Annotated in this window: 108 protein-coding genes, 2 pseudogenes and 1 riboswitch (1 of these 111 only partly in view); of the genes and pseudogenes, 34 read left to right on the top strand and 76 right to left on the bottom strand. The window is 41.4% G+C overall.

The window, feature by feature from the left end:
* The 6 genes from NKR21_RS05760 to NKR21_RS05735 form a co-directional block, all read right to left on the bottom strand.
* Window positions 1-1,632, bottom strand: coding sequence for a peptide-binding protein (locus tag NKR21_RS05760; protein ID WP_144456063.1), 1,632 nt, complete (start codon window positions 1,630-1,632; stop codon window positions 1-3).
* A gap of 83 nt (window positions 1,633-1,715) precedes the next feature.
* Window positions 1,716-2,738 carry an ABC transporter ATP-binding protein gene (locus NKR21_RS05755; protein WP_144456065.1) on the bottom strand — a complete coding sequence of 341 codons (1,023 nt, stop codon included), beginning with the start codon at window positions 2,736-2,738 and terminating at the stop codon, window positions 1,716-1,718.
* Complete coding sequence (locus tag NKR21_RS05750) at window positions 2,735-3,715, bottom strand: ABC transporter ATP-binding protein (protein ID WP_144456067.1); 981 nt, start codon at window positions 3,713-3,715, stop codon at window positions 2,735-2,737. The genes NKR21_RS05755 and NKR21_RS05750 overlap by 4 nt, the downstream gene beginning before the upstream one ends.
* A 161-nt stretch (window positions 3,716-3,876) precedes the next feature.
* Window positions 3,877-4,680: a DUF2268 domain-containing putative Zn-dependent protease gene (locus NKR21_RS05745; protein ID WP_119124687.1), complete on the bottom strand. Its 804-nt coding sequence runs from the start codon at window positions 4,678-4,680 to the stop codon at window positions 3,877-3,879.
* Window positions 4,681-4,757: 77 nt separating this feature from the next.
* Window positions 4,758-5,999 (bottom strand): beta-ketoacyl-ACP synthase II, encoded by a 1,242-nt coding sequence (gene fabF, locus NKR21_RS05740; protein ID WP_012009553.1) that lies wholly within the window; start codon window positions 5,997-5,999, stop codon window positions 4,758-4,760.
* A 21-nt stretch (window positions 6,000-6,020) separates the two neighbouring features.
* A complete protein-coding gene (locus NKR21_RS05735; RefSeq protein WP_012009552.1) occupies window positions 6,021-6,959 on the bottom strand; it encodes a beta-ketoacyl-ACP synthase III in 939 nt (312 codons plus the stop codon).
* Between the two features lie 169 nt (window positions 6,960-7,128).
* Between NKR21_RS05735 and NKR21_RS05730 the strand changes: the two genes are divergently transcribed.
* Complete coding sequence (locus NKR21_RS05730; RefSeq protein WP_012009551.1) at window positions 7,129-7,362, top strand: hypothetical protein; 234 nt, start codon at window positions 7,129-7,131, stop codon at window positions 7,360-7,362.
* A gap of 10 nt (window positions 7,363-7,372) precedes the next feature.
* On the opposite strand, the gene NKR21_RS05725 is transcribed toward NKR21_RS05730, so the two are convergent.
* The 4 genes from NKR21_RS05725 to NKR21_RS05710 all read right to left on the bottom strand — a co-directional run bounded on the left by NKR21_RS05725 (window position 7,373) and on the right by NKR21_RS05710 (window position 10,025).
* Window positions 7,373-7,570 (bottom strand): ComZ family protein, encoded by a 198-nt coding sequence (locus tag NKR21_RS05725; protein WP_003211983.1) that lies wholly within the window; start codon window positions 7,568-7,570, stop codon window positions 7,373-7,375.
* Window positions 7,571-7,580: 10 nt separating this feature from the next.
* A complete protein-coding gene (locus NKR21_RS05720; protein WP_012009550.1) occupies window positions 7,581-8,543 on the bottom strand; it encodes a BMP family ABC transporter substrate-binding protein in 963 nt (320 codons plus the stop codon).
* Between the two features lie 90 nt (window positions 8,544-8,633).
* Window positions 8,634-9,209: a nad binding enzyme gene (locus NKR21_RS05715; RefSeq protein ID WP_144456069.1), complete on the bottom strand. Its 576-nt coding sequence runs from the start codon at window positions 9,207-9,209 to the stop codon at window positions 8,634-8,636.
* A 75-nt stretch (window positions 9,210-9,284) separates the two neighbouring features.
* Window positions 9,285-10,025: an alpha/beta fold hydrolase gene (locus NKR21_RS05710; RefSeq protein WP_119124684.1), complete on the bottom strand. Its 741-nt coding sequence runs from the start codon at window positions 10,023-10,025 to the stop codon at window positions 9,285-9,287.
* 211 nt (window positions 10,026-10,236) lie between these two features.
* Between NKR21_RS05710 and NKR21_RS05705 the strand changes: the two genes are divergently transcribed.
* Complete coding sequence (locus NKR21_RS05705; RefSeq protein WP_003211779.1) at window positions 10,237-10,431, top strand: YjzD family protein; 195 nt, start codon at window positions 10,237-10,239, stop codon at window positions 10,429-10,431.
* Between the two features lie 114 nt (window positions 10,432-10,545).
* On the opposite strand, the gene NKR21_RS05700 is transcribed toward NKR21_RS05705, so the two are convergent.
* From NKR21_RS05700 to NKR21_RS05640, 13 genes and pseudogenes are all read right to left on the bottom strand, one after another.
* Complete coding sequence (locus NKR21_RS05700) at window positions 10,546-11,811, bottom strand: MFS transporter (RefSeq protein WP_012009547.1); 1,266 nt, start codon at window positions 11,809-11,811, stop codon at window positions 10,546-10,548.
* A gap of 170 nt (window positions 11,812-11,981) precedes the next feature.
* Window positions 11,982-12,161, bottom strand: a complete 180-nt coding sequence (locus tag NKR21_RS05695; protein ID WP_003211282.1) for a YjzC family protein — start codon at window positions 12,159-12,161, stop codon at window positions 11,982-11,984.
* Window positions 12,162-12,263: 102 nt separating this feature from the next.
* Window positions 12,264-13,214 (bottom strand): ornithine carbamoyltransferase, encoded by a 951-nt coding sequence (argF, locus tag NKR21_RS05690; RefSeq protein WP_012009546.1) that lies wholly within the window; start codon window positions 13,212-13,214, stop codon window positions 12,264-12,266.
* Window positions 13,211-16,291 carry a carbamoyl-phosphate synthase (glutamine-hydrolyzing) large subunit gene (locus NKR21_RS05685; RefSeq protein ID WP_144456071.1) on the bottom strand — a complete coding sequence of 1,027 codons (3,081 nt, stop codon included), beginning with the start codon at window positions 16,289-16,291 and terminating at the stop codon, window positions 13,211-13,213. Before NKR21_RS05685 ends, argF begins: the two co-directional genes overlap by 4 nt.
* Window positions 16,284-17,345 carry a carbamoyl phosphate synthase small subunit gene (locus NKR21_RS05680; RefSeq protein ID WP_144456073.1) on the bottom strand — a complete coding sequence of 354 codons (1,062 nt, stop codon included), beginning with the start codon at window positions 17,343-17,345 and terminating at the stop codon, window positions 16,284-16,286. The genes NKR21_RS05685 and NKR21_RS05680 overlap by 8 nt, the downstream gene beginning before the upstream one ends.
* 70 nt (window positions 17,346-17,415) lie before the next feature.
* Window positions 17,416-18,567, bottom strand: coding sequence for an acetylornithine transaminase (locus NKR21_RS05675; RefSeq protein ID WP_119124679.1), 1,152 nt, complete (start codon window positions 18,565-18,567; stop codon window positions 17,416-17,418).
* Window positions 18,564-19,340: an acetylglutamate kinase gene (gene argB / locus NKR21_RS05670; protein WP_012009542.1), complete on the bottom strand. Its 777-nt coding sequence runs from the start codon at window positions 19,338-19,340 to the stop codon at window positions 18,564-18,566. The genes NKR21_RS05675 and argB overlap by 4 nt, the downstream gene beginning before the upstream one ends.
* Window positions 19,341-19,354: 14 nt before the next feature.
* Window positions 19,355-20,575 (bottom strand): bifunctional ornithine acetyltransferase/N-acetylglutamate synthase, encoded by a 1,221-nt coding sequence (gene argJ, locus NKR21_RS05665; RefSeq protein WP_144456075.1) that lies wholly within the window; start codon window positions 20,573-20,575, stop codon window positions 19,355-19,357.
* A gap of 20 nt (window positions 20,576-20,595) precedes the next feature.
* The gene (gene argC, locus NKR21_RS05660; protein WP_176372660.1) at window positions 20,596-21,633 is read right to left on the bottom strand and encodes an N-acetyl-gamma-glutamyl-phosphate reductase; all 1,038 of its coding nucleotides are present in this window, start codon (window positions 21,631-21,633) and stop codon (window positions 20,596-20,598) included.
* A gap of 137 nt (window positions 21,634-21,770) precedes the next feature.
* Window positions 21,771-22,319 (bottom strand): MFS transporter, encoded by a 549-nt coding sequence (locus NKR21_RS05655; protein ID WP_012009539.1) that lies wholly within the window; start codon window positions 22,317-22,319, stop codon window positions 21,771-21,773.
* Window positions 22,316-23,762, bottom strand: a pseudogene (locus NKR21_RS05650) (FAD-binding protein). Before NKR21_RS05650 ends, NKR21_RS05655 begins: the two are co-directional and overlap by 4 nt.
* Before the next feature lie 122 nt (window positions 23,763-23,884).
* Window positions 23,885-24,193 (bottom strand): metal-sulfur cluster assembly factor, encoded by a 309-nt coding sequence (locus NKR21_RS05645; RefSeq protein WP_003211530.1) that lies wholly within the window; start codon window positions 24,191-24,193, stop codon window positions 23,885-23,887.
* 45 nt (window positions 24,194-24,238) lie between these two features.
* Window positions 24,239-25,024, bottom strand: a complete 786-nt coding sequence (locus NKR21_RS05640) for an alpha/beta fold hydrolase (protein WP_012009536.1) — start codon at window positions 25,022-25,024, stop codon at window positions 24,239-24,241.
* A gap of 136 nt (window positions 25,025-25,160) precedes the next feature.
* Between NKR21_RS05640 and NKR21_RS05635 the strand changes: the two genes are divergently transcribed.
* The 3 genes from NKR21_RS05635 to NKR21_RS05625 all read left to right on the top strand — a co-directional run bounded on the left by NKR21_RS05635 (window position 25,161) and on the right by NKR21_RS05625 (window position 26,402).
* Entirely contained in the window at window positions 25,161-25,973 is an 813-nt protein-coding gene (locus NKR21_RS05635) for a Cof-type HAD-IIB family hydrolase (RefSeq protein WP_012009535.1), read from the top strand.
* Window positions 25,974-26,061: 88 nt separating this feature from the next.
* Window positions 26,062-26,214: a hypothetical protein gene (locus tag NKR21_RS05630; protein ID WP_008348539.1), complete on the top strand. Its 153-nt coding sequence runs from the start codon at window positions 26,062-26,064 to the stop codon at window positions 26,212-26,214.
* On the top strand, window positions 26,211-26,402 hold the full coding sequence (locus NKR21_RS05625; protein WP_012009534.1) for a DUF3813 domain-containing protein: 192 nt from the start codon (window positions 26,211-26,213) through the stop codon (window positions 26,400-26,402). Before NKR21_RS05630 ends, NKR21_RS05625 begins: the two co-directional genes overlap by 4 nt.
* 60 nt (window positions 26,403-26,462) lie before the next feature.
* Here the strand turns inward: NKR21_RS05625 and NKR21_RS05620 are convergent, their stop codons facing one another.
* Both NKR21_RS05620 and NKR21_RS05615 read right to left on the bottom strand, forming a co-directional pair.
* A complete protein-coding gene (locus NKR21_RS05620) occupies window positions 26,463-26,918 on the bottom strand; it encodes a BsuPI-related putative proteinase inhibitor (protein WP_041815389.1) in 456 nt (151 codons plus the stop codon).
* A 14-nt stretch (window positions 26,919-26,932) separates the two neighbouring features.
* Window positions 26,933-27,775 carry a YitT family protein gene (locus tag NKR21_RS05615; protein WP_012009532.1) on the bottom strand — a complete coding sequence of 281 codons (843 nt, stop codon included), beginning with the start codon at window positions 27,773-27,775 and terminating at the stop codon, window positions 26,933-26,935.
* A gap of 140 nt (window positions 27,776-27,915) precedes the next feature.
* Here NKR21_RS05615 and NKR21_RS05610 point away from each other — a divergent pair, with 140 nt between their 5' ends.
* Window positions 27,916-28,770 carry a DegV family protein gene (locus tag NKR21_RS05610; RefSeq protein WP_012009531.1) on the top strand — a complete coding sequence of 285 codons (855 nt, stop codon included), beginning with the start codon at window positions 27,916-27,918 and terminating at the stop codon, window positions 28,768-28,770.
* Window positions 28,771-28,817: 47 nt separating this feature from the next.
* On the opposite strand, the gene NKR21_RS05605 is transcribed toward NKR21_RS05610, so the two are convergent.
* The 3 genes from NKR21_RS05605 to NKR21_RS05595 form a co-directional block, all read right to left on the bottom strand.
* Window positions 28,818-30,467: a methyl-accepting chemotaxis protein gene (locus tag NKR21_RS05605; protein WP_144456077.1), complete on the bottom strand. Its 1,650-nt coding sequence runs from the start codon at window positions 30,465-30,467 to the stop codon at window positions 28,818-28,820.
* Entirely contained in the window at window positions 30,464-31,441 is a 978-nt protein-coding gene (locus NKR21_RS05600) for a BMP family lipoprotein (RefSeq protein WP_041816205.1), read from the bottom strand. Before NKR21_RS05600 ends, NKR21_RS05605 begins: the two co-directional genes overlap by 4 nt.
* A 221-nt stretch (window positions 31,442-31,662) precedes the next feature.
* On the bottom strand, window positions 31,663-32,511 hold the full coding sequence (locus NKR21_RS05595; RefSeq protein ID WP_012009528.1) for a CvfB family protein: 849 nt from the start codon (window positions 32,509-32,511) through the stop codon (window positions 31,663-31,665).
* A 237-nt stretch (window positions 32,512-32,748) separates the two neighbouring features.
* On the opposite strand from NKR21_RS05595, the gene NKR21_RS05590 reads away from it, so the two are divergent.
* The 4 genes from NKR21_RS05590 to NKR21_RS05575 all read left to right on the top strand — a co-directional run bounded on the left by NKR21_RS05590 (window position 32,749) and on the right by NKR21_RS05575 (window position 39,796).
* Window positions 32,749-33,240 carry a YajQ family cyclic di-GMP-binding protein gene (locus NKR21_RS05590; protein ID WP_012009527.1) on the top strand — a complete coding sequence of 164 codons (492 nt, stop codon included), beginning with the start codon at window positions 32,749-32,751 and terminating at the stop codon, window positions 33,238-33,240.
* Between the two features lie 81 nt (window positions 33,241-33,321).
* Window positions 33,322-33,440: riboswitch (SAM riboswitch) on the top strand.
* Window positions 33,441-33,518: 78 nt separating this feature from the next.
* Window positions 33,519-35,360 carry a bifunctional homocysteine S-methyltransferase/methylenetetrahydrofolate reductase gene (locus tag NKR21_RS05585; protein WP_012009526.1) on the top strand — a complete coding sequence of 614 codons (1,842 nt, stop codon included), beginning with the start codon at window positions 33,519-33,521 and terminating at the stop codon, window positions 35,358-35,360.
* A complete protein-coding gene (gene metH, locus NKR21_RS05580) occupies window positions 35,344-38,772 on the top strand; it encodes a methionine synthase (protein ID WP_144456079.1) in 3,429 nt (1,142 codons plus the stop codon). Before NKR21_RS05585 ends, metH begins: the two co-directional genes overlap by 17 nt.
* Before the next feature lie 166 nt (window positions 38,773-38,938).
* Window positions 38,939-39,796, top strand: a complete 858-nt coding sequence (locus NKR21_RS05575; RefSeq protein WP_012009524.1) for a GNAT family N-acetyltransferase — start codon at window positions 38,939-38,941, stop codon at window positions 39,794-39,796.
* 42 nt (window positions 39,797-39,838) lie between these two features.
* On the opposite strand, the gene NKR21_RS05570 is transcribed toward NKR21_RS05575, so the two are convergent.
* From NKR21_RS05570 to NKR21_RS05545, 6 genes are read right to left on the bottom strand one after another with little or no spacing between them, the layout of a single operon-like run.
* Entirely contained in the window at window positions 39,839-41,653 is a 1,815-nt protein-coding gene (locus NKR21_RS05570; protein WP_012009523.1) for an IucA/IucC family protein, read from the bottom strand.
* 13 nt (window positions 41,654-41,666) lie between these two features.
* Entirely contained in the window at window positions 41,667-43,016 is a 1,350-nt protein-coding gene (locus tag NKR21_RS05565; RefSeq protein WP_012009522.1) for a lysine N(6)-hydroxylase/L-ornithine N(5)-oxygenase family protein, read from the bottom strand.
* Window positions 42,991-43,545, bottom strand: coding sequence for a GNAT family N-acetyltransferase (locus NKR21_RS05560; RefSeq protein WP_088002104.1), 555 nt, complete (start codon window positions 43,543-43,545; stop codon window positions 42,991-42,993). Before NKR21_RS05560 ends, NKR21_RS05565 begins: the two co-directional genes overlap by 26 nt.
* Window positions 43,542-45,323: an IucA/IucC family protein gene (locus NKR21_RS05555; protein ID WP_144456081.1), complete on the bottom strand. Its 1,782-nt coding sequence runs from the start codon at window positions 45,321-45,323 to the stop codon at window positions 43,542-43,544. The genes NKR21_RS05560 and NKR21_RS05555 overlap by 4 nt, the downstream gene beginning before the upstream one ends.
* Window positions 45,320-46,813 carry a pyridoxal phosphate-dependent decarboxylase family protein gene (locus NKR21_RS05550; protein WP_144456083.1) on the bottom strand — a complete coding sequence of 498 codons (1,494 nt, stop codon included), beginning with the start codon at window positions 46,811-46,813 and terminating at the stop codon, window positions 45,320-45,322. The genes NKR21_RS05555 and NKR21_RS05550 overlap by 4 nt, the downstream gene beginning before the upstream one ends.
* Window positions 46,800-48,146 carry an aspartate aminotransferase family protein gene (locus tag NKR21_RS05545; protein ID WP_144456085.1) on the bottom strand — a complete coding sequence of 449 codons (1,347 nt, stop codon included), beginning with the start codon at window positions 48,144-48,146 and terminating at the stop codon, window positions 46,800-46,802. The genes NKR21_RS05550 and NKR21_RS05545 overlap by 14 nt, the downstream gene beginning before the upstream one ends.
* A 386-nt stretch (window positions 48,147-48,532) precedes the next feature.
* On the opposite strand from NKR21_RS05545, the gene NKR21_RS05540 reads away from it, so the two are divergent.
* Window positions 48,533-49,081, top strand: coding sequence for a serine O-acetyltransferase (locus NKR21_RS05540; protein ID WP_088002112.1), 549 nt, complete (start codon window positions 48,533-48,535; stop codon window positions 49,079-49,081).
* On the opposite strand, the gene NKR21_RS05535 is transcribed toward NKR21_RS05540, so the two are convergent.
* The 4 genes from NKR21_RS05535 to NKR21_RS05520 form a co-directional block, all read right to left on the bottom strand.
* Entirely contained in the window at window positions 49,063-49,323 is a 261-nt protein-coding gene (locus NKR21_RS05535; protein WP_088002114.1) for a hypothetical protein, read from the bottom strand. The two genes, NKR21_RS05540 and NKR21_RS05535, sit on opposite strands and share 19 nt — an antisense overlap.
* Before the next feature lie 31 nt (window positions 49,324-49,354).
* Window positions 49,355-49,630, bottom strand: coding sequence for a hypothetical protein (locus tag NKR21_RS05530; protein ID WP_012009515.1), 276 nt, complete (start codon window positions 49,628-49,630; stop codon window positions 49,355-49,357).
* Between the two features lie 63 nt (window positions 49,631-49,693).
* Window positions 49,694-50,251, bottom strand: a complete 558-nt coding sequence (locus tag NKR21_RS05525; protein ID WP_012009514.1) for a GNAT family N-acetyltransferase — start codon at window positions 50,249-50,251, stop codon at window positions 49,694-49,696.
* Between the two features lie 14 nt (window positions 50,252-50,265).
* Entirely contained in the window at window positions 50,266-51,132 is an 867-nt protein-coding gene (locus NKR21_RS05520; RefSeq protein WP_144456087.1) for an AraC family transcriptional regulator, read from the bottom strand.
* Window positions 51,133-51,245: 113 nt separating this feature from the next.
* Here NKR21_RS05520 and NKR21_RS05515 point away from each other — a divergent pair, with 113 nt between their 5' ends.
* Window positions 51,246-52,622 carry an MATE family efflux transporter gene (locus tag NKR21_RS05515; protein ID WP_088002120.1) on the top strand — a complete coding sequence of 459 codons (1,377 nt, stop codon included), beginning with the start codon at window positions 51,246-51,248 and terminating at the stop codon, window positions 52,620-52,622.
* A 25-nt stretch (window positions 52,623-52,647) separates the two neighbouring features.
* Here NKR21_RS05515 and NKR21_RS05510 read toward each other — a convergent pair whose 3' ends face one another.
* The 4 genes from NKR21_RS05510 to asnB form a co-directional block, all read right to left on the bottom strand.
* Window positions 52,648-53,487, bottom strand: coding sequence for a phytoene/squalene synthase family protein (locus tag NKR21_RS05510; RefSeq protein ID WP_012009511.1), 840 nt, complete (start codon window positions 53,485-53,487; stop codon window positions 52,648-52,650).
* Window positions 53,480-54,955, bottom strand: a complete 1,476-nt coding sequence (locus NKR21_RS05505; RefSeq protein ID WP_144456089.1) for a phytoene desaturase family protein — start codon at window positions 54,953-54,955, stop codon at window positions 53,480-53,482. The genes NKR21_RS05510 and NKR21_RS05505 overlap by 8 nt, the downstream gene beginning before the upstream one ends.
* A complete protein-coding gene (locus NKR21_RS05500) occupies window positions 54,952-56,469 on the bottom strand; it encodes a phytoene desaturase family protein (RefSeq protein ID WP_144456091.1) in 1,518 nt (505 codons plus the stop codon). Before NKR21_RS05500 ends, NKR21_RS05505 begins: the two co-directional genes overlap by 4 nt.
* A 147-nt stretch (window positions 56,470-56,616) precedes the next feature.
* Entirely contained in the window at window positions 56,617-58,458 is a 1,842-nt protein-coding gene (gene asnB / locus NKR21_RS05495; RefSeq protein WP_144456093.1) for an asparagine synthase (glutamine-hydrolyzing), read from the bottom strand.
* A gap of 155 nt (window positions 58,459-58,613) precedes the next feature.
* Here asnB and NKR21_RS05490 point away from each other — a divergent pair, with 155 nt between their 5' ends.
* Entirely contained in the window at window positions 58,614-59,141 is a 528-nt protein-coding gene (locus tag NKR21_RS05490) for a DUF2777 domain-containing protein (RefSeq protein ID WP_012009508.1), read from the top strand.
* Window positions 59,142-59,179: 38 nt separating this feature from the next.
* Here NKR21_RS05490 and NKR21_RS05485 read toward each other — a convergent pair whose 3' ends face one another.
* The 3 genes from NKR21_RS05485 to NKR21_RS05475 all read right to left on the bottom strand — a co-directional run bounded on the left by NKR21_RS05485 (window position 59,180) and on the right by NKR21_RS05475 (window position 61,010).
* On the bottom strand, window positions 59,180-59,548 hold the full coding sequence (locus NKR21_RS05485; RefSeq protein WP_012009507.1) for a YisL family protein: 369 nt from the start codon (window positions 59,546-59,548) through the stop codon (window positions 59,180-59,182).
* 92 nt (window positions 59,549-59,640) lie between these two features.
* Complete coding sequence (locus NKR21_RS05480) at window positions 59,641-60,546, bottom strand: fumarylacetoacetate hydrolase family protein (protein WP_144456095.1); 906 nt, start codon at window positions 60,544-60,546, stop codon at window positions 59,641-59,643.
* A 41-nt stretch (window positions 60,547-60,587) separates the two neighbouring features.
* Window positions 60,588-61,010 (bottom strand): hypothetical protein, encoded by a 423-nt coding sequence (locus NKR21_RS05475; RefSeq protein WP_041815381.1) that lies wholly within the window; start codon window positions 61,008-61,010, stop codon window positions 60,588-60,590.
* Between the two features lie 449 nt (window positions 61,011-61,459).
* Here NKR21_RS05475 and NKR21_RS05470 point away from each other — a divergent pair, with 449 nt between their 5' ends.
* From NKR21_RS05470 to NKR21_RS05435, 8 genes are all read left to right on the top strand, one after another.
* Complete coding sequence (locus tag NKR21_RS05470; protein ID WP_012009504.1) at window positions 61,460-62,554, top strand: CotH kinase family protein; 1,095 nt, start codon at window positions 61,460-61,462, stop codon at window positions 62,552-62,554.
* A gap of 122 nt (window positions 62,555-62,676) precedes the next feature.
* Window positions 62,677-62,838 (top strand): aspartyl-phosphate phosphatase Spo0E family protein, encoded by a 162-nt coding sequence (locus NKR21_RS05465; protein ID WP_012009503.1) that lies wholly within the window; start codon window positions 62,677-62,679, stop codon window positions 62,836-62,838.
* Window positions 62,839-62,965: 127 nt separating this feature from the next.
* Complete coding sequence (locus NKR21_RS05460) at window positions 62,966-63,187, top strand: spore germination protein (RefSeq protein WP_003211745.1); 222 nt, start codon at window positions 62,966-62,968, stop codon at window positions 63,185-63,187.
* Between the two features lie 14 nt (window positions 63,188-63,201).
* Window positions 63,202-63,435, top strand: a complete 234-nt coding sequence (locus tag NKR21_RS05455; protein WP_012009502.1) for a spore germination protein GerPB — start codon at window positions 63,202-63,204, stop codon at window positions 63,433-63,435.
* A gap of 31 nt (window positions 63,436-63,466) precedes the next feature.
* Window positions 63,467-64,081 carry a spore germination protein GerPC gene (locus NKR21_RS05450; protein WP_041815378.1) on the top strand — a complete coding sequence of 205 codons (615 nt, stop codon included), beginning with the start codon at window positions 63,467-63,469 and terminating at the stop codon, window positions 64,079-64,081.
* The gene (locus NKR21_RS05445) at window positions 64,078-64,254 is read left to right on the top strand and encodes a germination protein GerPD (RefSeq protein ID WP_003210893.1); all 177 of its coding nucleotides are present in this window, start codon (window positions 64,078-64,080) and stop codon (window positions 64,252-64,254) included. The genes NKR21_RS05450 and NKR21_RS05445 overlap by 4 nt, the downstream gene beginning before the upstream one ends.
* Complete coding sequence (locus NKR21_RS05440) at window positions 64,254-64,685, top strand: spore germination protein GerPE (RefSeq protein ID WP_012009500.1); 432 nt, start codon at window positions 64,254-64,256, stop codon at window positions 64,683-64,685. Before NKR21_RS05445 ends, NKR21_RS05440 begins: the two co-directional genes overlap by 1 nt.
* 22 nt (window positions 64,686-64,707) lie before the next feature.
* A complete protein-coding gene (locus NKR21_RS05435; RefSeq protein WP_003211468.1) occupies window positions 64,708-64,926 on the top strand; it encodes a spore germination protein in 219 nt (72 codons plus the stop codon).
* A 46-nt stretch (window positions 64,927-64,972) separates the two neighbouring features.
* On the opposite strand, the gene NKR21_RS05430 is transcribed toward NKR21_RS05435, so the two are convergent.
* The 5 genes from NKR21_RS05430 to addB are packed head-to-tail and all read right to left on the bottom strand — an operon-like array spanning window position 64,973 to window position 77,077.
* Entirely contained in the window at window positions 64,973-65,272 is a 300-nt protein-coding gene (locus tag NKR21_RS05430) for a hypothetical protein (protein ID WP_012009498.1), read from the bottom strand.
* A gap of 19 nt (window positions 65,273-65,291) precedes the next feature.
* On the bottom strand, window positions 65,292-68,687 hold the full coding sequence (sbcC, locus tag NKR21_RS05425) for an exonuclease subunit SbcC (protein WP_144456097.1): 3,396 nt from the start codon (window positions 68,685-68,687) through the stop codon (window positions 65,292-65,294).
* Window positions 68,684-69,859 (bottom strand): exonuclease subunit SbcD, encoded by a 1,176-nt coding sequence (sbcD, locus tag NKR21_RS05420; protein ID WP_012009496.1) that lies wholly within the window; start codon window positions 69,857-69,859, stop codon window positions 68,684-68,686. Before sbcD ends, sbcC begins: the two co-directional genes overlap by 4 nt.
* Before the next feature lie 26 nt (window positions 69,860-69,885).
* A complete protein-coding gene (gene addA, locus NKR21_RS05415) occupies window positions 69,886-73,590 on the bottom strand; it encodes a helicase-exonuclease AddAB subunit AddA (protein WP_144456099.1) in 3,705 nt (1,234 codons plus the stop codon).
* Entirely contained in the window at window positions 73,568-77,077 is a 3,510-nt protein-coding gene (gene addB, locus NKR21_RS05410) for a helicase-exonuclease AddAB subunit AddB (protein ID WP_144456102.1), read from the bottom strand. Before addB ends, addA begins: the two co-directional genes overlap by 23 nt.
* A gap of 164 nt (window positions 77,078-77,241) precedes the next feature.
* Here addB and NKR21_RS05405 point away from each other — a divergent pair, with 164 nt between their 5' ends.
* A complete protein-coding gene (locus NKR21_RS05405; protein ID WP_041815371.1) occupies window positions 77,242-77,688 on the top strand; it encodes a ferritin-like domain-containing protein in 447 nt (148 codons plus the stop codon).
* A gap of 196 nt (window positions 77,689-77,884) precedes the next feature.
* Here NKR21_RS05405 and NKR21_RS05400 read toward each other — a convergent pair whose 3' ends face one another.
* Genes NKR21_RS05400 through NKR21_RS05390 form a run of 3 tightly spaced genes read right to left on the bottom strand, consistent with a single transcriptional unit; the run spans window position 77,885 to window position 79,607 of the window.
* Complete coding sequence (locus tag NKR21_RS05400) at window positions 77,885-78,295, bottom strand: DoxX family protein (RefSeq protein WP_144456104.1); 411 nt, start codon at window positions 78,293-78,295, stop codon at window positions 77,885-77,887.
* A 57-nt stretch (window positions 78,296-78,352) separates the two neighbouring features.
* A complete protein-coding gene (locus NKR21_RS05395) occupies window positions 78,353-79,192 on the bottom strand; it encodes a M56 family metallopeptidase (RefSeq protein WP_088002147.1) in 840 nt (279 codons plus the stop codon).
* Window positions 79,185-79,607, bottom strand: a complete 423-nt coding sequence (locus NKR21_RS05390; protein ID WP_088002149.1) for a BlaI/MecI/CopY family transcriptional regulator — start codon at window positions 79,605-79,607, stop codon at window positions 79,185-79,187. Before NKR21_RS05390 ends, NKR21_RS05395 begins: the two co-directional genes overlap by 8 nt.
* Window positions 79,608-79,873: 266 nt before the next feature.
* On the opposite strand from NKR21_RS05390, the gene NKR21_RS05385 reads away from it, so the two are divergent.
* Entirely contained in the window at window positions 79,874-81,019 is a 1,146-nt protein-coding gene (locus NKR21_RS05385) for an AbrB family transcriptional regulator (RefSeq protein WP_144456198.1), read from the top strand.
* 35 nt (window positions 81,020-81,054) lie between these two features.
* Here NKR21_RS05385 and lepB read toward each other — a convergent pair whose 3' ends face one another.
* Both lepB and NKR21_RS05375 read right to left on the bottom strand, forming a co-directional pair.
* Window positions 81,055-81,567, bottom strand: coding sequence for a signal peptidase I (gene lepB / locus NKR21_RS05380; RefSeq protein ID WP_041815362.1), 513 nt, complete (start codon window positions 81,565-81,567; stop codon window positions 81,055-81,057).
* Window positions 81,567-82,184, bottom strand: coding sequence for a TVP38/TMEM64 family protein (locus tag NKR21_RS05375; RefSeq protein ID WP_144456106.1), 618 nt, complete (start codon window positions 82,182-82,184; stop codon window positions 81,567-81,569). The genes lepB and NKR21_RS05375 overlap by 1 nt, the downstream gene beginning before the upstream one ends.
* A 151-nt stretch (window positions 82,185-82,335) precedes the next feature.
* Here NKR21_RS05375 and NKR21_RS05370 point away from each other — a divergent pair, with 151 nt between their 5' ends.
* Window positions 82,336-82,698 (top strand): YhjD family protein, encoded by a 363-nt coding sequence (locus NKR21_RS05370; RefSeq protein ID WP_144456108.1) that lies wholly within the window; start codon window positions 82,336-82,338, stop codon window positions 82,696-82,698.
* A 68-nt stretch (window positions 82,699-82,766) separates the two neighbouring features.
* Here NKR21_RS05370 and NKR21_RS05365 read toward each other — a convergent pair whose 3' ends face one another.
* The 7 genes from NKR21_RS05365 to NKR21_RS05335 all read right to left on the bottom strand — a co-directional run bounded on the left by NKR21_RS05365 (window position 82,767) and on the right by NKR21_RS05335 (window position 89,162).
* Window positions 82,767-83,735, bottom strand: coding sequence for an LCP family protein (locus NKR21_RS05365; protein ID WP_144456110.1), 969 nt, complete (start codon window positions 83,733-83,735; stop codon window positions 82,767-82,769).
* Between the two features lie 140 nt (window positions 83,736-83,875).
* Window positions 83,876-84,820, bottom strand: coding sequence for a siderophore ABC transporter substrate-binding protein (locus tag NKR21_RS05360; RefSeq protein ID WP_144456112.1), 945 nt, complete (start codon window positions 84,818-84,820; stop codon window positions 83,876-83,878).
* A 22-nt stretch (window positions 84,821-84,842) separates the two neighbouring features.
* The gene (locus NKR21_RS05355) at window positions 84,843-85,601 is read right to left on the bottom strand and encodes an iron ABC transporter ATP-binding protein (RefSeq protein WP_144456114.1); all 759 of its coding nucleotides are present in this window, start codon (window positions 85,599-85,601) and stop codon (window positions 84,843-84,845) included.
* A complete protein-coding gene (locus tag NKR21_RS05350) occupies window positions 85,592-86,542 on the bottom strand; it encodes an iron chelate uptake ABC transporter family permease subunit (RefSeq protein WP_119124658.1) in 951 nt (316 codons plus the stop codon). Before NKR21_RS05350 ends, NKR21_RS05355 begins: the two co-directional genes overlap by 10 nt.
* A complete protein-coding gene (locus tag NKR21_RS05345) occupies window positions 86,535-87,485 on the bottom strand; it encodes an ABC transporter permease (protein ID WP_144456116.1) in 951 nt (316 codons plus the stop codon). The genes NKR21_RS05350 and NKR21_RS05345 overlap by 8 nt, the downstream gene beginning before the upstream one ends.
* 166 nt (window positions 87,486-87,651) lie before the next feature.
* Window positions 87,652-87,927 (bottom strand): barstar family protein, encoded by a 276-nt coding sequence (locus tag NKR21_RS05340; RefSeq protein ID WP_012009484.1) that lies wholly within the window; start codon window positions 87,925-87,927, stop codon window positions 87,652-87,654.
* A gap of 65 nt (window positions 87,928-87,992) precedes the next feature.
* Entirely contained in the window at window positions 87,993-89,162 is a 1,170-nt protein-coding gene (locus NKR21_RS05335) for an MFS transporter (RefSeq protein ID WP_119124655.1), read from the bottom strand.
* Window positions 89,163-89,306: 144 nt separating this feature from the next.
* Between NKR21_RS05335 and pdxR the strand changes: the two genes are divergently transcribed.
* Window positions 89,307-90,746 carry a MocR-like pyridoxine biosynthesis transcription factor PdxR gene (pdxR, locus tag NKR21_RS05330; RefSeq protein ID WP_012009482.1) on the top strand — a complete coding sequence of 480 codons (1,440 nt, stop codon included), beginning with the start codon at window positions 89,307-89,309 and terminating at the stop codon, window positions 90,744-90,746.
* A 30-nt stretch (window positions 90,747-90,776) separates the two neighbouring features.
* Here pdxR and NKR21_RS05325 read toward each other — a convergent pair whose 3' ends face one another.
* From NKR21_RS05325 to NKR21_RS05315, 3 genes are all read right to left on the bottom strand, one after another.
* Complete coding sequence (locus tag NKR21_RS05325; protein WP_012009481.1) at window positions 90,777-91,259, bottom strand: hypothetical protein; 483 nt, start codon at window positions 91,257-91,259, stop codon at window positions 90,777-90,779.
* A 312-nt stretch (window positions 91,260-91,571) separates the two neighbouring features.
* Complete coding sequence (locus NKR21_RS05320; protein WP_012009480.1) at window positions 91,572-92,678, bottom strand: D-TA family PLP-dependent enzyme; 1,107 nt, start codon at window positions 92,676-92,678, stop codon at window positions 91,572-91,574.
* Window positions 92,679-92,837: 159 nt separating this feature from the next.
* On the bottom strand, window positions 92,838-93,416 hold the full coding sequence (locus NKR21_RS05315; protein ID WP_012009479.1) for a competence protein ComK: 579 nt from the start codon (window positions 93,414-93,416) through the stop codon (window positions 92,838-92,840).
* 289 nt (window positions 93,417-93,705) lie between these two features.
* On the opposite strand from NKR21_RS05315, the gene NKR21_RS05310 reads away from it, so the two are divergent.
* Entirely contained in the window at window positions 93,706-93,936 is a 231-nt protein-coding gene (locus NKR21_RS05310; protein WP_003210924.1) for an IDEAL domain-containing protein, read from the top strand.
* A 62-nt stretch (window positions 93,937-93,998) separates the two neighbouring features.
* Here the strand turns inward: NKR21_RS05310 and NKR21_RS05305 are convergent, their stop codons facing one another.
* Window positions 93,999-94,859 (bottom strand): SDR family oxidoreductase, encoded by an 861-nt coding sequence (locus NKR21_RS05305; protein WP_012009478.1) that lies wholly within the window; start codon window positions 94,857-94,859, stop codon window positions 93,999-94,001.
* A gap of 145 nt (window positions 94,860-95,004) precedes the next feature.
* On the opposite strand from NKR21_RS05305, the gene NKR21_RS05300 reads away from it, so the two are divergent.
* From NKR21_RS05300 to NKR21_RS05285, 5 genes and pseudogenes are all read left to right on the top strand, one after another.
* Entirely contained in the window at window positions 95,005-96,537 is a 1,533-nt protein-coding gene (locus tag NKR21_RS05300) for an FAD-dependent oxidoreductase (protein ID WP_144456118.1), read from the top strand.
* Between the two features lie 91 nt (window positions 96,538-96,628).
* A pseudogene (locus NKR21_RS21335) lies at window positions 96,629-97,168 on the top strand (protoglobin family protein); the annotation flags it as partial.
* Between the two features lie 144 nt (window positions 97,169-97,312).
* Entirely contained in the window at window positions 97,313-97,924 is a 612-nt protein-coding gene (locus tag NKR21_RS21330; RefSeq protein WP_404841273.1) for a methyl-accepting chemotaxis protein, read from the top strand.
* A 61-nt stretch (window positions 97,925-97,985) separates the two neighbouring features.
* Entirely contained in the window at window positions 97,986-98,570 is a 585-nt protein-coding gene (locus tag NKR21_RS05290; protein ID WP_144456120.1) for a histidine phosphatase family protein, read from the top strand.
* Window positions 98,571-98,958: 388 nt separating this feature from the next.
* Window positions 98,959-100,104: a serine alkaline protease SapB gene (locus NKR21_RS05285; RefSeq protein ID WP_012009474.1), complete on the top strand. Its 1,146-nt coding sequence runs from the start codon at window positions 98,959-98,961 to the stop codon at window positions 100,102-100,104.
* Between the two features lie 41 nt (window positions 100,105-100,145).
* Here NKR21_RS05285 and NKR21_RS05280 read toward each other — a convergent pair whose 3' ends face one another.
* Window positions 100,146-101,426, bottom strand: a complete 1,281-nt coding sequence (locus NKR21_RS05280; protein WP_144456122.1) for a M48 family metallopeptidase — start codon at window positions 101,424-101,426, stop codon at window positions 100,146-100,148.
* A gap of 177 nt (window positions 101,427-101,603) precedes the next feature.
* Here NKR21_RS05280 and NKR21_RS05275 point away from each other — a divergent pair, with 177 nt between their 5' ends.
* The gene (locus tag NKR21_RS05275) at window positions 101,604-102,011 is read left to right on the top strand and encodes a YhfM domain-containing protein (protein ID WP_144456124.1); all 408 of its coding nucleotides are present in this window, start codon (window positions 101,604-101,606) and stop codon (window positions 102,009-102,011) included.
* 80 nt (window positions 102,012-102,091) lie between these two features.
* On the opposite strand, the gene NKR21_RS05270 is transcribed toward NKR21_RS05275, so the two are convergent.
* From NKR21_RS05270 to NKR21_RS05260, 3 genes are all read right to left on the bottom strand, one after another.
* Entirely contained in the window at window positions 102,092-103,645 is a 1,554-nt protein-coding gene (locus tag NKR21_RS05270; protein ID WP_144456126.1) for a fatty acid--CoA ligase family protein, read from the bottom strand.
* A 172-nt stretch (window positions 103,646-103,817) separates the two neighbouring features.
* The gene (gene lplA / locus NKR21_RS05265) at window positions 103,818-104,807 is read right to left on the bottom strand and encodes a lipoate--protein ligase (RefSeq protein WP_012009470.1); all 990 of its coding nucleotides are present in this window, start codon (window positions 104,805-104,807) and stop codon (window positions 103,818-103,820) included.
* 2 nt (window positions 104,808-104,809) lie between these two features.
* The gene (locus tag NKR21_RS05260) at window positions 104,810-105,553 is read right to left on the bottom strand and encodes an MBL fold metallo-hydrolase (RefSeq protein ID WP_186299634.1); all 744 of its coding nucleotides are present in this window, start codon (window positions 105,551-105,553) and stop codon (window positions 104,810-104,812) included.
* A gap of 156 nt (window positions 105,554-105,709) precedes the next feature.
* On the opposite strand from NKR21_RS05260, the gene yhfH reads away from it, so the two are divergent.
* Together yhfH and NKR21_RS05250 are read left to right on the top strand one after the other, a co-directional pair.
* A complete protein-coding gene (gene yhfH / locus NKR21_RS05255; protein WP_008359029.1) occupies window positions 105,710-105,847 on the top strand; it encodes a protein YhfH in 138 nt (45 codons plus the stop codon).
* 339 nt (window positions 105,848-106,186) lie between these two features.
* The gene (locus tag NKR21_RS05250; protein WP_012009468.1) at window positions 106,187-107,476 is read left to right on the top strand and encodes a glutamate/proton symporter GltT; all 1,290 of its coding nucleotides are present in this window, start codon (window positions 106,187-106,189) and stop codon (window positions 107,474-107,476) included.
* A gap of 235 nt (window positions 107,477-107,711) precedes the next feature.
* Here the strand turns inward: NKR21_RS05250 and NKR21_RS05245 are convergent, their stop codons facing one another.
* From NKR21_RS05245 to hemE, 6 genes are all read right to left on the bottom strand, one after another.
* Window positions 107,712-108,761, bottom strand: a complete 1,050-nt coding sequence (locus NKR21_RS05245) for a M42 family metallopeptidase (RefSeq protein ID WP_144456128.1) — start codon at window positions 108,759-108,761, stop codon at window positions 107,712-107,714.
* A 143-nt stretch (window positions 108,762-108,904) separates the two neighbouring features.
* Window positions 108,905-111,214 (bottom strand): YhgE/Pip domain-containing protein, encoded by a 2,310-nt coding sequence (locus NKR21_RS05240; RefSeq protein WP_144456130.1) that lies wholly within the window; start codon window positions 111,212-111,214, stop codon window positions 108,905-108,907.
* Between the two features lie 65 nt (window positions 111,215-111,279).
* Window positions 111,280-111,858, bottom strand: coding sequence for a TetR/AcrR family transcriptional regulator (locus NKR21_RS05235; RefSeq protein WP_012009464.1), 579 nt, complete (start codon window positions 111,856-111,858; stop codon window positions 111,280-111,282).
* 174 nt (window positions 111,859-112,032) lie between these two features.
* Window positions 112,033-113,445 carry a protoporphyrinogen oxidase gene (gene hemY / locus NKR21_RS05230; protein WP_144456132.1) on the bottom strand — a complete coding sequence of 471 codons (1,413 nt, stop codon included), beginning with the start codon at window positions 113,443-113,445 and terminating at the stop codon, window positions 112,033-112,035.
* A 22-nt stretch (window positions 113,446-113,467) separates the two neighbouring features.
* Window positions 113,468-114,406: a ferrochelatase gene (hemH, locus tag NKR21_RS05225; protein WP_144456134.1), complete on the bottom strand. Its 939-nt coding sequence runs from the start codon at window positions 114,404-114,406 to the stop codon at window positions 113,468-113,470.
* Between the two features lie 32 nt (window positions 114,407-114,438).
* Window positions 114,439-115,343, bottom strand: the 3' portion of a protein-coding gene (gene hemE, locus NKR21_RS05220) for a uroporphyrinogen decarboxylase (protein ID WP_012009461.1). 154 nt of this gene lie beyond the right edge of the window; only the last 905 of its 1,059 coding nucleotides appear in the window; its start codon lies beyond the right edge, outside the window — the gene reads right to left on this strand; its stop codon occupies window positions 114,439-114,441.

Here is a 115,343-nt window from a genome sequence, read left to right as displayed (position 1 = left end):
CTACTGTTCAATCCACCATTTCTCGATTTTGTAATACTCATCTTTCGGGTGGTATGAGTAGCCTTGGAGATTAGATGGCATCGCGCGATGTGAGTTAGCATAGTAAAGGAACGTATATGGTTGATCTTCTGCAATCAGTTCATAAATTTTTTCATATGCCTTTGAATATTCTTTTCGATCACTTAAATTCTTGGCATCCACTAACAGCTTATCGACCTCTTTATTTTTATACCAGATGTTATTCAAGCCTTTTTCTGACTGGCTTGAGTGGAAGATGCTGTATTGGTCAGGGAATGTCGCAAGGCTCCAGCCGAGCAGTAGTGCATCATAATCCCATTTAGGCGGTGTCGTCTGTTCAATAAGTGCGCTGAATTCCACAATTTGTGGCTTCGCTTCCACACCAATTTCCTTGAGCTGCTGCTGGACAACGACAGCAATGTCTTCACGGACTTTGTTTCCTTGGTTGGTCTTTATGACAAAGGAGAATTTTTTACCATCCTTATCAAGATAGCCATCTCCATCTGTATCCTCCCAGCCCTCTTCTTTCAGCATCTTTTTCGCTTTTTCTTGATCAAACTCAAATACTGGAACACGATCATTCTTTGGATAGTTCCATGACAGTGGACTTTCTGGAATGTTGGCTACTTTGCCGTCTCCATCCAACACTTGATCGACAATCGTTTGGCGGTCAATGGCATGTGTGAGCGCCTGGCGCACTTTTTTACTTTTAAAGAGTTCATTTTTCTGATTCCAGCCAATGTATGAATAATTGAGCCCTAGATCAGATTCAATTTTAATGTTGCTGATTTTTTCAGCCGTTTGCAGCTCTGCTCCCGGAACAGCAAAGAAATCAATATCACCTGCTGAAAGCTGGGCAATTGCTGCATTCTGATCAGGAATGGTTTTAATTGTGACGGTATCAAGGTATGGACGTCCATCCCAATAATCGTCAAAGGCTTCTAGTTTCACGTAGTCGCCTTCTTTCCACTCGGCAAATTTAAATGGACCTGAACCGATTGGTTTTTTTCGGTTAAATTCATTTTCACCGAGATCCTTTACAGGCACATCACCTAAAATATGCTTAGGCAAAATGCCGTAGCTTCCTAGTGTGACATTATAGAAATAAGGATCTTTTTTGTTGAGCTTGAATTCGATTGAGTAATCTCCTGTCTTTTTAACAGAATCTAATACTTCAAAGCCTGATCCGCGCTCCCCGTTGTAGTCCTTATTGATCGGAATGCTGTATGTAAACACAACATCATCAGCTGTCAGTTCCTCACCATCATGAAACTTTACGCCTTTTTTAATGGTCACATCAAACTGCTTCCCGTCATCAGATTCTTTAATATCTTCTGCGAGTGATAGCTGAGGGTTCAACTTTCCGTCAGTCTGAAGTAAAAAACTGTAGATTCTTGCTTCAATATCAGAGCTCGCCACATCTGTTGAATAAAGCGAGTTAAATAAAGTTGGTTCTGCAATGGAACCGATGACAAGATCTCCGCCCTGTACAGGTTTACCGGTGGATTTCTTTTCATTGTCTCCAGAGGTTTTATTTCCACTAGAGCAAGCCGCAAGCATGAGCGTGAAGATCAGCAATAAACTGATCAATATGGATTTTCTATTTCTATTCATATACAATTCCCCCTATCCTTTTTTAAAAATGACGACAGATGCCGCTTCATCCCCCCTCTCAAAGATGAAATCATGCAAGTCGATTAAGCGTCGTAAAGGTGACAGGCAACGAAGTGGTTTGGTTTTAATTCTTGAAATGCTGGTATTTTTTCTTTACAGATTTGTTTCGCATGCGGACATCTTGTGTGAAATACGCACCCTTTTGGCGGATTCGCAGGACTTGGCAGATCGCCTTGAAGCATGATCCGCTCTCTTTTGACCTGACCCTTTTTACGGGTAACAGGGACTGAAGAAAGCAGTGCCTGTGTATATGGGTGGAGCGGTTCATCGTACAGGCTATGCTTATCAGCAAGCTCCATCATTTTGCCGAGATACATCACGCCGACTCGATCACTAATGTGCCTGACCACACTTAAGTCGTGAGAGATAAACAGATAGGTCAGGTCAAATTCCTCCTGAAGCTCCTCCATCAGATTAATCACCTGTGCCTGAATGGATACATCAAGTGCTGATACCGGCTCATCTGCGATGATCATTTCGGGATTCATGGCAAGCGCACGAGCAATGCCGATTCGCTGCCTCTGCCCGCCAGAAAATTCATGGGGATAGCGATTTGCAAAGCTTGGATGAAGGCCCACCTTTGATAAAAGCTGTTCTACTTTTTCATTTCTTTCTTTTAAGGAATATAAGTGATGTGTTTTGTAGGGTTCTTTGATGATGCTTCGAAGTGTTTTTCTAGGGTTGAGTGATGCAAAGGGATCTTGAAAAACCATTTGAATGTTTTTTCGTGTTGATTGTCTTAACTTTGATTCCGATATACGGGAGATGTCTTGCCCTTTAAAAAGGATTTGACCGTCAGTTGGTTCATATAAACGAATCATGGTCCGGCCTAATGTTGATTTACCGCATCCTGATTCCCCCACTATGCCTAACGTCTCACCTTTATAAATCTTCAAATCTATGCCGTCAACAGCTTTGACTGCACCGACTTTCTTCTGAAAGACACCGGCTTTAATCGGAAAATGTTTTTTGATCTGTTTCAGTTCGAGAATGGTTTCTTTCTCTATTAGATCTGTTGCAAGTGGTTGATTATGAGCAAGGGTCATGTTTGGTCTGCCTCCTCATATAAGAAGCATCTGACGCTTCTGCCATTTTCAAAAGTCCTCAGCTTAGGCAATTCACCTAGACAGCGCTCCTTCACTTGCGGGCATCTAGGAGCAAACCGGCAGCCGGCTGGAAGCTGATCCGGTGCTGGGACATTCCCTTTTATCGCCGCTAGCGGCTGTATGTCTCCGTCAATGACAGGAATTGATTCAAGCAGTCCTTCTGTGTAAGGATGAAGCGGCTGATCAAATAATTCTTCGACGGTCCCATTTTCAACAACCTGTCCGCAATACATGACAATCACTCGATCTGCCACTTCAGACACGACACCTAGATCATGCGTAATGAGGAGAATCGATGTACCAAATGTCGTGCATAAGTCTTTCATCAATGTGAGCACCTGGGCTTGAATCGTAACATCTAGGGCAGTTGTCGGCTCGTCTGCAATGAGAAGCTTCGGATCACAGCTTAGCGCAATCGCAATCATCACTCTTTGCCGCATGCCGCCTGATAAACGGTGCGGATAATCTTTGATGATTTGTTCCGGCCTGGAAAAACCAACAAGCTTCAGCAGATCAATCGCTTTTTTCGTCGCTTCTTTTTTTGAAAGTTTTTTGTGATAGATGAGGATTTCTGTTATTTGTTCCCCGATGGTTAGGACAGGATTAAGTGAGGTCATGGGTTCCTGAAAGATCATCGATACGTCATTACCACGAATATTGCATAATTCCTTTTCACCATATGTAACGAGATCCTTGCCATCAAGCTTGATGGAACCGTCCATAATTTTTCCACCAGTGCCGTTAATCAAGCCCATAATGGATAAGGACGTAATGCTTTTACCAGATCCAGACTCACCGACTAATGCGACAGTTTCTCCTCTGTTGATGCTGAAATCAACGCCATCTACAGCAGGTATTGATTCTTTTTTTCGAAAAAAATAGGTTTTTAAGTTCTGCACTTCAAGCAGCGTGGTCATGTATTCGCCCCTTTCACCATCAATCAATCAAGATAGATCTAAAAATTCCGCCTTTTTTGAATAAAAAGAATTATCAAAATTTATATTTGTATATTATTACATTGTTATGACGAAATCAAGAAGAATTTAGTAAATTTGTAATATGTCTCTTTTTATGTGAATCATTCACTTTGTGAGTCTATCGCCTTTAAAAAAGTTTCGGACGGCTCTGCAATCATAGACTCCTCGCTGATTCTGTGTTCATTGAAATACTTTTTCACGATATAAAATCCAGTGGCGTAACCAAGCATTTTGGGGTAGTTCCCTTTTCCATAAAGGAGGTTCTGTATCAGTCTTTCGTCGTCCTGCACTTTTTGATCAAGATGACTGGATACCCATTTCTGATACATACGCTGAAGCTGCGATTCGTCATAGAGAGTGGTCCATTTGGCTGTATAGCTTTCTCCGTATCTATGATACACAGCATATTCAGCGAGTCCCTCCATCATGATTGTATCAAGGAATGTAAAATCTTTTTCTTCTTTCGTGAGAAAATGTAACCTGCATACATGGTGATATTCATGAGTCAGCAATGTACCGATGCGTTCTTTCGGGGTATTTGGCGACAAAAACAGAAAGACCTTGTCGTCAAATGCCATGCCGGATTGATAATAAAATTGCTCTCTAATTTCTCTGCTGCTCTCATTGACTGGCAAAATAAAGACTGGAATGTCAGGGCCTTTCCACTGCTTTTGCAGCGCCCTGTATTCTTTCATAACGAGCTGGAAGTACCCTTTTTCTTTGAGCTGGTCGATCATGTCTTTGCATGATTTAAAAGACCGAATCATGCCGTGATGCTGCAGGTGGGAGAGAATAGAGGACCATTCTTTTTCCTCCGCCCCTTTAAAATAAGGAACAAAGCGCGACGCAAGCTCCTGAAATGATGAAGATTGATGAATGAGATATTGTGTATTGACTAGACCCATACTGCTAAACACCTCCATTTTCATCATATGCAAAAAAGCGGCAATCTGATTATAGATCGCCGCCTTCTTAGGAAATATTACGCTTCGTATTTTTTAAAGATAATTGTCGCATTATGTCCGCCAAAGCCAAGTGAGTTACTTAGAGCCACTTGTACTTCTTTTGAACGTGCTTCATTTGCCACATAATCAAGATCACATTCTTCATCCGGTGTTTCAAGGTTAATGGTTGGAGGAATGACGCTGTCTTTAATCGCAAGTACAGAGAAAATAGCTTCTACCCCGCCTGCTGCACCAAGTAAGTGACCTGTCATCGATTTTGTCGAACTGATCGCAAGCTGATTTGCATGCTCTCCGAACACTTCTTTAATCGCCATTGTTTCAAATTTATCGTTGTACGGTGTGCTTGTTCCGTGGGCATTGATATAATCAATTTCTTCCACAGACAAACCAGCATCTCGAATTGCTTCTTTCATTGCGCGGACGCCGCCTTCTCCGTTTGGAGCCGGTGCTGTAATATGATACGCATCACCAGTTGATCCATATCCAACGATTTCTGCATAAATCGTCGCGCCACGTTTTAATGCATGCTCAAGTTCTTCAAGGACGACAATCCCTGCACCCTCACCCATAACAAATCCGTCACGGTTTTTGTCAAATGGACGGCTTGCTGTCTCTGGATCAGGATTTGTCGAAAGAGCTTTGTTCGCACAGAAGCCAGCAAACGACATTTTTGTTAACGGCGCTTCTGTTCCGCCTGTGATCATGGCATCTGCATCTCCGCGCTGAATGACTTTAAATGCATCACCAATTGAGTTTGTACCTGTTGCACATGCTGTTACAGTACAAGAGTTAACCCCTTTTGCGCCAAGTGCAATTGAAATTTGGCCTGTTGCCATATCTGGAATCATCATTGGAACGAAGAACGGGCTTACGCGTCTTGCTCCTTTATTTGAATACACTTCAAACTGCTCTTCAAATGTTTCAAGTCCGCCAATACCAGATCCAACCCATACACCAACACGTGGTGCGATTTCATCTGTGATTTCAAGACGTGAGTCTTCTAGCGCCTTTTGAGCAGCAACAACTGCATATTGCGTGAAGCGTGCCATTTTTCGTGCTTCTTTTTTCTCCATGTAATCTTCAATGTTAAAATCTTTTAATTCTGCTGCCACTTTTGCTGTATATTCACTTGAGTCGACACGTGTGATTGGTCCAACTCCTGATACACCTGCTAAAGCATTTTTCCATGTTGATTCTACATCGTTGCCAAGAGGTGTCAAAGCACCCAATCCTGTAACAACTACTCGTTTTTTATCCATTAATTTGTGCACCTCACTCTTTTATCGGCCCCATCGCATAGCGATTGCGCCCCACGTTAATCCGCCACCAAAGCCTACCATTACAATCACATCGCCGTCATGAATTTTTCCGGCTTCAATTTCTTCACATAGTGAAATTGGAATGGATGCTGCTGATGTGTTTCCATATTTATGGACTGTTTTCGACATTTTTTCAACTGGCAGCTCTAGGCGTTCGCGGGCTGCTTCCATAATGCGAATGTTTGCTTGATGCGGGATCAAGAAGTCAACGTCTTCTTTTGATAGTCCAGCTTTTTCGATAACGTTTACGCTTGACTCGCCCATTTGTCTTACAGCAAATTTAAATACTTCTCGTCCATTCATGATTGTATGATCTTTTTCATCTAAGTACAAGTGCTTACCGCCTCTTCCATCGGCTCCAAGCTCAAATGAGAGAATTCCTTTCCCTTCGCTGACCTCTCCTAACACAGCAGCCCCTGCTCCATCTCCAAACAGAACAGCAGTATTGCGGTCATCCCAGTCGGTAATGCGAGAAAGTTTTTCAACGCCAACGACGAGCACGTGCTTGAACGTACCTGATTCGATAAATTGTTTTCCAGTAACAAGCCCATACATAAAGCCAGCACACGCAGCGCTAATATCCATTGCACATGCTTTATGTGCACCGAGCTGCTCTTGAATCATACAAGCGACTGTCGGAAATGCTTGATCTGGCGTGACTGTCGCCACAAGAATCATATCGATATCTTCTGCAGCTACATCTGCGTCAGCTAATGCTTTTTTTGCAGCAGCAAGCGCCATATGTGATGTATTGACATCATCAGAAGCAATTCTTCTTTCTTCTATACCTGTTCTAGTACGAATCCATTCGTCAGAAGTTTCAACCATTTTTTCTAAATCAAGATTTGTTAACACTTTTTCAGGTATATAGCGGCCAAGGCCAATAATTCCAGCATTCATTGAATAAGACTCCTTTTACTCATACGAGCATGTGATATTGTGATCTTATATTAGTATCTGGTACTAATTTTACCTTATTTTTTTCTCCTTGGCAATACAAACGTCTAACCTTTCCTCTCACTTTTTTCATAGAGTATTGATATACCAGTAGTAGAAAGGAGCATTTGATATGGCGCAAAAAGATATTTTTTCGGCGATGATGTTTGGTCAGCCGCTTGAAAAGGAGAAAAGCAAGACAGAAACAAAGGAGGAACGCGTGGAGACAACTTCAAGTGAAGACTCCATTGACTACATGCATGTCATGAATCAAATTGGGAACATTATGAACTCTATCGATGAGCTGAAGCCTGTGTTTAAAGATGTTGGCCCTATGATTAGTGCCTTCAAGAAAAAATTATCATAAAAAAAAGCCACTATTCTGTGGCTTTTTCTGATTCTGCATCTGCTTTTCCAAGCTCATATGCCTCTTGCATAACAGATGTAAACAATGATAAAAGCGGCTGAAGAGCTTCAGGCTCAAGCTGAATACCTGCTTTATCTAATTCTTCTTTTGCTTGCGGAAAATACTTCATGGCAATTTGTAAAAATTCCATCGATTTTTCGTGCTGCATCATCGTATCCTCACTTTTCATTTGGCAGTTTGCCCGTTTTTTTGTAAGTCGCAATATCACTTTCAATGTCTTTCAAAAAAGCACGGTCAATGGTGGAACTAAATTTCCCCATTTCGATCACTCCTTCTTTAAAGTCAAAGGAGTACTCACCTTGTTCATTTAGCTTGCCTTCATTAAATTTCTTCGCAATAATACTGTACGCTTTATCCACATGCTGAACGGTGCTTGTTAAGACGGTATGGCTACCGAGGTTGGATTGATCGGTGACATATCCGATCGCTGATAAATTATCGGCTTTGATTTGTTCGATGACAGGGATATTATAACCATCACCTGCTGGATATACAACATCTACGCCCTGTTTTTTCAATTTTTGATAGAGCTCCACGGCTTTGTCCGCATCATCCCAGTTTTCGACAAACTCGGCAAGCACTTGTACATGTTCATCTTGATATTTTGCACCTTTGATAAAGCCGTCTACTTCGCTTTGCCAATCATATGTAGCAAGAATCCCAATCTTTTTTGTTTTTGACATATGCGCTGCTGTCATGCCTCCAAAAAAGCCCATCGCTTCACCTTTAAATGTCACATTCGCAACATTATCCGCCTGAGGCTTGTTTCCATTTACCGTGATAAATTGTGTTTTCGGATAATCTTCACTAATTAAGTTGAAAATTTCGCTGTATTCACTGCCATGGCCAATAATCAAATTGACTCCTTTTTTGTGAAATTCTTCAATGGCATCAACGATTTTCTCTTTGTCGACCATTCCTTCCTTATAATAAACATCTACACCAAATGTCGATTGAATATTTAATAAGCCTTTATAACCTTTCGTTCCCCAAACTTGATCATTAATTGTATCGGGGACGAGTAAACCCACCTTCTCAATCTGTCCTTTTAAAGGTGCCTGTGAGCAGGCAGATAATAGGAGAAGGAACGAAAAGATCATGACAAGCCGCTGATACTTCATGCCATGTTCAACTCCCTTTGCCACATGCAGGCATGAACCTGTATGTTAAATATAGGTTTATTTTATACTGAAAAAAGATAAGATGGAAGATCATTCTTGCTTTTTGTCGAAAAATGTTGAGTTTTGTCTTTTCCATTCTGCTATCATTTCTTCTGCTTGTTTGTCATCTGTTTGTCTCTCCACCTTCAATTCATGTGTTATTTCCTGTCTTTGTTCAGCGCCTGATGCCCAATTGAACAAATCCCTTGCGACATCTTCTACAAAAAATGCTTCTTCACGCTTCGTTCTTTCTTCATCAAGTGTCCATGGTCCAAACATGCGAGGTAGAATAACTACCGGCACATTCTGATTGGATGATTTATCTTCAGTTTTTTCATAAAGAACACGGTATATGCCATGCGTCGCTTTCAAGCCTTCTTGTCTTTTTTCTGGTTCTTCTGATTGAATAAAGATCAGATCGTACGTGTCTTTCCCATCCTGCAGGTCAATGACACGGAAAAGATCATTTCTGCCAAGCCACATCATTCGTTCTTCTAATAACATTTTTTGCTCTTTTGTTTGGTGATGAGGACATGTGATATCCACGTGCATGCCCTCTTTCATCATATATTCACACAGCGCTAGGCCAAAAAATCCATCTGCCCCTATGATCAATCCTGTCTCCATGTTCATGTCCCCTTTTTTAGCTTATCGAATAAAAAGAAGAGCCCTTTCCATGAAGGGCTGTTATCATCCTATTCATCACAATTCTCTTTCATGCGATTTATAAAACTTGTGAATGGATTGAAAGATTCTTCTCGGATGATCAAACATATGCAAGGTGAGATCGATCTGACAATGCTCTGGATTCTTCATGTGCTGATCAATAAAAGGCTTTGCATGCAGTTCATATGCATAAGGTGCACCGTTTAGTCTTTGCCATATGTGAATTGGTACATGAGCAGAATGATAGGGGCAAGCTGGGAGCGGATACGTTTCCGCTTCCTTTTCAGAACAACCGTAGCTCTTCGCCAATTCTTTGATCAGCTGTTTATAAAAGAATTTGTGTTCCTTTTCTCTTTCTCGTTGTGCATGGAGATGCAAGCATGGATTCACGAGTGCAATGGATCTTAGCACTTCTGGCATCTCTTCCGCAAGGCTCATAGCAACGAGTGCCCCCATCCCCTCTGCTAGCACATGAATTTCCCGGTTTAATATTTCTTGTTTTAATGTGTGATGAACGAGCTGCTTTGCACTAAAAACAGCATCTTCGCATCCCCAGTGATTCCCATGAAGATGACTATTAAACAATGTATATCCTTCATCCTTTAAGGCAGTTAAAAGCTGGTTTCTTCCATAGTGCTGAAGCCAGAATGATGTATTTTCCTGCACAAAGTGATTTCGGTCACCGAGGATAAGAATGCCAAAGCCATTTGGTTTTTGAGGAAGGTGAATGACGTTCCACTGGGAACCAAGCTGGAAAAACCGTTCGCTTACACCCATATGGCCAGCCTCCTTTCAGTGATTCTGCTTTCTATGATATGAACAACAACTCTTGTAGGAATAAGGAAATCCCCTAATGACAGAAGAATTCTTTTTATTTTTATAGCAGAAGGTCTAAAAATGGTCACATAAAGGCTAAAACAGTCTTTTCCCCTCACTCGTATCTATGGTATGATAATCAATAGATTGTTACATAAAGGACGGTGGGATTATGCATTATATTATCACCCTCATTTGGACTTTTCTGCTGACACATATGGCTGGTTACATCGTTGCTTCGATGAATGGCGCTGCTTATGACTTTACTTTGACTTCTATTCTTGCAGTGGTGTTTACGGTTATTTTATTCATCTTTGCTGAAGTAAGTCCAATGAAAGAAACGGAAAGTTCAACAAAACACTCTTAATACGTAAGAGAATGTGAGAAAGAGCTAAAATGATCTTGATTTTAGCTCTTTTTCTTTTTCCTTGAAATGCGGTACGCTAAAACCCCCTGTAGCCACAGGGGGTTTTTTTATTGCTTACACTTCGACGGTTTCGGACTTCTGTTTGTCTGCTGTCAAATGGCTTTTCGCAAGCCCTGTAAACAGGAAGATTGCGATACCTGATAAGATTTCAAGGACCCCACCGCCAGCAATGACAGGTCCCGCTCCAAATCTTTCTGCCAGGACGCCTGATGCGACAGCTGCAAGTGGGAGGAAAACATTTGATGAAGCATTGATCACCGCGTATACTTGCGGCTGATCATCTTGGTCAACAGACGTTTGAATAATGACCATTTCCGGTACATTGATCGCACTAACGGCGGCACCGAATATAAAGGAAGCAAGTAGAACAACCGGCAGCCATGTACTCATCCCTGTAATAAAGAATGCAGCCCCTTCAATCATACCAGCGACAATAAAGAACAAACCAAATCTCTTAATTTTCACTTTCGCTAGAGCAAAGCCCATCATAAACGCGCCGACTGCAGCAACACCTCTTAAAATGGAATACACCATGGAATCGCTTTGCAATGCTTCTGCTACATATACAGCAGAAAGTGCCTGCCACGGAGCTGCGGCGACATTCATTAAAATACAATACAACGTCAGCGCAAATAAAATGTGATGATTTTTGACGACGAGAAACCCTCTTTTTAAGTTATACAAATATGTATTCTTTGCTTGTTTAATGCCTGCTGCTTTGCCTTCATCGGTTTTCTTTAATTTAACGCCGATAATAAATAGGCCGGATATGATAAATAAGGCAGTGGTGATGAGCAGGGTATCTGCAGGTCCGATTAATTTGACCAAGAGACCAGCCACCATGACTGCTGCAAGTGCGACAATTTCAAAAGAAGATTGCAGAATGGCATTTGCTTTTTGAATGAGATGCTTCGGTACAATCTGCGGTAAAATCGCCACCGAGGCTGGGTTATACGCTGCACCTGTTGCCGATTGAATAACCATTAATGAGATCAATAACCATAATGGCAATAGATGCGAAAAATGCAGTATCGGAATAATGAGTACAATGGTTGCTCGAACGACATCTGAAGCGAACATCCATTTAGACAAATGGTGCTTTTTCATAAGAGGTCCTAGTATAGGGGCTAGCAAAGATGAAGGAAGTACGGTTACTGCTAGGAGAAGTCCTGTACCGAGCGCTCCATCCCCTCTTAAAATCAATAGCCAAAGGACGGATGTAAAAGCAAAACTTTCTCCTGTGTTTTTGATGAGTCTTGATATGAATAATGAGGTGAAGCGTTTATTCCAAACACTATCACTGAGATTCGTCTTTTCCATCACACAAATCCTTTCAACAATTTAATCTTATTTACATATTTTACCTTAAATACTCTTTTATTCATACTATTTATTTGAAAATTTGAACTTAATTGTTTTTTATTATAAAGAAAAAAGAGGCATGACACATGCCTCTAAAGACTTATTCCAACCGACTCTTAGTCAATTGCTTATGGCTTTCTCTGATAGGTCCAAACACGGTTATGGTTCGAGTTATCCGGAAAGACATCGCCTGCTTGAAGCTTAATCTTTAAAGGATCTTTCACCATACTGCCGGTTTCACCGATCTCGACGTACACACCATTATTTGGTGCTTTATTCCCTGATTTAAACTGATGCTGCTGACCCATTTTCATCCTCCTTTCTCATTGATCTTATTATGTCCCGTGACTTACCTCTCCAATCCTTTATGCAAAAAGTCCCTGCTCATATGAGTCAGGGACTTTTTATATTTATTTAGATGGTTGATACATGAGCTCTTTGATTAATGCTTTTTGTACATGCAGACGGTTTTCTGCCTGTTGAAATACTTTTGAGTGCGGTCCGTCAATAATGTCTGCTGTCACTTCTTCTCCGCGGTGTGCTGGGAGACAATGAAGGAAAATATAATCTTTTGCTGCATGACGCATTAGTTCATCATTGATTTGATATTCTTTAAATTCAGCAAGACGTTTCTCTGTTTCTGCTTCCTGCCCCATACTTGTAAATACATCGGAATAAATGACATCTGCATTTTGAACAGCAGCAACAGGGTCTGTTGTAACGATAACTTCTGCGCCTGATTGTTTTGCAAACTCATGTGCTGTGTCTGTTACTTCTTGAAGTGGTTCATAGCCTTTTGGTGATGCAACTGCAATATCACAGCCTAACTGTGCACAGCCAACCATCAAGGAGTGAGCTACATTATTTCCGTCACCGATGTAAGCGACTTTGATTCCTTTTAATGTTCCTTTTGCTTCTTTTATCGTCAATAAATCTGCAAGTGCCTGGCATGGGTGGGAGTAGTCAGTCAGTCCATTGATGACAGGAATGGACGCATATTGTGCCAATTCCTCGACCTTCTCATGTTCAAAGGTTCGAATCATAATGCCGTCTACATAGCCAGATAGCACCTGCGCTGTATCACTGATTGTTTCTCCTCTGCCGATTTGCAAATCATTTGAGCTGAGGAAGAGCGCATGTCCCCCAAGCTGCGTCATTCCCGCTTCAAATGATACACGGGTTCTCGTTGACGATTTTTCAAAAATCATCGCTAACGTTTTCCCTTTGAATAAATCTTGGTATGGGTTTTGTTTCATTTCTTCTGCTTTTTCAATTAAATAAGCAATGTCATTGATTGAGAAATCTTTTAATGATAAAAAGTCTTTTCCGTATAATGTCGGTTGCAGGTCAACTTGACTCATGCCGTCACTTCCTTTTTGTATAATTCTTGGAGCGATACTGGTGATACATCTCCATTTTTCCCTTGCAGGAATGCTTGAACTGTTTCATATTCGGTAAGGACCTGGACGCCATGCGTGAGTGCTTTTACGCGTTGCTCTTTTGCCTCTTCATCTTCGCCTAAATGGATATGAAGGGTTTTATCTTCGTTTTGCAGCCAAGTGTCAAAGCTATCCGTCCAGACGTCAAAGCCTGCATGTTTTGCTTCATCTACCAATTGTTCATTGCCTTTTATAAATAGGCTGCCTTTCTGATGCCAGATCGACGCAAACACTTTTTTCAAGGCGCTTTCGGCGTTCTTGCCTACACACATTCCTTCTCCTGTCGCTTTCATTTCAGGTGTCAGCTTTAAGTCAATATCTTGAATAGCATGTGATGAGAAGACTGGGAATTTGACCGCTGTTCCCCCTTTGTTTTTCGTTACAGGGTTCAGTTCGTCAAGCGTCGCACCCGCTAATAATTGAGTCGCAAGCGGAATCATGTCAATGCCCATTACTTTGCTGACAACTGGAACGGTCCGGCTTGCCCGCGGATTCACTTCTAGTACAAGCGCCTGATCCCCTTTGATCACAAATTGGATATTCATAATGCCCTTAAACGCTAATTTCTTCGCTATTTGTTCGGACGCAATATGCACCTGCTGTTTGATGTCTTCACTGATGGAGACACTTGGCAAGATGGCAAAGCTGTCACCTGAATGGACACCCGCTTTCTCAATATGCTCCACGATCGTTGGGATGAAGGTCGTTTTACCGTCAGAAATTAGATCCACTTCGACTTCTTTTCCAGTGACATACTCATCAATTAAAATGGGGTATGGCAAATGATCTGGCTGATCAAGTAGTGACGTCAAATGCGCTTCTGACTGGACAACCATCATTCCCATTCCACCAATGACATACGATGGGCGAATTAACACAGGATAACCGATGCTTTTAGCATGCGTGAGCGCTTCTTCTTTTGAATGAGCTGTATCTCCTTTGGCATGAGGAAGGTTCAGTTCATCTAGAAGCTGATAGAACAAATCACGATCTTCCAGCGCATCTAGCGTGTCAAAGGATGTACCTAACAACGTAATGCCCGCTTTTTCCAAGCCTTCTGCTACATTGATCGCAGTCTGTCCGCCAAATTGAACGATGACAAAATCAATTTTCTCTGCTTCCACAACGTTTAAGATGTGCTCTAATGTAATGGGCTCAAAATATAAACGATCGGCGATTTCATAATCCGTACTGACCGTCTCTGGATTGTTGTTCATCATGATCGTTTCAAAACCAAGCTTTTGCAGGGTAAGAACGCCATGCACCGCACTATAGTCAAACTCGACTCCTTGCCCAATTCGAATTGGACCAGAGCCAATGATGAGTGCACGCTGTTTTGTTTTTTCTTGATGCTCTCCATCACTTTTGCCAAAGTATGTGGAATAGAAATAGTTCGTTTTTGCATCAAATTCCGCTGCACATGTGTCGACAATTTTAAATGAAGCCGTAATGCCATATTCTTGACGAAGCTGCCTAATCGCTTCTTCACTATTGCCTGTTAGAAGAGCAATCGTTTCATCAAGGAAGCCCTTTTCCTTTACCTTTTTCAAGGTGTCCTTGGAGAGCGTTCCCTCATGGTTCTTTAATTCTTGTACTAGCGTGATCATATTGTTGAACACATGTAAGAAGAATCGATCGATTTTCGTCGCTTGATGGATCGCTTCAACTGTTTCCTGTCTTGAAAGTAGCTCCATGACAGCGAAGAAACGTCGATCGTCTGGTGTTTTGACTAGCTCAAACAGTTGTTCAGTCGATTGATCTTTCAATTCTGGCAGGTGGAAGCCCTTTGTTTTAATTTCAAGGGAGGCAACGGCTTTTTGGATGGCTGACTCTAAATTACGGTCAATCGCCATGACTTCGCCAGTCGCCTTCATTTTTGTACCTAATTGTCGATCTGCCTGTTTAAATTTATCAAACGGCCAGCGCGGGAATTTCACGACGACATAATCGAGTGCCGGCTCAAAACTAGCATAAGTTGTGCCTGTGAGCGGGTTTTTGAGTTCGTCTAGTGTATAGCCTACCGCAAGCTTTGCTGCCATTTTAGCAATCGGATAGCCCGTTGCTTTTGAAGCAAGAGCGGACGAACGACTAACCCGCGGATTTACCTCAATAACAAAGTATTCTTTACTGAGTGGATCAAGGGCGAATTGGATATTACATCCCCCGACTACATCCAGTGCTGAAATGATTTTCAGGCTCGCTGAACGAAGCATTTGATAATCCTGATCTGTTAATGTTTGCGAAGGGGCAACGACAATCGAGTCTCCTGTATGCACGCCAACTGGATCGATATTTTCCATATTACAAACCGTAATACACGTATTTTGACGGTCTCTCATGACCTCATATTCGACTTCTTTAAAGCCTGCGATGCTTTTTTCAACTAAACACTGATGAATTGGGCTCGCTAAAAGGGCTCCTTCAATAAGAGGTTTAAACGCTTCTTCTGTTAAAGCGATTCCGCCGCCCTTACCGCCAAGTGTATAGGCAGGTCTTAGAATGACTGGGAAGCCTACTTCTTTTGCAAATTGAAGGGCATCCTGTGCATTATCCACAATTTCACTATCTGGCACAGGTTCGTTCAACTGCTTCATGAGCGCACGGAATTTCTCTCGATCTTCACCGTTTTCAATTGTTTCAACTGACGTTCCAAGCAGGGTTACCCCGTGTTTTTTCAGCACACCAGCTTTTTCTAGTTCGACAGCAAGGTTTAAAGCGGTCTGTCCGCCAAGGTTGGCTAAAAGCCCATCTGGTTTTTCCTTTTCGATGATTCTTGTCACTGAATCAACTGAAAGCGGTTCAAAATAGATTTCATCAGCAAATGATTCGTCTGTCATAATGGTTGCTGGATTGTTATTCACTAAAATCACTTTGTAGCCCTCTTCTTTTAGGGCCATACATCCTTGTGTTCCTGAGTAATCAAATTCTGCTGCCTGACCAATGATGATTGGACCAGATCCGATGACTAGAATGGTTTGTATGCTTTGATCTTTAGGCATGTGCGACTTCTCTCCTTGCTTGTTTCACTTTCTCAATAAAATCATCGAATACCCATTCACTTTCAGCAGGCCCTGGGTGTGCTTCTGGGTGAAATTGAACTGACATAATGAGCTTCTCTTTATGAATGAATCCTTCGACAGATCCATCATTGACATGAAGGAATTTCACGTCCACTTCTTTGTCATTCATGCTTTTTTCATTCACTACATAGCTGTGATTCTGACTCGTCATGAAAACACGTTTGGATTCTGTATCTTGTACAGGGTGATTCGCCCCGCGGTGGCCAAATGGAAGTTTATACGTATCCCCGCCAAGTGCAAGAGCGATTAATTGATGACCTAAGCAGATCCCAAGTGTCGGGAAAGTCATCATGATCTCATGAATGGTTTTTAAATAAGGCTTCATTGTTTTGGGATCTCCAGGACCATTTGATAGCAGGACTGCATCTGGCTTCATTTCAAACACCTTTTCCAGCTGTTTGTACGGAATGACGGTTACTTTACAGCCGCGCGCTTCAAGCGAATCTGCTATTGATTTTTTAAAGCCAAAATCAATAAGTGCTACATGTTCCTCGCCGCTACCTTGAGTGTAGATTTCGTCCTCTGTCACCTGTGCAACCACATTGTCTTGTTTCATGGCAGGCGGTGTTTCGTTTTCGTCTAAACTGATCACAGCTTTCATCGTCCCATTTGCCCGGATGTTTTGCACGACTGCACGAGTATCTGTATGTGTCAGAAGCGGAATGTTCCACTTCTGTAAATAATCTTTTAAGCTAACCGCTGCAAGATGGTGAGAAAAATGATCAGCTGCTTCATACACAACAACAGCTTTCACTTGTGGTTTTTTACTCTCAAAGTCTTCATGATTAATGCCGTAATTTCCGATAAGTGGATATGTGAAAACAATGATTTGCCCCTTATAGGAAGGGTCTGTGAGTACCTCTTGGTAACCTGTCATCCCTGTAAAGAAAACCACTTCACCTGTCTTGCCAGCTTCTCCTGTCAGATCTCCTTCAAAAGAGGCTCCATCTTCTAAATTTAAATAACCTTTCATGCTTGTGTCACCCCAAATTGAATAATTAGTAATATAAATGCATTTTTATGCGTTTTGGTGTAAAAAAAATTTATACCGTCACTGTTTCATTTGCTAAAACCTGAGTAAGCGCATCTATTGCTTGATCTATTTCTGCTTTTTCTACATTCAGCGGAGGCAATAACCGAATCACATTTGGACCAGCTGGAAGTACTAGCAACCCTTGTTCTCTTAGGGCTGTGATATAATCCCCGACTGGCTGATGACATTCAACCCCTGCCATCAATCCTTTTCCGCGTATTTCTTTTACGATATTCAGTTGTTTTAGATCTTGCAGCTTTTCTAGTAGATAATCGCCTTTTTCTTTCACTTCTGTCAGAAACTCATCTTTGAAAATCACATCGAGTGTTGCATTCACTGCGGCCATGGCAAGCATGTTACCACCGAAGGTTGTTCCGTGTGAACCTGGCGAGAAAACGTCTCCTAAAGCCTTTTTCCCGATGACTGCACCAACTGGGAAGCCATTTCCTAATCCTTTTGCAGAAGAGATAATATCAGGATCAAGTCCCGTTTGTTCGTATGCAAATGCTGTTCCTGTACGTCCTATACCCGTTTGAATCTCATCTACGATCAGCAGTGCTTCATGCTTTTGGCAAAACGCTTGAACAGCTTCTAGAAATTCTGTTGTTGCTGGATTGACGCCACCTTCTCCCTGCACAACTTCGAGCATCACCGCTGCCACATTACCGACTTCACATGCGGCAATCGCTTCTGGATCATTGAACGGTACATAATGAAAGCCTTCCAGCATAGGACCAAAACCCGTTTTAATTTTATTTTGACCAGTAGCAGCCATACCAGCATACGTGCGCCCATGAAAAGAGTGCAAAAATGTCACGATATTTGTTTTTCCTGTTGCTTTACGTGCTAATTTGATCGCACCTTCATTTGCCTCAGCTCCGCTATTACAGAAAAACACGAGATCACCTGAACTATTTGCAGCCAGTTTTTCTGCTGCTTTTTCTTGCAGTCCATTTTCAAATAGATTCGATACATGCCAGACATGATCAAGCTGCTTCTTGATGGCTTGATTGACCTTTGGGTGATTGTGACCGAGATTTGTGACTGCTATGCCTTGGATAAAGTCTAAATATTTTTTCCCATTTGTATCAACTGCCCAAGAACCTGCTGCCTCTTTAATTTCAACATTCCACCGTCCATATGTTTGAAAGAGATGACTCACAGGACCGCCTCCTTTTCCTTCACAATTCTTGTTCCTTTAAAGGTTTCCCCTGTAAAGATACTGCCTTTGCCATTCACGATCATGACTTCATCCACATCTCCTGATAAAGCACTCAAAGCGGATTGTACTTTTGGAATCATTCCCCCGGAAATAATGCCTTCATCAATGAGCGTGAGAGCTTCTTGTTCGGTGACGACATCTAATAATTCACCATTTTTTAAAATGCCTTCCACATCTGTTACAAACATGAGCTTATCAGCTTTCATCGCTCCTGCAACAGCTGATGCTGCTAAATCAGCGTTTACGTTTAACGTTTGGCATTCTTCTGTCATAGACAACGGTGCAATCACAGGAATAAACTGTTTTTCCATTAATGCTTCTGCCATCTCTGGATGCACTTCTTTGATTTCACCAACGTACCCGTACACGTCTTGATCAAGAAAATCAGCGACAAGCATCTGCCCATCTTTCCCAGACACGCCGACAGATGAGATATCATGCTTTGCGAGCTCTGATACAAAGTATTTATTGACCGTGCCCGAAAGGACCATTTCTGCTACCTCTAATACTGGCTTTGTTGTTTTGCGCTGTCCGTCAACAAATTCTGTTTTTACATCTAATTTTTGAAGCATGTTCGTGATTTCAGGACCTCCACCATGGACGATAGCCAGCTTAAATCCAGCAGCTTGAAGTGATCGGACATTTTCATAAAAGGTATCTGAAAGTTCTCGAATGACACTGCCTCCACACTTGAATACGATCGTTTTATCCATGTCTATCTCCCTCATCATGTGCGATAGCTCGCGTTAATTTTCACATAATCATAAGTAAGGTCACAGCCCCATGCCGCTGCTTCACCATTTCCCTCATTCATTTGAATCAAAATTGTGATCTCATCCTGTTCTAGATACGCTTTTGCTTCCTCTTCTGAGAAAGGCTGTGGTTCATTATGTTTAAACAGACATTGCCCGCCTAAATACACTTCTACCTCTTGCGGTGTGACGGACGCTGCGCTATGCCCAATCGCTCCAATGATCCGTCCCCAGTTGGCGTCGGTACCGTATACGGCTGTTTTCACTAGACTTGAACCGACAATTTTCTTCGCTATGATGCCAGCTTCTAATTGATTTTTAGCACCAGCAACTTGCGCTTCAATTAATTTCGTTGCACCTTCTCCGTCTCTTGCAATCTCTTTAGCAAGATCCTCACAAGCTAGCTTTAATCCTTCCTTGAACAATGGCCATTCTGGATGCTCTTCACTTAGAACTTCATTTCCTGCCATACCATTTGCCATCACGAGTACCATATCATTTGTCGATGTTTCTCCGTCGACAGTAATTTGATTAAAGGTCACATCAGTAATATCACGCAGTGCGTTTTGAAGAGCTTCTTGTTCGACATTTGCATCCGTTGTCACGAAACCAAGCATTGTTGCCATGTTCGGATGAATCATGCCAGAGCCCTTCGCTGCACCTGAAATGAGAATCTCTTTGCCGTTTATCGTCAGGGTGTATGTTGTGTTTTTAATGACTGTGTCTGTCGTTAAGATTGCCTCTTCAAAATGACCATTTCCTGCTTTTGCTTCTTTCAGCTGAGTGATGCCTTTTTTGATTTTATCCATATCCAGACACTCTCCAATAACACCAGTAGAAGAAACAGCAATGTAATCAGGTTCTACCCCTAACATATCTGCACAGGCTGCCTGCATTTCGTATGCGTCTTTCAAACCTTGCTCACCGGTACATGCATTGGCGATAGCACTATTGACAATGACACCTTTTAATTGCCCTGTCTTTTTTAAGCTTTTCTGAGTGACTTGGAGAGGCGCAGCTTGAAAGTGGCTTTGTGTGTATACCGCCGCACTCGCTGCCGGCACTTCACTGACGATCAGTCCAAGGTCTTTTTTTGAATACCGTAATCCAATATGAATCCCCTTTGCTTCAAAGCCTTTTGGTGAGGATACGTCACCCTCTATTTTAACAATGCTTTTTTCATTCAATTCGATCATGTTTGTTGTCTCCCCTGTTCTTATGGATAGAGAGGTGTCATTGTGAGGCCCGCCTCTTCATCTAAGCCTTTGATGATGTTGAAGTTTTGAACCGCTTGGCCGGCTGCGCCCTTCATGAGATTGTCGATCACAGACACAATTGTGAGTCTGCCTGTACGTTCATCTAAATGAAAGCCAATGTCACAGAAATTACTGCCGTATACTTCCCTTGTTTGCGGATATACTTCGTGATCTCTCACTCTGACAAAATAGGAATCTTCATAAAAGCCTTTCATATGCTTCATCAATTCCTCTTTTGTGATATCTGATTTCAGCCGAGTATACATCGTCGCCATAATCCCCCTTGTCATCGGGACAAGGTGCGTTGAAAATGTGATGTTCGCCGTTTGTGGATTCCATTCTCTTAATATTTGCTCTATTTCAGGTGTATGTTGATGTTCATTTACCTTATAAATTTTGAAGTTGTCGTTTAGCTCTGAAAAATGCGTTCCAAGTGAGGCGGATCGTCCTGCACCGGACACTCCTGTTTTTGCATCTATGATGATCATAGATTCATCGATTAGATTCTGTTTCATCAGTGGTGCTAAGCCGAGAAGAACTGCGGTAGGGAAGCACCCTGGGTTTGCAATGACTTCCGCCTTCTCAATCGTTTCACGATTCAATTCCGATAACCCATACACAGCTTGTTGAACAGATGATTGATCAGCTGCCCTTCGTTTATACCAAGCTTCATAGGTTGCACCGTCTTGAATGCGCAAATCACCTGATAAATCAATGATAGGCACTCCTTGGTTCATGAGCTTCGGCGTGAGTTCACTTGATACGCCTGCTGGTGTCGCTAAAAACACAGCATCTGTTTCTCGCACAATGGCAGCAGGATCAATGGCTTTTAATGTTTGATCAGTAATCGTTGTTAGATGCGGATAAGATTGACTGTATAATTGCCCATCACCACTCGATGAATACAATATACATTCCTCCACATGTGGATGTTGCTTGAAGATACGAACTAATTCCGCTCCACCGTATCCTGTAGCACCTATAATACCTATTTTCAACGTCAATACACCCTCTTGATCTTTGTGAAATTATTTAACATTATAACATGTATAAAAATTAATTCAATTGTATATTTAATATTTCTTTTCATTTTTTTTCATAAAAAAATCCACATATCTTCGTGAGACATGCGGATTTATCTTTCATATTTCATCATGATGACGATGAGGGCACTGCATAAATATAATATGGAGCTTGCATAAAAAATGAAATAAACGGTGAAGAAATCTGCAAACAGGCCGCCAAGCATAATCGCTATCGATGAAAAAAGAGCTGTCCAAAAATGATAGCGGCCGACCTCTTTCATTCTTTTATTCTCTGTTGTCAGCTCCGTGACAAGCAGTTTTTCCCCGTGCTTTTGAAAGCCGCCTAGCGCACCAAGTGCAAGCTGAATCATATACACTTGCTCGACTTCTGTGATATGAGGAAACAGCAATAAAAGAAATGCCATTCCGAACGAATGAATAATTAAAAAGAGACGCCTGTCAGTGGTCTCTGGTAGTTTCCCTAAGAGTAAATGAATAAACGCTCCGCTTAAACCAAACAGGCCATAGGCAAGACCAAACTGTGAATAGCTTGAACCAACATTTTTAATAAAAAGAATGTAAAAAGGGAAAATCAAACTGCTAGCGAAAAACAGCAGGCTTTGTGAGTAGACGAACCATTTCATTGCTTTTGCATTCATTGTGTATTGTACCTTTCATAAAAATAATTGATAAATCTGCCATCTGGATCTGCTTGCTTTTTCTTTTGGAAGAATACATCGGTTTTAGGATAGGCCCGCTTCATTTGTGCCTTCGTTTGATAAGGCATGTACGGTAAGTAATAGCTTCCATGGTGCCGAAGCGTGATATCTGTCATTTGCCGGATGATCCGCTCTGCTTCTGCCTTCTCTTCTTTCTCAAAACCATAATTCACTAAAAGAACAAGGGCAAACATATCTTCTTTCGCATATGAGAGATCCGCTTTTTCATTTTTTTGTACGTAGCGTATTGTGATATTCATTAAGTTCAATTCTTCCTGTTGTAAATAACTTCTCATGTCATCGATATACGCACGAAAGCGGTCCACTGGGACGAAATATTCCTGAAGTACATCTGTATCTGACTCATTTTCATATTCTAAAAAAGCAGAATCTGAGCGCATCACATTGTTTCTAGTGATCAGCTGATCATTTTGACTTTGGAAATACTTCTTTTGCAAATTCCAGAGCAGATTTTTCCCCATATCAAATCTTCTTGAAAGACCAAGCATAAATTTGAGTGGCATGACGAGTTGATCCTCTTTCAGCTCTTGATATGATTCAATCTCTTGTTGTGAAGTGAGGGAATAATTCGTTACATACATCTCTTTCAAAAAGTTGGTTTTCGCTGTTGAGATTCTGGCAAGATGCATGCGTACTTCTTTATTTTGTTTCACATGCTTTTGAAAATAATCCGTATACTCATCGTAATCTAGAGAGGTTGTCTCCATTTTATATAGTTCATCTTTTGTTAAAGAAAGCTCAACATCTAAAATGACACCGAATAAACCGTATCCTCCAATGACCGCAGTGAACAAATCATCGCCCGGCTTCACTGTGACAATCTCACCATCTTCTTTTAACAGCCTAAAGGAACGAACTGTGTCTATGAGTGACCCGTAACGAATGTCACGTCCATGTGCATTTGCACTTAAAGATCCGCCAATTGTAAAGATATTTTGCGATTGCATCACCTTCACAGCAAGACCATATGGGTTCACATATGTTTGTATATCATCCCATGTCACACCGCTTTGGACCCGAATCGTTTTCTTTTTTTCATCAAATGCTAAAATCTGGCGAAATTCCGTCATATCGAGCACGATGCCATTTTCATAATACGTGTGGCCACCCATGCTATGCTGTTTCCCCTGCAATTGATATCGGCAAGTTTTTTGCTTTTGCTTCTTTTAATACTTCTTTTAACGTGGCTATTTCTTTTCCTTGAACGACTTTTTTTATTTTGACAGGCATGAGATGACTGACATCTGTGAAGGCTTCAAGATCTTTGCTTTTGTGTACTTGCTCCTCACGAATGGTGATTGATGCAAAAAATGCAGCAGTGTATCCCATTAAAAGAACAATCCATAACCATTTTCGTTTCATTATGAGGTACTCCGTTCTGTCATATTACACCCATTATATCAATCCGTTCTCTTCCCCTACCTTATTTTTTCATAAAAAAACCTGGCATGAGTTCAACTCATACCAGGCATTTTTATTAGTGCTTATTGAATACCGAGTGCAATTTTTGCGTATCTTGACATTTTGTCTCGCGTCCAAGGCGGATTCCATACGATGTGAACTTCTGTTTCTTTCACTTCTGGAAGATCACTTAATGCTTTTTTCACTTCATCCACGATCACTGGTGCAAGGGGACACCCCATTGATGTTAAGGTCATCGTGATATCCGCTTTTCCATTCTCATCAAGATCGACATCATAGACAAGTCCAAGGTTGACGATGTCGACATTTAGCTCAGGGTCAATCACCTGTTCTAGGGCGCCTAAAATATTTTCTTTCAATGCTTCATCCATGATATCCACTCCTTTTCCATTAGTATAACGTACTTTTTCTTTTGACTAAACGTTTGTGCTTTTCAGATGTGTCACAAACCAGTCAATCGTTTCAAACATTGCTTGTCTTGAGACCTTATGGCCAGCCTGTCCATCTGTAATAAAACGAATTAGCTGCGGATCTTCTTTATATTGGGTTGCTGCTAACTCATCATAAAGAGCTTTTGCATGACGGTAAGGGACAACTGGATCGTTTTCTGCATGCCAGAATAACAGTGGCCTTTTATTTAATCGATCTGTTTGCAGCGTTAAATCATAAGGACGCAGAGCGTCTAATTGCTGTTGAACCTCTTCGTCTGTAATGTCTTGCATCAATCCTTTGTGCCGCATGTCCATAATTTGTGCTTGTAGGAATGTCGTATATTTCGGACTGCCCATCAGGCTAACTGCCGCTTTAATCCAATCATGCTTGGCGAGTGCACCAAAGGTTGTGATGCCGCCCATGGAAGTACCTGCAACACCGATCAGATCGGCTTCAATCAATTGTTTTTCTTGAAAATATATTTTGAGTATATCGATTTCACGTATTTCGTTCAGGACAATTTCCCAGAACCTTGACGCCAGTTCCTCTAAGTTGAGGTTTTCTGATCTTACACCATGATAAGCACAGTCAGGCAAAATCACTCTCATGCCTTTTTCCGCCAAATGAAAGGCGAAGTGTAAGTTGTGCTCGCGTGCACTTGTAAATCCGTGTATAAAAAATACAAGCGGGAGCGGTTTGTCTTTATTTTCAGCTTTTACGATATGTAAAAATGGAATATCGCGCGTAATTTGCTCATCAATGGTGATCACAGCCTATGAATCCTCCTTTATCATTCCCGTCTTTGTTTATTTTAACATGTAGACAACAAAGATGTGATAAAGATACACTATAGGTAGAGGCGCCGCACGAACTGCCTCCTATCACTTACAGATCAAAGGAGATTTTATGGAGACTAAACCTTACCTAATCGCACTTGACCTGGATGGCACGTTATTAAAAGATGATAAAACCATCTCTACACACACACTTGACGTCATTCAAAAAGTGAAAGACAGCGGGCATCATGTCTGCATTTCAACCGGCCGGCCATTTCGTTCCAGCTCTCCTTATTATCAGCAATTACAGCTTGATTCACCCATTGTGAATTTTAATGGAGCGTTTGTCCATCATCCTCTTGATGAAAAATGGGGCAGATTTCATACGTCACTTGATCTTCAAGTCGTTAAACAGCTTGTAGACATTAGTGAAGAGTATAAAGTGCACAACGTGCTAGCTGAAGTGTTAGACGATTTGTATTTCCATTATCATGATGAGAAGCTCATTGATATATTTAATATGAATGCCAATAAAGTCACTGTTGGAGACCTTCGGGACAACCTTGGAGAGAATGTGACGAGCGTGTTGATTCACGCCAAAGAAGAGGATGTCGGAGCTATTCGAAGTTATTTATCAGATGTTCATGCAGAAGTGATTGATCATAGGCGATGGGCTGCTCCGTGGCACGTGATTGAGATCATTAAAACAGGTATGAACAAGGCCGTTGGGCTGCAAAAGATCAGTGATTATTACGGCGTTCCACAGGAGCGGATTGTGGCATTCGGAGATGAAGACAATGATTTAGAAATGCTTGAATTTGCCGGATGCGGAGTCGCAATGGGCAACGGAATCGATGCCGTTAAACGTGTTTCAAATGAAGTCACTGATACAAACGAACAAGATGGGATTGCAAAGTTTCTAACGAATTACTTCTCGCTTTAATTTTTCCATTCATACATACCAGATGGAAGCGGGCATACTACCTTTAGACAGGTTGTCCTGTCAGCTTGTGTAAAGGGGCGGATTCCGAATGGGTAAAAGAAGCAAATCGAAACGCTTTATACAACAAGGTAAAGATTCAGTCAGTCTGCATGATGCACGTTTTCCTTATCGTTCTACGCTTGAAGAAGCTGCGGAGGACAGGGGAAATATGAAGACTGATGCTTCTGGAGGTTCATTGTGAGAAACGAACTTTTTGATCAAGCCAAATCATTTACGGAAGAAGCTCTTACTTCTTCATTTTCATCTGGGTTAGAGCGTCAAGAGGCGGTCAAACGAGCCAAAAATGCCGTATCTTCTGCATTTGCCAATTCAACAGATGCAGAAAGAAACCAGCTGCATACCTTCCAAGACTTGCTCGATGATCTCTAACATAAAAGAAGCTGTCCATCACTGGACAGCTTTTTCTGTTTCTCATGAAGCTGAAAGCACTTATTTCACTTGGAACGTTTTCTTTTCCGTGATTTGCTTCAGCCCTTCTGCTTTTCCTTTAAATGTGACGACCGCTTCATACGTTCCCGGCTTGACCCCATTTGACCACGTATCTTGAAAATCATAGGCTTCGCCTTTCTTCAGGACAAATGATTGGATGGCCTGTGTGAACATACGGTCTTTTGAATAACGGTATTGTTCATTTCCGTTTTCGTCATACACACTGAGCTCGAATTTCTGGCTTGTGTTAAAGGTAAATTCAATATCTCGATCTGATTCATTTTTCAGTGACATGTTAAATTGAACCGAAGAACCTTTCTGGACGGGGTCTACTGTGAGCACAACCGTTTTTTCTCCCATTTGACCGGATACCTCCTTGTTTGGTTCATCCTTTTTTTGTTGTCCACAAGCGGTTAAAATCAATACAATGAGAAGAAGTACCAATCCTTTTTTCATTCGCTACCCACCTTTTAATCTCGTCTGAAAAATCCAAGAATATTAGTTGTTTGCACAATATTTGTAAAGGCTTTTGGATCGACTTCTTTAATAATTTGTTCAAGTTCATACAGCTCATACCTTGTAATAACGATCACCATCATTTCTTTTGGCTCGTTGGTAAAAGCTCCCTTTGCAGGTACAGTCGTAATGCCTCTGACCATTTTTCCATAAATAGCTTCCTTGATTTCATCTGCCTTCTTCGTCACAATCATCGCAGTCAGCTTCTCATGTCTTGTATGGATGGCATCAATGACCCTTGTGGTCACATATAATGTAACAAGGGTATATAATGCTTTCTCCCAACCTTGTAATAATCCTGCTGTAAAAATAATGATACCATTTAAAATGAAGAAATACGTGCCGACTGGTTTATCCTTCCATTTCGCTAAAACCATAGCAACGATGTCGAGTCCGCCTGTCGATGCCCCGTATTTGAGCGTGATCCCAATCCCTACTGCGGATATCACGCCGCCAAACACAGCATTTAGTAATATATCATGTGACACACTCGTTTCTGGTAAGATTCCGAGGAAAATGGTCGTCAGTGCAACACTGATAATGCTGTAAAGCGTAAAGGAACGGCCCACTTTCATCCAGCCTAAAATGCCGACTGGAATATTTAAAATAAATAATAGAATCCCTGTGGATATATAAAATGGCGCATATTGATCCATTAAGCTGGATAACAACTGGGCTACCCCTGTAAACCCGCTCGCGTATACATCAGCTGGGATTAAGAATAAATTCAGTCCAATCGCATTGAGCAGTGCACCAATGACGACGACAATGAGTTTTTTTGCTTCTCCGATGAACATATTGTCATTCCTCCACTTACCATTCTCTCTATGGTTTTCCCTAAAATTTAGAATTTGAACACGAAAAAATGATTTCTGTGATATAGTTAGGCTAAAAAGTTGCAAAATATGGCTGATTTTTTTAGAAAGAAGGGATTTTGATGACTGTTCATATCATAGCAGACAGTGCTGCTGATCTGCCTCTTTCTTATTATGATGAACATAACATGACGCTCATTCCGCTCCGTGTATTGCTTGGCGAAGAGGAATTTGAAGATTTGATCACCATTGAACCAAAACAAGTATTTGATGCGATGAGACAAGGTGCCAGCCCAAAAACGTCACAGGCTTCACCAAACCGAATTAAAGAAGCCTTTGTTTCTCTTGCACAAAACCATACATCTGCAATCTATGTTGCCTTTTCATCAGAGCTTTCCGGTACATACCAAACGGCTGTGATGATGGCAAACGAAGTGAAGGAAGAATACCCTGATTTTGATTTGCGAATCATTGATTCTAAATGTGCTTCACTCGGCTATGGGCTTGCTGTCAAACACGCTCAATCACTTGCCATTGACGGAAATACAATACAAGAAATTGAAACGTCTGTAAAGCATTTTTGCGAATCTTTACAACATATTTTTACTGTAGACGATTTATCGTATTTAGCAAGAGGCGGAAGAATCAGTAAAGCGTCCGCATTTGTTGGTGGTTTATTAAGTATTAAGCCCATTTTACACGTTGAGGATGGAAAGCTCATCCCCCTTGAGAAAATCCGCGGACGTAAAAAGCTGTTGAAACGCATTATTGAACTGATGAAAGAACGTGGAACGGATTGGTCAAATCAAACAGTTGGCATTAGTCATGGTGATGATCCTGCACTTGCAGAAGACATGAGACAATTGATTGAAGCCGAATTTCATCCAAAAGAAATTGATATTCAGATGGTCGGCGCAGCTGTTGGGTCCCATTCAGGTCCAGGCACACTTGCCATCTTTTTTACAGGCAAACCATAAAAAAGCACCCTTCCCTGACACATCGGGAAGGGTGCTTTTCTTATCATTTATGAAAGTTTAAAACGGTGGACGGTTTCATTTAACCTTGCCGTCATGCTCATGAGTTCTTCTACCTGTTTGTTCATTTGATGGAATGATTGCAGCTGTTCATTGGCAGAGGCAGAAATTTCTTCACTGCCGGCTGCTGTTTCTTCTACAACCGCACTAATATTTTCAATTGAGTTGAGCACTTGTCCGCCAAGCTCTGTCGATTGGACAATTTGGTCGTTTAAGACCGCCATTTCTTGTTTAATGTGCTGTGCTTTTAATTCTATATCTTCAAAGGAGTGTGAGGTTTTGTCCATCGCATCCTGCTGCTGAAGTGAAAGCTCGACTCCTTCTTTGACAGTTTGACTAATGGATTGAATGCCTCTTTCAATATGACTGACCATATCAAAGATTTGTCTTGTAGCGGTAGATGATTCGTCGGCAAGTTTACGAATTTCATCTGCTACAACGGCAAAACCTTTTCCAGCCTCACCTGCTCTTGCCGCTTCAATCGCCGCATTTAGCGAAAGTAAGTTTGTCTGATCCGCAATGTCCGAAACTGTTTTGGCCATAGCCGAGATCTCGCTGGCATATTGCGTGAATTCTCCTGCCGACTGCTCGATTTGTCTTGTGGCATGTGTGTTTTTTTCAATCGCCGTTTTGGTTTCTGTTAACGTGTGCTTTCCACTATCCACTGCTTCTATCGCATCCTCTGTACTTTGGATGACGGTTTGTGAACGTTCGGAATTTTTACGTCCATGCTGATCCATCTTTTCAATCAAACTGACGCCATGCTGGAGATCCTCTGAAATGGCTTGTGATCCATTCGCCATTTCGTCTGTCGAGACAGATACTTGATTTGCAGATTCCATCAGCTTTTTATTTTCATCATCTAACTGGATCGAGAATGTCTCTACTTGACTTGAGACATGACTGATTTCTTTAATCAAACTAATCAGTTGATCTGTCATTTGATTAAAGGATTCATTCAAGCCGCCAATTTCATCCTGACGCTGAATGTCCATTCGCTCGACAGCAAGGTTGCCTTCTGCGATCTGCTTCGCTCGGTAGGAAAGTGATTTAATCGGTGTCACGATGGATCTTGTTAATCCAATATTTAAAAAGACAGCAATGACAATCAGTGTGAGGGCTGCGACGAGTGCACTTGTGATGATCCATTGCACATTATCCGCTGTATTCTCTAGATTTTGTTTATACGCTTCTTCTGCTCTTTTATTCATTGTATGCACGTCATTTAAAACGCCATCAATTCTTGCAGCGACCCGTCTTGCATCTGATGCATTTTTTTCACCAATGGCACCATTCGCTTCCTTGGTCCACGTATCATATTTTGCATTTAACCTTGTTAATGCAGCTTTGTTGATATTCCCTGCGTTTTTGTTTAACGTTTGTAGCTGTTTTTTTGCTGTAGAAATATCGGTTTGAACAACTTCTAGCTGTTCATCAGAAAGTGTCATTGAGTAATTGGTCATGGCTTGTTCAACACTTTCAAAGCTTGCTTTTGTTTTTTGAACATTTAATAAGGTTTGAACTTCTGTTTCATTTGAAGATTGGATCTTTGTCATACTGACAATGATAAAGGCGATGACGCCAACTGCTAAAAGAAGTGAGACGAGTGAGTTGAGTAAAATTTTGATGCGCAAGCTCATGATGCGTCCCCCTCTTCTTTTAGCAATTTCTGCTTCAGTTCATTTACTTTTTTGGTTAATGTTTCAGCATTCTTCAGCACCCGAATTCTTGCCATATCGATTCCGTCATTGCTTAAATCGTAAATAACATGCCCATTTTTAATTTGATTGCTCTTGACAAGCTGTTCGCTGAATTGATACACCACTTCATCGACTTTTTTCACCATGGACGAAATCACCGCTTTTTCAGCAGTGTAGTATTGATCGCTATCGACACCAATGGCATACTTGCCTTCTGATTGTGCTTCTTTTAATACACCAACACCTGTATATCCTGCTGCAGCATATAAAACGTCTGCTTTCTTTTTGATCATGTCTTTAGCTATTTTACTGCCTTTGCCCGCATCACTAAACGTATTGGCATAGGTCGATAAAATCTTGATTTTCGGATTCACTGATTTGGCGCCTTTTTGGAACCCTTTTTCAAAACGATGAATGACATCCGCATCGACACCGCCAACAAATCCAATGACATCACTTTTTGTTGTCATGGCAGCAAGCGCGCCTGCTAAATAGCTACCCTGCTCTTCTTTAAACGTCACGGAGGTCACGTTTTTCAGTTCAGATACGGCATCAATGAGCAAGAACTGCTTCTTCGGATATTTCTTTGCGACTTTTTCTAAGTCTTCTTGCATACTAAAGCCTACCCCGATGACGAGGTCATTGCCAGCTTTTACGAGCTCGGTCAGCCCTTTTTCATATGTATCGGTTTCTGCAATTTCTCTATAATCAAATTCAATTCCTAGGTCATCACGTGCTTTTTCTAATCCTTTAAATGAAGAATCGTTAAATGATTGATCACCAAGACCATCATCTGTGAGCATAACGCCAATATGCTTCGCATTTGATGCTGGTGGTTTCCCTTGTTGATTGCTGCATGCGGCTAGCACCATAAGCATGGCTACCAACAGAAGTAATGAAATTTTCACTTTCATCCAAACACACACTCCTTTTATCATCCTTACTCCTTTCTTATCGGATTTGAGAGGCGTTGTTTCAATGGCTATGTGAAGGTTTTTCATGACTTTTTTCACTGAAAAAAACCAATATTTATACAAATATAAAAAAAGGGATAAAACCATGATGATTTTATCCCTTTTTCTTTATTTCATTGTCATATGAAAACCCATAAGGTTAAGGTTCTCTTTCACGCTGCTCATTTTTTCTCGTATGTCCAGCCCTCTTTTTGGTAGACTAGGCCGTTTTTCATCAAATGACCTAATGCCCGTTTAAAGGCTGCCTTGCTCATTTGGAATCGTTCGCGGATGTCTTCTGGATCGCTTTTATCTCCATAAGGCATCGCACCATTTCTTGTTCTCATATAAGTTAAGATTTCTTCTGCATCGACAGATAACGCTTCCTGTTTTCTAGGAAGCAGAGACACGTTCACAGTTCCATCCTCTTTCACTGCAATGACGCGTCCTGTCACGGTCGATCCTAATCTTGGCTCTTCCTTTCGTTCTGTCCGGTGGATAAACCCTCGCACCCCTGTATCTGTCAGCATAAACGAGCCTGTCGCAATTAAGCGATAAATTGTTCCAGTGATTTCTTTGTTCATTAAGGTTTCGGGTGCCTCAGTAAATAAGTCACTGATCACATCTTCTGTGGCTGGCTTCGCGAACATTCTACCGTAGCTTGTGACTTTCAGCATACAGTAAAGTTTGTCTCCTTTTTTCGGCCATGCTTCCTCAAAAGGAGGGAGATGTTCTGTTGCGACAAGTGCATCCTTTGACAAGCCAACATCCACAAATGCACCCATGTCTTCTACGACGTCTACGACTTCTACCCAGCCATATGTATGCGCATTGATTGTCGGTATTTTCATCGTTGCAGCTAGCCTTTCTTCATGATCTACGTATAAGTAGACCTCTACTTCATCTTGGTCATCAATATCTTCTGTCATTTCACTACGGTGCAAGAGGACCGAATCTTCACCATCTGTCAAAAAGTAGCCGTATTCCATCTCGTTCTCTATTTGCAAGGTCAGTTGCTCACCTGGTCTCATGTTCTCTTCCTTCCTATCTGCTCGTACAAGAGCGTTCGTTCATCTTTTGATTCACTTTATTCTACTATACTTCTCCTCACATGAACATCTCTAGTTCTGTTAGCTAAAGTGGACAAACCGGACACGATTTATACCGCTGCCAGCAGAACTCTTTGACTCGTCTCTTCGATAAAGTTTCTTCTTCTCCACGTTGCATGATAAAATAGACGCAATATCTATACATGGAGGTCATGTGTTATGGCAAAAGAAAGCTCATTTGACATTGTATCGAAGGTTGAACTGCCAGAGGTGCAAAACGCCGTTCAAGCAGCGCTCAAGGAAATTAAAAATCGTTATGATTTTAAAGGAAGCAAAAGTGATATTTCTCTTGAAAAAGAAGAGCTCGTGCTCATCTCTGATGATGATTTCAAGCTGGAGCAACTAAAAGATGTACTTGTGACAAAGCTGATCAAACGAAATGTTCCAACTAAAAACATCGACTACGGAAAAACCGAGCATGCCCTTGGCGGAACCGTACGCCAGCGCGCGAAGCTGATCAGCGGAATTGATCAGGACAACGCCAAAAAGATCAATGCACTCATTAAGCAATCCGGCATCAAAGTGAAATCACAATTTCAAGATGACCAAGTGCGTGTAACAGGAAAAAATAAAGATGATTTACAAGAAGTGATTTCTCTTATGCGTAAGGCAGATTTACCGATTGACGTTCAATTTATAAATTTTCGATAAATTTCAAATTTTCCATTGATTATTTCCGATTTTTTCGATACAGTGGATGGAAGTTCAATTCATTGACATGTTCATATCGCTTTCTTATCAAGAGAGGCAGAGGGACTGGCCCTGTGAAGCCTCAGCAACCGGTGTAGTAGAAATCTATTTTCTATGACCAAGGTGCTAAATCCAGCAAGCAACTGCTTGGAAGATAAGAAGAAGAATTACGATACAGCCAAAAAGTCTTCTTCTTATCAGAAGGCTTTTTTTGTTACATAGAAATAAGGAGGAAACCAATGGGCCTATTACAAGACTTACAAAACCGCGTACTGATTGCTGACGGTGCAATGGGAACACTTTTATACTCTTACGGCATTGACCGCTGCTTTGAAGAATTAAATTTATCGAAAGAAGATGAAGTAAAGCGCGTGCACGAAGCATATGTGCAGGCTGGTGCGGACATCATTCAAACAAATACGTACGGCGCAAATTATATTAAACTATCCCGTTACGGTTTAGAGGAAGAAACAAAGCGTATCAATACAAAGGCGGTACAAATCGCAAAAGCAGCTGCAGGGTCTGCTTATGTCCTTGGAACGATTGGTGGCATTCGAACGTTTAACAAAAATGCCTACACGATTGAAGAAATTAAAAGAAGCTTTAGAGAGCAGCTATACATCCTATTAAATGAAGAACCCGATGGAATATTGCTAGAAACGTATTATGACATGGAAGAAGCGAAGGCCGTTCTCCAAATTGCACGCAAAGAAACGACGCTCCCCATTGTCATGAACGTCTCCATGCATGAACAAGGCGTGTTACAGGATGGAACACCGCTTAGGGATGGTTTATCTGAATTGTCCTCTCTTGGCGCAGATGTCGTTGGCATTAACTGCAGGCTAGGCCCTTATCATATGATTCAGGCACTCGAAGGCGTACCGATTTTAGAAAATTCTCATTTATCAGTCTATCCTAACAGCAGTCTTCCCTCACTTGAAGAAGGCAGACTCGTCTATGATACAGATAACGATTATTTCCGAAAAAGTGCACTCGAATTTAGAAATCAAGGTGCACGTATTATCGGTGGGTGCTGCGGAACAACGCCTCAGCATATTCACGCAATGGCTGAAGCGGTCAAGGATTTAGCCCCGATCACTGAAAAAGAAGTGAAAGTATTAAAAGAAGAAATCATTTCGATTCAAGATCAGCGGACTGAACCAGGACTTGATGAGCTCGCTACGAAAAAACGGACGATCATTGTAGAGCTTGACCCACCGAAGAAGCTGAATTTCGAAAAATTTCTCGTCGCGGCAAAGGAATTAAAGAATGCAGGCATTGATGCCTTGACATTAGCTGATAATTCTCTTGCAACCCCGCGCATTAGCAATGTGGCTTGCGGCGCATTATTGAAACAGCAGCTTGATATGCGTTCACTCGTCCATATCACATGCCGTGATCGTAATTTAATTGGACTTCAATCCCATTTGATGGGTCTCGATACCCTTGGTTTAACTGATATTTTAGCCATTACAGGCGATCCTTCTAAAATTGGGGATTTCCCAGGGGCAACATCAGTTTATGATTTAACCTCCTTTGATTTAATCCGCCTGATTAAGCAGTTTAACGAAGGCCTTTCTTTCTCAGGAAAGCCGCTTGGCAAAAAGACCAATTTTTCAGTAGCTGGCGCGTTTAACCCGAATGTTCGTCACATTGATAAGGCGGTCAAACGTCTTGAGAAAAAAATCGAATACGGTGCTGATTATTTTATTTCACAGCCTGTATATTCTGAGGAACAGCTTGTGAAAATTCATGAGGAGAGCCGTCATTTAGATAAACCGATTTATATTGGCATTATGCCATTAACAAGCAGCAGAAATGCGGAGTTTATTCACCATGAAATTCCGGGCATCAAATTATCTGATTCCATTCGTGACATTATGGCGAGGGCCGGTGAGGATAAAGAAAAGCAGCGAGCAGAAGGCTTAGCGATTGCCCGCTCTTTATTAGATACAGCCTGCGAATTGTTTAATGGCATTTATTTAATTACCCCTTTCCTACGATCAGACTTAACAGCAGAACTAACCACCTACATTCATCAGAAAGAAAAGGAGTCAAACATCCATGTCAACTATCACTGAACAGCTTAAGAAACGCATCCTCGTCCTTGATGGTGCAATGGGGACCATGATTCAAAATGCCAATCTCACAGCAGAAGACTTTGGTGGCGAAGAGTATGAGGGGTGTAACGAGTATTTGAATGTAACAGCCCCTCACATCATCCGCACGATTCATAAAGAATACCTTGAGGCAAGCGCCGATCTCATTGAAACGAATACGTTCGGGGCTACAAAGCTCGTCCTTGATGAATACGGGCTTGGCCACCTTGCCTATGAACTCAATGTACGGGCTGCGCAGCTGGCAAAGGATGAAGCTAAGCGTTTCTCCACACCCGAGCAGCCTCGATTTGTTGTAGGTGCGATGGGTCCGACTACGAAAACATTATCTGTGACAGGCGGCACTACCTTCGATGAGCTCGTTAGAAACTATGAAGAGCAAGCCCGTGCCCTGATTGATGGCAAATGTGATGCCCTTCTTTTAGAAACAAGCCAAGACATGCTCAATGTAAAAGCTGGTTTCAAAGGCATTCAGGAAGCCTTCCAGCAGACAGGTATTGAGTTGCCTCTCATGGTATCAGGTACGATTGAACCAATGGGCACGACCCTTGCTGGTCAGGATATTGAAGCCTTTTATATCTCTCTTGAGCATATGAAACCGATGAGTGTCGGCCTGAACTGTGCGACGGGTCCTGAATTCATGACAGACCATATCCGCACCCTATCCTCCATCGCCAAATCAGCGGTTAGCTGCTATCCAAATGCTGGTCTCCCAGATGAAGAAGGTCAATATCATGAATCCCCTGCTTCACTTGCTAAAAAGATTTCCGCCTTTGCCAAAGAAGGCTGGTTAAATATTGTTGGCGGCTGCTGTGGAACAACACCTGCACATATACAGGCATTGTCAGATGAAGTACGCACGATTCAGCCGCGTCACATTACGCATGAATCGTCTCAACATACCGTATCAGGAATTGAGCCCCTAATATATGACGAATCAATGCGGCCTCTTTTTGTAGGAGAACGGACCAACGTGATTGGTTCACGCAAATTCAAACGACTCATTGCGGAACAAAAGTTTGAAGAAGCATCAGAAATTGCTCGTGCACAGGTAAAAAACGGCGCTCACGTGATCGATGTGTGTCTCGCTGATCCAGATCGAGACGAGATAGCTGACATGGAAGGTTTTTTACAAGAGGCCATGAAAAAAGTGAAAGCCCCTTTTGTCATTGATTCAACGGATAAACACGTGATCGAAAAGGCGCTCACCTATTCGCAAGGGAAAGCCATCATTAATTCCATTAACCTTGAAGATGGCGAAGAACGCTTTGAAGAAATTCTTCCTCTTGTGAAGCTGTACGGGGGTGCACTTGTTGTTGGCACAATCGATGAAACAGGGATGGCCGTAACTGCAGAACGAAAGCTCGAGATTGCGGTACGCTCTCATGATCTATTAACGAAGAAATATGGCATTCCCGCAAGTGACATCATTTTTGATCCACTTGTCTTTCCAGTAGGCACTGGAGACGAGCAGTACATTGGCGCTGCCGAAGAAACGATCAAAGGCATCAAAATGATCAAGGAAAAACTGCCTGAGTGCTTGACGATTTTAGGCATCAGCAACGTGTCTTTTGGACTCCCGCCTCTTGGGAGAGAAATCTTGAATGCCGTCTACTTGTATCACTGCGTCCAAGCAGGACTTGACTACGCCATCGTCAATACAGAAAAACTTGAACGCTTCGCTTCTATTCCAAAGGAAGAAATCAAGCTCGCTGAAACGTTGCTCTATGAAACTAATGATCAAACCCTTGCTGAATTCACCCAATTTTACCGCGGCAAAAAGAAAACGGAGAAAAAACCAAAGGTCTCCCTACCACTTGATGAAAGGCTCGCACTATACGTCGTCGAAGGAACAAAAGAAGGTCTTATTGATGATTTATCCCTTGCTCTAGAGCAATATGAATCACCACTTCATATCATCAATGGTCCGTTAATGCAGGGAATGGCTGAGGTTGGACGTCTTTTTAATCAAAACGAACTGATTGTGGCAGAAGTTCTTCAATCGGCAGAGGTCATGAAGGCATCTGTATCGTATCTCGAGCAATATATGGAAAAGCAGCATGCAAGCGGGAAAGGTAAAATCCTACTTGCCACTGTAAAAGGAGATGTCCATGATATTGGGAAAAACCTTGTCGACATCATTTTGAGCAACAACGGCTTTCAAGTGGTTGATCTCGGAATTAAGGTGACACCACAAACATTGATCGAAGCTGTGCAAAAGGAAAAGCCAGATATGATTGGATTATCAGGATTACTTGTGAAGTCAGCCCAGCAAATGGTTCTCACCGCTCAAGATTTACAAAAAGCGAATATTTCCGTGCCCATTTTAGTCGGTGGCGCTGCTCTTTCTCGTAAATTTACGAAAATGAAAATCTCGCCTCATTATGACGGACCGGTTCTTTATGCCAAAGATGCCATGGACGGCTTATCTTTAGCCAATGAGTTAAAAGCAAATCCTCTTCAATTTCAAGTAAAGCCCGATGAAGAGCCTGTGGCACCTGTCAAAGAGAAAGAAACAAAGCAGCCACAAGCTGTCATTGAATTACTAGAAAAACGTGCGGCGCTCCCTGAGGCACCTATTTTTACGCCGGAAAATACGGCACGTCATTATGTAAAGGATATCGACCTGCACCACATTATGCCTTATGTGAATGAACAAATGCTCATTGGTCACCACCTTGGATTAAAAGGAAAAGTGAAAAAGCTCTTGGCCGAACAGCATCCAAAAGCATTGGAATTAAAGCAGCTTGTCACAGATCTTCTAAATGAAGGCAGAGAGAAGAACTGGTTTGCCCCTGCATTTGTCTATCAATTTTATCCTGCCAGTTCTAACGGAAATGATCTGCATATTTATGATCCCGAAGTGCCTGACCGTATCATTGAAACGTTCCAATTTCCAAGACAAGAGAAGCTTCCATACCGGTCCATTTCTGATTATGTGAGGGGAAGCGGTGAAAAGGAGAAAGATTATATTGCCTTATTTGCCGTCACAGCTGGAGCGCGTATACGTGAAGTCGCACAGCAATTTAAGCAAGAAGGAGATTATTTAAAAATGCATGCGGTTCAAGCTCTGGCACTTGAGCTTGCCGAAGGATTAGCCGAAAGAACCCACCAAGTGATTCGGGACAAATGGGGCTTCCCTGATCCAGTCGATTTCACAATGGAAAAACGATTCCAAGCGAAGTATCAAGGGCAGCGCTATTCCTTTGGTTATCCTGCTTGTCCAAACCTTGAAGACCAAGAAAAGCTGTTCAAGCTGCTTCAACCTGAGAAAATCGGCATCCATTTGACAGAAGGATTCATGATGGAACCTGAAGCATCTGTTACAGCGATCGTCGTTTCTCATCCTGAAGCTCGATATTTTAATGTTCATTAATGCTGGACCTCCAAAAGAGGAATTGGAGCACCATTATCCAGACAGTGATTACGCCAACGAGGGTTTGTCTACACGCTGAAAAGAAAAGGAAAGCCTTTTCCTTTTTCTCATCCTTCTTATGATACGATACACATAGATGAATTCAGCTAAGAAGGAGTTGCGTGTCATGACAAACGTTGTTCAACGAGCATTAACACTCGATGACATACCAGATCTTATCACCTTGTCTCAAGAGGTGGACTGGCCTGATTACAATGCGGAAGAGCTCACATCTCTTTTAACAAATGGATATTTCACAGGTTTTTCAACAGTGGATGGACAAGTCATCTCGTGTGCAGGACTTTTCCAGTATGATCGAATGGCGTCAATTGGTGCCGTCATTGTATCTAGGACACATCGCGGCTTAGGTCTTGCAAGAAAAATGATTGACACCCTGCTAGATCAATGTGATCAAAGCATTCCTGTCGTCTTAACCGCTACTGTCCAAGGACGGCCAGTTTACGAAAAAATCGGGTTTCACACGGCAGGTTATATTACGACTTACAAAGCGCAAAAAACAACCCCAGAGACGCTTCGTGTGTCAGATGACATTCACCTGTCTTCTGCCGATGAATCGCACCTTCCGTGTATTGAAGCATTAGATGAAAAAGGCGCAGGCACAAATCGTTCAAGCTTTCTAAAAAACCGGATGAACCGAGCAGCGCAGCGTATCATTGCAAAGAATGAACATCACGAAATAACTGGTTTTGCATTTGGTGTTGAAACACCTGCTAATTTAATGATTGGACCGCTTGCTGCAAATGATGAAATTACAGCTCTCTCGCTGATTCGATCGCTTATTTCGTCTTATTCCGGTCCGATTCGTTTAGATATGCAGGAGGAAACAGCCGAGCGCCTCCATGAATCGCTTGTTGAAGCAGGTTTTACGAAAACAAACAAAGCGCATTATATGATGATTCGCGGGAAAGAAAAGCTGAACGATCCTGCACTTCTTTATTTCCTCGCCTCTCAAGCATTCTCGTAAAATATAAAAAGCTGTAGACACTTGATGTCTACAGCTTTTCTATTACTTCTCCCAGGCGGGTGATAGAACATGCGCCAGTGCATTTGTAACCTTTCCATGCTCTGATGCATGCGGGCGGTCATCTCCATCTCCATACCCGTAATCAATCATTCGATTACGATTTAAGCACAGCTTTGTCAGCTTCGGCTGGAAGAGATCAAATAGTTCAAAACGGTCTTTCAGCTGCGGGAATTGCTTTTGATACTGCTGTATTTCTTCGGCAAGCAAGCGCCAAAGTGTTGCTTCATCTAACAGCTGATGATTGTCTAGCACATTTGATACGTAACGCAGGTTACAAATAAACAAACCTGTAAAGATAAACTGCACTAAACCTTCTGGCGGTTCACTCCGCAGCACTTCTTTTAAATCGTCTCCTAGAGAAGCCAATTCAGGTAGCGGCTGATCGCTAATGTTTACATCGTCAACGAAATCTTTGATCGCTAAACGATGAGGCTGATGATCTTTTAACACAAGAATCGTATTTTGTCCGTGCGGTGAAAAGACGGTGCCGTATTGATACATAAAGTGGAGTAGCGGCGGCATGACCACATGGAAAAATTTCGCCATCCACTCTTTTGCTGAGAGACCTGATTTTTCAATCAGCTGTTTCACATAGGGCTCACCTTCATGATCCTCATAAGTGAGTGCCGCAAGTGTAACAGGGTTCTCTCCTTCATCTAAGTACGAGTAAATACTCTCTCTAAAAATCACACCGAGCATCTCAAGATATTGATACGGCGCACCAGGCAGCTTGCTATAGTAAGGATGATCAACATTGATACTTGCATTCTCACCAGGTAATATCACGCGGCAGACATCAGATAAAAATGAATCTTGATCTGCAATCCCTTTAATATGCGCTGTAATGCGAGGGGCAATGACTGTCCGTTCTGATGGAAGTCCGCGGTACACAAGCGTATTTAAAATACTCATTGGCAGTTTAATATGATGTTTGCCTTTATTTGAGATGTTCGTAAAGGTTCTGATCGACTGCTGCGGGATATATTGATCCAGTCCCTCCCCTACATACACAATCCGGCGCAATGCCAAATCTTCCGGGAAATGCTGAATAATCATATGTGTCCACTGCCATTTATGAACAGGCATCAAATAATAATCAGCTTCATTCAATCCTTCATCCTTTAGCACACGGTGAAATTGACGGATCGTGACTTCATCTAACTCTTTGGTGATTATCTGCTCATAGTTTTCATGATCGACAGCATGGAATGTGGCAAGATCTCGGTGAACAGCAATCCAAGACAGCTGCACACTTTCTTGCCTTTCAGGTGCATAGGCTAGGTAGTCATCATAACTGAACCCAATACGTCCTTTGTTATACACAATCCAAGGATGCCCTGTCATTTCTCCTTCAATCCATGCATAATCAGTATCTGTCAGTTCGTCCGCACGAAGGGCTTTTTTCGACAGCAAATGGACATCTGCTAACAGGGTGTGATGAAGCTCTTTTATGAGATGTCCTGTTGTCTCAGAAGACATTGGAATGAGCGGCTGAATATCTAGTAAAAACACGATTGCACTGACGTCCTTTGACCATTTTCCATCTTGACAGCACTCGATTGATTCAGCGATCGTATCAAAACTATCAAACAAACGAGGTTTTGCAAGATAACGATATTTCTTTTGTTCGTGAATGATTAATTCATACTGAGCAATGCCATCCTTATGATCTAACTGCACGGGATGAAGCATATCCTCATACATGTATTCAGACACCATTTTTGCCACCATTCGTTGATTTGCCTTTTTCCAAGCAGCAGGATTCACCGCTTTTTTCAATTCATCTTGTACACTCATCGCTTCATCCTCCTTAACCTTTGATTTCTTCGAATGTGTTGACGTTCTTGTGTGTACCAAATGTCTGGAAGACGTGTTTTTGATAAAGTGGATACACGGTTTGATGAGCAAGTTCATTGATAATCACACTATTTCGGTAAGCACCAAGTCCTAAATCTGGAGCGCCAACACCATGTGTATGAAGCTCTGCATTTTGAACAAAAATATCATTTTCGCCCATTGTATTTGTTTTCAAGCGGTATTCACGTTCAACTTGGAACCGCCCTTGATCGTCCCATTGAATATGATGAGAAATTGGGTTGATAAACGGCGGCAGTACGGATTGATAGCCCGTCGCCAGTACGACAATATCTGTCTCGTGAGTAAAGGAGTCCTCTTTGACCCATTGCGTGCATGAAAGGGACAAACCACCCGCTGTTTCCTCAATCAAGTTGACCTCCGTCATCGCTTGGAGCACTGTGTTCAACTGCTCTCCGCAAGCAGAACGTTCATATAGCAAATGATAAATATCACGAATCATTGCAGAGCTGATACCTTTATAAAGCAAGTCCTGCTGCTTTAACAACGCATCCTTTTTTGTTTGCGGGAGCTCATAAAAGAAATCTATATAATCTGGAGAGAAATATTCAAGACCAAGGTTTGAATATTCCATCGGGAAAAATCCTTTAGAGCGTGTGAACCAGTGAATATCCTTCGCCTCATCATCTGCTAAAATATCATAGAACACTTCTGCCGCACTTTGACCAGAGCCGATGACGGTCACAGATTTCCCTTTGAAACAGCCTTCTTTCTTTCGTTTTAAATAGTCGGCAGAATGAAAAACTTTCTCTCCTAAAGCTGGTTGGAGAGATGCTGGTATCGCCGGCTGTGTACCAATTCCTAAGACGAGATGCTTACTTTCAAACACCTCTACCGTTTGTTCTTTCACATGGCGAACATGCACTTCATATCGCTTTTCTCCTGCTTTTTCGATCAATGAGACAGATTCGACGTTCATGCCAAATCGGCAAGAGTCTAACTGGTCTGCGACCCAGCGGCAATAATGACTATATTCCTTGCGCGGGATATGAAAATCTTCTAGAAAGTAAAATGAATACAAACGGTTTTGTTCCTGTAAATAGTTAAGGAAGCTATATTTACTTTTCACATCTGCCATGCTGACAAGGTCCGCTAAAAAAGGAACTTGTAGTGTCGTTCCCTCAATGAGCATCCCTGGGTGCCAATGAAAGGATTCACTTCTTTCAAAAAACAAAGCGTCAATTTCCTTTACTTCTTCAGATAATGCGGCAAGTCCTAAGTTAAATGGGCCAATGCCGATTCCGATTACATCCACTACATTATTTTGCTTGTTGAACCGCGTCATGGTTATACTTCCTTTCGAATCGTTCTCGATCACAAAACATCAAAAGACCTGTTTTATCGGGTAAATTGACTGGTTTTACACGTTCAAATCCACATTTTTCAAATACATGGATCATTTTTTCATTGCGAATATCCGGCTCAGCAACGATTTTTTCTGTTCGTTTGTTTTGCTCAAACTGAAATGCTGTCATGGCCTGAAGCAGCGGAGTCGCAAAACCTTTTCCCACATAATCCGGCTCCCCTATTAATAGATGGATTCCTTGATCATGCGGAGAAGGCTGATAGTAAGATTCAATGATGTCACCTTTGACGTTGTATGCCTCAAAATAACTCATGGGCGTCCCGTCAATTGTGCCTAAATACAGGGTTTGATGCGGATCATGAATCGCCTGATAAAAATGCTTTTCAAAAGAAGGAAACGGAATATTCAAATGCCAAAATGGGTGAACATACTCCTCTTGCATCCACTTGTGGACAAGCCGTACATCTCTTTCATATTCAGCTCGAATAAAATGAATACGATGCCTCATCCAATCAGCGCCTCCTTATGTAAAAACAGCGGATTCAAGACAGCTGTGTAACGAGACTGTGTTTCCAATGACCCTGTCAGTTCATCCATGTCTTCAAATCGTGTCAGCAAGTTCGCTTTCGAAGGCAGTTCCTTTGAGCGAAGTAGGCTGTTTGTTAGTTCAGATGCACCGTAAGTCTCCTCATGAACGAGTAATGTATCTCTCACAAGTGCGAGCAAGTCTTCTTCTTTCGCCAGACCTTCTGTACCAAAGCCGTTAATGAGACCAAATAAATGATTAAAGAAGAAATAATAGCGCAGCCTCTCAACGGCTACATCATCTGCACAAATGGTTTCACTTCTCACGCTCAGGTTTTGGACAAGATTTGCGAGTTTATCCTTTTTCGATTCACTATAATAGTAGCCTTGGTTGTCACGATAATAGAAGGTGTGCGGGTAACCATCCTTCATTTGCACAACAGCATTTTGCTGATGGGCTTCAAGGACAAGACCGTACGTTTCAAACAGCCAAAGCATCGGTTCTAACGAAATGGTTAAATATTGCTTAAACCAATCCTCGCTCACAGCCTCCGTTGATCGGCCTTCTGCGCCTGCAAGATCATGAATGATCCCTGCTAACCGCGATTTTCCACCATACGCATGATCCTGACATAATCCAGCAATTAAGCTTGCCCCTTTTTCTTGATGTAAAAATGGATTTTGACGAATGACTACTTCAAAGCCAGATTCCGCTTCTTCTCCTTGAATGGATAAATAGGCTGGATCTTCAATGACCCGGAACCCAGAGAATTTATCGTATAAAGAAATGCCCAGTTCAGTTTTTAGAATGCGTGACATCTCTACTCCGCGATCCAGTTCCTTTTGTTTATTGACACGTAAGGAGTTTGTAATTTTCACAGGAACAGAGAATTTGAGCATATAAGCAGAATCCTTTTGATAGACGGTTCTGAAAGAAGAGGTCGCTGTGTATTCAGAACCCATCGGTCCTAAATAAGTCAGTTTTCCTTCCTCTATATAACGGTTGACGAATGCTTTCTCCATAACCACCTTCACTTGAAGCGGGTGAATCGGAATGAGCACATATTCTCCGTTTTCTACTAACGTATTCAGTCTCTCTTTTTCTTCTGGTACTTGGCGCAAGAGCTCTTCTAGCATAAGGCTTGCCGCAGACTGTGTAATTGACGAATCCTGTAGCACAATCGAATGATGCGCTTTAAAGTAATGAAGCTGGAAAGTTCCTTTTAGCTCAGGAGAATAGATCGCTTCCTCCTCTTCTGTCATTCCTTGTCTACTTTTTGGGGTAGGATGCGTTAAATGACCAAGGAGAAGTGACTGCTCTGCCTCGATATACTCAAAATCGGCTTCAGAAAGAGCGGCTCGATCACTTTCTCGCTCCTTTAAGAACCGTTCAATATTTCGGCAGCTTAAAATGATGCGAAGCATGAATTCATCCTCTGCATCTGTACGGCCATATTCAATGAGAAGCTCCTTTGAACATAAAGCAACAAGTGTCGTGTAATCGACAATTGTGCCCTCTTGCTCACTGCCTTGCGGGCGAAAGCGAATCGGAAAATCAAAGAGATGGCGGCCAACAGGTGAAACATATCGCATCGGAATCACAAGCTCAAGATCTTGCTTTACTAGTTTTGCGATGAAGACAAGCGAGCCATCTGCTCTCGTCTCTTTTTTGGCAGATCGATCGATTCCTGTTTCGCGTAAAAAACAGTTTAAAAAGCTTTGCATGGTTGCATTTTCAGCCATTTGTTTATATTGACTCAACGTAGTACCCTCCCGGATTGAATATGAGCAATCCCGATATCAACGATGTCAGAAAGGATTTCCTCAATATGTGTGATTGTCGTTCTCGGATTTAACAAAGTGAATTTTAAGCATGTTTGACCATGGACCACTGTTTTCGCAATGACAGCAGTTCCTGTTTTGAATAGTGTCCGGTGAATGATTTTATTGACGTCATCTGTTTCGTCATCCTTAAATCGGAACACAACTGCATTGATTTCTGGCTCAGGATTGATCACTTCAAGGTGATCATTTCTCTCAATAAGCGCGGCCACATCCTTTGCAAAATGAATGGTATAGTCAATGATCTCTCCAAATCCTTCTTCTCCAATTAGACGAAGAGAGAGAAGTAATTTGAGAGCATCAAACCGGCGCGTCGTTTGCACAGATTTATTGACGAGATGTAGAATACCATCGAGTTCGTCTTCCTTTGGATTAAGATAATCCGCATGATAGTTGATCAAACCAAAATGGCTTTTATCCTTTAGCAAAAATGCTCCGCAGGATATCGGCTGATAAAATTGTTTATGAAAGTCAATCGTGATTGAATCAGCAAGCTCAATACCGTCTAATTTCTTTCGGTAGGTTTCGCTTAATACAAGTGCTCCACCGTAGGCAGCATCTGCGTGAATCCACAGACCGTATGGCTTGACGATGTCATATACCTCTCGAACTGGGTCAATACTGCCAAAATCCGTTGTTCCGCAAGTGGCTACTACCGCAAAAGGCAGCAAGTTCTGCTCCTTCAACTCAACCAGCTTCTTTTTCAAATCATTGATGTCCATTCGGTGATGTTCATCTGTCTCGACTAGTACAACTGCCTGCTCTCCTAAACCTAACTGGGAAGCAGATTTTTTCACAGTGAAGTGAGCATTCTTCGAGCAAAGAATTCTCATGCGGTGAGATTCACTTGGTAAGCCTTTCTGCTGAACATTCCACTGCCATGTGTTTTCACAAAAGGCATCTCTCGCCAGAAGCAACCCCATGTAGTTAGATTGGGTTCCACCGCTTGTAAATGTCCCATCTGCTTGGTCGCCATAAGAAAACTTTGCACATAGCCACTTGAGGATTTCTTCCTCAACCAAAGAAGCAATACCACTTTGATCAAAGGAGTCCATTGATTGGTTAAAGGAACTCACCATCACCTCTGCGGCAAGTGCAGGAATGAGCGGTGGACAATGCAGATGTGCCAAGCATTTAGGATGCGATACATCAATCAAATGCGGTAAAAGATGCTCTTTTATATCTTGAAAGACAGATTCAATAGATTCTCCAGACGGTTGAAATCGGAATAGCGATTCGACACTTGCCGCTAATTTCCCAGGCAATATTCCACTGTAAGGTCCTGTGTCTTTTTGCCATTGATCCAGTAAGCTGTCGATAGATGTATGAAGAGCCGCTTGGAAGGACTCTCTTCCAAGCTGGCTTTGATTTATAAATAATGAATCTACTGGAGCCTTAGTTGATTGCATCGTACACGGCCTCTTTAAAAATAACGATGACTTTTTCAAGCTGTTCTTCTGTCATAATGAGTGGTGGCAAGAATCGAATGACACTTCCAAAACGGCCCCCTGTCTCCACAATTAAGCCTTTGTCGAAGCAGTTCTTTTGAATAAGACTGGCCAGCTCTGGATTCGCTGGATAGCTTCCGTCCACATCCTGTTTCTCATTTGGATCGACTACTTCAACGCCAATCATTAAACCTCTTCCTCGAACATCACCAAGAGCAGGGACTTGTTTTTGGATGTCTTTTAGATGCGCCTGCATACGATCTCCTAACCGTTCTACATGATCAAGCAGGTTGGTTTCTTTGATAAATTTAAGCGTAGCGGTTCCAGCAGCCATCGCCATTTGATTTCCTCTAAATGTCCCAATATGTGCACCTGGATTCCATTGATCTAAATCTTGATCATAAATCACAACTGAAAGCGGCAAGCTTCCACCAATGGCTTTTGACAGCACAATAACGTCAGGTATAATTCCTGCATGTTCAAAGGCAAACATCTTACCTGTTCGGCCAATGCCTGATTGAACCTCATCAATAATGAGCGGAATCCCTTTTTCTTTTGTGATTCTTCTCATTTCCTTCATCCATTCAATCGATGCTGGAATGGAGCCTCCCTCGCCCTGCACTGCTTCAAAGATCATACCTGCTGGCGGAAGAATACCACTTTCAGGATCATTTAATACGCGCTCAATATACGAACTTGAAATGCGGTGCGAATCCTTCCCACCAATTCCAAATGGACAGCGATATTCATATGGGTAAGGCATAAAATGAACATCAGGTATTAACCCTTGCACTCTTTCTTTTGGAGATAAATTCCCGCTTAATGACATCGTGGCATGTGTCGCACCGTGATACGCACCATGGAATGATAGAATGCTTCGATTCCCTGTCGCTGTTTTGACTAATTTAATTGCTGCTTCTATGGCATCACCACCAGTTGGTCCACAAAATTGAATTTTGGCTCTCTTTGCAAACTCTTCTGGTAAGTGAGAAAAAATTTCATTCACAAACTCTTCTTTAATTTCTGAGGTTATGTCCAACGTATGCAACGGTCTTTTTTCATGAAGCATACGTTCAATAGCTTCTATCACAACTGGATGATTGTGACCAAGTGCAAGTGTTCCTGCTCCTGCCAGGCAGTCATAAAACTCTCTGCCATCCGCATCTGTCACGATCATACCTTCGGCTTTTTGCATGGCTAATGGGAACCGTCTCGGGTAAGACCTTGCATTCGATTCTCTTTGACTTTGCTGCTCTAAAAATTGCTGATTTTTAGAAACGGTTTTGATGGACATAATAAAACACTCCTCCAATTGATAAAGATTATCATTTTCATTTACTAGCCTAGAGGATGTGAGATATGAAAGTCAATTGTATTCAAAAAGATGATTCTAAAAGCATATGAATGCTATATTCTCTATTTAATGAGTAATTTCGTGTCATTTTGACAAACCTCTACTGCTATAAGGAGAATAAACGCGTGAGACGGAATAATGTAGAAAAAAATTACAAATCATTCTTCCTGGTTCTTTTGTTCTATTCATGAAAAAGCAATTATTTTATACAGGAAAGTGGATAAAAGTGATGTAGAAAAAGAAAGAAACAAACGTCATTCCACATTGATATAAATGGTTATAATGGTATAATTTCTCTGAAACAAAAGGGAATGGAGAGGAATCTGATGATTGTAACGAAGCATGATCTTCACTACTACTTAGCTCAGGACAAGAAAGCATTAGCCATTAAGCGCAAACAGCCTAAGTGGTTTGGGGATGATATATGGAAATACCAAAGGATTTTACGAAAATATGAATACTATTCTAATAGCGGTGCTACAATTCGCAAATGGCTTTATCGCTATTTACATAAAAAGAAAGGCATGCAGCTTGGCTTTGATATCCCGATTGGTGTTTTCGGGCCCGGCCTTAGAATCAATCATACGGGGCTCTTAATTGTGAACAAACATGCAAAAATTGGGGCATATTGTGATATTCATCAAGGGGTGAATATTGGTCAAAATCATCATGAAAAAGATGTGCCAACCATTGGGGATCATGTATGGATTGGCCCAGGCGCAAAGCTGTTTGGGGATATCTATATTGCAGATCATATTTCAATTGGAGCAAATGCTGTGGTAAACCGTTCCTTTCATGAGGAGAAAATTGTTATTGCGGGTGTGCCGGCGCAAAAGGTAAAAGAAAAAGCCCTTCATCATGAAGGACCCACCTGATAAAAAAGAATGACACCGATTAATATAGAGATGAGCAGCATGAGGTAAAACAAAATCGTTAAAATAAGAATGGTCCAGCCAAGCCCCTTCCTCTCTGTCTTGATCAAATAAATACCGAGAACAATCGTACTAAATAGGACACCTAAAATGGCCCACAACCATTTGTCTTTATCATGCTTTGGCGCATCAAACCATAAATAAATGGCAACAGCCAGCGAAACGAATAGACCCGTTATTCTCAAGATTAAACTCCTCCTTATGTATACGCGTTCTCTATGATGCGTTTGAGTATCCGAAAATCAGAAGCAGGAAATAAAAGACATAGACTATGATCACAATAGAATAGATGATGATAGACACGATCAGAACTGGCCAGCCCAATCCTTTTCTTCCTGTTTTGATGAGGTATATCCCAAATGCAAAGAGCCCAAATAAAAGACCTAAAATAGACCATAACCATTTATTTTTCCCATGTTTTGGTGCATCTATAAATAGATAGATGGCAACTAAAATAGAAACAAACCATCCAGTTATCCAGCCCACATTCATCCGCCACCCTTCTTCTTCAGTTTATTCCATTATATGATACTTTTATCCTGAAAAAATAATAATTCAAAGGATATTGCGCGGGAGGCTTTTCCATTCCTCCCGCAGCATCCCATAGCGCATCGAATCATAATATTCTCCTTGATAGTAACGGACCTTTCGCAGTCTTCCTTCAAGGACAAATCCGCATTTCTCTGCGCATCGCATCATCCGTTCATTTCCCGACCATGTAGTAAGACCAATTCGAGGAATATCAATGTGTGTAAATAACTCATCAGCCCATAGACTTAACGCCTTTGTCCCAACGCCACCGCTCCAAAAGCGCGAATCATAAATGAGAATGCCGCATTCAAGCCACCGTGTACGTTCATTCTCCCAATAATATGACACGGTACCTTTGATCTCGCCGTCTATTTCAATACCATATAACTTTGACGGAATGGATGTATCCTGTAAGTATCGTTTTTTAAATGCAGCAAACGGAATTTCGTGTTCATGAAAATAAGGGGCGTTCCACTCTCGGTAGGACTGGTCTGGTGCTTTGAATTTCAAATGCCATACCAACTCTAAATCAGCTTCGTTTAATGGTCGAATGCTCACAAGCTTTTCCTTTTCTCTTTTCATCTGTTCACGTTCCTTTACTTGGTCGTTCTTTTTGCGAGATGACGGTACTCGATAGGTGTCATGCCTTCGTTTTGCCGAAACAGCTTAGAAAAATACGTAGGGTCGTCAATGCCTACCTGTTCAGCGATCGCTGCGATTTGATCATTCGTTGAGGCAAGCATGCTTTTGGCTTTTTCAACCTTGAGACGATTGATGTATTGGTTTGGCGTGAGTCCATACACCGTCTGCATGCACCTTGTTATGTAATCAGGATGATAGTGCAATTTCTCTGCAAGCTCCTCCATTTGCAGTTTCTTCATAAAGTGACGCTCAAGGTAATGAACCACTTCTGAAGCGACATTCTCCTTTGCACTTGGAATATGAAAGGCTTCTTTTTGTAAATGAATGAGCAGTTCCTCAAACTGAAGCTGTTTTTTCAGCGGCAGTTCAGATGCGTCATCATTTAGGGCCCGCATCTGTGCAAGGTGCTTTTCTAATACATTTCTCCCTTTCACTTTTCCTTTACGGGGCAAGCTAAATTCATAGGTCGCCGGCTTTTCAAAGGTGGCTTGATTTTGTTTCATATCAAACCAGTGTTCTCTCGGCCGATTTGTCAACTCAAAAGGATCAATCGAAAAATGGAGCCACTCATAGTGTGTTTCTTCTTCGCATGGCAAGTGTCCGCCATGCGACAAGCCAGGTGAGAGAATGATATATTCTCCTTCTTTTACGTGATGAGCCTTCCTGTCTTCTGTGATCCATAGCTGCCCTCTTGTGACATAAAGAAGATCAAACACGGTGAAGGTTCTAGAGATATGTCTTTCTCCTTGATCAAATACGCCTTTGCCAGAAGCGATATAAACCGGGAACGGCGGTACAGTAAATGTAATAAATCGATTCATATGCATCCCCTTATGAAGTCGGATTTCTCCAATAAGTTTCGGTTTCATCTCTTCTTATTATAGTCGATGCAGGGTACACTATAAATCGGATTTATACGAAAGGAGGTTGATTGATGAAACCTCAATCACTACCAATTCAACAGACTCAAGCTAAAGGGAAGAAAAACCACCCTTCATTATTTGCATTAACTTGGCCTATTTTTATTGAAATCTCTTTATATATGCTGATGGGAAGCGCTGATACCCTCATGCTTAGCCAATATTCCGATAATAGTGTTGCCGCAGTTGGTGTAAGCAACCAGCTGCTGAATTTATTGATTGTCATGTTCAGTTTCATTACAACTGGAACAACAATTGTGATTGCACAGCTTTTAGGAGCAAGCCGCAGGCAGGAAGCGGCTCAAGTCGCCTATGTCTCACTAGGAACCAATTTCTTGATTAGCTTTGTTATTAGTCTTCTCATGTTTGTATTAGCTGTTCCCATTTTACACCTGATGGGCTTATCAAGTGAGCTCATGCCGGATGCGACTGTATTTTTACAAATTGTCGGGCTGCTTTCTTTTATTCAAGCGCTCATTATGACGTATAGTGCTATTTTAAAAAGCTATGGATATACAAGAGATACGATGTATGTCACTATCGGAATGAACTTGCTAAATGTCGCTGGTAACTATTTGGTGATTTTCGGTCCGTTTGGCTTCCCTATATTAGGTGTCATGGGGGTCGCTTTTTCAACCTCACTCGCTCGATTGATCGGATTAATGGCCATGATCCTCATTGTACGCCGCCGAATTGGATTACGCTTTTCCCTGAAGAAAATGTTTCATATCCAGCGGACATATTTAAAAAAGCTGCTGAAAATTGGCATTCCTTCTGCTGGAGAACAGCTTTCTTATAATGGCTCTCAAATGATCATTACACTGTTTATTACATTTATGGGGACGCAGGCATTAGCTGCAAAGGTTTATACTCAAAATATTATGATGTTCATCATGCTATTTGGTGCAGCCATAAGCCAAGGGACACAAATTTTAATCGGACGCCATATTGGGGCGAAGGAATTCGATGCTGCCTATCACAGATGCATGAAAAGTTTATACTGGGCCATTGGTATCTCCCTTCTTTCTTCTACTGCTTTATCTTTATCATCGACGCATTTGCTTGCTTTCTTTACTAGTAACAGCGAGATCATTCAAACCGCCGCCACACTCCTCCTTTTGACCATTATTTTGGAACCGGGCCGTTCGTTTAATATGGTCATTATTAATTCCTTGCGGGCTGCTGGCGACGCGAAGTTTCCAGTGTATATGGCGATGATTTCAATGTGGGGCATCGGGATTCCGATCGCTTACTTGTTAGGCATTCAATTTGAGATGGGTCTCATTGGGATTTGGATATCTTTTATCGTAGATGAATGGGTAAGAGGCATCTTTATGTATAGGCGGTGGCGTTCAAGGGTTTGGACGGAATATCGCTTTTCTTCCACATAAAAAGGACTGCGGGTGCAGTCCTTTTTTACGTAATATCTTCTAAAATAAGTGCTTTTTCTTGGTTCGAAATAAATGATCGCTCTGTAAATACGCGGTATTCATTTTCTCTTGTTTTATCTAAAATGGCTTTATAAAAGTGAGCAGCTGCTTTCACTGGTATACGTGAATAAAGCGGGAATTCATGAAGATGGTCAAAAAACTCCTCGTAGTATGCCTCTGCTTCAAAGGCAATGTACTCCCATACGTGCTGGAATGCTTGATTGACAATGCCTTCTTGCAATTCTTGCTCTGTATATCCGAATTGATCCATGACTTGCTTTGGCAAATAAATGCGGTCTCTTTCGGCTTTATCCTCGCCGATGTCACGAAGGATATTGGTCAGCTGCATAGCAATCCCTAATGAAATCGCTGCTTCTTTCAGCTGTTCTTTTTTACGCGGTGCAATAATGGGAAGCAGCATAAGTCCAACGGTACTAGCAACATGGTAGGAATAAATGAGCAATTCATCTAACGTTTCATATCGGTGCTGCTCTAAATCCATCTCCTGACCTTGGAGCAAGTCACGGAACGGTGCTTCATCCATACGAAACTCTTGAAAGGTATGTTCTAGCGCTACCCACATCGGATCATTCCGATCTACCTCACCTTGTAAAAATCGATCAAACGTCTCTCGAAAGGAGGCAAGCTCCTCTTTTGGCGAGGGTGATTCATCTACAATATCATCTGCTTTCCGGCAAAAGGAATACACAGCCCAGACAGCCTGCCGTTTCTTTTTAGGCAGCATGGAAAAGGCACGGTAAAACGTTTTGGAATGGGTTTGAATAGTCTCCTCACACAATTTCAATGCTGTTTGTACATCAACCACTTAGTTTCACTTCCTTTCTGTCATTCAAATCTTTTAACAGCACAGACGCCATCAGTTTCGCACTTTGCATCACGATCGGCACTCCGCCACCAGGATGGATGGAAGCACCTACCGCATAAAGATTATCGGTCTCGGCTGCCTTCACTTGCGGGCGGAACACACCTGATTGAAATAAGTTAGGCGCAAGTCCAAAGCTTCCGCCTTCAAACAATCCTTCTCGCAAGGAATCATTTGGTGTTCTGACTTTTTTCCAGACAATCGACTCTCGCAATCTTGGAAAGCCTCTTTTCTCAAGTCGATCCACCATTTGCTCTACAAAATCTGTCTCCTCTTCCCAGTTGATATGATCTCCTGAGGGAACGGGAATCAGCATATATAAAACACTACAGCCTTCCGGAGCAAGAGATGGATCAATGATCGATGGATTAAATGTATAAAACGACGGATCTTGAGGAATCGTCTTCGATTGAAAAACCTCTTTCATATGCTGATCAAAGTCTTCTCCCATAAAAAATTGGTGCACAGGCGCATCATGGTAGATTTTATTGAGCCCGAGATATACCATCACACAGCCTGAAGACGGCACGTATTTACGCCGATCTTGTTCGCCTAAACCAAGTTGTTTTAACGTAGCTGGATAATCCCCGTTGATGACAAAAGCATCAGCTGCTATATGGTCGTCACTGACTTTTGCTTTAACTATGCGTTTCCCCTCAAACTCAAGCTCCGTGACTTCTGCATTTTTTCTCACATACACACCCATTTTCATGAGCTGTCCTTCCAATATATCTACTAAACTCGCATAACCACCTTTTAAATAGTAGATGCCATGCGCGTGCTCACTATATGAAACAAGCGAATAAATAGCAGATGCTTCATATGGATTTCCTCCGACATAGAGGGTTTGAAGTGCATATGCATCTCGCAGGCGTTCGTCTGAGAAATACTTTTTCAAGGCACTTTGAACCGTGCGATACGCCTTTAATTTCATTAAAATCTTCATATTTGCTTTTGTAAAAAATGTTCGCTTTTCATGAAATGATTTCTCTAGAAAGGCTTGCTGCCCTTCTTGAAACCGGTCGGTCATTTCTTCCATAAACTTTAGGAATCCTTGATCTTCGTTTGGAAATACACGTCTGATTTCCTCTAGCTGACGAAGTGCATCGGAGTACTTCGTGTAGGAGGTTCCATCTTGAAATTGGATTGTATACAGCGGATCAAGCTGCAAAAGATCAAGAGATGCTTCGTCAATTCCAACCTCATGTAAAATACCTTTTAACATATCTGGAAGTAGGACAATGGTCGGACCTTCATCTACTTTATATCCTTTCTCACGTACAAAAGCAAGTCTTCCACCAAGTCGCTCGTTTTTTTCGACAAGCGTCACATCATGTCCAGCTTTTTTTAAATAAAGTGCTGAGATCATCCCGCCAATACCGCCACCTGCAATCAATATATGTTTTTTCATGAGGCGCTCCCCTTTTCTTGTTGCGGCAATGTTTTGTGTGTATGTTTCTCTTTTGAAAGAATCGCATTTGTCGTGATACGTGCTGATTCTAAAATGGTCGGCAGTCCGCTTCCTGGATGCGTTCCTCCTCCTACAAGCCAGCAGTGATCCAATTCATCAAATTCATTGTGCGGCCTTAGAACCATCATCTGCGTCAGCTGGTGACCAAGGTTAAATGTGGCTCCTTCGTATACGTAAAGGTCTTCCTCCCATTGCTTCGGTGTGATCATCCGCTCGACTTCTATATGCTGCCTTATATTCTTAAATCCGGTTTTTCGCTCGAGTGTATCCAGTACAAGCTCTCTGAATTCATCTTGATGCGCTTCCCAATCAATGCCACTTTGATTGTTGGCAACGGGTGCCAATACATAAAGAGCTGACTTTCCTTTTGGCGCAAGTGAGTCATCTGTGACACTAGCATTTTGAATATAAATAGATGGATCATCTGGCAGCTCATATGTTTTCGTAATGCCTTTGACGAATTGCGCATAATCATCGGAAAAAACGATGGTATGATGCGGCTCCTCATACATAGTATCTAGTCCTAAATAAAGCATAAAGGTGGAGCATGAGAATTTCTTCTTTTTTAATTTTTTCTCGCTATATTTCTTTAAAAGTCCTGGCTCTACAAGCTTTGTCATCACATGTGCAAAATCTCCATTTACGACAACCTCATCTGCCTGTATTTCTTTTCCAGATTCTAAGCGAATGCCTTTTACTTTCCTGCCTTCTGTCAGCAGTTTTTCGACGCCGGATGACAGATGAATCGTTGCTCCAGCTTCAACCGCTGCTTTTGCCATCGCTTCTGACAGCTGATTGACCCCGCCCTTCGGATGGAACACACCTGTGTCATGCTCCATAAATGATAAAATGGAGAAAGCACCTGGGCACTCCCACGGTGACATGCCTAAATACTTTGATTGGAATGTAAAGGCATATTTCACTGATTCATTTGAGAAATAATCTGACAGCACATCATATAAACTCTTATTCAATGAAAGCTGCGGAAGTGCTTTAAGCACTTTTGGACGCAAATAATGATGAAAACGATCCATTTTACTTTGTAAAATAGGAGTAAGCCGATCCATTTTTCGCTTCGTATCGTTCATAAATCGTATATATCCTTCGCCCTCTCCAGGTGCAAAGGCTTCTAACCGTCTATACATTTCATCACGATCTCGTATCATATCTAGCTGATCGTCTTGGAAAATCAATCTATACATTTCTTTTAATTCAATCACATCAATATAGTCATAAAGATTTTTACCAGCAAAGGTGAACAGTTCCTCTGCAATATGAATCATGCTGAGAAAGGTAGGACCCGTATCAAACGTGAAATCACCCAGTTGAAACTTAGAGTTACGTCCGCCAACAAAGGGTTGTTTTTCGTAAACATGAACATCATGTCCTTTGCTTTGAAGCATCATAGCTGCCGCAAGTCCCCCTGGTCCTGCTCCGATCACAATGATTTTCATTATCCTTTTTCCTCCAAATTAATTCACTTTAAGTTAATTATACAAATTAGAAAGATTAGATCAACTTTCGATGTGCTCTTTTCGTCTCATGTTATGTATCAAAAAAGCCGGCTTCCCTTCAACAAATGTAAGAAAGCCGACCCTTTATTACGCTTCTATATCAATTCGATACGTCTCAAACCAATGATGAATTTGCGCCAGATGAGCGATTAATTGCGGGCCCTTCATGAGCTGACCATACCAAGGGACTTGAAAGGAAGCTCCTTCCGTTTCAATCAACTGCTTTAATTGATTCGGATCTAGAAATTCGTGAAGGACAGAATCTTTTTGCGCAAGACAATCTGTTAACATCTCTTTCACAGCATGGGTATAGGCTGGATGATGTGTTTTCGGATAAGGACTCTTCTTGCGATAAAGCACTTCATCCGGTAAAATTCCCTCTAATGCTTTCCGTAAAACCCCTTTTTCACGATTTCCATACATTTTCATTTCCCAAGGAATATTCCATACATATTCGACAAGGCGATGGTCCGCAAATGGCACACGTACCTCAAGGCTCGCACCCATACTCATTCGGTCTTTTCGATCTAGCAACGTTGTCATAAACCAGACCATATTTAAGTAAAAAAGTTCTCTCCGGGCTTTATCTACTCCAGTTTCTCCATCTAAAAGAGGTGTTTCAGCCACGGTTTCTTCATACTTGCTTTGTGCATATTCTTTTAGTGACAGCTTTTTTTGCCACGAGTCTTGTAAGAGCTGCGTTCTAGCTTCCGTCGATCTCATCCAAGGAAAACCATTCGTTTCATTTGCAGAATGGAACCAAGGATAACCTCCAAAAATTTCATCCGCACATTCACCTGACAAACCGACCACAAAGTCCTTTTTAATTTCACGGCAGAACCAAAGCAAGGAAGAATCAATATCTGCCATACCCGGTAAGTCTCGGACCTCAACCGCTTCCTTTAAATAAGCAGCCAACTCCTTTTGTCCAATGATGCAGTTGTGATGATTCGTTTGAAACGCCTTGGTCATGCGGTCAATCCATGGACCGTCCGCATTCGGCTGGAAATGACTTGCTTCAAAAAATTGATCATTCCCTTCATAGTCAACGGAATACGTATGAAGTGGTGCTTTCCCTATTTTCTCAAAGTGCTTAGCGGCAATGGCGGTAATAGCACTCGAATCGACGCCACCCGATAAAAATGTACAAACAGGCACATCAGAGACGAGCTGCCTTGTGACGGCATCTGTAAAGAGGTCCTTGACGTTCTGTGCGGTGTCATCAAGTGAGTCCGTATGCACCCTGCTTTTGACATTCCAGTATCTCCACACACGCAATCCGTCTTTTGAAAAGGTCAAGGCATGAGCAGGTCTCAGCTCTTTTACCCCTTTAAACACTCCTTGCCCTGGTGTTCTAGACGGTCCTAAACCAAAAATCTCCGATAATCCCTCATGATCGACTTTTGCTTTCATATCAGGGTGAGCAAGAAGCGCTTTGATTTCTGAACCAAATAAAAAGGAATGATGACGTTCTGTATAGAAAAATGGCTTGACGCCGAGCCGGTCTCTCCCTGCAAATAATAATTCACGCTCACTATCCCAAATGACAAATGCAAAAATACCATTAAAATGGGTCACACACTCTTCCTTCCATTCTGTGTAGGCGTGAAGAAGCACCTCTGTATCAGAATGCCCAAGAAAGCGGTGGCCCCTTTTTAACAATTCTTTTCTTATATCCTCTGTGTTATAGAGCTCTCCATTGTATACAACGGTATAAGCATGGTTTTGATGTGTATATGTCATCGGCTGTTTTCCGCCTTCTACATCTACAACCGCTAACCTTTTATGCCCAAATAAAACGTGCTCACTTTTCCACGTATTTGTATCGTCTGGCCCTCTTTTAGATAATGTATCTGTCATTTGATTGATTACATGATCCTGTTGGATGAGCTGCTTTTTAAAGTCTGCCCAGCCTGTTATTCCACACATCATCATCAGCTCCCATCCGTTTTTCCATAAGTGATCTCATTCAACCTTTCTTAGTTTATGCATCGTCTCCTTGATAGTTGATTTGTCCTTTTTTAACGGGCGTATAGGACAAGCATGATTTGGTAAGAAAAGAAAGAGGAAAGGAGCGTCTGCAAATGGAAAAACGAATGAATCAGCTTGAACGCTGCGACCGAAGATGGTGCAACGGATATTTACTCATTGAAAACGGGCATTGTCTGATTGAAGATGAAGAAGGAGACATCATGCTACCAGAAAGTCTTCAAAGCACGATGATCTGTTTAAAGGAAAATGATAGATGGACAAAAGGTGAACTGCTCGGTTCCATGATACTTCATGAAAATGGAGAGCTGTTAGACATACAAGGCGGTGAAGAGATTCAATATACGGCATCACTTGCCAAAGGCTTGCTTGACCTTCTCATGTTTGTTCCTGAAAACGTCTTTTATGACATCATTGCACAGATCGAGCAGCTTGGCTTTTCTGTCTACGATTGTGTTTTCTCCTCCTTTCATTCTTTTCAACAAGTTTCTTTCTTTCAGTTTTCGACAGATACACAATCACTTGCCCTTCAATGTCACCACGATTTCGCTTTGGGACAAATTCGTTTTGAATGGACCACTTCTGATGGTCACCGTTCAGTTTCGCAGTTTGATGGCATATAAAAAGGACACTGCTTCGTATAAGCAATGTCCTTTTTCCATTAAAAGATATGGAAACCAATCGGCAGACGTAAACCGAGAAGAATGGTCACAATCGCGAATATGATAAAACCAATCAATACACCAGTCACCGATTTTCCTTTTTTCTTGCGTACAAGTGTCATTTCCATGAAGCCGATCACTAGGATACCGAGAATCATTTTACCGATATACTCGCCACCGAAACCTGGAATCTTCATTCCTGTGCGAACATACAGCTCTACGCCTGTGGCGATAATGATTAAGTACAATAATCTGACAATCATGTGCACAATTTTAGCACCTTTGTCGTTTTTACCAGCTAGAGCAAAGGCCACGAAGAATAAGATAATTCCTAGCACCCATGCTGTAATATGTAAATGCGTTCCCATTCGTTATTTCCCCCTTTATCAGAACAATTACCTTCTCATCGTACCACGAAATAAGTCGAACACAAAGCGACAATCCTGTGTCATCTTACTCTTTATTTGACGCGATTTGATAGCGTTCCAATCGGTTCAATCGTAATGTCGATTTGGTCCCCTGAAGCTAAGAATTTAGGCGGTTCAAAGCCTTTGCCAACCCCAGAAGGTGTTCCCGTTGCAATGATGTCACCAGCTTCTAGTGTCATCCCTTTTGAAAGAGTAGACACAATGTTCTCGATGGAGAAAATCATTAATTCTGTACTTGCAGACTGGCGAACTTCTCCGTTCACCTTTGTTTCCACATGAAGCGCACCGTGATCCTCAATCACTGATTTATGCACAATATAAGGTCCTATCGGGCAGGTTGTATCTAAGCTTTTACCTATGAAAAATTGTTTGTGTTTTTTCTGTAAATCTCTTGCCGTTACGTCATTTAAAATGGTGTAACCAAATAGATAATCGCGGACATCTTCAGGTGCAATATTCTTCCCTGTTTTGCCGATCACGATCGCAAGCTCCCCTTCATAATCTAGTTCACTCGTCACATCTTCATGAAGGAGGATATCCGCTTCATGTCCAATGACTGAAGTAGGTGCCTTCGTAAAGATCATCACATCTTTAGGAATATCCGCTGCACTTCCCATTTCCATGACATGATCTTGATAATTCTTTCCAACACACATAATATTTTTAGCTGGCTTTGGAATTGGCGCATGGAGTTTCACGTCCGACAGCGGATAAACATAAGAACCACGGTCTTCTTGTTTTTTCTCAGCCCAGTCAAGGAGTTGTTTGACATGCTCAACAAACTTGTCTCCCATATGAATACATTCAGCTAAAGAGTTTGGCAATGTCTCAAGCTCGAATAATTTGGCTTCTGCCTTTTTGACATCCATAACCCATTCATCATCAATGACTACCCAAATAAACATTCTGCTATGTATCTCTCCTGTAAAAAACTTCATGTCTTCCCCTCACAATCTTCATTTCGCTAAGTGGTGATGTCTCATTTTATTTCTCTATCAAATAAAAAAAACCCTTTTTTATCATACTCTCTTTTAAAAAGGGTTTCAAAAAAGATGATCTGATGTTTAGCGGTAGCGGCGATACTCCCACATGTTCCCCTGATCCCATTTGCGGTCAACATTTCTACTTCTACGGGAATGATGATTTTTCTTTCCACATCTTTTGCAAGAATAACTGCGGTGCGACTTGCGGCTCTTCTTATGATGCGATCTGTGCTTGCTGCGATGTGACTTGCGACAGCTCTTCTTATGATGCGATCTGCATTTGCTGCGGTGTGACTTACGGCAGCTTTTCTTATGATGGGATCTGTGCTTGCTGCGGCATGATTTTTTCGGCTCACTTTTTTTGCTTCTGCAAGATTTCTTGCTTTTGCACGACTTTTTACTTTTGCATGGTTTCTCACTTTTCACGCTTTTCTTTGAACAGCGGCTTTTTTTCGAACGATAGCTCTTATAGCTTTTTTTGCTGCGATGTGATTTACGGCATCCTCCTCCACCAAAGAACCAATGACGGCGATTTGAATGGCGAGAACGTGCTGACTTGTGCGAGCGTCTCGATTCTGGTTCACGATCTAAGTGATGATCACGTCCTTCACTTCGAAGTGAATCCACTGCATGTTCAATATGTGAATGATCAAATGTGCTCACGAACGATTCCCCTCCCAGTCTATACTTTGACAAAACAAACAGATCAAGCTGTTTATCTTCTCTGCTTTATGTTACGAGACTTGGTAGACAACTGTTCTTGGCGGATGTCCCTTTCTTTTAAAACTCCATGAATACCTAACAAACGGGTACAGGACATTCCTTCATTTTCATATCGTAAAGAAGAACATAGGAGGAGGATGAACGCATGACCACAGAACCTTTAAAGCAAATGGATATTTGGATTCATCCAAAGGACCTGATTGAATTAAGAAAAGACATATGGAACGACGAACCTGTTGAGGGCATTTTGAAAACTGGTCAGATCAAATCACACATTTACGCTTCATACCGGGGATCTCACATCAGAAAGCTGAAAAAAAAGTCCTATCAAATTGAATATCGAAAGCCAAAGCAAAGACAAGGCGAATCTATCTTTCATTTAAATGCAGAATACAATGACCCTTCATTTATCCGAAACAGACTGTCCTTTTATTTCTTTGAGCAGATAGGAGTGCTAAGCCCTGCTGCGTCTCATGTGTTTCTCACGATAAACGGAAGAAAAGAAGGCATTTATTTAAAAATAGAATCCGTCGATGAGCACTTTTTTCAAAAAAGACAGCTTTCAGGAGGCGGCATTTATTATGCAGTCGATGACGACGCCAATTTTTCCCTTTTGAGTTCATTTGATAAAAAGCCAAAAAAACACCTTCTCCTCGGGTATGAGAAAAAAACAGGGACTTCTCAACATGATCAGCAGCTAAGTGAATTTATTTACTTTCTCAACACAGCGAAAGATGACATATTTGCAGAAAAGATTGAACATTACCTAGATGTGACCCAGTATTTCCGCTGGCTCATTGGTGTCGTGTGCACACAAAACTTTGACGGCTTTGTCCATAACTACGCTCTTTATGTGAATGAACAAGGCAGATTCCAAGTGCTTCCTTGGGATTATGATGCGACATGGGGCCGTGACATCCATGGAGAAGAAATGGCGTTTGATTATATTCCAGTAAGCGGCTTTAATACGTTAACTGCGAGATTACTAGATATCCCTTCATTTAAGAAAGCCTATTACACGCTTTTCCAGCACGTACTCGATACACATTTTTTAGCAGACCAGCTTTGTCCAGTGATTGAGAAATGGCATGCTTCTATTGAGAAGCGAATTGGAAATGATCCTTATACAAGAGACCGCAAAGACATCTTACAATCAGAACGAGAAATCATCCGTCAATATATCAACAAAAGGCGACGTTATTTACAGGCTGAAATAAGAAAAGAGAGAGAGGGAACGTAAGGACGCTTTCGAATTTTGTCACTTTATTACTCATATTGACGAAACAACTTTTTTTATAGAAAAATAGGGTATACTAGCCATATCCTTCTATTTGATAAAAAATGTGAGAGTTGGCGTCCGTTATGATCAATTATGAAATTGAACAAAAAAGATTACATTTAATTGAGACCGCAAAAAAATTCGGGATGAATGCCGAAGAAACCATCAGGTGCAGTCAAGAGCTTGACACACTCTTAAATAAAGGCATCAAATACACCTCGAATGAATGCTCTAAAAAAGGGTAAACCATACACCTCATTCCTCTCATCAAAAGCTTTCAAAAAGACAATCACACATTAAAAGACCCATCATAAGCTATGGTGAAACGCCCAAAAACAAAGTGCCTTATTTTTATAAAGGATGTGCACCGCTATGCCGGCTATTGTTGGAGCCTTTAAAGTAAATGCCGTCGGAACGAGCGGAGTCGTTCATGTTGGAGACTGCATCACCATTTCTCCAAATAGTCAGGTTAAAACGTTTGCTGGCGCAGGCAGTTTTAACACTGGTGATCAATTGCGCATTAGCAACTATAAAAGTGTGACAAATACGTACGACAGTGATGTCATTGATCAACCGCTTGTTGGTAACTTGTAAGGAGTGAATATTCATTGAACTTCTATATTAATCAAGCGATACAAATTAATTATTTGCGTGTAGAGTCTGTTAGTAACTCCTCTGTGCTACAAATTGGGAGCGCTGGGTCAATTAAAGCTCTTTCTAATTTGTATAACACGGGCAGCTACGTAGAAGCAGCACCTGCCGCAGCAGGCACACAAGGAATTCAAGAATCCCAAGGCGCAAGCACAACACCTTTTGTACCGCTTCAGTCACCAACAACTTAAGTTCATCTGCAATCCCCGGAGGTGTATGTCAATGTATGAATATCAAAGCAACGCTTCACAGGTGCATGGCATCATTCAAAAGCAAACACAACAAATCATGATGCTTGAAAAAAGGCTTAACGAGCTTCAGCAGGAAATGCAAATGATCAAGGATAAACCGACAACGACGATTGAACGGATTGATTATCAATTTGATCAACTGAAAATCGAGCGGCTGGAAGGTACGCTGAATATCGGCCTCAATCCATCTGATCCAAACAGTGTTCAAAACTTTGAAGTGGGCCAAACAACAACCCCGGGCATTGGAATGATGCAGCAAGAAATGGCTGATCAATTTTTCAATCAAACACGCCAGCTTGTCGACGCATTTTTAAACGAAGAAGCGCCAGAACTTCTTGAAGAGCTAGAGCAACGATACGAAGGGTCTCTTGATGAAAGTAACAAACACCACATCATTGAAGACATCCGAAAACAAATTGACAGCAGAATCAAATATTATGCAGGACAGCTCCCGCACCGGGAAGATATGACCCCGCTGCAGCGTTCAGAGCAAATTGCTGAATATGTGAAGCATGATGTCAAACGGGCAATTGAACACTTCTTAGCCCATATTCCAAATGAAACGAAAGGAGAGGAAAACGGATGAATTTCACAGTCGTCAACCGCAACATCGAGACCGGAAGCATTAAAGTAGTTGGGGTTTCGTCCTCTTCCCTATTTATCATTGGGGACACAGATCATGTACAATTATCCTCCATCTTTGATACACCGCCAGAATCTTTGATCATTGGCCCGTTTGTTCCTCTTGCACCTCGATAATGATAAAGCGCACATCTCAAGTGAAGTTCTCGAAGGTGAATTCTGTCGGGATCTCAAGTGTTGTTCAAATCGGTGATACACAGGAGCTATGCCCGAAAGTGAAGGTGTTAGCTGTTCAGCGAACCGTTAGTTTGTTTTATGGGAATGAAGCAGAAAACTTAGATGCGAAAGAATTTGAAGTGTATTATGAGCCTATTCCATTGATGTTGCCAGAACGATCTGTCAGAACAGCTTTTTATCACGAGAAGCCTGTGATTAAAGTTTCTTCAATACATGTAGAAGGGGTGTCTTCCTCCTCTGTGTTTCAAATTGGCTCTACGTGTGGAATGAATGGCGTTGCAAGAGTGAAGCATATTCGAGAGTTATTTAGCAACGACGAAAGTCCGCCAAACTCACAAATGGACCTACCTGCGCATATGATGGTGATATGACTTCGAATAAAGGATGTCGATTATGCCAGCAATTGTCGGACCCATTTACATTAACTCTATTTCTGGAGGCGTCGTCAACGTCGGTGACTCATTCTACTTGTCGCCTAAAAGCTCGTCAAAGTCTGCTTTAGGCTCTGGAGCGGGAAATACCGGAGATTTCTTGATCTTAAATAATGGCATTAGCGCCACCAACTATGTGGATCCTGACTTAAATGATCAGAATATGGTAGGCAATGCATAAAGCAGCTCCTCTACAGACATTTCATTAAGAGGAGCGCTTTTTATGCTTATTTTTTTCTGCGTTGTCTTGATTTTTTTGTTTTAACCAGTTTGCTTGCCGGCTGTTTTCGAATCCATTTGATGTACGAAGCAAGCTTTTCATCTTGTCTTAGTGCATCAAGTGTGCTTAAGCGCGCGGCAAGCTCCTGGTTTGTAAAGAGGGCATGCACTTGTTTATGGCAAGGGATACACAGGAAGGCAGTCGGTAAAAAAGCCCCACCTTCTTCTCTTGGTGTTAAGTGGTGTTCTGTAAGCAGGACATTTTGCCTTCCGCACAGCTCACATAATCCAATCGTTTGCTTTGCCATCCTGTTATCACCTCGACATTTACATTAATTCCATTGAGACCGTTGTCCCTTTCCCGCTTGGATCTGCTGGATGGACAATCAGTTTCTTCGGTAGTCTCATTTTCAATTCTTCCACGTGGCTGATGACACCAACTGCTAAATTGTGAGACTGAAGCTTCTCTAATGCGGTAATGACCGTATCAAGCAAGTCTTGATCGAGCGTACCGAACCCTTCATCAAGGAAAAAGAATTGCAACGGGAATTCACCTCTCAGCTGAATTTGTGCAGAAAGAGCAAGAGCAAGCGCTAGCGATGTCAAGAAGGTTTCCCCACCGGACAAGCTGGACACAGGACGCCTAACACCACCATTTGCATCATCACGCATCACGAAGCCGCCTTCTGAGTCGACCTCAATCGCATATCTTTGTCTCGTCAACATACTTAAGCGGGCGGATGCATCACGACTGACACTTTCCAGCTGTTCTTCTGCTAAAAATTCAACAAACGTATTCCCTTTAAAAACAGTTTGCAGTTTATCAAGGCGATCAATTTCTTGCTGCAATGCTTCCAATCGTTCGTGAATACTTGCAAAACGCTGATGATTCTCTTCAATCACACGCAGGTGTTCATGTGCCGACCCATTCATTGCTGTCGCTTCTTCCAATGCTTTTTCAGCTGCATCTTTTCTGTGCTGAATGTCTGTCCACTGCTTTTCATCCAGTGACTCTTCTTTCAGTAATTCAGAAATTCGCTTTAAGTTTGCGGCACATTCCTTTCTTTTATCCTCAAATTCCTCAATTTCCTGTTTAACTGATTGACATTGAGTCTGTTCCATTGAAACAGACTCAATGTCCTGCGGCATATGAAAAGGAGAGGATTCTGCTTCTTTTTCCCATGATGTTTCTGCTTCTTGTTTTCGCCTGTTCGCCTCTTGAAGCTGACGCTCACTGCTTGAAAAATGGCTTTGCGCCTCACTAAACAACTGCTGCGCGTGCTGCAATTGCTTGTACGATTGTTGCTCTTTTTCATTAAGAAGAGAAAGGGTGTGTTCAACCTCAATAAGTTCATCAGAAATAGAGGCAGCTTTTAATGGATATCGGCCTAAATCTGTTTCATATTGTTGGATAAGTTGCTGCTGACTTTCTAGCTGATGCGCTAGTTTATCAAGTTCTTTCTCGACATTGTATATCGCTGTCTGCAGCTGCTCTTTTGCTAGCTGTTTTTCTTCCAAAAATGAAATGCTTTTCTCAATACGTTCTTTATAGCCTTCCGCTTGTTGGTCCTTTTCATCGATTTGCTTTTGCATGTCTTGTACTTGATTCAATGTAAGGTGCGGGAAGGTCTGTTCAAATTGAGTCGTTTGCTCTGATAGCTCAGCATGAAGCTCTTTGATCAGCACCTCTAATTCTTTGATGCGCTGCTGTTCAAAAGTCATTTGCTCTTTGATCTTGCTCATCTCTGTTGCTTGATTATGCGTTTCATCCATTAAACGAGCCCGTTTCTGTTCAACCTCTTGAATATCTTGCTTTACGCCTTTCCATTCTTGCATCAAACCCTGTAAAGACTGCGAATTTTGTACCGTTTCTACTGCTGCAGCGACTTCCGCCCCAGGGGCTTTTTGAGATAAGAAAGAAAATTGTTTCACTAATTGATTGGCATGCGTTTCGAGGAGCTGCTTTGCGGCATATATATCTCTTCCATACGCCTCTGCCTGCTTCAGCTCTTGGTCCATCCGTTGAATGATTTCATCGACTTGTGCCACAGTTTCGTCATGGTTATTGGATTCCAAAGCCTTTGGATCGTGATGAATCGACCCACAAACCGGACATGGCTCACCATCTACTAGCTCTGCCGCTAATTCTTTTCTTAATTCTGTCGCCCTTACCGCATCACGCTGTTTTAATTTTTCAAGTTTCTGATGTTGTACTTTTTGATTCCATTCTGTTAGAGCTCGTTCGAGTTCACATACATAAAAATAGAGGTGTTCAATTGCTTGAAACGACTGGTCTATTTTTTCATGATGGTCGTTTTGCTGCTTTTGAAGCTTTTCATATGCTTCTGAAGTCTGTAAGGCTCGCTTGTTTAGCTCGTCCAGCTTTTGCTTTTCCTTTTGAATGCTGAGGTTTATTCTTTCCACATTTTCACTTAAACGTAAAGCATCCTGTACACTTTTGCGTTCTTTCACTGAAACTTGTAACTGCTCCAGCTCATGCTTCAGCTGTGTTTGTTTCGTTAGTGCACGCTCTAATAGAGATTGGAGATTCTCCGCTTCTTTCTTCTTTTGGAGGAGCTGCTGCGATTTTTCATTTTTTTGGCGCTCTATGCCCGTCTTTTCATGAAGAGCTGCCTCTTTTTTACGTTCAATTTCTTTTAGCTGAATTAGCTGTTCTTTCTTTTGGAGAAGGTCTGGCTCTGTCTCTATTTTCTTTTGCCTGGCTTGCTCATACTCCCGCGCCATTTGATCATAGATCGTTCGTTGATGCAGCAGCTGCTTTTCTGCTTCCTGTTTCTCTTGCGATGCTTGTGAAAGCTGTTTTTCAGCTTTTGTCAATGCATCCGCATAGGGCTTTAGCGTCTCTGCCTGCTCTGCGATATGGAGCTTCTTCTTTTTCTCTTCTATTGAAGGTGCCAGTAAATTCAGCTTGTTTTGTTCAGTCTCGTAAGCTTCTTGTTCCTTTTGATACTGCCAGATCGCTTGCGCCTTTGTAAAAGCAGTGAACGCTTCGTCCCGCGCTTGTTTTTTCTCATGAAAAATGGCCTTGGCCTGCTCAGCTGCTTCCTTTGCTTTCGCCAGCGCCTCTGGACCAGCTTCTCCTAAACCATTCAGTTCAGCCAGCAGTTCATTTTTTTGCCCATAATGTTTTTGAGCCTTTGCACGTAAACGCTTGACGAGTTGATCCCCATACTTTTCCAAATTGAACAAACGCTGAAGCATTTGACGTCTGTCTGCCCCTTTTAAGGAGAGAAATTCTGCAAACTTCCCTTGTGGTAAAACAACCGCACGGGTAAAATCATCAATGGTTAATCCGAGTAGTTCTTCTACTTTACGATTCACCTCACTCGCTTTATCTGCGAGAACTGTCTGCGTATCACCGATTTCAATTAGGCGGCACAAAGTCGTTCTGACTTTCATTTCATCCGCTCGTTTGAAAGCACGTTCGACTTTATAAGAAATGTGGTGTTCCTTTTGCAAAGCAAATGTAAAGGAAACCGACAGCTTTTCTTCCGCTTGGTTCAAAATACCATGTGTATTATTTAACGCACGCTCCACTTTTCCATAGAGTGCTAGGGTCATGGCGTCTAAAATGGACGACTTTCCACTTCCAGTCGGTCCAAATATGCCAAACACACCCGCATCACATAAAGAGCTAAAGTCGATTGTTTGTTCTTCTCTGAAGCTATGAAGTCCTTTAATGGTCAGCGTAATCGGCTTCAAGTCGCTTCCTCCTCTTGCATATCATTGGCTAGCTCTAAAAACAGTTTGACTGTTTTTTCATCAGGCAAACCGCCACCTGTCTGGCGCTCATAAAACTTCACGAACCTCTCTTCGATCGAGAGTTTTTCCACTTGCTTTTGCTCTTCTATTTGCTGTAGTTCTTTGAATTTTGGACGAATATGAACAAACCCACTATGCTGCTTTCGGAGCTGATGGATCTCTTCAATAGAAAGCTGATCTGTTAAATGAATCTCTAGATCAATCCATGCCTGAAGATCCCGTTTTTCATCCAACCACTCGTACACTTGACTCAGTCCCTCAGTCGCCTTCCATTTCATAAGTGGCTTTCCGCTCGATAAAAACACTTCTTTCCAGCTTGCTTTTTCATTCGGTTTTGCCTCTACAATTGTGACTGATTTGGCATAGCCTGATTCAGAAAAGCTATAAGCAAGTGGTGATCCAGAATAACGAGCAATTGTTTTGGCACGTTTGATCGTTTGCGGCCTGTGCAAATGACCAAGTGCAACATAGCAAGCGGATTCTGGCAGACTTTCAGCCGCAACGGTATATGCGCCGCCTACTTCAATCGGTCTTTCTGAATCTGTTTGACTTCCTCCAGCCACATAAATGTGGCTTGTTGCGATATTCACCGTATCCGGTTGAAATTGAGTACTTAAATGTTGAAACGCTTGTTGAATCTTTAAATTGTAATGATCACGAAGCAATTTCTCTTCAAATGTTTCAGCCAGTACCTCATTCAGCCTCGCCTCAGACGGATAAGCGAGTGCCGCAATGGATAAACGTTCATCCGCAGAAGGAACATCGACTCGAATGATGTCATTAGTCGGATATCCAATTAAATGAATCCCTTGATCATTTGTTAAAGGCGATGCAGCTGATAAGCGATCCGGATTATCGTGGTTTCCTGAAATGACTACTACCTGTCGTTTTCCTTTATCAGATAAGGCAGATAGACTTTCATAAAAAAGCTGCTCTGCTCTAGCAGGCGGATTCACTGTATCAAAGGCATCACCAGCCATCACAATGACATCAATGTGCTCGTCTTTCACGATTTGATACAGTTCATCTAAAAACTGTGCTTGCTCATCAAGCCGGCTTCGACCTTCAAGGGTTTTCCCTAAATGCCAATCCGCTGTATGCAGAATCCTCATGTGATTCACCTCTCATTCCGATACATTTATAAAGATATCTCTACATTTCCATCGAAAAAATAAAGAATTTTCTCCTCTAATGTTCTGTTTGTCAAACGCTCTACCGCTTTTGCATATAACGCGATTTGGGTTTCATAACGCTTTTTCAAGATTGGTTCAGCGGCGTCAATTCCACCTGAAAATCTGCCTTGAACTCTATCAGTTTTATAATCTAGTAAATATAGCTTTCCATCTGTTTCAAATAAACAGTCAATCATTCCTTGAATTAGAACAGGCTCTCCCTCAGTATCAATATGACTGTATACCTCTTTAACAGGTAACACCATACTAAATGACACCTCTCGTTTCACCCAGTCCGCTTTTAGCAGTTTTTGACCAATTGAAGTAGAGAAGAAAGCAGCGATTCCCTCTTGATTAATTGACTGAACCTGCTCATCTGTTAGCAAGTCTCGCTGTTGTAAAGATTCGAGCAAGTGACCTATACGTGACTCATCATAGGGCTCCTCAGAAGGAAGCGGGATATGCTGCATCACTGTATGCATGGCGGTGCCTTGTTCTGCGGCAGTGAGTGTTTTTTTCTTCATGAAAGCCGGCCGGTCATACAACGTTGCACGAGCTTTTCGAATAGAAGAAGGAACACTGTACTCATCCTGTATTTCTCTCATTCTTTTTATCTCGGAAACAGACTGCTTTGTGCCGACTTGTGAGGCCGCTAGATACGGATATTTCCACGAGAGCCTCTCTGCCACCTTCTCATCAGCATCGCCATATCCTTCAACAGGTAGACCAACCATCAATGCTTGTACAATCTCGTCTTGCTCTTTCTTTTCAAGTGACATATCTTCCTTTAAAAGATCAGAAGCTTGCGTAAATGAGATAGTGAATGTAGACGGATGCGAAAGAACAACATCTCCTGTTTCTTCTAAAACAGATGACATCGCTTGATGACGGATGAGGGCAGGTCCAATGAAATCTAAGTATGTTTTCGATTGATACCGTTCAAAATCTGGGAGCAGCCACTCTTCTCCGGTTGCGGCATTTTGCCATTTGCTTAATGCTTTCACCTGATTTTTGACAGAGCCGACGAGAAATAATTTTTCTTTAGCTCTTGTGAGCGCCACATAAAGCACTCTAAGCTCTTCAGATAACAACTCTTTTCTCATCTTTTTTTTCATCGCCACAAGTGGTAAAGTCGCATAACTAATTCTCAGCTCAGGATGGATATACTTGCTTCCAAAGCCTAGCTCTTTATCAAGTAAATAAGACTGGTTTAAGTCCATCATATTAAAGTTTCTGCCAAGTCCTGCGGTAAAGACGACTGGGAATTCTAATCCTTTACTACTATGAATCGTCATCATGCGCACAACGTCCTCTGTTTCACTGAACGTTTTTGCCGCACCAAGATCGTCCCCACGCTCCTGCATTCTTTCAATAAAACGAAGGAATCGGAATAGCCCTCTAAAGGCAGCTTTTTCGTATTGCTTGGCCCGGTCATAAAGGGCACGAAGATTCGCTTGCCGCTGCTTACCTCCAGGCATTCCCCCAACATAATCAAGATACTGTGTATTGCGGTAGACTTCCCAAATTAATTCTGCCACCGAATGATTGATGGAGAAATCACGCCATTTGCGCAGTAATTGGAAAAATCGCTCTAGTTTTTTGCATGTAGGATGATCAGAATGAGTCACACTCATAAAGGCCTTTACAGCATCATAATACGTGCCCTTTTTATCACTCGTCCGAATCAGAGCCAACTCATTTTCATCTAAATGAACAAGAGGTGATCTTAAAACAGCAGTAAGCGGAATATCCTGATATGGATTATCAATGACTTTTAACAAAGAAAGGATGACAGACACCTCTGTTGCTTCAAAATAACCAGAGGAAAGATTCGCATATACGGGGATTCCCTGCTTCTTTAATTCCTCCATCATTTGCGGAGCCCACGGCATAGACCGAAGTAAAATGACAATGTCTCGATACTGCAAGTTCCGGGTCATTTGCTGCTTTGCATCGTACACTTGAAATGGTTTCTCCACTAATTCTTTTATTTTTTTAGCAATGATCCTCGCTTCAAATTGGACGGTCTCGAGCTCTTCTCGCTCTTCACCCGTTTCTGCTTCCTGCTGATCTAAGTGGACAAGAAGCATTTCTGTCGTTGTACCTTTGCTTTCTGGATAACTCGCTCCAAGCTTTAATTCAGCTTGTTCATCATATTCAATTTCTCCAACTGTTTCCCCCATCAGCTGCTTGAACAAAAAGTTCGTACTATCTAAAACATCTGAACGGCTGCGGAAGTTTTTATTTAAATCGATTCTCTTTCCTGTTTCTTTGCCGTCTGGTTGAAAGTGTTTATATTTGTTTAAAAAGAGCATGGGCTCAGCCAGTCTAAAACGATAAATAGACTGCTTGACATCACCAACCATAAACAGATTACCCTCTGAAGAATGTTCTCCTTTAGATACAAGTTTTAAAATTGTTTCTTGTACAAGGTTTGTATCCTGGTATTCATCAACGAGCACTTCTTCAAACTGCTGTTGATAGTACTTAGCAGCTTCTGTTTCGATCAAATGTCCTTCTGCATCCTGCTCCGCTAAAATGCGTAAGCAATAGTGCTCTAAATCGGAAAAATCGACAATAGACTTTTCCTGCTTCGCTCTTTCGAAGCGCTCACCAAATTGGATCACTAGCTCTACAAGTGTCTCGACAATCGGCTTCATTTCAGCTAAGCTTTTTAAATGCTGGGCAGGACTGCGCATGAAGTACTCATCTTTTAGTTTTTCTAATTGTTTTTTTGCTTGATTACGTGCATCAGTGGCTTTCTCTAATAAAACAGGGTCATATTCGTCCCCTTTGCACGTTTTAAGCCTTTTAAAATTGACGTTCGGTAAAAGCTCATATAGTTTCTCAAAATCATCTTGATGACGGATTAATTCATTGACTTGCTCTAAATCATCTATAAAATTCTCTGCTCTCGGTGCTGGACCGCCGGGCTCTTTTGATAGCGAAAGAGCTCGTTCAAGCAGCTCCTGGCAGCTCCGGAGAACGAGCGAAAGATCTTCTTTGATATAGGGATAAAACGGTAATTCTTCTACTTTTGTTTGAGCATCTACATCATATAGTGAAAGGAATGCCCGCATCCATTGCTCTGGAGATGGATGCGATCTTGAAAACTCATAGATTCTCTTCACGAGCCATTGCAAATCTAAGTCATGACGGTCAGATGTGTAACGATCAACCAGTTCAAAGAATGATAGCTTCCCAGTCTTATATTCATCCTCAAACAGTTCATCTAACACTTCATCTCCTAATAGTTCTCCTTCTGTTTGATCAGCCAAACGGAAGCCTGGATCAAGATCAATTTCATAGTAAAAGGTGCGTAAAACCTGTAAGCAAAAGGAGTGCAAGGTTGAAATATTGGCTCGATTCATGAGGGACAGCTGCCTTCTCATATGAAGAGACCCAGGATTTTTGGCTAATTCTTTTTCAAGTGCTTCTGTGATCCGATGCTTCATCTCTGCTGCAGATGCGTTTGTGAAAGTCACAACGAGCAGACGATCGACATCAACTGGATGTTCAGGCCGGGTCATTTTTCGAATCAGGCGTTCAACCAAAACAGCTGTTTTACCTGAACCTGCCGCCGCCGCAACTAAGATATCTTGTCCTTCTGAAACGATGGCTTCCCACTGGTCATCCGTCCACGTACTGTTATTCGGTTTTGGTATTTGCATACTGATCCCCTTCTTTTTTGATCCGTTCTATCACAACATCATCCTTTTCAGAGGTGAGCACCCTAAAATCATTATCTTCTATTGATTCGTCGAATTGGCAAATAGACTTGAAAGAACAAAAGCGGCAAGGTGTTTGATCCTTTAATTTATATGGATTAATTGCGACCTCTCCATTTGTAATTCTTTCACCTGCTTCTTCAAATGTGCGCCGAACGTGTTGTGTGAGTATATGGAAATGATCTTCACTTAAAACCGCCGAATCAGAACGGAAAGACCCATCCTTTTTCAAGCCGGCTTGAATGACTTGTGATCTACCTGAATCAAGCGTTTGATCCATTAGCTTGACTGCTTCTACATCTTCAAGCAATAAGCCCTTCATTTTAAATTTCTTGAATATTTCCTGCTCAATTTCATCCTCTGCAAGTGGAATCGGGGCTTGAATGAGCGGGTCATGAATATGGAAATATAAAATGCCAGCAGGCGTTGCTTCTATGCCTAGCCACTCCTTCGAATACGTAATGGTGAGGTCTAAGTATGTGAGCATTTGCAAGGCAAGACCATAGTATACTTCTGCTAGGTCAAGACCTTTCTCACTGGATTTGTAATCGACGATTCTTAAAAGCAGCCCTTTTGAACCTTCTGCTTTATCTACCCTGTCAATTCTTCCGACTAGCTCCATCGTGCAGCCATTCTTTAATTGAAAAGTAAACGGCGGCAAAGGTCCTTGGCCTCCAAAACCTAACTCAAGCCCTACTGGAGAAAATCCACTCACTTTGGCATGTTCACTTAATATAGAAGAGACTCGAATTAAGATTTTCTGAAGCTTTTCTTTAATATAAGCATGCCGATTAGAGCTTAATAGAATTTCCTTTTGAAGACGTGGCGCAAGCTGTTCGATTGCATGTCTTGAATAGGTGACACAATCTTCCTTCGTTAAGTTTTTCCAATCCTTTTTTTGTTCAACTAGCGTATCTGAAATATGCTTCAAAGCCGAGTGAAACAACTGGCCGATATCAGGTGCTTCCAATTTGTAAAATTGCCGATCCTTTAGTTTTAAACCGTGGGAAGCAAAGTGAGAAAATGCACACGCATTGAACTTCTCCATTCTTGAAACACTGCCCTGAATATGATCACCGTAAAGCTCTTTTGTGACATTAGGCTTTAATGGCTTCGCTCGATTTGTAAAGAACAAACTTGACATGATATTTTTTGATACATCCCGATTAGGAGATGTCATTAAGTAGTTATAGACACTCCACCATACACCGCTAATGGGATATTGATTGAGCCATTGCTGGAGCTGTGAGACGGTATAAGACAACGAAACATGCTCATTCGCTACAAATTTTAATTGCTCATCGTCTTCCAGCTGTTCTGGATCTAACACATACAGAGCCTGCTGATGATTTGGCATAAGCTCTTGGCAATACTTGATAAGTGGCGAAGGCAATAGAAAACGTCCTTCTGCATCAGAAGCCGCATAGGATAGATTTAAATGATGGGATGGACTTGATAACGCTTGGTAAATTAAAAATTGTTCATCTAGCAGCCGTTCCTTTCCTGTCTCTGCCAGCTCTGCTCCTGCTCGCTTTAACCATTCTCGGTCATCTTCAGACAATACACTCTCATCAGAGGGACGCGCGGGAATAACGCCATCATTTACACCAATGATAAACATACACTTCACTTGATACATTCTGGATAAATCCATACTTCCGATAAATACTTGGTCGAGTGATGGCGGAATTAAAGCGAATTTTAGAGAAGCTAACCCTGTATCTATCATCTGTTGAAATAAAGGAAATGAGAGCTCTTCGTCACCTAGCATGTCAACAAATTCATCCATTAATTGAATGACCGCATCCCATACTTGCCCGTGCTGCATTGCTTCAGCTAATCGACCTGCTTCTTCAGCTTCTAGCCTCGCTTTTTCAAGCTTATCTGGTACTTGTATCTCTTCTAAAAAGACATAGACAGCCTCTACCATATCTCTTACCTTTTGCGCCTTTTTGAGCCTTTTCTGCAACTGGTAAAGCGGAGGCGCGATCCATTCTTTGACGTCATTCAGCATTTGTTCCATTTCAATTTCTTGATCCGTTTGTCTGAAATCCTCATCTAATGATTGGAAGCGCCTGTAATGAAACCGGGAACCGTTTGTCCAGCGCTCTCCTTTTACACCGTAAGCAATACAATAGTTTTCGAGCTGATCTGCCTGCTTTCGTGCTTTGTTCTTAGTGATTTCAAGCGGAAATAAGAACTCTGTTTTTACGCAGCGAAATACCGCTTCATACCGCCAATTTCCTTTTATGACATCCAAGCTCGAACGAATCAATTCGATGAGCGGATGATACTGCATCGATTCATTTCCATCAATAAAAAATGGAATATCGTAATCTCGAAAAACCTCTTTTAACGTATCTTTATAGTCGTCTACATGCCGCGCTACAATCGAGATATCTCGCAGTCTAAGTCCTTTTTCTCTCACTAAATCAAGGATGTCTCTCGCTACTCCTTCAATTTCAGCTCGTTTACTTGCACTTTTAGACACTGTGAGATGAGGGGTATTTTCCTGATATGGCTGCACTGGCCGCTGCTCATATTGGTGTTCTAAATAAGCAAGATCTGGTGTATAAAGGTGCCGATGATTTCTTTCAAAAATGGTTTCAGAAATGTCAGCTCCGCACTCTTTAGCAAGCTGATAGAGTTGGAAATACGTTTTACCTGTCATACGAAATAAATCAAGTTCATTTGGCTGCCTATCATGATAGGATTGATCTACTGTAAAAGCCGCCGTTACTTTTGCTGCATGCAGCAAGAGCTGTTCGATGACAAGAAGCTGTTGCGGTGTAAATTGATAAAAACCATCGATATAAATATGTGCTCCTTTTATTTCTTCTGCTGAAGGAATTTGCTGGGCAAGTAGATTCAAATAGTCTTCTGAGTGCACATATTCATCTTGTAAATGCTCCTCCATCTGCTGATAAAGAACATGGAGGTCATGCAATTTTTCGGCTGCCCGTCTTTCTTCTGTATACTCTGAAAGCATGCTCTCCACTGAAATTTTCTCAATATCCTCAGGCAGCATACAGTATCTTTTGAATTCAGCCATCGTTTTTTCGATTTGCTCTACAAACCCCGGCTTATCACTCGCTTTTTTGAATACTTTAAACTTGTCTTTCTGCTCTTCAATCACTTTTCTTAAAAGCATTTGAATTCCTGTGCTTGTCACAAATTGCCGGTTCGCTCCACCAGTCTGCTGTAAAATAGACCAAGCAAGTCGAGTGAAACTAAATACTTTAGCTCTGATCATTCCACCAGCTTCAGACGTTTTCGCAAGCTCATATTCCATTAAAAATGTCATTTGATCCGGGACTAAAAAAATGATTGGCGAACCCAACGGATCAAGCCGAAGCTGTTCTTTGATTTCCTCTAAGATTGCAGTCGTTTTTCCACTCCCCGATCTGCCTGCTAAAAACTGAATCTCCACGTTCCACAACACCTTTCTTATGTACTCATATTCTAGCGAAAATAAAGGGAAATAGCTATTTTCCTATCACGTTCCTATTCTCCTTTCTGAAAAAGACATAGGCACCTTTCCTCACTCTTTTCATATCATAAACCATCATGAACTAAAAGGAGGCTGGCAATATCATGTATTATGGTTACTATGACTACTCGCCTTATGACATACGGCAAAATACAAGGATCATTTCAGATCTTGAGAAAGCGATCAATGGTGAGTATTCTGCGATTCAATGCTACGAAAAACTTGCCCAAAAGGCAAAAAATCCTGAAGCAAAGAAGATCATTCAAGAAATACGCCAGGATGAAGTCAGACACTATCAACTATTTTCAAAGCTATATTATTCTTTAACAGGTAAAAACCACAAACCAAGCGTAACAGAACCTTGTCCAGACCAATTTAGAGAAGGGCTTCTTTTCGCATTTAAAGATGAACAAAAAACGGTCGATTTTTACTTAACGGTATCAGATTATGTCCGGGATCAAGGAACAAAAGAGCTGATGAAACGTATTGCTCAAGATGAACAGCAGCATGCTGTATGGTTTTTATATCTTTTAACGCACCATGTGTCTTAGATAGTCCTATTTTAATAGGAGATCGTATGTTCCGTCAAAAAATGAAATCGTCTTTTTATTCATTCAATCTATAAAATAAAGGACTATTTTCAGCAAACCTCTCACCTCTTTCCCTTTTTCAAACGCGAAAACGACAATTTGATAAATAAAAAAACTCCTCTGCCACAAATAGCAGAAGGAGTTTTTTCATGATCGTTTAATGAAATTTTGCTTCATTGCTTTTCTGCTGATATTTCAGCATCCCATCAATGGACAGCATCTTACTGCCGCTAAGTGTTAAATAAAGCGCCATGACGAGCAGCGATAGTTCAAATTCATAACCGCCAACAAATCCTTTAGAAAAACCAACCGTAATAATCGCCACAGCCATAATTGGTACAAATAATGCTGCGAAAATACGTGTTCCTAGACCTAAAATCAAGGCGATACCACCGACCAGCTCAATCGTCTTCACAATATAGGCCATAAATTCCGGTATACCGATTTGTCCAAAGAATGCCGCTGTTCCTCCCAGACCTCCTTGATATGCCTGAAGTCCGTGTAGAAAGAAGATAATACCTAAAATAACACGTACGAAAAGTGTTCCTATTTCTTGATTCGTTTTCATATAGTGATTTCCTCCTGTTTTTACACTACATAATGTAATGTTAATAAGTAAAAAAAATTAGTAATTTAGGTTAAGCATAATCATTAAGGCCACCATGAGAATGGTTGATGTGACAATGGGAATGATGGGTACATTGAAAGGAATATTGTATGTTGGGTTTAAGATCTTCTGTATTCTTAAATTCAATGCCCGATCCCCAAAGGACACCGCAAACTTTGTTTGTTTTTGAAACTGGGTTCTCTTTTTAATCAGCTTCAAAAGGGCCTGCCCTACTCCAAGCTCAGTGCCTGTCTGCTGAATGGCATAGTCATCTGCAATCACTTCACGAAAAACAGAGTAGCTTTGTCTCATATGCTTTAACACTGGAATGTACCAAATGACTTTTGTAAGCATTGAGAACATGAAAGCCTTTAAAGGATCATAGCTGTATTTGTGATGCAATTCGTGATGAACAACAGCATCAATCTCTTCTTCATCCAGCATGTCCATGAGAGCTGTTGATAAATAAACCTTTGGGTGAAACATCCCCATTGCAAAAGCAAGTGGTTCAAGGCAATGAAACACAATGATATCATTTTGATATGTCTCTGACAGAGATTCGGTTGACGGCTGATCGACTGCCAACATCAAATGCCGTTTGAATTGAATATACTTTCTGATTTGCTTTGCCATATAGAAAATCGCAAAACCCAATGTGTAAAGGACCAAGGCATCCAAAAAGTATTTTAAAGGAGTGAATCCATAGAATTCGAGCACAGACTGGCATACATGGATCAGGTTATATGCTTGATTCCAGCCAAAAAAGCTTGAAAGCACGTAATACCCCATCTGATAAAAAATGGCTAAACCAATCAATATACCGCCTGAAAACAGCAAACTCGACTTCATTTTATTCATTTTGCTGCTCCTCTTTTTTAGATGCTAGCCGTGCTTCTAACACTTTGAGTAATTCAGGATCAGCACTTTCAATCGCATCCACCATATGGTTCACTGCCAGTGGACCGAAATCGTCCATCAGTCCTTGTGTAATCCATTTTGTTTGCTCATTGAGAAATTCTTCTTTTGTTAAAATAGGATTATAAATAGATGAACGCCCTTTTATTTTTTTCTCCACAATTCCTTTTTCGGTTAAGCGGTTCAGCACAGTCATGACCGTATTGAAATTAATCGGCTTTTCATCTGACAGCTTTTGCTGCACCTCTTTAATCGGCATATCCTCACCTTCATAAAGGATCTCCATAATTCTTCCCTCTAAAGGACCAAAAAAACGATTCAATCCCTTTTCATTATATTTAAAAGAAGGAATTTTCATGTTATCACCTCACACTAAGCATTGTAGTGTAATTGAAAATGATAGTCAACTGATAACAAAAATAGGGGAAAATCGTTGTATATTGATTTTGTTTTTGGTAAAAATGGTATCTTTCTTTATAAAAATGTACCAATCATTTAGTGATAAGATAATCTTATGAAAATGGTGAAAAAATTCGTATTTTATTTATAGAGACTTTTGTATTATAGTGAAGTTAACAACATTTCACTTACTGAACAAACATATAGGAAGAAGGTTTACATGTGATGAAACAAGGAAACAGCCTTCGAACCGATCTCATTCTCATTGCGATAAGCGGTTTAGGTGGATTTCTTTTGTCTTTAACAGGTATGTCTATTGGCTGGATGGTAGGTACATTAATGACAGCAGCTTTTATTGCGATGCGCCGCCCCACCCTGTTTCAGCGTAAAGGAACCAGCACCTTACGTATTCACAGCAGATGGCTGCTCCTTGGGCAATTCATTCTCGGAATCGAACTCGGACAGAAAATGAATATGAAGGTCCTTCACATCTTCGCTGAAAATTGGCTCCCTGTGAGTTTCATGCTCGTCTTTTCTATTCTACTGGCGATGCTCTCAGGCTTTGTCTTATGGAAGCTGAGCAAAACAGATATGCTGACAAGCTTTGTCGGAACTGCCCCCGGCGGTTTATCCGCTATGCCGGGGATTGCCCAAGAGGTGGGAGCCAATACAGCTGTTGTGAGTCTCGTGCAAACGATACGTGTATTAATGGTTGTACTCACTATCCCATTTACAGTGTTTTATTTAAATACAAAAAACCAAGCAGATGTGGCTGTCGTTACACAAGGGAGCGCTTTTTCTTCGGGCGTTTTCACCCTTTCAAACATCTCTTGGACCGCTGCGCTTATTTTAGGTGCCTGGCTTATGTCACGCCTAGCAGTTCGTCTTCATTTCCCTGCTCCTTGGCTGATTGGCAGCATGCTAGGCGTTGCAGCTCTTCAAGTTAGTGCGGGGGCACTCATAGGTTATGATTTGATTCCTTATTGGCCAGCACAAGCGAACATTGCGTCTCAAGTATTTCTAGGTGCAACCATCGGTTCAAAAATGAATAAAGAGATGTTTGTCGGACTAAAAAACACTCTCATTGTGGCTGTCGTCAGTTCAGCTGGGCTAATTGCTGCCACTGTCCTCAGCTCAATTGCGATTGCTGAGATCACCGGTATTTCTGTCATTACAGCCATCCTTGCTTTTTCGCCTGGCGGTATTGCAGAGATGGCAACAACAGCGGTCACACTGCACGAGGATTCTACCTTTGTTGTAGCTGTACAAGTCGTCAGAATTATTCTCGTCATTGCCATGCTGCCACCGTTTTTCCGGTTCTTACATCATGTATGGGCAAAAAGGCATCCTGATTATAAAGCCGCAAAATAAAAAATAGACGCTTTGCATGGGCAGAGCGCCTTTTTTTATTCGCTGGTATTTCTTTTGACACCGACAACTTGATCCTTTGAGATGGTGCCAAAATGCCGGCTGTCGAAACTATGTATTCGGTTATCTCCGACCACAAAGTAATGATTGTTTTTGATTTTATCGTCTCCTGTGATGGCTTTCAGCTGAAAATCCCCTGTTAGGACGTTCCCCATTTTATGTTGTTTCTGCTCTTTTAAATAAGGTTCTTTCTTTTTTTCACCATCGACAAATAACTGATCATCTTCATACTTGATCGTTTCTCCTGGGAGTCCAATGACCCGCTTGATCAAGATTTGATTTTTAGGTCCGTGAAATAACACATAATCAAACCGGCTAATTTTCGTGAGTTTTGGCGAGAACTTATTGATTAATAATTCTGTCCCATCTGTAAAAGTTGGGTCCATACTGACCCCTTCTACTTTGTACGTGACAAACATGAAATTCTTTACTTGGAACAATAAGACGATGCCTGTAATAATCATCAACCATAGCAATGGCTTCTTTTTCATTAAGAGCCTCCTTTGTCCTCACGTTTACTCATTCGAATGTTTAACCTATTTTCTACTCTCTTTCCAACATACCATAATATCGCAATAACTAGAACCGCAAAAATACTTCTTAACGGATTCTTAACTAAAGCAGAAAGATCATAACCAATAAAACTAATGATAAAGAGCATGACACACTTACCAGATAAAGTAGCTAATGAGAATTGCCAAAAGCTAATTCTTGATAAACCTGCTACAACATTGACGGCAGCAGAGGGTGTGAAAGGAAAGCAAAGTAAAATAAATAATGGACCGAAACCCCGTTTCTCCACCCAAAGCATCAATTTTTTTATAGAAGGATGCCTGCTGATAAAGTTGAGCATTCTCATCTGTCCAAATTTTCTGATCAGTAAAAAGACAAGAATAGACCCTGCACTTGCGCCAATCCAGGTCAATAAAAAGCCTTCCCAAAGGCCGAATGCATTTGCATTCGCTACAGCAAACGCAACAAGTGGTAAAAACGGAAGAAATGCTTCTATTAAAGGGAGCAATATGGCCACAATCGGTCCAAAGGCCTTGTAGCTCTCAAAAAATGATGTGATATTTTCATGAGTAAATAAGGAAAGAAATGATGTCAACTTGTTTGACTCCTTCAACATTTGTCTACTTTTCATTTTACATGGAAAACATAAAAATATACAAATGAATCCCCCCCCTTGAGATTATTAGATCCATTCGATATAATAGATAAGAACGTGTGTTCTATCAAGAAAGAAAGCAGGCTTGGACATGACGAGACTATCAAGAATACAGCTTCAAATGATGGAACAGGCCATCTTTCTTCCAATGGTCGTCTCCATCCTCAATCGTGATTTGACTCACTTAAAACAACATCAAACATTTAAACTAAATGAACCATACATTCAGCTAGTGACCTCTGTCTTAAAGGAAGCACAGAAAGCACTTTATGAACTAAAGCAGCATTTACGTAAAGAAAAAATGAAGGTGCAGCAAATTGAACACGATGAAGGATTTACAACGTATCTATTTATCCTGGATGGCTATGAAGAAAAACATAAATACTTTAATCCTCGTATACGTCACCGAGTAGAGGAACTGCTGACTCGTTATTTTCTTCATCAAGCGAATTGAATTGGCTTCATTGTCGCGCTTCTCCATTCAAAACAAAAAGCCTGCCACAGCGGCAGGCTAATGCTTCTTTATGATAGTTCAAGCTGTTCTCTCAGCTCTGTTCTCACTTCTTCTAATCCAGCGCCATCTAACTCAAAGTAATACACATTCCCAGGCTGATAATCATGGCCCTTTAGCTGAATGGTATCCACTGATTTCAATGAGCTCAATAACGGGAAAAGAACGATAAACTGCTTCATGGACAAATTGGTTGAAACATTATCACCAAGTGTATCAATGATGTTGTCATAGGATGGGATCGAAGAAATGGATTTAGATTTTTCAAAGATGGCTTGAAGTGCTTCCATTTGGCGCTTCCCGCGCATAAGGTCACTGTCTGCCTTTCTTGTTCTTACAAAGGCTAATGCTTCTTCACCATTTAACGTATGAGTTCCTGTTTGCACATGAACTTTCCCTTTTGAATCCTTTTCCATTTGTTTTGCGATACCTTCATCTTTAATCGTTACGTCAATTCCGTTTAGTTCATCTACAATGTCTTGAAACGCCTTAAAGTTCCCTGAAATCACATAGTCTACAGGGATATTCAACAAATTTTCGACCGTTTTGACTGACAAATCTGCACTCCCAAATGCATGGGCGTGGGCGATTTTATCATAACCCCTTCCTGGTATATCAACATAAGAATCACGAGGAATACTAAGGAGCTTTATCGTTTTCTCTGTTCGGTTCACCGCCGCCAGTAAGACCGCATCACTTCTTGCTTCGTCTACCGTTTCACCTGGACGACTGTCAATTCCAAGCAAGAGCACTGAGAAGCTGTCCTTTCCTGGATCAAAAGCTTTCACACGCTTTTGCGAGGTCTCTCCTCTTTCTAATGACACTTGCGCCTTATCCGACGCTTTTGAAATTTTATAGTAAGCATATCCTGTGACGGATACTGCCATCACCATGACAAAAGCCATGATAAACAGCACAGCTTTCACCCAAGGTCTCAGCCTTCTTTTGGATCTTGTTTTTGATCTCGTTTTTTCCTTCATCCTTTCCGAACCCTCACTCTATCTTAGTCTATCAATGTAGATTCCACTATAACATATTTTGATGAAAGTTTCCTACATGCAACATATTTTTATGAATCCACAATAAAAAAAGCCGCTCAAGATGAGCAGCTTTAGGTCTATTATTTTTGGTCAATCCCCTGTTTTACTTCATCAATCATGGCAGTCAATGATTCAAGGCCGCCGCCAGATAAATACCACATGTCAGAGTTCAAATACACCACATCGTTGTTTTTGACCGCTTTGACTGATTTCATATAATCATTTTCAACAAGCTGTTTCGCAGAAGTTTCTTCTCCGATCGCTGCGCCTCGATCAACGACAAATAGATAATCTGGGTTCGTTTTGACCATGTATTCATACGAAATGCTTTGACCGTGTTTATCAGATGGCTCAAGCTTTTGATCTGCCGGTGTGATCCCAAACACATCGTGGATAAGACCGTATCTAGACTTAGGACCAAAGGCTGTCATTTTGCTGTCGTTCGCCATGATCACCAGCCCATTTTTCTTTATCTCTTTTGCTTGTTTCTTTAAAGCATCCACTTTTTGATCAATGGCTGCGAGCTCTTCTTTGACTTTGTCTTCTTTATCAAAAATTTTGCCTAATGTCGTAGCATTCTTTTTAAATGATTCCATGTAGTTGGCATTGTCTACATCCATATAAATCGTAGGGGCAATTTTAGAAAATTCATCGAATGCATCTGCTTGACGATGCTGAATAATGATTAAATCAGGATCGATTTCTGCAATTTTTTCAAAGTTCGGCTCTTTTAATCCACCGACATTTTTATATTTGTCTCCTTCATATTTCGATAAATATTTAGGTACGACTTGTTTCGGTAGAGCTGTCACGTTCACACCTAGTTTGTCTAGCGTATCAAGACTTCCCATATCAAACACGACTACTTTTTTCGGGTTTTTCTTAATCTTCACACCATCTTTGTTGAGCATGTCTTTTACCGTGACGGTTTCCTCTTTTGTTCCTTCTGTTTTTCCTTGGTTCCCGCAGGCAGCGAGTACGACGATTGCGGTTAACACAGTCATCATCCAAATCCATTTTTTCATATGTCATCACCTCTTCATTTTTTTAAGAAAAATATAAGCAAATGCGCTCACCGTGAATGATTTCAATCGGTATACGCATGTCATAAATTTGTTCAAGTGCTTCTGTTTGAATCACTTCATCCACTCCGCCTTCTGTGATGACCTTTCCATCTTTTAAAGCGACGATATGATCGGAATACACAGAGGCAAAGTTAATATCATGGAGCACTACAACAATGGTTTTCCCAAGCTCTTTGACGAGCTGCTGAAAGAGCTTCATCATCTCGACAGAATGGTTCATATCCAAATTGTTTAAAGGCTCATCTAAGAAAATATAATCTGTATCCTGCGCCAGCACCATTGCAATAAAGGCTCTTTGTCTTTGTCCGCCGCTCAGTTCATCAACATATTGATGCTGGATATTGGTTAGCTTCATGTACTGAAGGGACACATCGATCATTTTCTCATCCTCTTTTGTCAAATGGCCCTGTGAGTAAGGAAAACGGCCAAAGCTGACAAGCTCCCGAACGGTCAGATGCACACTCATATGATTGGCCTGCTTTAAAATGCTCATCTTTTTCGCTAGTTCCTGTGGTGGGTACGCGCTATATGGCTTGTCTTCTAAATAAGCTGCACCTGAGTCTGGCTGAATCAGGCGGCTCATGATGGATAAAAGTGTGCTTTTTCCCGCACCATTCGGACCAATGAGAGAGGTCAGCTGTCCTTTTTTCAAACTGATTGTTGTGTCGTGAAGCACTGTTTTTCCGTTATACGCCTTACTGACGCCCTTCATCAAGACCATGAACGACTCTCCTTTAACAGTAAATAAATAAAATACAGTCCGCCGACTAAATCAATTAATACACTAAGCGGCGTTTGAAAAGTAAATACCTTTTCTACAAGAAACTCTCCGCCTACAAGGGCAATCACACTGATGAAAAAAGAGCCAAGTAGCAAGTATGTATGCCGGTATGTCCGAAAAAGCTCTCGTGCAACATTTACGACGAGTAAGCCGAGGAACGTAATCGGTCCGACAAGTGCTGTTGCGATAGACACAAGGACAGCAATCACGATCAGCATCTTTTTTGTGATGCTGTCATAGTCAATCCCTAGATTCACCGCATGCTCTTTCCCAAGTGACATGACATCTAATTTGGAGCGGAATGTCCAAATGTAAAGGCACAGCGCCGCAAATAAAATAGAAGCAATGAGTAAGATATCTGTGTTCATGTGATTAAAGCTCGCAAAGGATTTATCTTGTACGACCTGATATTCATTTGGATCAATTAGCATTTCCATAAAAGAAGAAAGGCTTTTGAACAATGTCCCAAACACAATTCCGACAAGCAGAAGCAAGAAAATGTGCTTATTTTTGCGTTTGAACATGACTGTATATAGCAGGACAGAAAATAGAATCATCAGCCCAACACAAAGGAAAAAATTCAGGTTTTTATTGACGATCATGAAATTGGTCGAACCAAATAGATAAATAATCGCTGTTTGCAAAAACAAGTAAAGTGCATCTAAACCTAGTATGCTCGGCGTTAAGATTCGATTGTTGGTCAAGGTTTGGAAGACAACAGATGAAAAGGCAATCGCGCCTCCTGTCAATGTCATCGCCAGCACTTTCTTTAATCGACTTGGTACTGTGTACGGCCAGTACCCCATTTGATAGGTAATGAAAATCACGATCAGCACTGCTGCAATGGCTGCAATCAGGTATAATGTCCGTTTCTTATGCATAGCGTTTCCTCCTTAATAACATGTACAGGAAGATCGCACTCCCGATGATGCCGACCATAAGCCCAACTGAAATTTCATATGGATAAATGATCACCCTCCCGAGCAAATCACAAATCAGAACAAAAATGGCTCCTAGTAAGGCTGTATGCGGAAGGCTCTTTTTCAAGTGATCGCCGCGGTAGATCGATACAATATTCGGAATGATTAAGCCTAGGAATGGCAGCATTCCGACAGTTAATATGGTGACAGATGTAATCATCGAAACAATCACCAAACCAACCGCCATCACACGTTTATACGTTAAACCTAAGTTAACAGCAAAGCTCTCACCCATACCTGCTACTGTAAAGCGGTCAGCATATAAATACGCAATGATCAATAGTGGAACACTCAGATAGAGCAGTTCATAACGTCCCTGAACAATAAGAGAAAAATCCCCTTGAAGCCATGCGGATACGTTTTGGATCAGATCATATTTATAGGCTATAAACGTAGATATTGAACTGACAATCCCGCCAAACATTAAGCCGACTAACGGTACATAGATCGTATCGTTCACCTTAATATGACGCAAAATTTTTAAGAATAGAAGGTTCCCAGCTAAAGTAAATAGAAACGCGATTCCCATTTTCATGAGCGGGCTCGCATTCGTAAAAACAAGCATTGCGACTAAAATACCAAGCTTCGCCCAATCCATCGTCCCTGCAGTGGTGGGGGAAACAAATTTATTCCTCGTCATGCTTTGCATGATAAAGCCGCATAAACTAAGGCTCATGCCAGCAAGCACAATACTCATGAGACGCGGGATGCGACTTGAAACTAACGTATGCACTTGTTCATCTGTTAAATGAAACAGCTGTAAAATGGACACATCCTGTACACCGACAAACAGTGATACACATGCCAAACATACAAATAATAAACTTAATTGATACAACTTCATCCTAGTTTCTCACTTTCTATCAAACTCTTTCCGCTATAAATGATTATCATTATCAATTAAACGACAGTTCATATATTATCACATTTAGTGAAATATTCAATACCAGAATGGGAAAGACAGAAATTCATAAAAAAAACAGCCTGCGGCAGCGGCTGCTTTTTCAACGTTATTGAATACTCACTTGGAATTGTCCCTTTAATTCCTCTTCTGCTTCTTTAAATAATTGCTTTACGCTTTCAGCATACTCTCCAAGAGCGTCCTTACTCGTGTCAAAATTCACCCATGTCAGCTCTACTGGCAGATTTACTTCTCCTGTCAAACAGTCCCATAGAGCATCAAGATTTTTCCCGTAATAGTCAGGAAGGTGTAAAACTGTTTTTAGTTGGTCATGAAGCTCTTCTTGTGTTCTGCATAATGCGCCATCCAGCTGCACTTTTTTCATGTCATCTTCCCCTCTCCTGCCTTTATTTTAAACGAATGGAAGAAAAAAGAGAAAGCAAGACTTCTTCACTTTTGTTTCTGTCTGACACTTGACGTCAAAAGGATGAGACAAGCTGCCAAAACGACCAAGAAAAAGACGGTTAACACCATCTGGGTTCCGTACAGATCAGCGAAAAGCCCGACGAAAACACTTGGAAGTCCCAGACCTAAGTAGGCAAACAAATAAAAACCTGCGACAGCTCTAGCTGCCTCCTTTTTACCCCGCTCGACAATAAGCTGCAGACCACCTAAATAAGTGAATCCATAGCAGGCAGTACCCGCAATCATCGTTCCGGCAAGCACAAGAAAGATGGACCCGCTATTTGCTCCAAATAGCAAGAGGCCGTATCCGCATGGAAGACAGATAAACCCGGTAAGGAGGGCAGCTGTACTATTCATTTTGCGAACAAAAGGCTGCATCAGGACTCCTGCCATATTAATCAAAAATAGCGCCGGCCCTACCCATAATTCATATCCATTCAATTTAAGCTGTGCTGGCAAAACTGAAATCACAAGACCGCACACCGACCACGCGACAGCAATCGCTGCATTCGCTGGCATGGTTCCTTTTGGAAATGTTGGCATATTCATCATCGGTTTACCTGTATCTCCTTGTACAGGCGGAACGAAAAAGAAGACACCCACGATCGTTAGGATTAAAAAGCCCAGCACAATCCAATAGCTAAGCGGCGCAAGCGACACATGCTCAAAAGAAAGAAGTGCTGTAAAAAGAGCACCGCCCCCAAAGCCAACCGAACTGCATAGCGCAATAAAAGTTGGAATCCAGCTTGATTTTTCTGGATATAAAGCAATCAAATAAGCGGTGCATGTGCCAACACTCAGGCCAAGCCCCACCCCTTGCAGCAGCCGCGCCAAAAAGAGCATCTGAATGGTAGGATGTACGATCATCAATAAGGTAGCACACAACGAAAAACCAAGTGCGACCAATAAAACCGGTTTGCGTCCAGCCCGGTCAGATATTCCGCCAAGAAAAAGCAAGACTGGAATCAGTCCGAAGACATATGCAGCAAATACAAGGGCTGTCGCCGCTTTTCCGTACCCTGCTTGTTCGGCATACAACGTATAAAGGGGCACCTGCAGATTCACTGCGGTTGTAATCATAAAAAGACCAAATAAAACGAATATAAATGGAATGATGGATAGGTGTTCGGTTTCTTCTTTAGATGCAGGAATCATTTCACTCTCTCCTCTAGTCATAAGCATATGAGAACAGTGTACACACCTTTTGGCTTACTTCCTACATCCAAAAATGATGCTATTGACCACTCCATATTTCCGTGTCATTATCATGTTATATGTGACAATGAGAGAAGGTGTCTGATGTATATTTATTTAGATCGCTCAAGTACGACCCCGCTTTGGCAGCAAATCGTGACTGGGATCATTCAACAAATTCATTCCAAAAAACTGAATCCTCATGATCAGTTAACACCGACACGCGTATTAGCACAGGAGCTCAATGTATCAAGATCCACAATACAGCTTGCTTATGATGAACTGCTTGCAAGAGGATATGTCAGCACATCTAGAAGAGGCGGTACGAGGGTCATTTCGAGTGACCACTATGCGGCCTCCGCTCCCCATCAAGGTGAGCCTCCTTTTCCTCTTCCGGTAAGACCACACTTTCAAGAGGCGGAGAAACAAATGGACCACTGGCTGTCGGCCAATCAATTTCATGAGAAGCTTGATATTGATTTTCGTCATCAGGAACCAGCCATCGACGAACATTTCCAAAACATATGGAAACGCTCGCTCATGAAAGCTTTACAGCAATTAGAGATGAAAGATTGGGGCTATTCCTCCCCGCATGGTTTATGGGAAGTACGTTCAGAAATACGCCAATACTTATCTGTAGAACGCGGCATCGATGTAGAAGAGGATCAAATCGTGTTAACAGGAGGTACGCAGCAAGCCATTGATTTGATTTCACAGGTATTGCTTAAAAAAGGCGATACAGTAGCTGTTGAAGATCCAGGCTTTCCTGGAGCAAGACTTTCATTTATGCATCGTGAAATGAACATTTATCCCGCGCCCGTCGATGAAGAAGGGATTATGGTGGATACATTACCACGAAGAACAAAGCTGATTGCGGTGACGCCCTCCCATCAGCGTCCAACCGGTGTATGTATGAGCGTGAGCAGAAGGCAGCAGCTGCTAAAATTTGCTGTCAGTCATCAGTCTTATATACTAGAGGATGATTTTGATGGAGATTATCGTTATCATGGCGGACCGCTTCCTTCCTTATTTTCAGAAGCAACAGGCCATGTGATTTATATCTTAAGCTTCTCCAAAGTGCTGGCACCAGGCATCCGCCTTGCCGCCATTATCGGCTCCAAAGCCGTCATAAAAGAAATCGCTTCCTTGCAATCACTCATTCAAAGACAGCTGCCCATTATGGAACAGATCACACTCGCCTCTTTTTTCAGAGAAGGAGAATTCACGCGATATGTCAGGCGAATGAGACAGCTATATAAAAAAAGACAGGCTACCATGATGGATGCCCTTTTAACACATCAATTTGACAAGCACTTTCATATTTATGGAACAGATACAGGTCTTCATGTCTTTTTAGAAGGTGCACCAGACTTTGACGAAAAAGGCAGTATTGAGGCAGCAAAAGCAGCAGGTATTGGCATTTATCCATTAAGTCCTTATTGTTTTGAGAGCAATCGAAAAGGATTACTACTAGGCTTCGCCTGTACGGATGAAGACATGATCCAAGAAGGTGTGCGCCGCTTAAAGCAAATACTTTATATGTAAAAAGCTTGGAAGTCCGCCTTCCAAGCTTTTTTACGTTGATTGCTGAATGCGGCCTACTTCTTCAATGAATGCAGCTGTCCTCTGCAATCCATCTTGCAGATGATGTGTAGCGGAAATAAACAGCTTTTCTTGATCTGGACGCTTTAATAGCTGCTCCACCTGACTAATTCCTTTTTCAAATGAATGAAGACCTGTCTTTAATTGTTTATCTGCCTTTTGATAAGCGGCTGGAACTTCTTGATGAGTAAGCCCCTTTTGAATCACACGATCAAAGGCTTTCGTCGCCTTTTGCAGTTTTTTATTTGCTTGGATCTTTCCCTGTCCATCTGAAATAAATTGGTCTGTCATGTTCTCATAAGCTTCATTTAACTCATCCATATAACGCTGAACCCATTGTTCATACTCAGCTTCTTTAGTGTCTTGTTTTGAAGGCGATTGACCTGCTTGCTGACAGGCTGCTAGTAAGGTCACTATCAAGGTGAATAGTAGCAGCAATTGCGATTGTTTTTTCATACAGAGCCTCCATTTCTTATTCCCATTCGTTCATATCGGTCAAAATAGGAGGATCCTTTACCACATACGAACACTTTGCAAGAAATGATTTCTTTTATTGTAACAGACGGCTCGTGTCACTTCTGTGATTTATGAGGAATTGCTTGAAAATACGTCTAAGGATCCACATTTCCCTGTCATTTGGAGGGCAAGTCTACCGATACACTCTTTAGACGACTGGATATATGGATTTGGTTTCAACAAATTCATGTCATGGTGAATGTTTTCGTATCATCATGATGATACCAAACAAAGTCGCCTTGTCCTGTTGGTTTATTGAAGTTTACCTTTACAAGCAATATCAAGCTCTTCAACTACTTCATCATCTTGGATGAGATAAGCTTTTTCATGAAGATTGACAGCGGGGCAAATATGATTTGGAATGATTTGAACCTTCTCACCGATCTGGACAGCCTGACGGAAACCTTCGTGATAAATGATGGCATGCTCATCAAATACACTGGAAACAAATACATCTTCATAGTCTTTTACCTTGCCTAGTCCTTTTGTTTGTGTCAGCCCTTTTGTACGGGTTTGAGCCGTGAGCCCTTTGGCTCCAACATCTGTAATGACACGAGTCTTTGTTGGCTTACTAATTACTGTCGTCAGCACTGTTGCTGCGCAATGTGAAAAAGTGCCGATCACATTGGACTGAGAGGCATCCATGAAGATGTAAGTGCCAGGGCGAATTTCGGTCACTCCCTTTGGAATATCAAATTGAAATAAAAACGGCGGTGTTGATCCTATGCTCACTACGTCTAGCATCATGCCTGCTTCTGTTGCAATCTGTGCAAATTGAAGCGTTCGATTCACAGCGTCTTCATATAATGTCTGACAATGCGCTTTACTTTCTGCCTTATATGTGTGACCATCATGAGAAAAAATCCCTTTTAAATGAACGAAATCACATGTCTTTATCGCCTGCAAAATTTGACGGAAATCACTCTCTTCAATGACACCAGACCTCTCTTCTCCAACCTCTATCTCAATTAAAACCTCTGCTTTTTTCTCTGCTCCACGAAAGACATCTTCAATTTGATGCACATGCTCTACACAATCTATTCCAAATGAAATGTGTATCGACTCTGCCAGCTTTCGAATTCGCTTCAGCTTTGTCTCACCTACAATTTGATTGGCAATAAAGATATCTGTCAGCCCATGAGCTGCCATTACTTCCGCTTCCCCTACTTTCGCTACGGTTAAGCCAGATGCGCCCATCTCTTCCTGCATTTTCGCAAGACCAGGTGTCTTATGTGTTTTCGTATGAGGACGCAGTTTGACTTGCTGACGGTCCGCATATTGCTGCATAGCAATTAGATTCTCCATCATCACCTGTTTATCAATTAATAGTGCCGGTGTATCTAGTTCATCATAAGTCATCATCAAATCCCCCTTCTCTGCCATTCATTATATAAAATTTTATACATTATATTTAAATTATATAATTTATTATACAATTATCAATCTTTTTTTCTTCGAGAAAGGAAGGCGATATGCGAAACATAAGGAGTCCAGCGGCAGTACAGCCGCTGGTTTTAATTAATATCTGTTCCGTAGCTCCCTTAATATAAAATCGTATACAAGGTTGAGCTGTTGTTCCTTTGGATACAGCATAAATTCTTGTTTTTTAGGAAGACCACCATCAAGACGATCTTGAAATTTTGTTCGGAGATACGCTGTTCTGTGCACCTGACTCTCAAATGATTTATATGAGACATCAAGTTTGACGGTTTGCTCATTTGTAAAGATGACCACCGTGTCTCCGAGGGATGATTCCTGGAAGGTATGAATGTATTTGTGGGAGATCCAGCCGCACTGAGGACGATTGGATGAATAAGTTGGGAAGAAATACAGATGATTGGATGAGTCAATCACAATGGGAGGCTTGTGAGAAATACCTGTTACTTCATATGTTCCCGCTTTTCTGCCTGCATAGCTTGAGCCGAAGAATCGGCAGCTGCGTTCAATAATTTGCAGAGGTTTTAATTCAACATAAAAGCTTGTCTCTCTTTCTATGACTTTTGAATATACTCTTTTTCCTTCTTCAACCGGAAGGACCGCCATTGTTGCTTGATTAATGACGTATGAATCTAAAGGTGTTTCACTAATTCCTGACACTTCATTTCCTCCTGTGTTAATTTTTGGTTATTTTAGATACTATTAATCTATCACCAACATATAAGAAACGACAGGATTTTTTCAAAATTTATTAAAAATCATTTTTTTATCGTATTATTTAGTCCATTCGATCTATCGAAAAGCCTTTTTTAAAGATATATCACATTGTGTCGATTGGACAAGAGGTGTCGATTTCGCTCAAAAATAAATTGTCTAAAAATTATAAATTCTTGTTGATTTTTTCTTCACCAATCCATATACTATAAAAAAGGCATCGGGGGGATTCTTTATGAAAGAGAAAAAAACGTATGCTGAGCTCATGAAGTCCCGCAACACCCAAAAAACCGAAGAAAACGGCGTGACGATTTTAGACATCTATATTCAAATGGTTTTAGATGAGGCGCTTTATAAACAGCGCTTAACCTTCCTTAGAGAAGAGATTGATAAGGCACTGGATCAGCGTGATGAGAAGCGATTCAACGACCTGTCAGCTCAATATGCAGAACACTGCTTACATTAATCATGATGATTTTACTTGCGGCAAAGAGACAGCAACTCGTCTCTTTACCGCAAGTTTTTTGTTTATCCATTTAAAATGGTTCCGCCATTTACATGAAGCATTTGTCCATTTATATAAGAGGAGTCTTCGCTCGCTAAAAATAAATAACTCGGCGCAAGCTCTACTGGCTCACCAGGACGCTCCATTGGAACATCTCCGCCAAATTCAGAGACTTCCTTTTCCGTAAAGGTCGACGGAATAAGCGGTGTCCAAATGGGGCCTGGTGCTACCCCATTTACTCTGATTCCCTGTTTAATGAGCGATAAAGATAATGATCTCGTAAATGTCACGACTGCCCCTTTTGTAGATGAATAGTCGATCAAGGTTTCATGCCCTTTATAGGCTGTGACAGATGCGGTATTAATGATACTACTTCCTTTCTTCAAATGAGGAAGTACCGCTTTTGTTAAATAAAACATGGCAAAAATATTCGTTTGAAATGTTCGAAGAAGCTGATGTGAGGTAATCTGTTCAATGCCTTTTTGCGGATGCTGTTCCCCGGCATTGTTCACCAAAATATCAATGGAACCGAAAGCATCTTTTGTTTTTTTGACAACCTCATTCGAAAATGCCTCATCTCCTAAATCACCTGATATTAAAATGACTTGACCTCCCGCCCTTTCAATATAGTCCTTCGTTTCCTCTGCATCACGGTGCTCACTCAAGTAAACAATGGCGACATTGGCGCCTTCCTTCGCAAATAAAACCGACACCGCTCTTCCAATCCCGCTGTCTCCACCTGTCACTATGGCTGTTTTTCCTGCTAACTTTTTATCCGGCATCTCTCGATCAAAAACAGGCCTTGGATTCATTTTATATTCAAGACCTGGACGCTCACTTTGATGCTGAGGCGGCAATGTTTTCTTCGGCTGCTTTGTTGACACGTCTGATCACTCCTTCCTTTTATCTTGTTTATTTTTATGTGTTGGCTATTTTTTTATGTATGTCGAACTAGTTTCCTTTCGAATGTATGATTTTCTTCATTGTGGAAAAATTATACACAACAAGTGACTAACTGGAGGCGACAATATGGAACAAGAACATAAAGGATTGGAACAGGCAAAATCGTTATGGATAGCGGATAGTCAAAAGCATTCTTTTCCTGCTGTTCATGAGGATCTCACAGCAGATGTCATCATTGTTGGCGGCGGTATTACCGGTATCGCTACCGCGTTTGAAATGACAGAACGCGGGCTGGATGTCATCATCATTGATGCTGATCAACTGCTACAAGGTACGACTGGACATACGACAGCTAAGATTACCTCACAGCACGATGTGTACTACCATGAGCTGATCCAGCAAATTGGTATGCCCAAAGCCCGGTTGTATGTAGAAGCGAATGAGAATGCAAAAGAGCTGATTCAAGCTCGCGTCAAAAAGTACGACATTGATTGTCAGCTAGAAGTCAAAGATGCATACCTCTATACAAAGGAAGAAAGTGGTGTCAAAAAATTAAAAAAGGAATTAGATGCCTACAAACAGCTTGGGATTGATCGGGAATGGAAAACAGCCCTTCCTTTTGCTGCTGACATCAAGGCTGCCCTAGCAATGACGCAGCAGGCACAGTTCCATCCCCTTCATTACCTCAATGCACTCATTGACCAGCTTGTAGAGCGAGGTGTACGTATTTATGAACAGACGACTGCTGTTGACGTGAAAGAAGGAAACCGCCCTGCTGTCATCACAAAAGACGGCCATCATCTGACAGGCCGCTATATCATCTCCTGTTCACACTTTCCTTTTTATGATGGAAAAGGACTTTATTTCACGCGTATTCACCCAGAGCAATCGTATGTAGTAGCAGCCAAAACAACAAAACCACTCCCAGACGGAATGTACTTAGGGATCGATCAGCCTGCTCAATCTTTAAGAACGGCAGAATGGCATGGTGAGGAAGTGGTGCTCATCGGAGGAGAAGGTCATAAAACTGGACAAGGTGGGGATGAATCTGCTCACTATGAAGGATTAGAATGTTTTGGAGAAGCTACCCTTGGAATTGAAGAGGTGCTGTATCGCTGGTCGACACACGATATGGTCACAATGGATCAAATCCCTTACATTGGCCGCCTAACCAAACACCATCAAAATATCTTTGTTGCGACCGGTTTTAGAAAATGGGGCATGACGACAAGCCATGTCGCAGCTACTCTTATCGGGGATTTGATTGAAGGAAAATCGAATCCATACGAATCCATTTTCACGCCATCAAGACCTGTTTCTGATTCTTTCGTCAAAGATTTCGTTAAAGAAAACAGCAATGTCGCTGCCAATCTCATCAGTGGTAAATTAAAACGAACCGATCAAACCATTGATGATTTAAAGCCAGGAGAAGGCGGCATTGTTTCTTATGAACATAAAAAATGTGGCGCCTTTAAATCAGAGGACGGGAACATCTTTCTTGTTGATACAACGTGTACTCACCTAGGCTGTGAAGTCGCATGGAATAATAGTGACCGCACTTGGGATTGTCCTTGTCACGGTTCACGGTTCTCGATTACTGGAGAAGTAGTAGAAGGTCCAGCAAAGAAACCACTAAAAAGGTCTTATAAAGAACAGTAAAATTTTACTGATTCCCTTTAAAAAATCCAATATTATCCGATAAATAATATAAAGTCTGATAATTTGTGATGATTATGGGGGGACAAAAACATTGTTATTTAAAAAAGAGACGAAAAGAAAAAACACTGCTTTTTTCACTAAGCAGGATGATGGAATAAAACGTATCAATTTTTCTGACAATACGGATATCGCGAAACAAATCAAAATGATTGACCTGACGCAGAATGACTTATTGATTCTAAATCAGCTCAATTCAATTGTTCAGGAAGATATTGCACATATCGTTGATAAATTTTATAAAAATTTAGAAGTCGAGTCTTCTTTGATGCATATCATTCAAGATAATAGTTCTGTCGAGCGTCTGAAAAAAACACTTCGCATCCATATTAGTGAAATGTTTGCAGGTGTGGTTGATGAAGCCTATGTGGCAAAACGAATTAAAATTGCACAAGTTCATCTGCGGATTGGCCTCCAGCCTAAGTGGTATATGGCCGCATTCCAGGATCTTCTGCTATCGATTATGGACTTATTTGCTCAGCATATCCAAGATTTCAAAGAATATCAGACAGCAGTGAAAGCGACGACGAAAATTTTAAATTTAGAGCAGCAGCTTGTTTTGGATACATTCCAAAATGAATATTCTAAAATTCGTGATGAAGCAGAACTGCAGCAACAGGAGCTTCATACAAAAATCACAGAAACATCAAACTCGCTTGCTTCGCTCTTCTCAAACACAACAAATGCTGTGGACAAGCTTGTATCAAAATCTGATGAAATGGCAGATATGTCGCAAGCTGGCACACAAATTTCAGCACAAGTCGAGGAAAAATCGATCGGTGGTAAAAAAGAATTAGAGATTCAACAAACTCAAATGAACCAAATTGATGGCAGCATGACAAAGATTGAAACAGAAATTAAGCGTTTAGAAGAAATCGCCAAACAGATTGAACAAATCTTTGGGATTGTCACAGGCATTGCAGAACAGACGAATTTATTATCTTTAAACGCGTCAATCGAATCTGCACGAGCAGGTGAACACGGAAAAGGCTTTGCTGTCGTCGCAAATGAGGTTCGTAAATTATCAGAGGACACAAAGAAAACGGTTTCAACCGTGTCTGAACTCGTCAACAATACCAATTCCCAAATCTCCATTGTGTCTCAGCACATTGGGGACGTGAATTTACTCGTGACAGATAGTAAAGAAAAAATGACCCAAATCAATTCACTCTTCGATGATATCGTCAGCAGCATGAACTTAAGCAAAAATCAAAATGGAAAAATTGAAATAGACCTTCAAACCTTCCTGAACGAATTGAAGGAAGTCAAACAAACGGTCTCCCAAGTTGCCAGCTCAGTCGAATCCTTAACAAATCTCACAAATCGCTAATCCAGTCTTTTTTCTTCTGCTTTAGTATAATAGAAGAAAAGAGAGAAAAGGCGGGATTTGATTGACAACAATTTGCCTAGTCAGACACGGAGAAACAGATTGGAATGCAGCGAAACGAATTCAAGGACGAACAGATATCCCTTTAAATGATACTGGTAAATGGCAGGCTGAACAAACGGGCCTTTATTTAAAAGATGCCCATTGGGATGTTGTCATTTCCAGTCCACTTACAAGGGCAAAAGAAACAGCACACTTGATTTTAAAACATGTAGATGCGCCTCTTGTCCTCATGGATGATTTCATTGAGCGTGATTATGGCGATGCTGAAGGCATGTCATTTGAGGAGCGTCAAAAGCTGTTTCCAAATAAACAGTATCCAAATATGGAGCCGCTTGAGACGATTCAAGATCGAATTTTAGAAGGCATTGAAAAAGTCAGAGCAGCCTATCCAAATCAACAAGTCCTGATCGTAGCACACGGCGCTGCCATCCATGCTTTGCTCACCACCTTAGCTGATGAACATTTGTGTCTTGAGAACACGAGACTCGTCAATGCTTGCTTAAATTATGTGGAATGGAAAGATGGTAAATGGAAGGTGCTTGATTACAATGTGGTCAGCCATTTAACTCAATCCTCCCCTTCTTAAAGAACCTGTTATAGAAACAGGTTCTTTTTAAATGGCAAAAACAATGATAAAATAATATTTTTTTATATCGAAATTCGAAATAGCTGCTAGACGTTTCTACCTATTTTAAGGCTTTTCGGGTATCGAATATTTCTCCGATAATGGATCATAAGAAAAATAGCATACTTCCTTTTTAATAGATAATCGCTGAAACAGTAGAATAAACATATTTTACCACTATTTCCAAGTGACTTAATTCCCCAATTTTCGCTAGGACTTTCACAAAAATTCAGGTCTACTCTTATTTGCCTACTTCCCTTAAACTGAATATACAGAATAATCAAACGTCTCATTCTTATAGACTACGGATGATTATTCTGAAATAAGAAAAAAGGGATGTGGATTGTGCGTGAAAAAGAAAAATGTGATGACAAGTGTTTTATTGGCTGTCCCTCTTCTGTTTTCAGCAGGATTTGGAGGCTCCATGGCAAATGCCGAGACGGTCTCAAAGTCAGATAGTGAAAAGAGCTATATTGTTGGCTTTAAAGCCTCCGCCACCACAAACAGCTCTAAGAAACAAGCCGTCACTCAAAATGGTGGAAAACTAGAAAAGCAATATCGTCTCATTAATGCCGCACAAGTAAAGATGTCAGAACAAGCCGCGAAAAAACTTGAACATGACCCTAGCATTGCTTACGTAGAAGAAGACCACAAAGCAGAAGCATATGCACAAACCGTCCCTTATGGAATCCCTCAAATCAAAGCTCCAGCTGTACACGCTCAAGGTTATAAAGGTGCTAATGTCAAAGTAGCTGTCCTTGATACTGGCATCCACGCTGCACACCCTGACTTAAATGTTGCAGGCGGTGCCAGCTTCGTCCCTTCAGAGCCAAATGCCACCCAAGACTTTCAATCACATGGAACTCACGTAGCCGGAACGATCGCTGCCCTTGATAACACAATTGGTGTTCTTGGGGTCGCTCCAAGTGCCTCTCTATATGCTGTGAAAGTATTAGACCGCTATGGCGACGGACAATATAGCTGGATCATTAGCGGTATTGAATGGGCAGTAGCCAATAATATGGATGTCATCAACATGAGCTTAGGCGGACCAAACGGTTCAACAGCACTTAAAAATGCCGTTGATACAGCGAATAACCGCGGAGTCGTTGTTGTGGCGGCTGCAGGTAACTCAGGTTCTACTGGTTCTACAAGTACAGTTGGCTATCCAGCAAAATATGATTCTACCATTGCCGTTGCTAATGTGAACAGCAGCAATGTCAGAAACTCGTCTTCCAGCGCAGGTCCTGAATTAGATGTTTCTGCACCTGGTACTTCTATTTTAAGTACAGTACCAAGCAGTGGATACACATCTTATACTGGAACATCTATGGCGTCTCCTCATGTAGCAGGAGCAGCAGCGCTTATTCTTTCTAAGTACCCGAATCTATCAACTACTCAGGTTCGCCAGCGCTTAGAAAACACAGCAACACCGCTTGGTAACTCCTTCTATTACGGAAAAGGGTTAATCAACGTTCAAGCGGCTTCTAACTAAACAAGAACGAAAAAAATCCGGCTGATGCAGCCGGATTTTATTTATTGCTTCTTCGACGTTTCCCCTTTTTCCGCTGCTTCCATCTCCATGATTCTCTCCATCATCGTTGGGTGTCCGTAGCGGAAGACCTTCACTAAAAGTGGCGGATTCACCTGAGACAGCCCTGATTTTGCAAGCTTTTGGAAAGACGTCACCCCTGCCTCTCCGTCTTTTGTCAGGTTTATCGCATACTCATCAGCTGCACGTTCTTGATGTCTTGAAACTGCATTGGTAAAAGGTGAAGCTGTAAATGAAAGCACTGATACAATCATGAGAAGAAGCGGAAGAGCAGCGATGTCGCGAGGCTCCCTCAGCCGAAATAAAACAGCTCCCTTACGATAGAAATAAAAATAGAGACGGTCGATCGCAAAAAATCCCGCAAGCGACAGTACTAGATATCCTGCTAATCCTATATAGACATGCTTCATGACGTAATGTCCCATTTCATGTGCCATGATAAATAAAATTTCGCGATCTTTCAGCTTTTGCAGTGTTGTATCCCATAACACAATACGCTTATTCTCACCAATCCCTGTGACATAAGCATTCATCGTGTTCGTTTTTTCAGACATATTGACCTCATATACATGATCCGCTGGGATATGAGCTTTGTCTGCAAGTGTTAAGATCTTGTTCTCAAGAGCTTGATCCTTTAGTGGATAAAAATGATTATATAACGGATCAATGACGACCGGCTGTATAAAGAAGAGAAATAGTGTGAATGGGACTGTCAGACACCAAGCATACAGCCACCAGCGTTTTCTTCTTTTTTGAATAAGCCAAAAGAATACAATTGCACATAGGGCAAGAAGCGGATATTGAATCCAGAAATCTAGAATTTGATCTTTCAACCAGCTTGCCGTACTTTGAGCAGATACTCCGTAGTGCAAAGACAGCTGATAGCCAATCCATTTAATAGGAAATGAAATCAGCATTGTCAAAAATGACAGCACAAACACATATACAAGTTTGCTTAAAAATGTGAAGCGAGCTGCTGTCAGGCTCCAGTCTGCTAATTTTCGTGAAAACCCTGAAATGAGCAGAAGAAAAAAGACATACCAATCTAATGGAATTGTCATGAAAAACAGCAAGTTACGTATGTTCGAGAAATGCTCGCTGATGACAAGCTCATGGCTTGTCATAAAGGTATGCGGATCTGCACTTGTTCCTTTTACACTGTCAGGAACCGATGCATCCCCAAATAGAAACAAATAAGAATAAATAAAAAGACCGTACAATATGTATGCTACCGTTGCAAGAGCTACCCATTTACGTACTCGCACAGGTCAGCCTCCTTTCCATCCCTCTCTCTATTCTAATCATCCAGTATTTTGTTTAGAACCTGTCTCATGTGGCTCCATCATAGCATGCCCTATCTGAAAAAGCTTTCTCGAAAAAAATGATTATGCTACTCGAAAATCGGAGATGCTACATATAAAATAGAGTGTTGGAGGATCGAAATGAAGAAAATCCTTGCAGGAATTGTGATCTTTGGACTTTTACTTATTACCTTCTTTTATGTATTCAGTCGGACAGGCGAAATCTTTGATGAGAATCGAGCAGAAAAATTGCTCCTTTCATCTAAAAGAGAATCCATTTCTTATGAAATAGACGATAAGGACACAGCAGAAGATTTAATAGAAGAATTAAATAAAGGCAAACAAACAAGCAATCATCTCAAGAAAAATCTAAAAGAACCAGATTTTATCGCCAAGGTGATGTACGGCCGAACAAACGGCACCACCTTTCAGATTTGGACAAACCGTTCGCAGGTTGTTTTTTTAGTAGATGGGACTTATTATGAGCTGAATCAAAAACAGACTCAATCTTTTCAGAAACAGTTAAAAGAAGCCATTCAAAAGAGTTGAAATTTTATCACATTGTCTTTTTAACAGCGTGATATACCTCAACAAACTAAGGGAGCCTCTTCATAAGAGACTCCCTTTTCTTATTTACTTTTCTCTGCTTGATACTTTTCCTTTAGTGCTCTTCTTAAAATTTTACCTGTTGTGTTCTTTGGAATATCATCTATGAAATGGATCGTTTGGGGCTGCTTATATTTCGCTAAAAAGCGTGAACAATGTGTGATGATGTCTTCTTGATCGATGTGAGCATGTTTCTTAGGGGAAATGTAACAGACGACAGCCTCTCCGGTGTTCTGATCTGGCACACCGATGACAACAGCTTCTGCTACAGCTTCATGTTGATAAAGCACTTCTTCTACTTCTCTTGGATACACATTATAACCGCCAACAAGAATCATATCCTTTTTTCGATCGACAATATAAATGTATCCTTCTTCATCTCTTCTCGCTAAATCGCCAGTGTACAGCCACCCGTCTCTTAGTGCAGCTTCAGTATCTTCTGGCATTTGATAATAGCCTTTCATAATGTTGGGTCCTTTTGCTATGAGCTCTCCGACTTCATTTGGACCGACTTCTTCTCCTAGTTCATTCACAATCTTATTCTTCACATTCATAATGTCGGTCCCGACTGAACCGGGTTTTCTTTTTCCATCAAGAGGATTGAATGCAGTTACTGGAGAAGCTTCTGATAATCCGTAGCCCTCCAGCACCGTGACACCAAATTTTTTCTCAAAACCGTGAAGTAAAGCAACAGGCATTGAGGCACCGCCTGATATACAAATCCTCACAGAGGACATCGCATCCTCATGCCCTTCCTGGCGGTACAAATAGTTATACATGGTCGGAACACCAACAAATAACGTTGGTTTCTCTTTTTCCATCATACGCAAAAGCTCTGATGGGCTGAAATGCGGTAGAACATAAATGGTCGCGCCATGAATCAATGGTGCATTCATACAAACCGTTAAACAAAATACGTGGAACATCGGCAATGCAGCAATGACCTTGTCCTTTTCATCAATGGATAGATACTCAGCAACGTCTCTAGCATTTGAATACAGGTTGAAATGAGTCAGCATCGCACCCTTTGGTTTTCCTGTCGTGCCAGATGTAAATAATATAACTGCCGTATCGTCCTGATGAATAGATGGATGCACGTTCTCTTTCGCATGACCAGACACAAGCTTTCCAAAGAAGACAAGTTGATCTGCTACTTCCTTAAAACTTGATCTGCACGCAGATTCATTTTCTGCACAAATAATCACCCGTTCAATAGACGGAAGTTGTTCGTACACCTGCTCGTACACTGGCAGTAGCTGTGCAGGGGCAACAATCCCTTTTACATCACCTGTAATCAGCATATACCCAATTTCACTAGGCGTGTATGTTGGATTGATTGGTACTACGACAAGCCCTGCCTTTAAGGCACCAAAAAAAGAAATGACAAAATGCGGTGAATTTCCTAAAATAAGCGCAAGATGATCCCCAGCTTGAAACCCTTCGCTCACTAAGCCATCTGCAAAGCGCTCGATACTTGTCATGAGCTCTCGATAGGTCATCTGATTTCCTTCAAAGATCAGTGCGATATCTTCTCCCTTCGTCATCGCCGTCTGCTCTAGGTTTTTGATCAAATCCATTCTCCCACCCCTTACATGTCATCAATGAATGAATAACCATTCATTTTATGGCCAAACATTCCTCCTTTCTATTATAATAGACAATCGAAAAAATTCACAAGATCAAATGTAAATCGCTTTCATTTCTTTCAATCAAAAAAAGCACCGCTATCTCTAGCAGTGCTTGTCTCTCTTAATAAATCAAATCAAGAAAATCCTCTTTTGATACGTTGCCGAAGTAGTGGCGCATGTCCATATCTTCTAATACGTCGCTGATCGTTTTGCGATCGTATTGCTGCCCAATGAGTCTTTTTTCAATATCAGCAATATCCCCTACACCAAAGAAATCACCAAAGATTTTGCAATCCTGGATCATCCCTTTTTTCACTTCTAATCGAAGATCAATGGAGCCTGCTGAAAATCTCTTAGAATGCTGCAAATTAAATTTCGGTGAACGGCCGTAGTTCCATTCCCATTTTTGATATCGTTCCCGGGAAATCTCGTGAATCTTTTCCCAATCTTTCTCAGTCAATTGATATTGAGGGACATCCCCATTTGTGTCGAAAATGTAGCTTAACAGAATTTTTCTGAATTCTTCTGTTGTCATTTTTTGATCCATTAATTCACTAATATTGGCAACCCTGCTTCTAATGGATTTAATACCTTTTGATTCAATCTTTTCCTTTTTCACATTTAAAGCAGAAACAACATGTTCAATTTCTGAATCAAATAGCAGTGTACCATGGCTGAAAATACGTCCTCTTGTCGCGAACTGGGCATTTCCTGAAATTTTCCGACCATCTGCCATGATGTCATTTCTACCACTTAATTCAGCTTTGACGCCTAGTTTTTCTAGCGCCTGAATGACTGGCTCCGTGAACTTTTTAAAATTATGGAAACTGTCCCCATCGTCTTTTGTGATAAAACTGAAGTTTAAGTTTCCTTTGTCATGGTAAACTGCGCCACCACCGGACAGGCGGCGGACAACTTTGATGCCGTTGTCTTCCACATACTTTGTGTTGATTTCTTCTATTGTATTTTGGTTCTTTCCAATGATAATCGACGGCTGGTTAATATAGAACAGCAAGTACGTTTCTTCTGGGTCTAAATATTTTAAGCAATATTCTTCAATTGCCAAATTAATCATTGGATCATAATGTTGTTCGTTATCGATAAACAGCATCTCTATCTTCCTTCCTTGTTCCATCTAAGCCCTGAATGGGCAAGCTGTATATTGCCAGTATATAACGCCTGTGCTTCATTGACTAGGTCTTTATGACGACCAAAATGGGGCAGGTGGGTGATGATCAGTTCCCCAACATTTGCTTCCATTGCAAGCTTGCCAACCTCTGTACTATTCATATGTCCTGCACTCGATCCGTCCTGTCCAGCGTAGAAGTTACTTTCAGCAATGAGTAAATCTGCATCCTTGCTAAAAGGGACAAATGCCTCCTGATAACTTGAGTCTGCTGTATACACCACCACAGCATCCTTTGCCTGAATTCTCATCGCATAGCATTCTGCTGGATGAACCGTTTTCAAAAAATTGATTTGAAATGGACCAATTTGAATACCCTCTTCTGGCTGATAAGCCTTAGCCTTAGTATGTACATCATCCGCAATCCGCCCAAATGCTTCTTGATTACCCGTATGTCCATAGATTGGAAGCGGACCGCTGCTTTTTCCTAAATGATATCCCACTAGCTTCGCATATTGGAGTGGTCCGATATCTGCAATATGATCGTGGTGATAATGAGAAAGGAGAACAGCATCAAGTTCTTCTATATCAATGTATTGCTGCAGTTTGGAAAGAACACCGCTTCCGCAGTCTACAAGCAGACGAAAGCCATCTGATTCAAAAAGATACCCTGACGTTGCTTCACCAGCGGCAGGAAACCCTCCGTAGCATCCAATGACAGTTAATTTCATCGTCATTTTTCCCTCCTTTTCTAAAAGTCCCCATCTTACAATATACCCATTTTTCATGGAAAAAGCATTCTTCTTGCCTATTGTTACAAAACAGATTGACAATTATTAATCTGTTATAATACAATGATAACAACAAAACGTATTGGAGGATGACAAATGCTAGGAAAAATCACAGAGTTTTTTAGAAATTTGCCCTCAAAAAAATGCACAAAATGTGGAAATGATTTAATGGAACAACATGAGTGTTACGGTAATGAATGTGAGGAATGCTCACAAGTAAGTTATCTTAAATAAGGTAAAAAATTGAATTAAAAAGCACTTTTTTCCTCCTTCATCAGTTGGAGTCAAAAGTGCTTTTTATTTTTTCTGAAAAATAGGTAAAAAGGTAAAACCCTTGTCACAAAAGGGTTTTTTAGTATTTTCATCTGATGAGTTTTAGTTCAGAAGGCACTTTTTATTGACTTGAATCAATAATGGAGGTTCTAAGTGTTCATTTTTTCAAACAATTTTGTATTTTCTCAATATAATATAATCGTGGACGAAACTCTTTAATTTTAGTTATACTTTAATTCATATATTAAAACTTAATATAATGGGAATATTCCTTTAATGAATATGTTAGGGAGGAAATCTATGAAAAAATTAAAATTTGGATTAGCTACACAAATCCTAATCGGTCTTATTCTCGGTGTCGTTGTTGGGGCAATCTTTTTCGGTAACCCAGGCGTTGAGACTTATTTAAAACCAATTGGAGACTTCTTCTTAAGACTCATTAAGATGATTGTGATACCAATTGTCGTATCTAGCTTAATTTTAGGTGTTGCAGGTGCCGGTGATGGTAAAAAGGTAGGGAAACTTGGTTTTAGAACCATTCTTTATTTTGAAATTATCACAACATTTGCGATTATTCTTGGTCTTGTGCTTGCAAACTTTGTTCAACCTGGTGCAGGCGTTGACTTTGGTCATACGGAAAAACAAGATATTAGCCAGTATGTTGAAACGGAAAAAGAACAAAGCGGCAAATCAATTGCTGATACGTTCCTACATATCGTTCCAACGAACTTCTTCCAATCATTGGCGGAAGGTGATTTGCTTGCGATTATTTTCTTTACTGTGTTATTTGCACTTGGCGTTTCAGCCATTGGTGAACGCGGCAAACCAGTGCTCGCCTTCTTTGAAGGTGTGTCACATGCCATGTTCCATGTCGTCAATGTTGTAATGAAAGCTGCACCATTTGGTGTCTTCGCACTCATTGGTGTGACTGTCTCAAAATTTGGTCTTGAATCTCTTATTTCATTAGGTAAGCTTGTGGGTCTTGTTTATTTTGCGCTCGCTCTCTTCCTTATCGTTGTATTCGGAATTATTGGAAAGATGATTGGCGTTAATATTTTCAGATTTCTTGCTTACATGAAAGACGAAATGCTTCTTGCCTTTAGTACATCCAGCTCTGAAACAGTTTTACCAAGAGTCATGGATAAAATGGAGCGCATTGGATGTCCGAAGGGAATTGTTTCTTTCGTTATCCCAATCGGTTATACATTTAACCTGGACGGCTCCGTCTTGTATCAAGCGATCGCTGCGCTTTTCCTTGCACAGGTATACGGCATTGACCTTACGATTGTCCAGCAGCTCACACTTATTCTTGTGCTGATGGTGACATCTAAAGGAATGGCTGCCGTTCCTGGTACATCCTTTGTTGTATTACTTGCCACATTAGGCACAATCGGTGTACCTGCCGAAGGTCTAGCATTTATTGCAGGTGTAGATCGAATCATGGATATGGCACGTACAGTTGTTAACTTAACAGGAAATGCACTTGCAGCAGTTGTGATGTCTAAATGGGAAGGGCAATATGACCCTGAAAAAGGACATCGCGTGATGACTGGACAAGATGTACCTGAACCAACACAGCTTTCAAGCTAATGAAAAAGAACCCCGATAAATGGGGTTCTTTCAGATTGTGGACAAATTGCTAAAATGATCTTGATTTTAGCAATTTGTCTTCTTTTCAGCGTGATAGAAAACCTTTGAAGTCTAGGAAGGACGAGTACTGGCGCGGAGCGAATTTGACATTCGTGAGCACCAGCACGCAGGACTGACAACGAATGCGAGGGTTTGTCTACACGCTGAAAGAACCCCGATAAATGGGGTTCTTTTTTTATGCTGTAATTAATGATGATTGCACGTAGTGATAAAGAAGATCCGCTGTATGCACAAGAGAATCTTCATGTGTTCGTTCAAATGCATGCGAGGAATCGATCCCAGGACCAATCAATCCATGGATGATATCATGCCCTGCTCGAATCGCTGCTGATGCATCAGATCCGTAATAAGGGTAAATATCTAGACGATAATCAATGTTGTTCTCTTCTGCTAATGCGGCTAAATGCTTGCGTAATCCATAATGATAAGGACCGCTTGAGTCCTTCACACAAATAGACACGCTATATTCATCTGTTGATTGACCATCGCCGATCGCTCCCATATCAACAGCGAGGTATTCCACCGTTTCTTCTGGAATATTGGAGTTTCCACCGTAGCCAATCTCTTCATTATTAGAAATTAAGAAGTGCGTCGTATGCGGCAGTGTAATGTTTTCCTTTTGGATGCGGTGGATGAGTCGCAGCAAGAGCGCTACACTTGCCTTGTCATCAAGGTGTCTTGATTTAATAAAACCTAATGACGTCACTTCCACTCTCGGATCAAATGAGATAAAGTCCCCTACTTGAATGCCAATTGCTTTGACATCGTCTGCATTTTGCACCTTTTCATCAAGACGAACTTCCATATTCTCTTGGTTACGTTTTGCTTTTCCCGCATCTGCATAGACATGAACGGACGTTTGATGCATAAGAATGGTACCTGTGTATGTATGACCTGTTGATGTTTCAATTTCACAGTACTCACCTTCGATTGAGTTATACTGAAAGCCCCCAATGAGTGCAAGACGAAGCCGTCCATTTGATTTAATTTCCTTTACCATCGCACCGAGCGTATCGACATGTGCTGTCAGCATGCGGTGTTCCTTGTCATCAGTTCCTTTTATAGTGGCGATTAAGCCGCCCTTACGATTTCGTTTTGTCTCAATATTTACATCTTGTAGAAAGCGTTCAACAAAGCCGATCACCTTTTCTGTATTCCCTGACGGACTTGGGATCGATACGAGCTTTTGAATCAGCTGAACGGTTTCGTTTACTTCCGTTGTCATTCGGCATTTCCTCCTTTGTGTGAAAGCAATTCCTTCCATGAATGCCTTTTATAGCATCTCTTCTTAAAATATATCGCTTCGGGTTCAAGATGTCTAATTTCAAATCAAAAATCCTTCCTCTATTAAGAGAAAGGATTCATTGATTAAGCTTCGTCTTGTTTCATTTTTCTTACGTTCCAAGCAAAGTATGCAGTTGTTGCCGCCATCATGATGATCGCAACTGTACCAAGAATCGCTGCTTGGTGCCATAAATAACTATCATCACCGCTTGCAATGATCGTTCTAAATCCATTAATCGTATACGTCATTGGAAGCAGACTATGAATGACTTGGAAGAATTTCGGTACAAGCTCAAGCGGGAATGTGCCAGCACTTGCTGCGAGCTGAAGAACTAAGATAATGACGGCAATGAAGCGTCCTGGGTTCCCCATTGTTGTCGCTAGCAGCTGAATAATCGCTAAGAATGTTAGACTGACGACGATCGCAAAGAGATAGAAGCGCCAGAGGCTTTCCACCTCAAGACCAAGCCCAAAGATGAGCATCGTACTTGCAATGACTGCTTGAAGGATACCAACAAGCAGAAGCACACTATATTTGCTGACAAACCATTCAAACGCATTTCTAGGGCGGCCAGCAGGGTCTTTCATTGGGAATACAACGGTGAGCATGAGAGCCCCAACAAAGAGTCCCATCGATAAAATATAAGGCGTGAGCCCTGTTCCATAATTATCAATCTTTTTCGCTGTATCGTTTTCTGTTTTAACAGGACTTGCAATCATGTTGTAATTGTCTTGATTTGCATCAATTTCACCTGTTTCATCAGCAGCGCTTTTCAATTTATTGGATAATTTACCTGTACCGCTCTTTAAATCTCCCAATCCTTTATCAAGTGATTTTGAGCCTTCGGCAAGCTTAGATGTATTGCTTTGGATATTTGTTGAACCACTTTCTAGCTTATTTAACGCTGCGCTAAGCTGACTTGATCCATTTGCAAGCTTATCCGCTCCGCTTTTCGCCGTATCAAGTTTTCCATTTGCTGTTTCGAGACCATCTTGTAATTGACCTTGACCTGTTTGAAGCTTCAGTGCACCTTGATACAATTTATTCGTACCAGATGTCATTTGGTCGATCGCATTTTGTATCGCGACTGTAGACGTGTACAGCTGTTCTGTTTTCTCAGGCAGCTGTTTGACTTGCTGCAGCTGCGCTTTTGCAGATGCAACTGCTGATTGAACCTCACTTGCATCAGGCAGTTCCTGCAAGGCCGCTAAGCTTTGTTCGAGTCCAGACAGATCAGGCAGTTCGATTTTAGGCAGACTGTTTAGCTGATCGGTTGCCGCCTTTTTCTCTTCATCTGTCATAGAGCTGTTTTGGATAATGCTTTTTACTTTCGCATCTCGATTTGATAATGCTTCTTTCAGTGAAGCAAGTTTTGTACTGAACGTTTTTGCGTTTTTTTTCACCTGATCGAGTTTAGGCGCCATCTTTTCAAGATTCGCTAATTCTGGTGACGATAAGACTTTTTCTACTGCTGCAATTTTTTCTGAAAAAGATTGTGCTTTGTTGTTCAGTTGCTCAATGCCTGCTGTGAATTGCGGCATTTTAGAAGCGAGCTGCTGATGTCCTTCTCGGCTCGTGTTTAACCCTTCGGTTAATGTATCAATTCCTGAACCAAGCTCTCCAAATTTCTGATCAATGGTTTGATAGCCTGTTAAAAGCTGACCAAGCCCACTGTCTAGAGACTGTATGCCTGTGTTCAGTTCACCCATTTTCCCTGCGAACTGATGAACCCCTTCGCTATAGGTTAGTGTACCCTCAGCTAATTTGGCTAAGTTGTCTTTTAACTTCGTACTGCCATCTTTTGCGCTTTTTGTTCCGTCATCAATTTTCTTCGCGCCATCGCTTGCTTGATCTAATCCTTTTGCAATGGTTTTGAAGTTATCAAAGATGACCTCGGCGTAATTTTTTGTGACTTCCTTTGAAACCGAATCTTTTAATTTGATAATGGCATTATTCGCAATTTGTGACGCCGCATAGTTGGCGCCCGGATTCGTATAATATTTCAGATTCGATTTTTTCGGATGTTTCTCTAGCACTGTACTTGCATTTTTCGAGAAGTCCTTTGGTATTTCCACAACGAGATAATAGTCCTCGTTATTTAATCCTTTTATGGCCTTTTCGTGACTATCGACAAAGTTCCATTTGAAATTGTCGTTTTTCTTTAATTCCTTTACTAAATCATCGCCGACTTGAAGGGTTTTCCCGTCGTAATGACTGCCTTCATCCAAGTTGACAACCGCCACAGGCAATTGATCAACTGTACCATAAGGGTCCCAGTACGCTTTTAAAAATACACCACTGTAAATCAGCGGAATAAATAAGACAGCTAAAATCGGGATCAGTAGTTTTTTGCTCGTTACAATGTCTTTCCATTGATTCCGAATTAAATTCATTGCTGTTTTCCTCCCATAGATGAATGACTAAATATACAATTTGGTCATTTGAACTCAAAAAAAAATTATGTTGTTGCAGATAGTCCTTTTAAGACGTAAAGCTCCAGCGATTCAGCTACCTCTTCTTTTGTTAAAGGCTCGTATCGCTTTTCCCAATCAAAAATCAGTGCAATATATAGTTTCACCATCACAAATGCAGTCAGTTCAGGATCACAAGGCTTAATGTCGCCTTTATCCATCGCTTCTTGTACTTTCGTTTTGATATAGCGAATGATCATCTGCTCCATTTTCTCGATCATTTCCTTGACTGCTGACGTGCCAAGCTCCGCATTTTCCTGAAAAATCTTAATTGTGAGCTGGTGGTTTTTTCGAAATTCTAAAATTGCAAAGAGTGCTAAGTGAAGGTTTTCTGAGAAACTATTCTTCTCATCAATTGCTTCATCCGCAATTTTCCTCATCTCTAGTAAAAGGGATGTGAAAATTTCATCGAACAACTCTTCTTTGTTTTTGAAAAATGTATAAATGGTTCCTTTTCCGACATTGGCAAGTTTCGCCACAAGATCCATTGTGGTCGCTTTATACCCGAATTGAGTAAATGCTTTCGTCGCACCATCTAAAATCATTTGTCTCCTATCAACACTCATGATCTCACTCCTGAAATGACTATTTGAACGTTTTGGTCATTAAGTACAGAAAGTAATATACCATATCTTTTTCCCTAGATGCAACAACTTTGTTCACATTTATGATTCCCAACTCTTTTTGAATGATCCGCACATGAAAAACTCCCTTTCCATGACAGAAAAGGGAGTCGTTTTTTATGAAAATAGATACGATACAGCCTCTGAGATGGCGGCTTTTCCTTGATCAATACAATCAGGGATTCCGACACCTTCAAAAGCAGCACCTGTAATATAAACACCAGGATATGATTGCTTAAACGTTTCTCGCATGTTCGAAATGGCTTTCTGATGACCGACGTGATATTGCGGCATACTTGTCTTCCAGCGAGTCACTGTCGTCAATTCTGGATCTGCTTTAATATCCATGATTTTCTTTAAATCTTCTAGCACAATGCTGACGATTTGACTGTCTGACTGCTCGACAATTGATTCGTCGCCAGCCTTCCCTACATACGCACGCAATAGCGTTTTTCCTTTCGGAGCAGTATGCGGCCATTTTTTGTTTGTCCATGTACAGGCCGTAATAGAGAAATCACTGTTTCTTGAGATGACAAAACCAGTGCCATCATACTCATTATGAACATCCTCATCTTTAAAACCGAGTGCTACTGTTGCAACAGAAGTAGAGGTCATGTCATGCAAATACTCTAGCCCTGCTTCTTTAGGAAACATGGAATAAATCGATTGATGCGGAGTCGTGACAATGGCTGAATCGGCAAAAAGCGTTTGACCGCTGTCTAATTGTAAGCCATAGCCTCCATCCGTTTTTTCAATTTGTTTGACTTTTGTCCCTTTATAGACCGTTGTCAGCTTGAGCTTACTTTCTACTGCTTCCACAAGCGACTGCAATCCTTGATTGATCGTTTGGAACTGTCCTTGTTTTTTCGCAGTCACTTGCTGCGCTTTCGCATGCTGCTGTGATTTTTTCATCCCAAGAATCAAACTTCGATGCTGCTGTTCTGTTTGATAAAATTGCGGGAAGGTCGACATTAAGCTCAAACGGTCAATATCCCCTGCATAAATGCCTGATAGAAGCGGCTCAATTAAATTCTCAACGACCTCATCACCCACACGTCTTCTAAAAAATTCACCAAGCGACTGGTCTTCCTTCTGCTTGCTTTTTGGCAACACGAAATCCATCGCCGCTCTTGCTTTTCCCGCAACTGAAAAAAGACCAGTTGTAATAAATGGGCTGATTTGAGTTGGAATCCCCATAACAGCACCTTTTGGCATCGGATGAAGCTTTTCATTGACCAGTACATACGCTTGCCCAGTTTCATTATTGACGAGCTGATCGGACAGACCGACATCTTTTGCAAGCTGCGGCCCACTGACCTTTCTTTCTAAAAATGAATCAGGTCCACGTTCAATGATGTAGCCGTCTTTATATAATGTTTGTATTTTTCCACCTAGCCTAGGGCTCGCTTCAATAAGTGATATTTGAATCGGAAGACCTTTTTCTTCGACTTCCTTTTCCAAATAGAAGGCGGCGGCTAAACCAGTGATGCCACCGCCAATGATGACAAGGTGTTTTTGATTGTCATGCATAGGATCGCCTTCTTTTATATGATTACTTGCTTTCGTCAAGCTTCTTTAATACGACTGTTGCCAGAGCATCAATAAATGCTGGTTTCGCATTCGGCATTTCTGGACGATAGTAGGCTGCACCCATTTCATCTGTCACGACTTTACATTCATAATCGTTGTCGTATAAGACTTCAAGATGATCAGCGACAAACCCAACAGGCACATACACGAATGTTTGATAGCCTTTTTGTTCAAATAAGTCCCGCGTTAAGTCTTGTACGTCTGGTCCAAGCCATGGATCCGGTGTATTGCCTTCACTTTGCCAGCCAATTTCATAGTGTTCAATTCCCGCGCCTTCTGCAATCATTTTGGCAGATTGTGCGAGCTGATCAGGATATGGATCTCCTGCTGCAATAATTTTTTCAGGCAGGCTGTGTGCAGATACAATAAGTACTGCGGAATCTCTTTCCTCTTGACTCATTGATGCATACGTTTCCTTCACTTGCTTCACCCAATAGTCCACAAACTTCGGCTCATCGTACCAGCTTTCAACAGATGTAATCTGTAGATTGCCGAGCTTGTCTGCCTCATCTTGTGCACGTTTGTTATACGATTTCACACTAAATGTGGAGAAATGCGGCGCTAAAACGATACTCACAGCTTCTGTAATGCCGTCCTTGTGCATGTCAGCAACTGCATCCTCGATGAAAGGCTCGATATGTTTTAAGCCAATGTACACATGAAATTCAATATCGTCTTGAATATCATTCAAGTGCTCACATAAACCATGTGCCTGCTGCTCTGTAATTTTTGATAAAGGAGAAATACCGCCGATTGCCTTGTAGCGATCCTTTAAATCTTGCAGCATTTCCGGCTCCGGCTTTCTGCCTCTACGAATATGTGTATAATAACGCTCAATGTCTTCTTCTTTATACGGGGTGCCATATGCCATGACAAGAAGCCCCATTTTCTTTTTCTCCACAACCAACACTCCTTCAGATCATTCGAAATAGTTTAGATGGATGATTTTTTATGTTTAGCTGAATAATCGTGAATAAAATCGGTCAGCTTCTTTAACGTATCTGGTGAAACATCTGGAAATACCCCATGACCTAGGTTAAAGATGAAGTGATCTGATTTCATCCCTTGATCTAATATGTCTTTTGCTCTTTCTTCAATGACTTCCCAAGGAGAAAGTAAGATTGTTGGATCAAGATTTCCTTGTAACGTTTTTGTGAGCCCTTCTTTTCGTGCTTCATCTACACTCATACGCCAATCAAGTCCAACGACGTCTAGCGGCAAATCATGCCAATCTTTCACGAGATGGCTTGCACCAACTCCGTACATGATCATTGGTACATTTTCACTCTTCAACTCTGTGAAAATTCGCTGCATGACAGGTTTAATGAATGTCCGGTAGTCCGCTGCATTTAATGCGCCCACCCATGAGTCGAAGATTTGAAACGCACTGACCCCTGCTTTTACCTGGGCACGTATGTACGTGATCGTCATATCCGCTAATTTGTTCATGAGCAGCATCCATGTCTCAGGCTCACTGTACATGAGCGCTTTTGTTTTATGATAGTTTTTAGATGGGCCGCCTTCAATCATATAGCTCGCCATCGTAAATGGTGCACCAGCAAAACCGATAAGCGGTACATTTAGCTGCTCCTTCGTTAAAAGCTGAATGGTGTCAAGCACATATGGCAGGTCTTCTTCTGGATGAAGTTCCCCAAGACGTTCGATATCTGCTTTTGTGCGAATCGGTGAATCGATGACAGGTCCAATGCCATTTTTAATTTCAACGTCCACTCCAATAGCTGGAAGCGGGGTCATAATATCTTTATATAAAATCGCGGCATCTACACCATATTGTTCTACAGGAAGTCGTGTTACATAAGCACATAGCTCTGGCTGAT

This window comes from Bacillus sp. 1735sda2 (genome assembly GCF_024159245.1).
Taxonomy (GTDB): domain Bacteria; phylum Bacillota; class Bacilli; order Bacillales; family Bacillaceae; genus Bacillus; species Bacillus pumilus_O.
This window is presented reverse-complemented; position numbering and strand designations above follow the sequence as displayed.

Bases quoted from the DNA above. Each gene is read 5' to 3' on its own strand.
- NKR21_RS05760 (WP_144456063.1), bottom strand. From the start codon at position 1,632: ATGAATAGAAATAGAAAATCCATATTGATCAGTTTATTGCTGATCTTC.
- NKR21_RS05755 (WP_144456065.1), bottom strand. From the start codon at position 2,738: ATGACCCTTGCTCATAATCAACCACTTGCAACAGATCTAATAGAGAAA.
- NKR21_RS05750 (WP_144456067.1), bottom strand. From the start codon at position 3,715: ATGACCACGCTGCTTGAAGTGCAGAACTTAAAAACCTATTTTTTTCGA.
- NKR21_RS05745 (WP_119124687.1), bottom strand. From the start codon at position 4,680: ATGGGTCTAGTCAATACACAATATCTCATTCATCAATCTTCATCATTT.
- fabF (WP_012009553.1), bottom strand. From the start codon at position 5,999: ATGGATAAAAAACGAGTAGTTGTTACAGGATTGGGTGCTTTGACACCT.
- NKR21_RS05735 (WP_012009552.1), bottom strand. From the start codon at position 6,959: ATGAATGCTGGAATTATTGGCCTTGGCCGCTATATACCTGAAAAAGTG.
- NKR21_RS05730 (WP_012009551.1), top strand. From the start codon at position 7,129: ATGGCGCAAAAAGATATTTTTTCGGCGATGATGTTTGGTCAGCCGCTT.
- NKR21_RS05725 (WP_003211983.1), bottom strand. From the start codon at position 7,570: ATGCAGCACGAAAAATCGATGGAATTTTTACAAATTGCCATGAAGTAT.
- NKR21_RS05720 (WP_012009550.1), bottom strand. From the start codon at position 8,543: ATGAAGTATCAGCGGCTTGTCATGATCTTTTCGTTCCTTCTCCTATTA.
- NKR21_RS05715 (WP_144456069.1), bottom strand. From the start codon at position 9,209: ATGGAGACAGGATTGATCATAGGGGCAGATGGATTTTTTGGCCTAGCG.
- NKR21_RS05710 (WP_119124684.1), bottom strand. From the start codon at position 10,025: ATGGGTGTAAGCGAACGGTTTTTCCAGCTTGGTTCCCAGTGGAACGTC.
- NKR21_RS05705 (WP_003211779.1), top strand. From the start codon at position 10,237: ATGCATTATATTATCACCCTCATTTGGACTTTTCTGCTGACACATATG.
- NKR21_RS05700 (WP_012009547.1), bottom strand. From the start codon at position 11,811: ATGGAAAAGACGAATCTCAGTGATAGTGTTTGGAATAAACGCTTCACC.
- NKR21_RS05695 (WP_003211282.1), bottom strand. From the start codon at position 12,161: ATGGGTCAGCAGCATCAGTTTAAATCAGGGAATAAAGCACCAAATAAT.
- argF (WP_012009546.1), bottom strand. From the start codon at position 13,214: ATGAGTCAAGTTGACCTGCAACCGACATTATACGGAAAAGACTTTTTA.
- NKR21_RS05685 (WP_144456071.1), bottom strand. From the start codon at position 16,291: ATGCCTAAAGATCAAAGCATACAAACCATTCTAGTCATCGGATCTGGT.
- NKR21_RS05680 (WP_144456073.1), bottom strand. From the start codon at position 17,345: ATGAAAGGTTATTTAAATTTAGAAGATGGAGCCTCTTTTGAAGGAGAT.
- argB (WP_012009542.1), bottom strand. From the start codon at position 19,340: ATGGATAAAACGATCGTATTCAAGTGTGGAGGCAGTGTCATTCGAGAA.
- argJ (WP_144456075.1), bottom strand. From the start codon at position 20,575: ATGATCGAATTGAATGAAAAAAGCATTGTTAAAATAGAGGGTGACGTA.
- NKR21_RS05655 (WP_012009539.1), bottom strand. From the start codon at position 22,319: ATGAATGCAAAAGCAATGAAATGGTTCGTCTACTCACAAAGCCTGCTG.
- NKR21_RS05645 (WP_003211530.1), bottom strand. From the start codon at position 24,193: ATGGATGAAGCATTGAAAGAAAATATTTTAGGCGCCCTAGAACAGGTG.
- NKR21_RS05635 (WP_012009535.1), top strand. From the start codon at position 25,161: ATGGAGACTAAACCTTACCTAATCGCACTTGACCTGGATGGCACGTTA.
- NKR21_RS05630 (WP_008348539.1), top strand. From the start codon at position 26,062: ATGGGTAAAAGAAGCAAATCGAAACGCTTTATACAACAAGGTAAAGAT.
- NKR21_RS05620 (WP_041815389.1), bottom strand. From the start codon at position 26,918: ATGAAAAAAGGATTGGTACTTCTTCTCATTGTATTGATTTTAACCGCT.
- NKR21_RS05615 (WP_012009532.1), bottom strand. From the start codon at position 27,775: ATGTTCATCGGAGAAGCAAAAAAACTCATTGTCGTCGTCATTGGTGCA.
- NKR21_RS05610 (WP_012009531.1), top strand. From the start codon at position 27,916: ATGACTGTTCATATCATAGCAGACAGTGCTGCTGATCTGCCTCTTTCT.
- NKR21_RS05605 (WP_144456077.1), bottom strand. From the start codon at position 30,467: ATGAGCTTGCGCATCAAAATTTTACTCAACTCACTCGTCTCACTTCTT.
- NKR21_RS05600 (WP_041816205.1), bottom strand. From the start codon at position 31,441: ATGAAAGTGAAAATTTCATTACTTCTGTTGGTAGCCATGCTTATGGTG.
- NKR21_RS05595 (WP_012009528.1), bottom strand. From the start codon at position 32,511: ATGAGACCAGGTGAGCAACTGACCTTGCAAATAGAGAACGAGATGGAA.
- NKR21_RS05590 (WP_012009527.1), top strand. From the start codon at position 32,749: ATGGCAAAAGAAAGCTCATTTGACATTGTATCGAAGGTTGAACTGCCA.
- NKR21_RS05585 (WP_012009526.1), top strand. From the start codon at position 33,519: ATGGGCCTATTACAAGACTTACAAAACCGCGTACTGATTGCTGACGGT.
- metH (WP_144456079.1), top strand. From the start codon at position 35,344: ATGTCAACTATCACTGAACAGCTTAAGAAACGCATCCTCGTCCTTGAT.
- NKR21_RS05575 (WP_012009524.1), top strand. From the start codon at position 38,939: ATGACAAACGTTGTTCAACGAGCATTAACACTCGATGACATACCAGAT.
- NKR21_RS05570 (WP_012009523.1), bottom strand. From the start codon at position 41,653: ATGAGTGTACAAGATGAATTGAAAAAAGCGGTGAATCCTGCTGCTTGG.
- NKR21_RS05565 (WP_012009522.1), bottom strand. From the start codon at position 43,016: ATGACGCGGTTCAACAAGCAAAATAATGTAGTGGATGTAATCGGAATC.
- NKR21_RS05560 (WP_088002104.1), bottom strand. From the start codon at position 43,545: ATGAGGCATCGTATTCATTTTATTCGAGCTGAATATGAAAGAGATGTA.
- NKR21_RS05550 (WP_144456083.1), bottom strand. From the start codon at position 46,813: ATGCAATCAACTAAGGCTCCAGTAGATTCATTATTTATAAATCAAAGC.
- NKR21_RS05545 (WP_144456085.1), bottom strand. From the start codon at position 48,146: ATGTCCATCAAAACCGTTTCTAAAAATCAGCAATTTTTAGAGCAGCAA.
- NKR21_RS05540 (WP_088002112.1), top strand. From the start codon at position 48,533: ATGATTGTAACGAAGCATGATCTTCACTACTACTTAGCTCAGGACAAG.
- NKR21_RS05530 (WP_012009515.1), bottom strand. From the start codon at position 49,630: ATGAATGTGGGCTGGATAACTGGATGGTTTGTTTCTATTTTAGTTGCC.
- NKR21_RS05525 (WP_012009514.1), bottom strand. From the start codon at position 50,251: ATGAAAAGAGAAAAGGAAAAGCTTGTGAGCATTCGACCATTAAACGAA.
- NKR21_RS05520 (WP_144456087.1), bottom strand. From the start codon at position 51,132: ATGAATCGATTTATTACATTTACTGTACCGCCGTTCCCGGTTTATATC.
- NKR21_RS05515 (WP_088002120.1), top strand. From the start codon at position 51,246: ATGAAACCTCAATCACTACCAATTCAACAGACTCAAGCTAAAGGGAAG.
- NKR21_RS05505 (WP_144456089.1), bottom strand. From the start codon at position 54,955: ATGAAAAAACATATATTGATTGCAGGTGGCGGTATTGGCGGGATGATC.
- NKR21_RS05500 (WP_144456091.1), bottom strand. From the start codon at position 56,469: ATGAAAATCATTGTGATCGGAGCAGGACCAGGGGGACTTGCGGCAGCT.
- asnB (WP_144456093.1), bottom strand. From the start codon at position 58,458: ATGTGTGGAATAACAGGCTGGGCAGACTTTAAAAAGCAGCTCATCCAA.
- NKR21_RS05490 (WP_012009508.1), top strand. From the start codon at position 58,614: ATGGAAAAACGAATGAATCAGCTTGAACGCTGCGACCGAAGATGGTGC.
- NKR21_RS05485 (WP_012009507.1), bottom strand. From the start codon at position 59,548: ATGGGAACGCATTTACATATTACAGCATGGGTGCTAGGAATTATCTTA.
- NKR21_RS05480 (WP_144456095.1), bottom strand. From the start codon at position 60,546: ATGAAGTTTTTTACAGGAGAGATACATAGCAGAATGTTTATTTGGGTA.
- NKR21_RS05470 (WP_012009504.1), top strand. From the start codon at position 61,460: ATGACCACAGAACCTTTAAAGCAAATGGATATTTGGATTCATCCAAAG.
- NKR21_RS05465 (WP_012009503.1), top strand. From the start codon at position 62,677: ATGATCAATTATGAAATTGAACAAAAAAGATTACATTTAATTGAGACC.
- NKR21_RS05460 (WP_003211745.1), top strand. From the start codon at position 62,966: ATGCCGGCTATTGTTGGAGCCTTTAAAGTAAATGCCGTCGGAACGAGC.
- NKR21_RS05450 (WP_041815378.1), top strand. From the start codon at position 63,467: ATGTATGAATATCAAAGCAACGCTTCACAGGTGCATGGCATCATTCAA.
- NKR21_RS05445 (WP_003210893.1), top strand. From the start codon at position 64,078: ATGAATTTCACAGTCGTCAACCGCAACATCGAGACCGGAAGCATTAAA.
- NKR21_RS05440 (WP_012009500.1), top strand. From the start codon at position 64,254: ATGATAAAGCGCACATCTCAAGTGAAGTTCTCGAAGGTGAATTCTGTC.
- NKR21_RS05435 (WP_003211468.1), top strand. From the start codon at position 64,708: ATGCCAGCAATTGTCGGACCCATTTACATTAACTCTATTTCTGGAGGC.
- NKR21_RS05430 (WP_012009498.1), bottom strand. From the start codon at position 65,272: ATGGCAAAGCAAACGATTGGATTATGTGAGCTGTGCGGAAGGCAAAAT.
- sbcD (WP_012009496.1), bottom strand. From the start codon at position 69,859: ATGAGGATTCTGCATACAGCGGATTGGCATTTAGGGAAAACCCTTGAA.
- addA (WP_144456099.1), bottom strand. From the start codon at position 73,590: ATGCAAATACCAAAACCGAATAACAGTACGTGGACGGATGACCAGTGG.
- NKR21_RS05405 (WP_041815371.1), top strand. From the start codon at position 77,242: ATGTATTATGGTTACTATGACTACTCGCCTTATGACATACGGCAAAAT.
- NKR21_RS05400 (WP_144456104.1), bottom strand. From the start codon at position 78,295: ATGAAAACGAATCAAGAAATAGGAACACTTTTCGTACGTGTTATTTTA.
- NKR21_RS05395 (WP_088002147.1), bottom strand. From the start codon at position 79,192: ATGAATAAAATGAAGTCGAGTTTGCTGTTTTCAGGCGGTATATTGATT.
- NKR21_RS05390 (WP_088002149.1), bottom strand. From the start codon at position 79,607: ATGAAAATTCCTTCTTTTAAATATAATGAAAAGGGATTGAATCGTTTT.
- NKR21_RS05385 (WP_144456198.1), top strand. From the start codon at position 79,874: ATGAAACAAGGAAACAGCCTTCGAACCGATCTCATTCTCATTGCGATA.
- lepB (WP_041815362.1), bottom strand. From the start codon at position 81,567: ATGAAAAAGAAGCCATTGCTATGGTTGATGATTATTACAGGCATCGTC.
- NKR21_RS05370 (WP_144456108.1), top strand. From the start codon at position 82,336: ATGACGAGACTATCAAGAATACAGCTTCAAATGATGGAACAGGCCATC.
- NKR21_RS05365 (WP_144456110.1), bottom strand. From the start codon at position 83,735: ATGAAGGAAAAAACGAGATCAAAAACAAGATCCAAAAGAAGGCTGAGA.
- NKR21_RS05360 (WP_144456112.1), bottom strand. From the start codon at position 84,820: ATGAAAAAATGGATTTGGATGATGACTGTGTTAACCGCAATCGTCGTA.
- NKR21_RS05355 (WP_144456114.1), bottom strand. From the start codon at position 85,601: ATGGTCTTGATGAAGGGCGTCAGTAAGGCGTATAACGGAAAAACAGTG.
- NKR21_RS05350 (WP_119124658.1), bottom strand. From the start codon at position 86,542: ATGCATAAGAAACGGACATTATACCTGATTGCAGCCATTGCAGCAGTG.
- NKR21_RS05345 (WP_144456116.1), bottom strand. From the start codon at position 87,485: ATGAAGTTGTATCAATTAAGTTTATTATTTGTATGTTTGGCATGTGTA.
- NKR21_RS05340 (WP_012009484.1), bottom strand. From the start codon at position 87,927: ATGAAAAAAGTGCAGCTGGATGGCGCATTATGCAGAACACAAGAAGAG.
- NKR21_RS05335 (WP_119124655.1), bottom strand. From the start codon at position 89,162: ATGATTCCTGCATCTAAAGAAGAAACCGAACACCTATCCATCATTCCA.
- pdxR (WP_012009482.1), top strand. From the start codon at position 89,307: ATGTATATTTATTTAGATCGCTCAAGTACGACCCCGCTTTGGCAGCAA.
- NKR21_RS05325 (WP_012009481.1), bottom strand. From the start codon at position 91,259: ATGAAAAAACAATCGCAATTGCTGCTACTATTCACCTTGATAGTGACC.
- NKR21_RS05320 (WP_012009480.1), bottom strand. From the start codon at position 92,678: ATGACTTATGATGAACTAGATACACCGGCACTATTAATTGATAAACAG.
- NKR21_RS05310 (WP_003210924.1), top strand. From the start codon at position 93,706: ATGAAAGAGAAAAAAACGTATGCTGAGCTCATGAAGTCCCGCAACACC.
- NKR21_RS05300 (WP_144456118.1), top strand. From the start codon at position 95,005: ATGGAACAAGAACATAAAGGATTGGAACAGGCAAAATCGTTATGGATA.
- NKR21_RS21330 (WP_404841273.1), top strand. From the start codon at position 97,313: ATGGCAGATATGTCGCAAGCTGGCACACAAATTTCAGCACAAGTCGAG.
- NKR21_RS05275 (WP_144456124.1), top strand. From the start codon at position 101,604: ATGAAGAAAATCCTTGCAGGAATTGTGATCTTTGGACTTTTACTTATT.
- NKR21_RS05270 (WP_144456126.1), bottom strand. From the start codon at position 103,645: ATGGATTTGATCAAAAACCTAGAGCAGACGGCGATGACGAAGGGAGAA.
- lplA (WP_012009470.1), bottom strand. From the start codon at position 104,807: ATGCTGTTTATCGATAACGAACAACATTATGATCCAATGATTAATTTG.
- NKR21_RS05260 (WP_186299634.1), bottom strand. From the start codon at position 105,553: ATGAAATTAACTGTCATTGGATGCTACGGAGGGTTTCCTGCCGCTGGT.
- yhfH (WP_008359029.1), top strand. From the start codon at position 105,710: ATGCTAGGAAAAATCACAGAGTTTTTTAGAAATTTGCCCTCAAAAAAA.
- NKR21_RS05250 (WP_012009468.1), top strand. From the start codon at position 106,187: ATGAAAAAATTAAAATTTGGATTAGCTACACAAATCCTAATCGGTCTT.
- NKR21_RS05245 (WP_144456128.1), bottom strand. From the start codon at position 108,761: ATGACAACGGAAGTAAACGAAACCGTTCAGCTGATTCAAAAGCTCGTA.
- NKR21_RS05240 (WP_144456130.1), bottom strand. From the start codon at position 111,214: ATGAATTTAATTCGGAATCAATGGAAAGACATTGTAACGAGCAAAAAA.
- NKR21_RS05235 (WP_012009464.1), bottom strand. From the start codon at position 111,858: ATGAGTGTTGATAGGAGACAAATGATTTTAGATGGTGCGACGAAAGCA.
- hemY (WP_144456132.1), bottom strand. From the start codon at position 113,445: ATGCATGACAATCAAAAACACCTTGTCATCATTGGCGGTGGCATCACT.